Annotated in this window: 100 protein-coding genes (1 of these 100 running past the window's edge); 56 read left to right on the top strand and 44 right to left on the bottom strand. The window is 41.6% G+C overall.

Translation table 11 applies throughout. The annotated features are described in order from the left end of the window. Together IEY40_RS11280 and IEY40_RS11275 are read left to right on the top strand one after the other, a co-directional pair. Positions 1-111: the final stretch of a SpoIIAA family protein gene (locus IEY40_RS11280; protein WP_188956204.1), read on the top strand. Its footprint begins 255 nt before the window's first position; only the last 111 of its 366 coding nucleotides appear in the window; its start codon lies beyond the left edge, outside the window; it ends in the stop codon at positions 109-111. Between the two features lie 68 nt (positions 112-179). Continuing rightward, positions 180-356 (top strand): DUF3012 domain-containing protein, encoded by a 177-nt coding sequence (locus tag IEY40_RS11275; RefSeq protein ID WP_160056019.1) that lies wholly within the window; start codon positions 180-182, stop codon positions 354-356. 89 nt (positions 357-445) lie between these two features. Here IEY40_RS11275 and IEY40_RS11270 read toward each other — a convergent pair whose 3' ends face one another. Continuing rightward, positions 446-1,654, bottom strand: coding sequence for a potassium/proton antiporter (locus IEY40_RS11270; RefSeq protein WP_188956202.1), 1,209 nt, complete (start codon positions 1,652-1,654; stop codon positions 446-448). Between the two features lie 394 nt (positions 1,655-2,048). On the opposite strand from IEY40_RS11270, the gene IEY40_RS11265 reads away from it, so the two are divergent. The 4 genes from IEY40_RS11265 to IEY40_RS11250 all read left to right on the top strand — a co-directional run bounded on the left by IEY40_RS11265 (position 2,049) and on the right by IEY40_RS11250 (position 9,383). After that, on the top strand, positions 2,049-2,369 hold the full coding sequence (locus IEY40_RS11265) for a hypothetical protein (RefSeq protein ID WP_188956200.1): 321 nt from the start codon (positions 2,049-2,051) through the stop codon (positions 2,367-2,369). A gap of 229 nt (positions 2,370-2,598) precedes the next feature. After that, positions 2,599-5,415: a beta-helix domain-containing protein gene (locus IEY40_RS11260; RefSeq protein ID WP_188956198.1), complete on the top strand. Its 2,817-nt coding sequence runs from the start codon at positions 2,599-2,601 to the stop codon at positions 5,413-5,415. An 84-nt stretch (positions 5,416-5,499) separates the two neighbouring features. Continuing rightward, complete coding sequence (locus tag IEY40_RS11255; RefSeq protein WP_188956196.1) at positions 5,500-8,190, top strand: TonB-dependent receptor domain-containing protein; 2,691 nt, start codon at positions 5,500-5,502, stop codon at positions 8,188-8,190. 233 nt (positions 8,191-8,423) lie between these two features. Further along, positions 8,424-9,383, top strand: a complete 960-nt coding sequence (locus tag IEY40_RS11250; protein WP_188956194.1) for a hypothetical protein — start codon at positions 8,424-8,426, stop codon at positions 9,381-9,383. Between the two features lie 376 nt (positions 9,384-9,759). Here the strand turns inward: IEY40_RS11250 and IEY40_RS11245 are convergent, their stop codons facing one another. Continuing rightward, a complete protein-coding gene (locus tag IEY40_RS11245; RefSeq protein WP_188956192.1) occupies positions 9,760-10,434 on the bottom strand; it encodes a hypothetical protein in 675 nt (224 codons plus the stop codon). Between the two features lie 99 nt (positions 10,435-10,533). Further along, the gene (locus tag IEY40_RS11240) at positions 10,534-11,112 is read right to left on the bottom strand and encodes a protein tyrosine phosphatase family protein (RefSeq protein WP_188956190.1); all 579 of its coding nucleotides are present in this window, start codon (positions 11,110-11,112) and stop codon (positions 10,534-10,536) included. A gap of 419 nt (positions 11,113-11,531) precedes the next feature. On the opposite strand from IEY40_RS11240, the gene IEY40_RS11235 reads away from it, so the two are divergent. The 3 genes from IEY40_RS11235 (at position 11,532) to IEY40_RS11225 (ending at position 13,036) form a co-directional block, all read left to right on the top strand. Next, positions 11,532-12,014: a hypothetical protein gene (locus tag IEY40_RS11235; RefSeq protein ID WP_188956188.1), complete on the top strand. Its 483-nt coding sequence runs from the start codon at positions 11,532-11,534 to the stop codon at positions 12,012-12,014. 301 nt (positions 12,015-12,315) lie between these two features. Continuing rightward, positions 12,316-12,543, top strand: a complete 228-nt coding sequence (locus IEY40_RS11230; protein WP_188956186.1) for a hypothetical protein — start codon at positions 12,316-12,318, stop codon at positions 12,541-12,543. Between the two features lie 178 nt (positions 12,544-12,721). Next, the gene (locus IEY40_RS11225; RefSeq protein ID WP_188956185.1) at positions 12,722-13,036 is read left to right on the top strand and encodes a hypothetical protein; all 315 of its coding nucleotides are present in this window, start codon (positions 12,722-12,724) and stop codon (positions 13,034-13,036) included. Between the two features lie 52 nt (positions 13,037-13,088). On the opposite strand, the gene IEY40_RS11220 is transcribed toward IEY40_RS11225, so the two are convergent. From IEY40_RS11220 to IEY40_RS11205, 4 genes are all read right to left on the bottom strand, one after another. After that, on the bottom strand, positions 13,089-13,349 hold the full coding sequence (locus IEY40_RS11220) for a Txe/YoeB family addiction module toxin (protein ID WP_160056045.1): 261 nt from the start codon (positions 13,347-13,349) through the stop codon (positions 13,089-13,091). Then, entirely contained in the window at positions 13,346-13,597 is a 252-nt protein-coding gene (locus IEY40_RS11215; RefSeq protein WP_188956183.1) for a type II toxin-antitoxin system Phd/YefM family antitoxin, read from the bottom strand. Before IEY40_RS11215 ends, IEY40_RS11220 begins: the two co-directional genes overlap by 4 nt. A 304-nt stretch (positions 13,598-13,901) precedes the next feature. Next, positions 13,902-14,336 (bottom strand): dCMP deaminase family protein, encoded by a 435-nt coding sequence (locus tag IEY40_RS11210; RefSeq protein ID WP_188736137.1) that lies wholly within the window; start codon positions 14,334-14,336, stop codon positions 13,902-13,904. Between the two features lie 106 nt (positions 14,337-14,442). Then, positions 14,443-15,408 (bottom strand): LysR family transcriptional regulator, encoded by a 966-nt coding sequence (locus IEY40_RS11205; protein ID WP_188956181.1) that lies wholly within the window; start codon positions 15,406-15,408, stop codon positions 14,443-14,445. 262 nt (positions 15,409-15,670) lie between these two features. Between IEY40_RS11205 and IEY40_RS11200 the strand changes: the two genes are divergently transcribed. Beyond that, positions 15,671-16,474 carry a DUF4437 domain-containing protein gene (locus IEY40_RS11200; protein ID WP_229777079.1) on the top strand — a complete coding sequence of 268 codons (804 nt, stop codon included), beginning with the start codon at positions 15,671-15,673 and terminating at the stop codon, positions 16,472-16,474. Positions 16,475-17,498: 1,024 nt separating this feature from the next. On the opposite strand, the gene IEY40_RS11195 is transcribed toward IEY40_RS11200, so the two are convergent. The 3 genes from IEY40_RS11195 to IEY40_RS11185 all read right to left on the bottom strand — a co-directional run bounded on the left by IEY40_RS11195 (position 17,499) and on the right by IEY40_RS11185 (position 21,175). Continuing rightward, a complete protein-coding gene (locus IEY40_RS11195; RefSeq protein ID WP_188956179.1) occupies positions 17,499-19,433 on the bottom strand; it encodes a B12-binding domain-containing radical SAM protein in 1,935 nt (644 codons plus the stop codon). Positions 19,434-19,660: 227 nt separating this feature from the next. After that, complete coding sequence (mtgA, locus tag IEY40_RS11190) at positions 19,661-20,338, bottom strand: monofunctional biosynthetic peptidoglycan transglycosylase (protein WP_188956177.1); 678 nt, start codon at positions 20,336-20,338, stop codon at positions 19,661-19,663. Between the two features lie 177 nt (positions 20,339-20,515). Further along, complete coding sequence (locus IEY40_RS11185; protein ID WP_188956175.1) at positions 20,516-21,175, bottom strand: DsbA family protein; 660 nt, start codon at positions 21,173-21,175, stop codon at positions 20,516-20,518. A gap of 152 nt (positions 21,176-21,327) precedes the next feature. On the opposite strand from IEY40_RS11185, the gene IEY40_RS11180 reads away from it, so the two are divergent. From IEY40_RS11180 to IEY40_RS11165, 4 genes are all read left to right on the top strand, one after another. After that, complete coding sequence (locus IEY40_RS11180) at positions 21,328-22,605, top strand: glycerophosphodiester phosphodiesterase family protein (protein ID WP_188956173.1); 1,278 nt, start codon at positions 21,328-21,330, stop codon at positions 22,603-22,605. Positions 22,606-22,948: 343 nt separating this feature from the next. Beyond that, positions 22,949-23,902: a TAXI family TRAP transporter solute-binding subunit gene (locus tag IEY40_RS11175; protein ID WP_188956171.1), complete on the top strand. Its 954-nt coding sequence runs from the start codon at positions 22,949-22,951 to the stop codon at positions 23,900-23,902. Between the two features lie 109 nt (positions 23,903-24,011). Further along, positions 24,012-26,069: a TRAP transporter permease gene (locus IEY40_RS11170; RefSeq protein ID WP_188956169.1), complete on the top strand. Its 2,058-nt coding sequence runs from the start codon at positions 24,012-24,014 to the stop codon at positions 26,067-26,069. Further along, a complete protein-coding gene (locus IEY40_RS11165; RefSeq protein ID WP_188956167.1) occupies positions 26,069-26,473 on the top strand; it encodes a DUF1850 domain-containing protein in 405 nt (134 codons plus the stop codon). The genes IEY40_RS11170 and IEY40_RS11165 overlap by 1 nt, the downstream gene beginning before the upstream one ends. A gap of 111 nt (positions 26,474-26,584) precedes the next feature. Here IEY40_RS11165 and IEY40_RS11160 read toward each other — a convergent pair whose 3' ends face one another. Together IEY40_RS11160 and IEY40_RS11155 are read right to left on the bottom strand one after the other, a co-directional pair. After that, entirely contained in the window at positions 26,585-27,508 is a 924-nt protein-coding gene (locus IEY40_RS11160) for a manganese-dependent inorganic pyrophosphatase (RefSeq protein ID WP_188956165.1), read from the bottom strand. Positions 27,509-27,887: 379 nt separating this feature from the next. Further along, positions 27,888-28,349 carry a NanQ anomerase/TabA/YiaL family protein gene (locus IEY40_RS11155; protein WP_188956163.1) on the bottom strand — a complete coding sequence of 154 codons (462 nt, stop codon included), beginning with the start codon at positions 28,347-28,349 and terminating at the stop codon, positions 27,888-27,890. A gap of 98 nt (positions 28,350-28,447) precedes the next feature. On the opposite strand from IEY40_RS11155, the gene IEY40_RS11150 reads away from it, so the two are divergent. From IEY40_RS11150 to IEY40_RS11140, 3 genes are all read left to right on the top strand, one after another. Continuing rightward, positions 28,448-29,506 (top strand): alpha/beta hydrolase, encoded by a 1,059-nt coding sequence (locus tag IEY40_RS11150; RefSeq protein ID WP_188956161.1) that lies wholly within the window; start codon positions 28,448-28,450, stop codon positions 29,504-29,506. 223 nt (positions 29,507-29,729) lie between these two features. Further along, positions 29,730-30,308: an LON peptidase substrate-binding domain-containing protein gene (locus IEY40_RS11145; RefSeq protein WP_188956159.1), complete on the top strand. Its 579-nt coding sequence runs from the start codon at positions 29,730-29,732 to the stop codon at positions 30,306-30,308. 76 nt (positions 30,309-30,384) lie between these two features. After that, positions 30,385-31,374 carry a pseudouridine synthase gene (locus IEY40_RS11140; protein WP_188956157.1) on the top strand — a complete coding sequence of 330 codons (990 nt, stop codon included), beginning with the start codon at positions 30,385-30,387 and terminating at the stop codon, positions 31,372-31,374. A gap of 72 nt (positions 31,375-31,446) precedes the next feature. On the opposite strand, the gene IEY40_RS11135 is transcribed toward IEY40_RS11140, so the two are convergent. The 5 genes from IEY40_RS11135 to metJ form a co-directional block, all read right to left on the bottom strand. Further along, entirely contained in the window at positions 31,447-32,835 is a 1,389-nt protein-coding gene (locus IEY40_RS11135) for a tetrathionate reductase family octaheme c-type cytochrome (RefSeq protein ID WP_188956155.1), read from the bottom strand. Between the two features lie 55 nt (positions 32,836-32,890). Further along, positions 32,891-34,603: a DUF3373 domain-containing protein gene (locus IEY40_RS11130; RefSeq protein ID WP_188956153.1), complete on the bottom strand. Its 1,713-nt coding sequence runs from the start codon at positions 34,601-34,603 to the stop codon at positions 32,891-32,893. A gap of 149 nt (positions 34,604-34,752) precedes the next feature. Then, positions 34,753-35,082: a c-type cytochrome gene (locus IEY40_RS11125; protein WP_188956151.1), complete on the bottom strand. Its 330-nt coding sequence runs from the start codon at positions 35,080-35,082 to the stop codon at positions 34,753-34,755. A 262-nt stretch (positions 35,083-35,344) separates the two neighbouring features. Then, the gene (locus tag IEY40_RS11120) at positions 35,345-36,085 is read right to left on the bottom strand and encodes a sulfite exporter TauE/SafE family protein (RefSeq protein WP_188956149.1); all 741 of its coding nucleotides are present in this window, start codon (positions 36,083-36,085) and stop codon (positions 35,345-35,347) included. A gap of 69 nt (positions 36,086-36,154) precedes the next feature. After that, positions 36,155-36,469: a met regulon transcriptional regulator MetJ gene (gene metJ, locus IEY40_RS11115; RefSeq protein ID WP_160056923.1), complete on the bottom strand. Its 315-nt coding sequence runs from the start codon at positions 36,467-36,469 to the stop codon at positions 36,155-36,157. A 211-nt stretch (positions 36,470-36,680) separates the two neighbouring features. Here metJ and metB point away from each other — a divergent pair, with 211 nt between their 5' ends. The 9 genes from metB (at position 36,681) to IEY40_RS11070 (ending at position 46,101) form a co-directional block, all read left to right on the top strand. Next, a complete protein-coding gene (gene metB, locus IEY40_RS11110; protein ID WP_188956147.1) occupies positions 36,681-37,844 on the top strand; it encodes a cystathionine gamma-synthase in 1,164 nt (387 codons plus the stop codon). Between the two features lie 94 nt (positions 37,845-37,938). Further along, entirely contained in the window at positions 37,939-40,332 is a 2,394-nt protein-coding gene (locus IEY40_RS11105; protein WP_188956145.1) for a bifunctional aspartate kinase/homoserine dehydrogenase II, read from the top strand. 80 nt (positions 40,333-40,412) lie between these two features. Beyond that, complete coding sequence (locus tag IEY40_RS11100) at positions 40,413-41,000, top strand: 3'-5' exonuclease (RefSeq protein ID WP_188956143.1); 588 nt, start codon at positions 40,413-40,415, stop codon at positions 40,998-41,000. Positions 41,001-41,221: 221 nt separating this feature from the next. Further along, the gene (locus tag IEY40_RS11095; RefSeq protein ID WP_188956551.1) at positions 41,222-41,707 is read left to right on the top strand and encodes a VOC family protein; all 486 of its coding nucleotides are present in this window, start codon (positions 41,222-41,224) and stop codon (positions 41,705-41,707) included. Positions 41,708-42,023: 316 nt separating this feature from the next. Continuing rightward, a complete protein-coding gene (metF, locus tag IEY40_RS11090) occupies positions 42,024-42,908 on the top strand; it encodes a methylenetetrahydrofolate reductase (RefSeq protein ID WP_188956141.1) in 885 nt (294 codons plus the stop codon). 159 nt (positions 42,909-43,067) lie between these two features. After that, positions 43,068-43,319: a cysteine-rich CWC family protein gene (locus tag IEY40_RS11085; protein WP_188956139.1), complete on the top strand. Its 252-nt coding sequence runs from the start codon at positions 43,068-43,070 to the stop codon at positions 43,317-43,319. A gap of 108 nt (positions 43,320-43,427) precedes the next feature. Further along, a complete protein-coding gene (locus IEY40_RS11080) occupies positions 43,428-43,961 on the top strand; it encodes an SRPBCC family protein (RefSeq protein ID WP_188956137.1) in 534 nt (177 codons plus the stop codon). Positions 43,962-44,161: 200 nt separating this feature from the next. After that, positions 44,162-45,526: an alanine/glycine:cation symporter family protein gene (locus IEY40_RS11075; RefSeq protein ID WP_188956135.1), complete on the top strand. Its 1,365-nt coding sequence runs from the start codon at positions 44,162-44,164 to the stop codon at positions 45,524-45,526. A gap of 176 nt (positions 45,527-45,702) precedes the next feature. After that, complete coding sequence (locus IEY40_RS11070; RefSeq protein WP_188956133.1) at positions 45,703-46,101, top strand: hypothetical protein; 399 nt, start codon at positions 45,703-45,705, stop codon at positions 46,099-46,101. A 40-nt stretch (positions 46,102-46,141) separates the two neighbouring features. Here IEY40_RS11070 and IEY40_RS11065 read toward each other — a convergent pair whose 3' ends face one another. From IEY40_RS11065 to IEY40_RS11050, 4 genes are all read right to left on the bottom strand, one after another. Beyond that, entirely contained in the window at positions 46,142-47,260 is a 1,119-nt protein-coding gene (locus IEY40_RS11065) for an ABC transporter permease (RefSeq protein WP_188956131.1), read from the bottom strand. 4 nt (positions 47,261-47,264) lie between these two features. After that, positions 47,265-48,242: an ABC transporter ATP-binding protein gene (locus tag IEY40_RS11060; protein ID WP_188956129.1), complete on the bottom strand. Its 978-nt coding sequence runs from the start codon at positions 48,240-48,242 to the stop codon at positions 47,265-47,267. Continuing rightward, positions 48,239-49,198: an HlyD family secretion protein gene (locus IEY40_RS11055; protein ID WP_188956127.1), complete on the bottom strand. Its 960-nt coding sequence runs from the start codon at positions 49,196-49,198 to the stop codon at positions 48,239-48,241. Before IEY40_RS11055 ends, IEY40_RS11060 begins: the two co-directional genes overlap by 4 nt. A gap of 146 nt (positions 49,199-49,344) precedes the next feature. Continuing rightward, the gene (locus IEY40_RS11050; RefSeq protein WP_188956125.1) at positions 49,345-50,697 is read right to left on the bottom strand and encodes a flavohemoglobin expression-modulating QEGLA motif protein; all 1,353 of its coding nucleotides are present in this window, start codon (positions 50,695-50,697) and stop codon (positions 49,345-49,347) included. 259 nt (positions 50,698-50,956) lie between these two features. Between IEY40_RS11050 and IEY40_RS11045 the strand changes: the two genes are divergently transcribed. Then, positions 50,957-51,934 carry a PDC sensor domain-containing protein gene (locus IEY40_RS11045; RefSeq protein WP_188956123.1) on the top strand — a complete coding sequence of 326 codons (978 nt, stop codon included), beginning with the start codon at positions 50,957-50,959 and terminating at the stop codon, positions 51,932-51,934. A gap of 51 nt (positions 51,935-51,985) precedes the next feature. Here the strand turns inward: IEY40_RS11045 and IEY40_RS11040 are convergent, their stop codons facing one another. From IEY40_RS11040 to IEY40_RS11020, 5 genes are all read right to left on the bottom strand, one after another. Then, positions 51,986-52,162 carry a PA3496 family putative envelope integrity protein gene (locus tag IEY40_RS11040; protein WP_170293502.1) on the bottom strand — a complete coding sequence of 59 codons (177 nt, stop codon included), beginning with the start codon at positions 52,160-52,162 and terminating at the stop codon, positions 51,986-51,988. 270 nt (positions 52,163-52,432) lie between these two features. After that, a complete protein-coding gene (locus tag IEY40_RS11035) occupies positions 52,433-53,119 on the bottom strand; it encodes a TorF family putative porin (RefSeq protein WP_188956121.1) in 687 nt (228 codons plus the stop codon). 400 nt (positions 53,120-53,519) lie between these two features. Beyond that, positions 53,520-53,792, bottom strand: a complete 273-nt coding sequence (locus IEY40_RS11030; RefSeq protein WP_011638950.1) for a non-specific DNA-binding protein Hbs — start codon at positions 53,790-53,792, stop codon at positions 53,520-53,522. Positions 53,793-53,948: 156 nt separating this feature from the next. After that, positions 53,949-54,746 (bottom strand): response regulator, encoded by a 798-nt coding sequence (locus IEY40_RS11025; protein ID WP_188956120.1) that lies wholly within the window; start codon positions 54,744-54,746, stop codon positions 53,949-53,951. A 117-nt stretch (positions 54,747-54,863) separates the two neighbouring features. Further along, positions 54,864-55,277 carry a hypothetical protein gene (locus IEY40_RS11020; protein ID WP_229777078.1) on the bottom strand — a complete coding sequence of 138 codons (414 nt, stop codon included), beginning with the start codon at positions 55,275-55,277 and terminating at the stop codon, positions 54,864-54,866. A gap of 66 nt (positions 55,278-55,343) precedes the next feature. Here IEY40_RS11020 and IEY40_RS11015 point away from each other — a divergent pair, with 66 nt between their 5' ends. Together IEY40_RS11015 and IEY40_RS11010 are read left to right on the top strand one after the other, a co-directional pair. Beyond that, positions 55,344-55,853: a DUF4240 domain-containing protein gene (locus IEY40_RS11015; protein WP_188956118.1), complete on the top strand. Its 510-nt coding sequence runs from the start codon at positions 55,344-55,346 to the stop codon at positions 55,851-55,853. Positions 55,854-55,953: 100 nt separating this feature from the next. Beyond that, positions 55,954-56,478 (top strand): DUF3016 domain-containing protein, encoded by a 525-nt coding sequence (locus tag IEY40_RS11010; protein WP_188956116.1) that lies wholly within the window; start codon positions 55,954-55,956, stop codon positions 56,476-56,478. 101 nt (positions 56,479-56,579) lie between these two features. Here the strand turns inward: IEY40_RS11010 and IEY40_RS11005 are convergent, their stop codons facing one another. Next, positions 56,580-56,888 (bottom strand): prephenate dehydrogenase, encoded by a 309-nt coding sequence (locus tag IEY40_RS11005; protein WP_188956114.1) that lies wholly within the window; start codon positions 56,886-56,888, stop codon positions 56,580-56,582. Positions 56,889-56,940: 52 nt separating this feature from the next. Between IEY40_RS11005 and IEY40_RS11000 the strand changes: the two genes are divergently transcribed. Beyond that, positions 56,941-57,849, top strand: coding sequence for a TraB/GumN family protein (locus tag IEY40_RS11000; RefSeq protein WP_188956112.1), 909 nt, complete (start codon positions 56,941-56,943; stop codon positions 57,847-57,849). 28 nt (positions 57,850-57,877) lie between these two features. Here IEY40_RS11000 and IEY40_RS10995 read toward each other — a convergent pair whose 3' ends face one another. Beyond that, positions 57,878-58,651, bottom strand: coding sequence for a methyltransferase domain-containing protein (locus IEY40_RS10995; protein WP_188956111.1), 774 nt, complete (start codon positions 58,649-58,651; stop codon positions 57,878-57,880). Between the two features lie 287 nt (positions 58,652-58,938). Between IEY40_RS10995 and IEY40_RS10990 the strand changes: the two genes are divergently transcribed. Continuing rightward, positions 58,939-59,772: a MaoC family dehydratase gene (locus IEY40_RS10990; RefSeq protein WP_188956547.1), complete on the top strand. Its 834-nt coding sequence runs from the start codon at positions 58,939-58,941 to the stop codon at positions 59,770-59,772. Between the two features lie 65 nt (positions 59,773-59,837). On the opposite strand, the gene IEY40_RS10985 is transcribed toward IEY40_RS10990, so the two are convergent. Continuing rightward, the gene (locus IEY40_RS10985) at positions 59,838-61,484 is read right to left on the bottom strand and encodes a mechanosensitive ion channel family protein (RefSeq protein ID WP_188956109.1); all 1,647 of its coding nucleotides are present in this window, start codon (positions 61,482-61,484) and stop codon (positions 59,838-59,840) included. Positions 61,485-61,613: 129 nt separating this feature from the next. On the opposite strand from IEY40_RS10985, the gene IEY40_RS10980 reads away from it, so the two are divergent. Continuing rightward, positions 61,614-61,937, top strand: a complete 324-nt coding sequence (locus IEY40_RS10980) for a hypothetical protein (protein ID WP_188956107.1) — start codon at positions 61,614-61,616, stop codon at positions 61,935-61,937. 16 nt (positions 61,938-61,953) lie between these two features. On the opposite strand, the gene IEY40_RS20250 is transcribed toward IEY40_RS10980, so the two are convergent. Beyond that, positions 61,954-62,079, bottom strand: coding sequence for a hypothetical protein (locus IEY40_RS20250; protein ID WP_268244200.1), 126 nt, complete (start codon positions 62,077-62,079; stop codon positions 61,954-61,956). A gap of 215 nt (positions 62,080-62,294) precedes the next feature. On the opposite strand from IEY40_RS20250, the gene IEY40_RS10975 reads away from it, so the two are divergent. From IEY40_RS10975 to rraB, 6 genes are all read left to right on the top strand, one after another. Continuing rightward, the gene (locus IEY40_RS10975) at positions 62,295-62,585 is read left to right on the top strand and encodes an ABC-type zinc uptake system zinc chaperone (protein WP_188956105.1); all 291 of its coding nucleotides are present in this window, start codon (positions 62,295-62,297) and stop codon (positions 62,583-62,585) included. A gap of 268 nt (positions 62,586-62,853) precedes the next feature. Beyond that, positions 62,854-64,062, top strand: a complete 1,209-nt coding sequence (locus IEY40_RS10970) for a hypothetical protein (protein WP_188956103.1) — start codon at positions 62,854-62,856, stop codon at positions 64,060-64,062. After that, positions 64,046-64,951 carry a metal ABC transporter solute-binding protein, Zn/Mn family gene (locus IEY40_RS10965; RefSeq protein WP_188956101.1) on the top strand — a complete coding sequence of 302 codons (906 nt, stop codon included), beginning with the start codon at positions 64,046-64,048 and terminating at the stop codon, positions 64,949-64,951. Before IEY40_RS10970 ends, IEY40_RS10965 begins: the two co-directional genes overlap by 17 nt. Positions 64,952-64,955: 4 nt before the next feature. Beyond that, positions 64,956-65,723, top strand: a complete 768-nt coding sequence (locus IEY40_RS10960; RefSeq protein WP_188956546.1) for a metal ABC transporter permease — start codon at positions 64,956-64,958, stop codon at positions 65,721-65,723. A gap of 197 nt (positions 65,724-65,920) precedes the next feature. Beyond that, positions 65,921-66,655, top strand: a complete 735-nt coding sequence (locus tag IEY40_RS10955; RefSeq protein ID WP_188956098.1) for a 1-acylglycerol-3-phosphate O-acyltransferase — start codon at positions 65,921-65,923, stop codon at positions 66,653-66,655. Between the two features lie 81 nt (positions 66,656-66,736). Then, entirely contained in the window at positions 66,737-67,168 is a 432-nt protein-coding gene (gene rraB / locus IEY40_RS10950; protein ID WP_188956096.1) for a ribonuclease E inhibitor RraB, read from the top strand. A gap of 110 nt (positions 67,169-67,278) precedes the next feature. Here the strand turns inward: rraB and IEY40_RS10945 are convergent, their stop codons facing one another. Further along, positions 67,279-68,235 (bottom strand): sensor domain-containing diguanylate cyclase, encoded by a 957-nt coding sequence (locus IEY40_RS10945; RefSeq protein ID WP_188956094.1) that lies wholly within the window; start codon positions 68,233-68,235, stop codon positions 67,279-67,281. A 17-nt stretch (positions 68,236-68,252) separates the two neighbouring features. Further along, positions 68,253-69,248 (bottom strand): response regulator, encoded by a 996-nt coding sequence (locus IEY40_RS10940; protein ID WP_188956092.1) that lies wholly within the window; start codon positions 69,246-69,248, stop codon positions 68,253-68,255. Between the two features lie 393 nt (positions 69,249-69,641). On the opposite strand from IEY40_RS10940, the gene IEY40_RS10935 reads away from it, so the two are divergent. After that, positions 69,642-70,448 carry a crotonase/enoyl-CoA hydratase family protein gene (locus IEY40_RS10935; protein WP_188956090.1) on the top strand — a complete coding sequence of 269 codons (807 nt, stop codon included), beginning with the start codon at positions 69,642-69,644 and terminating at the stop codon, positions 70,446-70,448. A gap of 36 nt (positions 70,449-70,484) precedes the next feature. Here IEY40_RS10935 and IEY40_RS10930 read toward each other — a convergent pair whose 3' ends face one another. Both IEY40_RS10930 and rapA read right to left on the bottom strand, forming a co-directional pair. Next, entirely contained in the window at positions 70,485-71,357 is an 873-nt protein-coding gene (locus IEY40_RS10930; protein WP_229777077.1) for a DUF3530 family protein, read from the bottom strand. Between the two features lie 103 nt (positions 71,358-71,460). Further along, positions 71,461-74,367 (bottom strand): RNA polymerase-associated protein RapA, encoded by a 2,907-nt coding sequence (rapA, locus tag IEY40_RS10925; RefSeq protein ID WP_188956088.1) that lies wholly within the window; start codon positions 74,365-74,367, stop codon positions 71,461-71,463. Positions 74,368-74,710: 343 nt separating this feature from the next. Between rapA and IEY40_RS10920 the strand changes: the two genes are divergently transcribed. The 3 genes from IEY40_RS10920 (at position 74,711) to IEY40_RS10910 (ending at position 82,518) form a co-directional block, all read left to right on the top strand. Next, on the top strand, positions 74,711-76,105 hold the full coding sequence (locus IEY40_RS10920; RefSeq protein ID WP_188956086.1) for a PhoH family protein: 1,395 nt from the start codon (positions 74,711-74,713) through the stop codon (positions 76,103-76,105). A 242-nt stretch (positions 76,106-76,347) separates the two neighbouring features. Further along, a complete protein-coding gene (locus IEY40_RS10915; RefSeq protein ID WP_188956084.1) occupies positions 76,348-80,052 on the top strand; it encodes a response regulator in 3,705 nt (1,234 codons plus the stop codon). Positions 80,053-80,121: 69 nt separating this feature from the next. Then, positions 80,122-82,518, top strand: a complete 2,397-nt coding sequence (locus tag IEY40_RS10910; protein ID WP_188956082.1) for a zinc-dependent metalloprotease — start codon at positions 80,122-80,124, stop codon at positions 82,516-82,518. Positions 82,519-82,575: 57 nt separating this feature from the next. Here the strand turns inward: IEY40_RS10910 and IEY40_RS10905 are convergent, their stop codons facing one another. Continuing rightward, positions 82,576-84,393: a protein kinase domain-containing protein gene (locus IEY40_RS10905; protein WP_188956080.1), complete on the bottom strand. Its 1,818-nt coding sequence runs from the start codon at positions 84,391-84,393 to the stop codon at positions 82,576-82,578. A gap of 172 nt (positions 84,394-84,565) precedes the next feature. Here IEY40_RS10905 and IEY40_RS10900 point away from each other — a divergent pair, with 172 nt between their 5' ends. Next, positions 84,566-84,913: a hypothetical protein gene (locus IEY40_RS10900; RefSeq protein WP_188956078.1), complete on the top strand. Its 348-nt coding sequence runs from the start codon at positions 84,566-84,568 to the stop codon at positions 84,911-84,913. A gap of 80 nt (positions 84,914-84,993) precedes the next feature. Next, a complete protein-coding gene (locus IEY40_RS10895; protein ID WP_188956076.1) occupies positions 84,994-85,653 on the top strand; it encodes a thiopurine S-methyltransferase in 660 nt (219 codons plus the stop codon). A 67-nt stretch (positions 85,654-85,720) separates the two neighbouring features. Here the strand turns inward: IEY40_RS10895 and IEY40_RS10890 are convergent, their stop codons facing one another. After that, entirely contained in the window at positions 85,721-85,978 is a 258-nt protein-coding gene (locus tag IEY40_RS10890; protein WP_188956074.1) for a hypothetical protein, read from the bottom strand. 1,021 nt (positions 85,979-86,999) lie between these two features. On the opposite strand from IEY40_RS10890, the gene IEY40_RS10885 reads away from it, so the two are divergent. After that, positions 87,000-88,175 (top strand): type III PLP-dependent enzyme, encoded by a 1,176-nt coding sequence (locus tag IEY40_RS10885; protein WP_188956072.1) that lies wholly within the window; start codon positions 87,000-87,002, stop codon positions 88,173-88,175. A 323-nt stretch (positions 88,176-88,498) separates the two neighbouring features. Continuing rightward, entirely contained in the window at positions 88,499-89,257 is a 759-nt protein-coding gene (udp, locus tag IEY40_RS10880) for a uridine phosphorylase (protein ID WP_188956070.1), read from the top strand. 107 nt (positions 89,258-89,364) lie between these two features. On the opposite strand, the gene IEY40_RS10875 is transcribed toward udp, so the two are convergent. After that, positions 89,365-90,117, bottom strand: a complete 753-nt coding sequence (locus IEY40_RS10875; protein ID WP_188956068.1) for an outer membrane protein OmpK — start codon at positions 90,115-90,117, stop codon at positions 89,365-89,367. A gap of 374 nt (positions 90,118-90,491) precedes the next feature. Between IEY40_RS10875 and IEY40_RS10870 the strand changes: the two genes are divergently transcribed. The 3 genes from IEY40_RS10870 (at position 90,492) to IEY40_RS10860 (ending at position 92,908) form a co-directional block, all read left to right on the top strand. Further along, entirely contained in the window at positions 90,492-90,953 is a 462-nt protein-coding gene (locus IEY40_RS10870; protein ID WP_188956066.1) for an NfeD family protein, read from the top strand. Between the two features lie 87 nt (positions 90,954-91,040). Continuing rightward, positions 91,041-91,970 carry an SPFH domain-containing protein gene (locus IEY40_RS10865; protein ID WP_188956064.1) on the top strand — a complete coding sequence of 310 codons (930 nt, stop codon included), beginning with the start codon at positions 91,041-91,043 and terminating at the stop codon, positions 91,968-91,970. Then, a complete protein-coding gene (locus IEY40_RS10860) occupies positions 91,970-92,908 on the top strand; it encodes an SPFH domain-containing protein (protein ID WP_188956062.1) in 939 nt (312 codons plus the stop codon). The genes IEY40_RS10865 and IEY40_RS10860 overlap by 1 nt, the downstream gene beginning before the upstream one ends. 178 nt (positions 92,909-93,086) lie before the next feature. Here IEY40_RS10860 and IEY40_RS10855 read toward each other — a convergent pair whose 3' ends face one another. Next, the gene (locus IEY40_RS10855; RefSeq protein ID WP_188956060.1) at positions 93,087-93,959 is read right to left on the bottom strand and encodes a LysR family transcriptional regulator; all 873 of its coding nucleotides are present in this window, start codon (positions 93,957-93,959) and stop codon (positions 93,087-93,089) included. Between the two features lie 467 nt (positions 93,960-94,426). Here IEY40_RS10855 and uvrD point away from each other — a divergent pair, with 467 nt between their 5' ends. The 4 genes from uvrD (at position 94,427) to IEY40_RS10835 (ending at position 99,679) form a co-directional block, all read left to right on the top strand. Beyond that, positions 94,427-96,616 carry a DNA helicase II gene (gene uvrD, locus IEY40_RS10850; protein WP_188956058.1) on the top strand — a complete coding sequence of 730 codons (2,190 nt, stop codon included), beginning with the start codon at positions 94,427-94,429 and terminating at the stop codon, positions 96,614-96,616. A 36-nt stretch (positions 96,617-96,652) separates the two neighbouring features. Then, the gene (gene ubiA / locus IEY40_RS10845; RefSeq protein ID WP_188956056.1) at positions 96,653-97,513 is read left to right on the top strand and encodes a 4-hydroxybenzoate octaprenyltransferase; all 861 of its coding nucleotides are present in this window, start codon (positions 96,653-96,655) and stop codon (positions 97,511-97,513) included. A gap of 40 nt (positions 97,514-97,553) precedes the next feature. After that, positions 97,554-98,474 carry an alpha/beta hydrolase gene (locus IEY40_RS10840; protein ID WP_188956054.1) on the top strand — a complete coding sequence of 307 codons (921 nt, stop codon included), beginning with the start codon at positions 97,554-97,556 and terminating at the stop codon, positions 98,472-98,474. A gap of 185 nt (positions 98,475-98,659) precedes the next feature. Next, complete coding sequence (locus IEY40_RS10835) at positions 98,660-99,679, top strand: hypothetical protein (protein ID WP_188956052.1); 1,020 nt, start codon at positions 98,660-98,662, stop codon at positions 99,677-99,679. An 89-nt stretch (positions 99,680-99,768) separates the two neighbouring features. On the opposite strand, the gene IEY40_RS10830 is transcribed toward IEY40_RS10835, so the two are convergent. The 3 genes from IEY40_RS10830 to ubiD form a co-directional block, all read right to left on the bottom strand. Beyond that, positions 99,769-100,347 (bottom strand): nucleoside triphosphate pyrophosphohydrolase family protein, encoded by a 579-nt coding sequence (locus tag IEY40_RS10830; protein WP_188956050.1) that lies wholly within the window; start codon positions 100,345-100,347, stop codon positions 99,769-99,771. A 139-nt stretch (positions 100,348-100,486) separates the two neighbouring features. Further along, positions 100,487-101,185, bottom strand: coding sequence for an NAD(P)H-flavin reductase (gene fre, locus IEY40_RS10825; RefSeq protein WP_188956048.1), 699 nt, complete (start codon positions 101,183-101,185; stop codon positions 100,487-100,489). A 78-nt stretch (positions 101,186-101,263) separates the two neighbouring features. Further along, complete coding sequence (gene ubiD / locus IEY40_RS10820; RefSeq protein ID WP_188956046.1) at positions 101,264-102,745, bottom strand: 4-hydroxy-3-polyprenylbenzoate decarboxylase; 1,482 nt, start codon at positions 102,743-102,745, stop codon at positions 101,264-101,266. A gap of 141 nt (positions 102,746-102,886) precedes the next feature. On the opposite strand from ubiD, the gene IEY40_RS10815 reads away from it, so the two are divergent. Next, positions 102,887-103,504 carry a hypothetical protein gene (locus tag IEY40_RS10815; RefSeq protein ID WP_188956044.1) on the top strand — a complete coding sequence of 206 codons (618 nt, stop codon included), beginning with the start codon at positions 102,887-102,889 and terminating at the stop codon, positions 103,502-103,504. Here IEY40_RS10815 and IEY40_RS10810 read toward each other — a convergent pair. The 3 genes from IEY40_RS10810 to IEY40_RS10800 all read right to left on the bottom strand — a co-directional run bounded on the left by IEY40_RS10810 (position 103,474) and on the right by IEY40_RS10800 (position 109,143). Then, complete coding sequence (locus tag IEY40_RS10810; protein WP_188956041.1) at positions 103,474-104,802, bottom strand: GGDEF domain-containing protein; 1,329 nt, start codon at positions 104,800-104,802, stop codon at positions 103,474-103,476. The genes IEY40_RS10815 and IEY40_RS10810 overlap by 31 nt on opposite strands. A 3-nt stretch (positions 104,803-104,805) precedes the next feature. Then, a complete protein-coding gene (locus IEY40_RS10805; RefSeq protein WP_188956039.1) occupies positions 104,806-105,681 on the bottom strand; it encodes an ABC transporter substrate-binding protein in 876 nt (291 codons plus the stop codon). A 345-nt stretch (positions 105,682-106,026) separates the two neighbouring features. Continuing rightward, positions 106,027-109,143 carry a CHASE domain-containing protein gene (locus IEY40_RS10800; RefSeq protein ID WP_188956037.1) on the bottom strand — a complete coding sequence of 1,039 codons (3,117 nt, stop codon included), beginning with the start codon at positions 109,141-109,143 and terminating at the stop codon, positions 106,027-106,029. A gap of 174 nt (positions 109,144-109,317) precedes the next feature. On the opposite strand from IEY40_RS10800, the gene IEY40_RS10795 reads away from it, so the two are divergent. Beyond that, positions 109,318-111,777 carry an EAL domain-containing protein gene (locus IEY40_RS10795; RefSeq protein WP_188956035.1) on the top strand — a complete coding sequence of 820 codons (2,460 nt, stop codon included), beginning with the start codon at positions 109,318-109,320 and terminating at the stop codon, positions 111,775-111,777. A 9-nt stretch (positions 111,778-111,786) separates the two neighbouring features. Further along, a complete protein-coding gene (locus IEY40_RS10790; protein ID WP_188956033.1) occupies positions 111,787-114,906 on the top strand; it encodes an ATP-binding protein in 3,120 nt (1,039 codons plus the stop codon). Positions 114,907-115,343: the final 437 nt, after the last annotated feature.

Below are 115,343 nucleotides of genomic sequence, written 5' to 3'. Positions count from 1 at the left end.
GGTAATGCTGTACGTTTAATGGGACCATTTATGCAAGGTGAGGTAGCATGGTTTCCGTTATCGCAAAAACAAGATGCTATTGCGTGGATTGCTAAACGTTCAAAGTGTTAGTTTATGGTTTGCTGATGCCTAAACAGTCAACAAACTCCGAATATTTATTAGAAAAGGATGGCTTATTTATGTCTTTATCAAAATTAGTTGCAGCTTCAAGCGCATTATTATTAACTCTTAGCTTAACGGCTTGTGCTCCTGAAGTGGGCAGCGATGCTTGGTGTAAGCAAATGAAAGAAAAAGAAAGTGGTGATTGGACCGCAAATGAAGCCGCTGATTACGCTAAACATTGCGTATTTAAATAAACGTTAGTGGGTGTGTCTAACCTTAAAATAGGTAGACAACTTTTATTAAGCCAGTTGGTACTCCCAACTGGTTTTTTTGTAGCTAATGATTATTGAGGAGGCTTTTTGGGTTTTAAATTCAATTTCAATTTATTTGCCAAGGGTTCAATTGCTGCGCCTTGAATAATGACCGAAATTAGCACAATGAAAAACACCATGTGGATCATTTCTCGCGAGCCTTCAACGCCAGCAGCTGCTGGGATCAGTGCAAATACAATCGGTGTCGCTCCTTTTAATCCAATCATGGAAACAAATAAACGCTTACGCCAGCTGGCTTGCCTAAAGGGTAAATAACATAACTGTACTGCTAATGGCCTAGCAACCAAGATAAGCAGTATGGCAGGCAATAATGAGACAGTGAATACAGGCATTAATTGTTGAGGAAATATCTGTAAGCCTAAAATAATAAACATTAATGACTGCGCTAACCACGATATGCCATTAAAGAAATGCTTACTAACTTCTGCTCCTTTCTTTAAATAGTTACCAATGATGACACCTGCAATGTACACCGCAATTAACTCGTTGCCGCCTAAAATTTCAGTGCTGGAAACGGTAATGGTAAATGCTGCCAGAATAAATACTGGGATAAGTCCAAATTCTGGCAGTTTGATATTGTTTAGTGCCCAAACTGACAGTTTTCCCATAATTAAGCCGATTACCGCACCAACACCAATTTGCTGGCCTAAGCTTGTGACAATAGACAAAGCCGTTGGCGTACCACTAGCACTGTTAATAATAAAGTCAGTTAGCATTATTACCATGAGCAGGGCTATGGGGTCATTGGTGGCCGATTCGAACTCTAAAATAGTACCCGTTCCATGCTTTAATTTAAGCTTTTTAGATTCTAGAATTGAAAAGACCGCAGCCGCGTCTGTAGATGAGACTACTGCAGCAAACAGCATACACGTAATGAGATTGAAATCGAGTAACGCATTCAATATAAAGCCAAAAATAATAGTGGTAAAGATAACGCCTGCGCTAGACAGCATGCCGCCTTCTTTCCAGGCAAAGCGTATGTGCTTCATGGGGGTGTTTAGCCCTCCCACGAACACTATGGTGTTTAAGGCAATAGTGCCGATAACCGATGTAAGCTGTAAATCATCGTAAACAAAACCAAACTCACCATTACCAAAAGCCAGGCCAACGCCCATAAAAATCAATAACGATGGTAAGCCCAATGTTTTAGATGGGTGGTGGAGTAAAATGCCTATAGCAATAAGAATTGATATTCCTAATATAATAATGTCTGGTGGCATCTTGGCACTCCATAGGCAAGTAAGACTGTATCTTATGGCTATTTTAGCATTAAATTAGACTAAACTGGTTTTATGAGTATTTATTAATATTTATTTATTTATTGTCAATGAGTTGTAGATTAACTTAATTAAGATTTTTACGTGTGTGACAGGTGGCGTTTCCTGTATGTTTTGAGCGTGTTCCGCTGATAATATTGACTCAAAAGTCACTTATTCTACAATCTAATATAGTCAGCTGGTCAATTTAATCGTGTAGTAAAAATCGCCCACAAAGATTAACATTTTTATTACATTTGTTCGGTGTTAATATGGTGTAAGGACATTATATTACAGACTCAACATGGCCATATTAATTAGTATTTGGGGCGTTAGCATCTGTTTTTTTGGGCTGTTCATGCTGTATAAACCGGTCGCATTTGCTGATGCTATTATCGTCTTTAGCCGTAAACGCTACTTCCATTACTTCGAAATCATTTCGCGCTTAGCTATTGGCGCCGCTTTATTATTAGACGCCCATAATACTGCTTACCCACTTATATTTGAGTTTATTGGTAACTTATTGTTTCTCGTTGCTATTGCATTAGTCTTCATGACAGAAAAACACCATAAAAAATTTGCCGTATCCGCCGCAAAGCATTGCGTCAGTTGGTTTAAGCCTGCAGGACTTGCTGCGTTAACATTTGGTATATGGACACTCTACACAAGCATCATATGAACCGCTTTGTGTTGTCGATATTCAATTAAAGTTATTTTTTTGTCTTTTTTGTTAAGATTTTATTCTGCGATAAATCCCTCCTAAGCCGCATGTCCATTGAATTTGCATAATTCTGCAATGTTATTGAAATGTTATTGTCACTTTTGCGCAGTCTTTTTGTCATTTTTGCAGGTTAGCTTGTCATCCAGCCAACTAACTCACATGCTTACGTCCGTCTTCGGAGATGACAATGGAACTGAAAAACCTTTTTAAACTAACTGCTCTTTCAACAGCGCTTGCTGCCACGTTAGGTCTTGCTGGATGTGGTGGTGATATCAATATCAGCACGGGTACTGAAACCACAACACCGACTACCCCTACTACGCCAACAACACCAACGCAAAGCGCTCAAGAATTATCTTACAGCGGCTTTGCGACAAAAAGTTCGACAACGGTTGGTGGTAAAGAAGTTTGGGTATTAGAGGGGACACTTGCGCCTTCTACAGCGGCATCAACTATTACCACCGGCGGCCAAGATGGCGACCTAATCATGTTAGGCGATGACGTTGTATGGCAATTAGACGGCCCAGTTATAGCCGGCGGTGATAACGAAAACTCGATTGAGTTATCAATTCTACCAGGCACGACCATTCTAGGTGGTAGCGATTCATACCTAGTGATTAATCGTGGTTCAAAAATCATGGCTGAAGGTACTGCAGCTGAACCTATCGTATTTACTTCTGTTGAAGCTGGTTTAGGTGAAGAAGGCGAGGCCGGTCAATGGGGTGGCTTAGTGTTACTGGGTAATGCACCGGTAAACAGCTGTCCAGACCTCACCAATTGTGACGCATCATTTGAAGTCGGTAACTATAGTTACGGCGGTGATGACACAGAAGATAGCTCTGGTTCAATTAAATATGTTCGTGTTGAGTTTGGTGGTTTTAAAATCAACGACACCCAAGAGATGAACGGTATTAGCTTTGCTGGTGTAGGTGCTGGTACTGAAGTTGATCATATTCAAATTCATTTAAATAACGATGACGGCGTTGAATTTTGGGGCGGTAATGTTTCAATTTCAAATGTAGTACTGACTGAAAACTTTGATGACTCTTTAGATTGGACTAACGGTTGGCAAGGTAGCGCGCAGCACGTTTATATTCGTCAAGCCGACAATGGTTCTAACCGTGGTATAGAAGCAGACAGCAGCAGCGATGCATCGGCATCACCTATGTCGCAACCTGCTTTAGCTAACATTACAATTCAAGTTGCTAACGGAACTAACAGCGGCGGCGACGATGCTGAAGGGATTTTATTCCGTAAAGGCACTGGTGCTCATGCTTATAACGTTTTAGTTAAAGGTGATGTGGACTCAGGTGAATGTTTAGAAATTAACGATGACACCACAGTGAGCAATGCCAATACGGCAGAGTTAACTATGCAAAACAGCTTAATTGACTGTGTTGAGCCATTTAAAGATGCAAAAGTAGATGCAACTGCAGGCACAACATTGGCACTAGATGTAGAAGCATGGTTTAACGGCCAGGATGGCAACTTAGTTGGTGCATCTGATCTTACAGATTATATGCCTAACTCATCATCTGTTGCATTAACTGGCGGTAAAGCAGACTTAAGCAATGTTGATGCTCGTTTAGAAAATGCTAACTATATCGGTGCTTTTGATGGCACAAATGATTGGACTGTCGGTTGGACTACCGCTATTCATGATGATGTAGATACCGCACCAGCAGAATTACCTGTCATGACATCTTGTCCGGTAGGAACGACTGCATCTGATGCTGTAGCAGGCTTATATAAAGACTCATCAGTCACATTAATCTGTACGCTTGAAGGCAACGTGCTAAGCAATACCACATTGCTTGCAGGCCAAAATGTGATGTACAAAATTGATGGTGGCGCGGTACTTGTAGGTGCAGATAAATCTACATCGGCAACATTAGCGATTCAAGCAGGTGTTAAGTTGTTTGCTACCTCTAACAGCTACATTGCGGTTAGCCGTGGTTCTAAAATTATGGCCCAAGGTACTGCTGATTATCCAATTATCATGACTTCTGAAGAAGATGTGATTGCTGGTGCTGAAGGTGAACGTGGTCAATGGGGTGGTTTGGTTATTCTGGGTAATGGATTAACTAACACATGCCCAGACAAAAATGCCTGTGATGCATCGTTTGAAGTAGGCGACTTCCCTTATGGTGGTAACGACAATACTGATAACAGCGGTCAAATCAGCTATGTAGTTGTTAAATACGCTGGCTTTAAAGTTAATGACACTCAAGAAATGAACGGTATCTCGTTTGCAGCAGTGGGTAGCGGTACACAAGTGGACCATATCCAAGTGCATGCTAACGGCGACGATGGCGTAGAGTTTTGGGGTGGCGCTGTCAACTTGAAATACGTTTACTTAACAGAAAACTTTGATGACTCATTAGATTGGACCAATGGCTGGACAGGTAAAGCCCAGTTCGTTTACATCACTCATGAAGATGGTAACGCAAACCGTGGTATTGAAGCTGATAGTAGCAGTTCAGGAGCATCAGCTACGCCAGTGTCTGCGCCTAAATTATCTAACTTCACTATTCTACCTGGAACAGATACCGCTAACGCGAGTGGCGATAGTGGTGAAGGCATCTTATTACGTGTTGGTACTGCAGGTGAGCTTTATAACGTGCTGGTACAAGGCCGTAAAGGTAGCACTGCTGAAACTGAATCGGGTGAATGTTTAGAACTAGACGGTTCAGTATCTAGCTTAGTTGATAACGTTAATGCGGGTACATTAGTAATGACTCACTCAATCATTGACTGTAATGAGCCATTCAAAACTTCTGGTACGACAGAAATAAGAACTGAAACTTGGTTCTTAGGCCAAGAAGGTAATTCTGCTTCGGTTGTCAGCATTACCGATGGTATGCCAGCAGCAACAGATACAACGCTTCTTGGTACTGGTAAAGACTTAAGCACGGATGACAGCTTCTTCGAATCAACCAATTACATTGGTGCATTCGATGGCCAGACTGACTGGCGTCAAGGTTGGGCTTTTGACCCACAATAATCACCTTGATTAAGTAATCAGTGACCTATTAATAGCCGCTCGCAAGGGCGGCTATCTCTGAACCGCATACAGGATAGTATAAGTATGAAAACCAAGCCGAGTTTTACCGTTAATAAGTTAAGCCTTGCCATTATCTCTGTGATTTCTGCGGCGACATTATTAGCAGCTACCCCCGTATACTCGCAAGAACCTGAACTCACGCCAGTACGCGATCCTGGTGAAGTGATTCCGATTGAACCGATTGAGGTTATTTCAGTGACCGGGCGTTTACGTAGCTCAGCCTCAGAAGCCACTGAAGAACGTCGTGAACAAATTGCTGTAGCCGATATTATGGGCTCAGAACAAATTTCAAGAACGGGTGACGGTGACGCTGCCGCAGCGCTGCGTCGTGTGACTGGGTTAACTCTTAAAGATGGTAAATTTATTTATGTACGTGGTTTAGGTGAGCGTTATTCAAGCACCTCATTAAACGGTGCCACAGTGCCATCGCCAGATCCAACACGTAATGTTGTGCCATTAGATATGTTTCCAGCATCGATTATCGAATCACTGTCAGTGCAAAAGTCAGCGTCTGCTAATTCTCCTGCCGCATTTGGTGGCGGACATGTCGATATTCGTACTAAATCCATTCCTGCTGATTTCTTTTTTAAAGCCTCAGTGGGCGGCCGTTACAATACCAACGACTCAGACGACAGTTACACTTACAATGGTGGTGGCAATGACTGGACAGGCCAAGATGACGGCACACGTAGCATGCCGAGTAACATTAATGACACCATTGGACAATATGGTGGCATCAGCCCAATTGATATCGTAAGTGGCTCAAACGGTACTGTTAATTATCAGGCTGCACAAACCATTAACCGCGACCTAGCCTTGGGCTTATATCGCGATATGACAATACAAAATCAAAGTACCGATCCAGCAGTACGTGGTGATATTGCCATTGGTGACCGTTGGGACATTACCGACGACATTATTTTTGGTGCTTTGTCGGCAGTGTCTTATAAAAAACAAGCCGAAAACTACACCAAGCGAGAAGTTGAGTTAGACGGCGACAGCAGCCAGGTGCAAATTGAAAACCAAAAAGACACAGTGGGCACCGACTCGATTGTGCAAGTGTCGGGCATGCTTAACCTAGGGTTAGAAATTGGCTACAACCACAAAATCGAAACTTTCACTACCTATCTACAAGACACCTCTGATGATGTGTCGCTCGGTATTGAAGAAACCATCGATACTCTTGGCGAGCCAAATGCGCTGCAAGTTTATAATATCGATTATGAAGAACGCACATTAATCAGTAACCAGATTAAAGGCCATCATTTTATTGAAGACTTAAATGATGCCGAGTTTAACTGGAAGTACTCTGACGCACGTTCTGAACGTTACGCCCCTAATGAAGTGTCGTACACTTACAACGTGGTGCTAGACGACAATAATGAGTTGTTATCTCGTAACCTTAACACGCAAGACGCGCCTAAATATGTGTACAGCCGCCTCAACGACGACAGCATCAACTACGGCTGGGATCTGAGTTATCCAATCAATCTCGATGATGCAATTGTTAAGCTCACCACAGGTTATGAATATTTTGAACGCACTCGTGAAAGCTATGCGACTCGTTTAGGTTTAGACGTTAATTTAAGTCCAACAGATGCTAATGGCAGTATTTTAGCCGGTGATTTTGATGATATTTTCTCAGACAGCAATATCACTAACGACACATTGGATTTAGAGCTAAAAGACGCCTCAACCGACACCGAAGATTACATAGCAGCAGAAAAAAATGATGCTGTTTTTGTGAGTATGGACATCGACTTTGACGACGTATGGCGTGTTTATGCGGGTGTGCGTTACGAAGATTTTCGCCGTGTAACATTGCCTATTGACCCTGACGGTGAAATTTCAGACGAAGGCGGCCGCTACGACTTAGCCGATTATGTCATCGCAGAAGACGGTTGGTTCCCATCGTTATCATTAACCTGGAAACAAACCGACACCACGCAATGGCGTTTAGGCGCGAGTAAAACGATTGTTCGTCCTGACTTGCGTGAAGTATCACCTGTGCGTTTCCAAGACCCTGTAACAGGCTTTGATTTCTTTGGTAACCCAGAGTTAGAAAGCTCAGATATTCTGAACCTTGATTTACGTTGGGAATACTACTCTGATAACGGTAATAACTTCAGTGTTGGTGCGTTTTATAAAGATGTCGATGCACCCATTGAGCCGATTCAACGTATTTCTGAAGCGGGTCGTCAGCTTAAGTTTTATAACGCTGAATCTGGTTACATTTACGGTGTTGAAACCGAGTTTTTACAAGAACTTGAGTTTTTGGGCAGTGAAGGCAGTATTTGGGAAGACTTCTTTGTGGCCGGTAATTTAACCGTAGGCGACTCAGAAATTGAAATTGAACCTAACGGTGAGATTGACCCCACAAATAACACTCGTCGTATGACGGGTCATTCGCAATGGGTAGCAAACTTGCAGCTCAGTTACGATTCGTCTGACAGTTACCACAGTGCCACACTAGTGTATAACGTGTTTGGTGAACGTATTGCTTATGGTGGACGTGGCGGCCTAGACGATGTGTATGAAAAGCCATTTCACAGCCTAGATTTTACTTATACTTTCTTCCCAACAACCAGTACCACGGTTAAGTTAAAAGCGAAGAATATCTTAGGTGAAACTACAGAGTACGAGCAGCAAAGCTACCAAGTGTATGCCAAAGACCCAGGCACAGAATACACGTTACAGTTTAGCTATGAGTACTAAATACGTGAATAAACAAGATTAAAAGAGTACTGGTTTTTAGTGGTTTTTACTCATCATTTCAATCACTAAAAACGTGCACGGCCACTTTCTTCGGAACAAAGAAAGTGGCCTTTTTTGTTTTACTTATTGTGATTGTATCGTTTATTGAACGAAATGTTTTACCAATCTTTTTCAATATATTGTTGCTAGAATACAGCTCTCTTTTGTCGCTGCAGCCCGAGTTAATTATCATTATGTTCAACCGTCTTACTGTGTTTTTATATGTCATCTTAGCGATATCAACCAGTGCCTGCGCGATGCCAACGGGTATGAGCCAAGCGGGTAGCATTACTGCGCCATCTATTGATGAAGCGAGTGGTTTAGCGATATCGCGGATTAATGATCAAATATTGTGGGTACATAACGACAGCGGCGACACGGCAAGGATTTTCGCCATTGATACTCAAGGCAATCAATTAGCGACGCTCAATATTACAGGTGTAAAAAATAACGATTGGGAAGACATTGCCTCGTTTGTTTACCAGGGGGAATCATACCTATTGATAGCCGATGTGGGTGATAACCAGGCAAAGCGATCACAGTATCAGTTACATTTGATCAAAGAACCCGATTTAAGCCTACTCAATGGTCAAAAAAATCTGTCTGCCAAACCTGTTTGGAGCATGACATTTACATACCCAGATGGCGCCCACGACTGTGAATCCATTGCTGTAGATGTTGCGAAACAAAAAATACTGTTACTGACCAAACGTGACGCGCTGCCGATATTATATGCGTTGCCATTAATCGCACCCACGCAGCAAAGTGGATCAAATAATTCATCTGCTGAAAAAATTAAGCAGCAAGCCCAAAGGCTAGGCGAGATAACACCATTGCCTACAGCCATGCTTGATTATGTCAGTATTTATACCTGGGCAGGATTTGCCGGAAAACCCACCGCGATGGATGTCTCGGCAGATGGTTTATCAGCGGTGATATTAACCTATACCCACGCGTTTTATTTTACTCAAGCCACGCCTGGTGATTGGTTAAGCTTGTTTTCAACCACGCCACAGGAAATCGCTATACCCGCACTAAAACAAGCCGAAGCAGTAGGGTTTAGTCAGGACGGTAATAGTATTTATATTACTTCTGAAATGCTCCCAGCGCCTTTGTATAAAGTAGATTTGAATGGGGCTAGTACGCTGCAGTAGATAACATTATTTGTACTGGCACTGACACAGACACAACAAACATTGGTCAGATATAATTACATACAAGGGTTATACTTTAAGCCGTCATCCCGAATGCTTAAAAGCGGGTTCTTTAGCGTTGCGGTGAGTTTTTATGCTACGCATTTATGGCCAGAGGCCACTATCTCAATGGCGCTTCGCTATTATGTTTGGCAGAGGTGAATGGTGTCAGCTATTAGCTCATTGTTCGTGTGACGCCGTAAATATATCCCTATAGGCTCGAACGCAGCATCCCTGCTGCACACGCACACGAATCATTTAGCCCAATAACTTCTCTTTAAGTTCAGTGATGTCTTCTGATAACATTTTTTAGAACGATTGAACTTAATCTAAACTACTAGTAGCTCAGGCTGAGAGTAGATGGGTCATCTGTTTCAATGTAAACAGCTTTAAATTGCTTAACGCCATTTTCACCTTCAGTGATATTGGTAAAGGAATAGTTGTCAGTAAATTTAGACAATTCTGCAGTGTTTTCATCATTACCATCAAAGTTAAAAGACACTAAACAGATTTTTCCTGCGCAAGAATAACGTTCAGAATAAACTTGAATATCTTCTAACTGATATAAATTTTGAGCTAAAGTGGCTTCACGTATTGCAGCATTTTCTGATTTTTCTATGGCATCAACTTTCGTAATGAACTCATCAAAATCACTCACTTTAAATGAATCCTCTAGAGCAGCTTTAGACACCTCACCATCTTCATTTATGAAACCTGATGTTAACTGTTCAGCGCTCTGAAAATGACTCTTAGTCAAATGGTTAAATTGGTTAAAGAAATCTTCATTATCCTCGGCGACTACACTTGTGTTTAATTCAATATCATTGGGTGCTTCTGCGATTATCTCATTACTTATATTCGGTATATTACTTGATGAAGTTTGTGTCTCAGAGCTTATTGAAGACGCGACATTTGGCAGAATAATAGATTTATTATCTTGTTGATTAAAATATGAGTAGCAAAAGTAAGTTAAAAATAAAACACAAATAAAGACGACAATCGATTTCAACATAGTTGTTTTTTCCTTAAAACAAACGTTAGGTACATGATGTTCCTGAAATTTTAACAAGATTATCGTACCATCAATATTATCGATTTATGCACTAATATGTTATTGAGCTTGTACGTCTTCTATCAATTTTTGCCACTGTGGGTATTCTGCAAAGCTTTGTTGTAAGTCGCCCCAGGGTGTCAGTGCCTCGGCCATAGACGGCGCGGTATTTTGACTGGTCTGATACAAATAATAAAAGGCAGAGGCTCGGTAATTAGCTGCGCAATGGACCAACACTGGTGCATCGCCATTTTGCTGCATTAGGCTAAAAAATTGCGCTAGATTCTCTTGGGTAGGGTTTTGCCAGTCCACACTAATATTGTGATAGTTCATACCGAGCTGAGTGACGATTTGCTGCTCATTGGCTAATGCATTTGGGTTGTCGTTAGGAATGAGGTTTATCACAGTTTTTATACCCGCCTGAGCGAGTTGTGCAAATTGCGGCTCTGTGGGTAAACCCGAGGTCATCACTTGTGGGTTATTAAATTTAACCGCTTTTATATCACCCAGTTTGCTGGTGTCGATAATTGCCGTACTCACTACACCTAACACCTCCGCACTGAACACTCCCACGCTGAAAAATAAACTGCACATTAATATGCTGGTGGACAGTAGGTTAAAACCTTGTGGTGTATTCATGTGGTTTCCTTTGGGTTGATGCGTCATCGTTTGTGATGAACTTTGTAGTATTCAAGTTAACGGCGCTATTAATTATAGTCAAATGTGATGAACACTTTAGATTGGCTGCTAACTCAATAACATTTATTCTGACGAAACTCATCTCGAACGAAAAAACCAAAGCGCTTATTGTTGCGAACCACTGGAAGTACGCCGTTTGTTTGCTAGATACATAAAAATGGCTAAATTTGCGTGGGTAAAATCGCTTCTCTATATTCTGCTCCCGCCATTACATTAACCTTTAAGCTAGTTATATTATTTTTGTGTACAGTTGAAATGAGTTTTGATTGAATAACATTATGAGCTCAGATAGTGTTGATGCATTAATCAAAATAAATGTTAACACGAGTCATTCTGCAGGCTCTTTGGACTAGTGAAAGTTGAGTGTTTATTTTGAACCACCAATAAACCCGGGTATTGACCATTTCTTAGGTCTAATCCCTTTTTTTGTAGTATTGTTTTTTGTACTTCAATTTCCTGTTATATCTCAAGTAGCCTCAGATGTAACAAAGATAAAAAGAGAAACGTTGGTTAAAGCTTTTTTTTGCGTATGTCTGTTTGTAACGTTAAGTGAAATCTTTAACTATTTAGATAAAGTCGAAGTAATTAATATCGTTGAAAAAAAAGAGTTTAAGCAAGTTAAAGGTTGTATAAGTCACTATGAACAACAAACCCCAAAGCCTGGTACGCTAATTGAGTCATTCGTTATTAAAGACGTTGAGTTTAGTTACAGTAATTATGATGTCGGCCCCTATTTTCATGGAAAGTTGCATAACGATAATTTCATTAAAAATGGCCAGTGCGTTTCAATTGATTATGTGTTTGATGGACATAAAAATAAGATCCTTAAAATAGTGCAGTAACAAGATTTTTAAGCCGGATTCGTTATTGTTGGCTCGGTTCCGCTTTGCTCCATATTTTAGCCAAGCACCTGGATTCCGGCTCAACCGCATTGCCGGAACGACGTTAGGTTCAGCCTCAAGTGAACCAGCAAATCATTTTTAAGAGTCGCAGAGTGAATATTAGCCTTTGCTAATTATCATGATACATTGTTCAGTCTTTGTTGTATCGCATTAAACATGACACCTATTGTTGACATAATGGATTACAAACATGATAGCCAACGATATTTAATCGTTAGTTTTAAAGAGGCAAGGAAGCGTTATGATACTTCAAGAAAGATTTTATAATTGGTTTTGGTTAGGCGTTTTTTCAACCGCAGCACTGGTAGGTCTTTTTCAGTCTGGTCATTTATTGGGGCTTGTTGCCTATTCAAATGATTTTAGATTCAACTCTGTTAGTCCTTTTCAAATCGGGCTAATCTGTTCAGGTATTTGCGGTGTATCTGGGTTAGTTAGAACCATCAATAAAATGAAATTATCCCGCCAATAATCATTTACCGAGCAGCTATTGTTAAAATAATTATGTAAATTCGGTTTGTTCTAACCCTGCGATTTTATTGCTTTACAACAATAAGATAGCAGATGTAGGATGACACTAATGAATAAGTTAACGGACTGGCTTTGCTGAGTATACTTATCTGTAAGTCATAAAATTACAAAGGACTTGTATGAAATTCTACCCATTTTCAAACATTCAAACTAATAACTTAGGCTTGTTACTTTTTGCCGCTAGGCTGATTGCTATTTGTGGTTGTTTAGCCATCGTCGTTTCCTTGTTTTCTGCTGGTTATGGTTTCTTTTTTGGAAAAACAACAGAACCAATACCACTAGAAAATGGACTAATGATCTTAGGGGCTGATCATTCACCCGGTTTCTATGCCTTTGCTGGAATGATATTTAGCTTTGGCATTGTTGCATTTATTGTTAGTGGTATTCTTGCCGCGTTAATTTCAATGGAAAACAAGTTTACTGGCAATGGTTAACCATTAATGGCACCCATTGAGCATTCGAACCACTAATCCAGCGCTAAAGCATCTATGTACCGTAATGGTAACGTAGTTGTGCAATCAGGATGGTATCATTTTGGGGTTTGTATACGATTCTGTGTTCATCATTAATTCGTCTAGACCAGTAACCTGACAAACCGTGTTTAAGTGGTTCTGGTTTTCCAATACCTTCTGTTGGAGTCCGTTGAATATCTTTAATTAACAGATTAATACGTTTAAGTACCTTTTTATCTGTCGTTTGCCAATATAGATATTGCTCCCAGGCGTTGGTTGAAAAAGTTAACTTCATTCTATTAGCTTTCTTTCAGTTCCATTACCTGCTTCAAGTTCGGCAATAGATTCTAAAAGTTCGCGCGCATTAGTTGGTGAACGAAGTAAATAGGTCGTTTCTTGCATTGCGTTATAGTCTTCTAAAGAGATCATAACGACAGGTGCCTCACTTTTACGAGTAATAATAATCGGGGCGTGATCATTACAAACATTCGCCATTGTATTTGCTAAATTTGCTCTAGCTGATGTATAGCTTATCGCATCCATGTTAACTCCAAACTGTTCATGTACGTTTATTTGTACATGTTAGCGCGAGGTCACATGACAATCAATTAAATTACAAACTTTTGTGGTTGAAATTTGCCCTATTTTATTGAAAGTCTGTAGCTCTAACGGGAACGACGTTAGGGTTAGCCTCAAGTGAACCTGCAAGTCATTGCTAATAATAACGTTATATTGTTCAGTCTTTGTTGTTTCGAAGCGTTAGGAATTGGCAATGGTCAATAATGCAAAAAGCAAACACCTGGATTCCGGCTTAACGGCATTGCCGGAACGACGTTGAAAAATAGGGTTAATCGACTTGCATCCAATCGACTTGCACGCCTGCCTGCTCAAACATATCTTCGCTAACTTTAATTTTATCGCCCCAGCGTGACAAAAAATCGTCGTTGGGTTTTGGGCTATGTACTGCACGTAATCCAGTTTGGATAATCTTGGCAGCGCAGTTTGGGCAAGGAAAGTGTGTCACCCAAATCTCACAACTACTGAGATCTCGTTTGGCATGCAATATGGCGTTTTCTTCTGCATGGAGCGTTTTGAGCAGTTTCATTTCACGGTTATCGGTTTCGGCGCTGTCTGATATTCCGTGAGGGTAACCGTTAAAGCCTAGCGAGACGATGCGATTATTTTCGGTGATTACCGCGCCAACTCGGGTGGAGGGATCTTTACTCCAAGATGCTACTAACTCGGCCATTTGTAAAAAACGTATCGCCCATTTTGTCATCATCTTATTGCTGTTCCTATGCGTTATTTATCGCTTTGACTATCACATTAACAATTGCTTTAACTATTACTTTAACTAGGCGTTATTTTCTACGCACAACAGTGATAAATCAACCTACAATTGAATCATCAGTTGGCCACTCGTGTTCGGCTAGAATATGGTTTTCAACGAGTTCTGCTCTCAACCCATTAATTTTTTGTTTTAGCTCATCGCGGATCAAACGGATAGCGGGTGTGATCATCTGCCTGCTCGGTAATACTAACCATAATTCTGTCACTGGGATTTGGTAATCTGGCATTACTCTTTGTAGTCGTCCAGCGAGCATGTCTTGGGCGACATCAATAGCTGATTTTTTTGCAATGCCAACACCGTCAACACACCAGCGGCGCACCAGATCGCCATCGTTACACGCCCGATTACTGATCATCTTAATTTTATGCTCTTGGTCGCCATGAAGTAACAACCAGCTGTCATGGGTCACCTTATACAACTTATAAAGTAATGCATTGTGTTCCATGAGTTCGCTTGGATTAGTTGGTGTGCCGTGTTTGGCGAGGTATTGAGGCGAAGCACATAAAAAATGTGGGATGTTACAGATTTTAAAACCATAAAAATTCGACTCGTCTGCCGCGCCTGCAATCATTGCTCGTAGCGCTACATCAACGCAATCACGATAAAAATCAACTTGGGTATCACTAACATGCAGACGTAAAGTCACATCTGGATGGTGCGCTAATACATCATTTAACAAGTCGCGCATGAGGTTGCGGCCCATTTCAGACGACATCGCCATACGAACCTCACCATTGATGGATTGGCGTTCGTCGTTAATTGCCTGTTGGCCTTGCTGTAATAAATCCAGCGCCTGCTGGCATAACGGAAGATAGCGCTCCCCCTCAGAAGACAAACGTAATTGCCTCGTGGTGCGAACAAATAACGCGGCGCCAACTTCGTTTTCAATGCGTTTTAACGCAATACTAGCTGCAGATGAGCTGATATCGAGTTGATTCGCAGCGGCCGTGATAGATTGAAGCTCTGCGATTTTTATCACTACCCGTAAATCTGCCATCTTCATATTGTTTCCTCTTAGCTCAAGTGATTTTTTACAGTTTAAGCTATCACTTGATTTTATTATCCACGTTTTTGCGAAAGTATATTAAAGATTACCCCGTTTATCGAATAAATGTAAAAGACTAAGATGACACTATTACACCGATGTTAATACCGTTGTTTGGCCTAGTGCTGCCATTAAGGTGCCATAAATGCGGGGGATTCACTCTGTCGAAAAAATCAGGCCACGGTATTGTGCTCATTTTAACTAAGATGGAATGTCACTCATGAATAGATTAACGATGACTGCGATTGCAGCTCTTATAGGTGCGATGGCTTTACCCGTGATGGCCAATGATTATAAGGTTATTTCGACCGATAATATAGAGTGGGGCATGCTTAACCCAGCACGCGGAGGCGCCAGCCCCAAAGCGGCAGACCTTTGGGGCGACCGCACTAAAGATGTGGCGACCGGAATGCTGGTGAAGTTTCAAAAAGGTTTTTCATCACCGCCTCATATTCATAACATCACTTACCGCGGTATCGTTATTGATGGCTTAATGCATAACGATGATCCAAGCGCTGAAAAAATGTGGCTACCAAGTGGTTCGTTTTGGACTCAACCGGCAGGCGAGAGCCATATCACAGCGGCCAATGGCGACGATAACCTGATATACCTCGAAATCGACAGCGGCCCTTATTTAGTTAAACCAGTAGAGCAAGCATTTGATAATGGTGAGCGTTCGATTAACATGACTGAAAGCAACTTGTTTTGGTTAAATGTCAAAGATGCAACCTGGCTGAAAGCGGGCAATGCGCAAATCAGTTATTTATGGGGCAAACCAGACGCCGCCAATGGTAGTTTTGTTAAACTTCCCGCAGGTTTTAAAGGAGCGATTGAAAGCGGCAATGCACTTAAAGCTGTGGTGGTAAAAGGCAGTGCAACCTATCAATGGGATAATCAACAAACACTAACAGCATTAACCCCAAGCAGCTTTTTTAGCTCAGACGCGCAGGGCAAGCATGTAATTAATGCTAAAACCGAAGTGGTACTGTATGTCAATTCGACAGGGCCGTTTAGCGTAAAATAGCTTTTTGTTAGTAATGGCCTAATCAGTACGAATATTGTAGTGATTAGGCTTTTTATTGCTTCGCGGCAATGGTTTCTAGCTGTAGGCCGCTCTATTTGTGTTTTGTACTTATGACATTTGAATTTAACCGTGCTGAATTTAACCGTGCCACCCATTGTTAATTTTTGACCGAGTTTTGTAGTTTCTGCAGATTAAGGTAATGCCGATAAGGTGAATCATGATGATTTGCGAGACGACTGTCCGCCCCATGGACGGGGCGGCCGAGCTACAAGGATGTACTTGTGCGTGTCGGTGAGTGAATGTAATGGTTCGCCAATTTAATGAATTTGACTGTTCCTGCTTTTTGACTAAGCGAAGCGCCACGACGTTAGTGGCCGCAGGCCATAAAGTATAAAAAGTACATAAGCACAAAGCTAACACCTGGATCCCCGATAAAAGCACTCGAGGATGACGGCGTAGAGCTGGATTCCTTCCGAAGAATCTAACCGTACCACCCATTTTTAATTTTGACTGAGTTTTTTATTTCTGCAGATTAAGATAATACCGAGAAGCTGAATCATGATGATTTGCGAGGCGACCGTCCGCCCCATGGCCGCTCTTTGGCATCTGACTCATATGGATATGGGAAATGTCATGTGATGTAGGTAACATCATTTACCATGCCATCGCGGCATTTGTGAATCCCTTCACATCAGACAGGCGGCCGAGCTACAAGAACTTTTTATTTCAAAAGAAGTGCTGCGTGTCGTTGAGTGAATGTCATGGTTCGCCAATAAAACTAAATATGACTGTTCCTGCTTTTGTACTAAGCGAAGCGCCACGACGTTAGTGGCCGCAGGCCATAAAGTACAAAAAGTACAAAAAGTACATAAGCAAACACCTGGATCCCCGATAACAGCACTCGAGGATGACGGCGTAGAGCTGGATTCCGGCTCAAAAGCATTGCCGGAAAGACAGAGTCTGAGCATTGCTGGAATATGACGAAATCAAGGAATGACTGTTGGGTTAACCCAAGCCTTTCTATTTACTCTTCTTGGCTCAAAATAAAATTGCTAATTGCTTTTGAGATCATGTCTTTCTTCATTGTGGTGCGTGATACTCGCTGATCAAACCAAAAGCTCATGGGTTGATCGAAACCGATACCGTGCATGTAGTTGTAGAGCGCTTTGCGTAATCCTTCGCCGAGCATGTCGTGATCGGTGCCGGTTGGGTCGGTAAAGTCGACATCGTTTTCAGCAAAAAATACCTCTGGGCGTGGATCTAGGGTGATGCCAAACTCTTCCGGGTTCATGCCGATTGGGCTGTGTGCGGTGGCGACAAAACGATGCCAGTAGGCCGACTGGAAACAGCCTTGTTGCATCAACTGACGCACCATCTCTAATGCATCAATCGTTTCTTGCTCGGTTTGCGTCGGGAAGCCATACATTAAATAAGCGTGTACCAAAATGCCCGCGTCGCTAAATGCTTTGGTAACCTGGGCGACGCGTTCAACACTGACGCCTTTTTTCATCAACTTTAATAATCTGTCTGACGCGACTTCAAGGCCGCCGCTGACGGCGATACAACCAGAGTCTGCCAATAGCTGGCAACGTGCTGGGCTAAAGGTGCGCTCAAAACGAATATTGCCCCACCAACTGATCACTACGTTACGTTCAATCAATCGTTTGGCGAATGCGAATAAGGTTTTTGGTGGTAAAGCTTCATCGACAAAATGGAAACCAGTTTGTCCGGTTTCGGCGATGAGCGCTTCGATGCGGTCGACCAAAACATCTGCACCCGCGGTATCGTAGCGGTCGATATAATCTAGGCTGACATCGCAAAAGCTGCATTTACGCCAGTAACAACCGTGGGCGATGGTTAATTTGTTCCAGCGGCCATCACTCCAAATGCGGTGCATTGGGTTGAGCATTTCGCATAACGACAAGTACTCGGTTAATGGCAAACCATCGTAAATTGGTGCGCCGACCTCAGATTGTGGAATGTCGTGTAGCTCAGTATTTTGATTAAGATGAACGTAAGGCTCGCCGTTTTCATCTTCTGCTAAAAAGTAAGTTCGTACTAGCTCATCGACTTCGCGCTTGCCCTCAAAGTATTCTAGTAAGGTAATTAATGGGCGTTCGCCGTCGTCTAAACAAATAAAGTCGACAAATTCGAATACTCTTGGGTCTTTTAATGCTCGCAGCTCAGTATTCACAAAGCCGCCACCCATAACAATAGGCAGCTCAGGATTGATGGCTTTGCAAGTTTGTGCAATGCGTAATGCGCCAAGCATATTGCCAGGGAACGGCACGGTTAATGCGATTACGCTAGGTTGAGTTTCTTCTAAATATTGCTCGACGAGCTGCTCTAAAATGTCCGAACTAAAACTCGGTTCACCCATTAAAGTGTCATATAAATTATCAAATGTTGGGTTGGCCGCGGCGAGGCGCTCGCCATAACGGCTGACTTCAAAATACGGATCAACCCCTTGGGTGATGACGTTCGACAGGTCGTTAATGAATAACGTGGCCAGATATTTGGCTTTATCTTGCACGCCAAGATTACCAAAAGCAGCTTGCAGCACGTCGCCCGACACAGCTTCCATTTGTGCTATGGCGTCAAATGCTGGGCCTTCGGGTAAAAAACGACGGGTGTTGATGCGCATGGCAAGGCTTGGATCTTTGCCTTGTAAAAAGCGAATTGCGGGTTCTACCGTGAGGTGGTAACGGTCAAATTCGGCTAAAAAATTAAAAATAACATCAGGTAATTCATCGTCTTCAAATTGCTCGAAGTTTTCTTCTACATGTTGACGGATCACCTCTAGCGCAGGTGCGGTCATCATTTCAAGAAACAACTCAATGGCAGGATCTCGCTGAACCGCTTCATAGCCTCGTGAACGTAAAAACCCCGTTAAATACGCCGTTGCTGGATACGGCGTATTAAGTTGGGTCATTGGAGGGGTCATCAGAAGAACGGTCATAGCCTGCCTTTATCGTAAAGCCAATAGAAATAAGGCTGCATTCTAGCAGTAAAAATGGCTCAAATCCCTTTAATTAAGGCTTTCATCTTGAATGGTCTGCAGCGTTAGCGACTCGGAAGAACCGTGCCTTTTGTGCAAAATATTGCGCAGTTTACGGCTAAGACCACAATGATGAGTAATATGCTGCTCTCTTTCCATTTTTTAAGAGGAAGCTCTCTAAGCTCAGGCTATTTAAGAATAGGGGTTAAATAACCCGTGCCCAGTTGGCGCATTTGCCGTTCAACCCATACCACACGTTGGCTAAGATATGGAGTTAAGTGGTTTGGGTTACGATTACGCGGGCTAGGTAACAATACCGCCAGTTTTGCCGCTTCTTTGCTGCTAAGATATTTTGCGGGTTTATTAAAATAGTGTTGGCTGGCTGCTTCTACGCCATAAATGCCTTTACCAAATTCGGCCACGTTTACGTACACTTCTAAAATGCGTTTTTTGCCCCAAATAGCTTCAAGGCCTAACGCTAACACGGCTTCTAATCCTTTACGAACAAAGCTTTGCCCTGGCCATAATAAGAGGTTTTTGGCTGTTTGTTGAGTAATCGTGCTGGCACCACGCAAGCCTTGACCGTCGTCGTATTGCTCAATCGCTTTGCTGATAGCATTAAAATCGACGCCATAATGTTGAGGGAAAAGTTGATCTTCTGAGGCGACCATGGCAAGTGGTATATGCGCAGGCAGTTCATCAATGCTGACCCAATCTTGGCTAACCGGATAATCGCTTTGTAGTATAAATGAGGTTGTTGGAGGTGGTGCAAATCTTAGCAACAACAAAAAAAGCGTCAGTAAAGCTAAAAAGCGCCATGTAAAATACCAGGTCCATCCGAAAAAACCGCGCTTACGATTTGCCATGCATTGCCTCATGTTAGATATCACGTCGTATTCAACGCGCAGGAGTATAGAATATCACTAATTAAAGCGATACAACCACGCAAGCTTAAACCAAGATGCCAGCCCTAGCTTCTAGCTCTCTATACTTGCTTTCTATCTTAGTTCTCTATTCTAATATTGAGTATCAATCCTGAGCACCTAAATTTTAGAAAGCAGGGCTTGAATGTCAGTCAAACTGGTTTGCCATTGTTGATAATCAAGCGTTATAGGGTAAGCCTGATTATTGGCTACGAGTACTAACGACGGAAATCCTTGGATTGGCAGTTTACGGGCAAAGTGAATCTCTTTTTGTAGAAGCTGTTCAGTTTGTTCACTTAACAATTGTTGTTTAAATTGATCAACATTAATGCCTAAGGTTTCGGCCAATGCACACAACACGTCAATATCTGACGGATTGTTGGCATGTAAATAATAAGCATGCTGAATCGCATTTACCATGGCTTGTTCCTGGCCATGTTGGCGGGCAACTAGTGTTGCTCGGCAAGCTGGGTAGGTAGAACGCCGTGGCTTACATGTACGCCAAAAATCGTGATTAAACTGAGTGCCTAACTGCTGGTTAATTCTTTGCCATGTTTGCTCAAGCATCTGTTGCATCGCTTCTGGCATCGGCTCCGCTGAGTCAGGTGCTAGGCCGCCAACAAGGTAGGTGACATCAAGTTTCTGCCCAAATTCTTGTCTTAACTTTTGTTGCAGTATGTCCCATGTAGGGCGGTAGCCCCAGCACCAGCTACACATAGGATCGTGAACATAATACAGTGTTGGTTTGGCAGTACTAATCTCAGGCGTTTTAATTGTCATATAACTTCATTATTTCATTAACATTTAACTAATAGACTATGCCATCTACACAATCTATGCCATTCAAATTAATGGTGAGAGCCTGTTGATTTAAATGGTGCAACACAACGTCAGTAACGTTAGATTAATGATTACAGTTAAGGAGTGATGGAATGACAAGGAACAACAAGATAACATTGGGTGCGTTGGCAATATTGAGTAGTTTATTTTGTTTATCAGCGTGTAACAGTAACGATAGCGACAATACATCATCAACGGATGTTGATAAAAGTATCAGTGCGCAAGTGGGGCCAAGGCCGCTTTTTTTAGTTGATCAAATGCAAGATAGCGAATTGAAAACCCAGTTAGCTCAATGCGAGTCTGGGCCATTTTATCGTAGCGACTTTTCTATTGGTCACCGCGGTGCCTCAATGCAATTTCCTGAACACACTAAAGAAGCCTACCAAGCCGCTATTGATTCTGGTGCAGGTATTGTTGAGTGTGACGTGACCTTTACCAACGACAAAGCCTTAGTGTGCCGTCATTCACAATGCGACTTAGCCACCACGACTAATATTTTATCTATTCCTGCATTAGCCAATAAGTGCTCTGTACCCTTTACGCCAGCAGATGCGGCTAACGGTGTTAGTGCAACCGCGACCTGTTGTACCAGCGACATTAGTCTTGCTGAGTTTAAAACCTTAAAAGGCAAAATGGATGGCTATAACCCTAATGCGACCACAGTTGCTGAGTTTATGGATGGCACTCCGAACTGGCGCACCGACTTATATGCGGCCACTGGCACGTTAATGACTCACGCAGAAAGTATTGCGTTATTTAAGTCTGCTGGGGTAAAAATGACACCTGAGCTTAAATCTGCCAGTGTGACTATGCCATTTGATGGTTTTAGCCAACAAGATTATGCGCAAAAAATGCTTGATGAATATACCGCTGCAGGTGTTGATGCGTCGCAGGTTTTCCCACAATCGTTTAATTTAGATGATGTGAAGTACTGGATAGCGAATGCCCCAGAGTTTGCTGAGCAAGCAGTATACCTTGATGGTCGTGATAGTGAGGCTGGATTTGATCCACAAAATAGTGCGACTTGGTCACCAAGCATGGATACTTTAGCCGCAGATGGTGTAAAAATTATTGCGCCGCCACTGTGGATGTTGGTCACCTTAGATGACAATAACACTATTGTGCCTTCTGAATACGCGAATGCTGCGAATGCAGCAGGATTGAAAATCATTGCTTGGTCGCTAGAGCGTTCTGGCCTGCTCAGTCAGGGCGGTGGCGGTTGGTATTATCAAAGTATTGCTGATGTAATTGATAATGAAGGTGACACCTATGAGTTGGTTGATGTGCTGGCTAAAGATGTGGGTGTGATAGGCATCTTTTCCGATTGGCCTGCTACTGTCACTTACTATGCTAATTGCATGGGAATGTAACGAACATAGATTTGGGATCATCAACCGCAACGGTTTGTGTTCAACGTCTTTTAACACAAATACCATGACGAAAGGTGCCAACATTGTTGGCACCTTTTTTATTAAGCGAACTATACTCGAGATTACGGCATTATTGTTCCCTTAAATGGACGATAAAACACGCTATTAGCCTGCTTAATTTGATTGAGGTTTTTTCATCGATGCCCGAAGTCACTGAATTCGAAAACAAATAATATTTAGGTTTACGGCATTAGCCTTTAGTCTATATAGATCACACTGAATGTCGGTGTTAGGGTATCAGCACAATAAGACAGATAACCATATAAGAAATAAGGATATTGTAATGAAATTAACTAAACGCTTTTGTATGATAGGCGCAGCGGCTGCGTTATCAATCAGTACCGCAGTCATGGCCGCTCCTACTTTTATTAATATTCTCACCGGCGGTACCAGTGGTGTTTACTACCCAATTGGTGTTGCGCTTTCCCAGCTTTACAGTAATGGTATTGAAGGCTCTAAAACTTCAGTACAAGCCACTAAAGCCTCAGTTGAAAACCTTAACTTATTACAAGCTGGCCGTGGTGAATTAGCGCTTGCACTGGGTGATTCTGTGTCTGCAGCATGGGAAGGCGATACTGAAGCTGGCTTTAAAGCACCATTGAAAAAGTTACGTGTGATTGCTGCAACATATCCAAACTTTATTCAAATCGTTGCCAATAAAGATGCTGGTATCAAGACGTTGGCTGACTTAAAAGGCAAGCGTATTTCTGTTGGTGCACCTAAATCTGGTACTGAGCTTAATGCCCGCGCTATTTTTGCTGCTGCCGGCTTAAGTTATGACGACATGGGAAAAGTGGAGTTTTTACCTTATGCCGAGTCTGTCGAGCTGATTAAAAACCGTCAACTTGATGCCACGTTACAATCATCTGGTTTAGGTATGGCGGCGATTCGCGACTTAGCCGCAACAATGGACATTAACTTTGTTGCCATTCCTGAGGATGTTGTCGCTAAAATTAATAACCCTGCTTATCAGGTGGGGGTGATTACGGCTAATACTTATGAAGGCCAAACTGAGGATGTTAGTACGGTTGCGATCCAAAACTTACTGGTAAGTCACAGCAAAGTGTCTGATGAAGTGGCGTATCAAATGACTAAGCTGATGTTCGACAATCTAGAACGCTTAGGTACTGCGCACTCTGCCGCTAAAGATATTAGTCTAGATAAAGCGACTAAAAACCTACCTATACCATTGCACCCAGGTGCTGAGCGCTACTACAAAGAAGTGAATGCGCTGTAATTCACTTTTTCTACCTTGAAGCGCTTGTTTGGATAACACATACCAAGCAAGCGCTTATTTGTTTTTAATGCATACCGATTTTTAGCCGTAGTCAGCGTAGAGGCATACCATGAGCGATCCATCCATTAACCAGAACACTTTGTCAGAGCAAGGCTTAAGTGCTGACACTCGTGATTGGCCAAAAGCTTTATTTGTAGTGGCATTGGTTTTTTCTATTTTCCAAATAACCACTGCCGCGTTTCATCCGGTTTCAACCCAGGTTTTACGTGCTGTGCACGTGGGCTTTTTATTGTTAGTGGTATTTATCAGTTATCCGGGGGTCGGTAAAAGTAAACCTTGGCAGCCTCTAGCTTGGGTACTTGGCTTAGCTGGTATGGCGACAGCAGCCTATCAATGGGTGTTTGAAGCTGACTTAATTCAACGCTCAGGTGACCTAACTCAAGGCGATATGATTATCGGTACCATACTGGTGGTGCTTGTGTTTGAGGCCGCCAGACGAGTGATGGGGATTGCCTTGCCGATCATTTGTGGTTTGTTTTTAGCCTATGGTTTGTTTGGTGAATTTTTGCCTGGTGAGTTAATGCACCGTGGTTATGGCGTTGACCAGATCATTAACCAATTAGCCTTTGGTACTGAAGGGTTATACGGCACACCAACGTATGTGTCGGCCACTTATATCTTCTTATTCATTTTGTTTGGTGCATTTTTAGAGCAAGCCGGGATGATCCGCTTATTTACCGACTTTGCTATGGGATTATTTGGCCATAAGGTTGGTGGTCCGGCAAAAGTGTCGGTGGTTTCATCTGCACTGATGGGCACGATTACCGGTTCTGGGGTGGCCAACGTAGTGACTACTGGGCAATTTACCATTCCATTAATGAAGCGTTTTGGCTATAAGTCTGCATTTGCTGGTGGTGTAGAAGCCACGTCCAGTATGGGCAGTCAAATTATGCCGCCGATCATGGGCGCAGTGGCTTTTATTATGGCCGAAACGATTAACGTACCGTTTATTGAAATTGCAAAAGCGGCAATGATCCCTGCAGTGTTGTATTTCTGCTCAGTGTTTTGGATGGTGCACTTAGAAGCTAAGCGCGCCAACTTATCTGGCTTACCTAAAGACCAGTGCCCTGATCCTTGGGCGGCTATTAAGCTTCGCTGGTACTTACTTATTCCACTATTTATATTAATTGGTTTGTTGTTTTCTGGCCGCACGCCGTTGTTTTCTGGCATGGTCGGTTTAGCGCTAACTGCGATTGTGATTTTAGGCTCAGCGATTATTTTAAATGTGTCGTCAAAGATCATGCGTTTTGCTTTTTGGGTAGCGTTAGGCGTGCTATGTGCAGGCTTTTTTCAGTTAGGGATTGGCGTAGTATTTGGTGTTATTGCTTTGCTGGTGGTGATTAGCTGGTTTGTAAAAGGCGGCAAAGAAACACTTACATTATGTGTACATGCACTTGTTGAAGGTGCGCGTCATGCGGTGCCTGTGGGTATAGCTTGTGCGTTGGTTGGGGTGATTATTGGTATTGTATCGTTAACCGGTATTGCTTCCACTTTTGCGGGTTACATTTTGGCTGTGGGCCAAGACAACCTATTCTTGTCGTTAGTGTTAACTATGGTGACGTGTTTAGTATTAGGTATGGGTATTCCAACTATTCCTAACTACATTATTACCAGCTCTATTGCTGCTCCGGCTTTATTAGACTTAGGTGTGCCGTTAATTGTGTCGCATATGTTCGTGTTTTATTTTGGCATTATGGCCGATTTAACACCGCCAGTAGCACTGGCCTGTTTTGCCGCGGCGCCAATTGCGAAAGAGAAAGGTTTAAAAATCAGTTTATGGGCCATTCGAATCGCCATAGCTGGGTTTATTATTCCGTTTATGGCTGTGTACGACCCTGCGTTAATGCTGCAAGGTGGCGGCGTGCTTGCCACCGTGTTTGTGGTGCTAAAAGCCACGGTCGCCATTGGCATTTGGGGGGTTATTTTTACCGGCTACTTATTGCAAAAACTGTACCTATGGGAGCGTATTTTAGGCTTTATTGCGGGTGGCAGCCTAATTTTAGCCACGCCATTAAGTGATGAAATTGGTTTTGGTTTAGCACTAGCATTTATTTTACAACATGCATGGCGCGCTCGTAAGCTTAAACGCTTGGCGCAGGAAGGCTAATGTTAGGGTTGTGTTTAGGGTTAGCTGGCAGCATTTGGGCGCAAGTGCCTGCTGAGCAATTGACATTATCTTGGACTCATACCATTGAGAAGGTGCGTTGGGCAGAAGATTATCGCATTTTGCCTGACGGCTTTATCCTTGAACAAGCCAGAGTGAAAGGCAGCGGCGCTGGAATGGAAATTCCCGCTGATGCGGTACTCATTGACGGCAACTGGCATTATCAGCCTAAGTTGCCGGTTTTGCCTATGCTAAAGTTGGGGCGTACACCTGAGGCGGGTGATTACCAATTATGTGTGTCATCAGCTAACCAAGAGCAACAGTGTCAACCAATGAGTTTTTGGGTGGGAGAGCCAACAACCGCGCAACCCTCGATAGAGCTGTGGGCTTGTGACATACAAAATTAGGGCTGCGAGCCCAAATAATGAGCTAGATTTTTATAATCATAAAGCCCGTTTTGAACATAAAAAAAGCTGAATCAATGGATTCAGCTTTTTTTGTCTAGATATGTGCAGAACTTACTTTGCAAAAGCGTCTTGCAGTGACGGAACCACTTGCTTCTTACGACTTAATACACCGTCTAACCACACACGGCCATTAACGGTTGGCTTGCCATAGGCGCGCTCTGTTAAATCCGCTGAGTCAGAAACCACTAACATCTCTGATCCTTCTTTCATGATGTCGGTAAGCAGTAGTAATACGCTGTGACGATTGCCTTCTACTTTTAGTTTAGCAATATCGGCTTCTAAGTCAGCTTTAATGTCGTCAAATACAGATAAGTCTATAACTTCTAATTGGCCGATACCGATTAGGTTACCGTTCATGTTGAAGTCTTTAAAATCACGCATAACAAGATCACGAGCTGGCGTGCCTTCAACAGCTGATTTGACTTTAAACATGTCCATACCGACTTCTTTAAAGTCTTCAATGCCCGCGATTTCAGCTAAAGCTTCGACGCAGCGAATATCAGCCGTGGTACAGGTTGGTGATTTAAAAATAACGGTATCGCTTAAAATAGCGCACATCATGATGCCAGCGATATTGGCTGGGATTTTGACTTGATAAAAGTCGTACATCATTTTTATGACAGTGTTGCTGCAACCAACTGGACGGATCCAACATTCTAGCGGAGTAGAAGTGGTTAAATCGCCGAGTTTATGGTGATCAACAATCCCAACGATAGTGGCTTGGGCAATATCGTCCGGAGCTTGAGTGATTTCAGAATGGTCGACAATATACACATCTTCGCCAGCATAACTGGTTTTGTATTCAGGCGCTTCAAAACCAAATTTTTCTAAGATAAAGGCGGTTTCTGGTGATAATTCACCTAAACGTGCAGCAATAGCTGGCTCGCCGATTTGGTTTTTTAAATATGCTAATGCGATAGCACCACAAATTGAATCTGAATCAGGGATCTTGTGACCCACTACATACATTGCCATTGAAAGACTCTCCTATAAAGTTGTGCTGATTTTAACAAGGATTAATCGTCATCGCATTAAAAAATGCAGACTGGGTTTTTTAAGCATAAAAAAAGCCCCAAGCGGAGAGTCTCGGGGCCTTTTTTATGCTACTCAGGGTATGCGTACTTGTGGCATGTTGTTGTGCTTCTAGTATTGCTCATCTGTATGTCATGTCAGCTTTTTATTGACCAAATGAGATACGCTTAATGTGCAAAACTTTTGACCTTTTTATGTCACTAAAAGCTCATGCCAGTAAAAAATTATGTCACTAAAAACAGTTTAGCAGAACTTGCACTAATAAGGAGTCAGACCAGCTGCTGATTTTTTGGACAACGATTATGAGCAGTAAACGTTGACGTTACACACGCACTTTTATTACGACTTTACGCACTTGTTGCGGTAAGGCGCTAGTGCCTGGCATATGGATATCTCCAGGGAAAAACAATGCAAACATACCTGCTTTTAATGGAATAAACGCTGCCTCTTGCTTGTTTGATTCATAGTCGTAATTAGCGTAATCATGATCAGCAAAATAGGCTTTTGATGGGGTTTGGTCTGCTAACGGTAAATAACCAAACTCTTCTTCGCCACTAACCACGTATTGCACATCAATGTATTTTTCGTGGGCCTCAAAAGGCTGTGTTTCTTTTGGTTTAGTTTGGTAGTCATTTACAATCACAAAAATATCTTTGCCATCTAATGGGTAATTACCCGTTTCAAGTTGGCTAAAATCTGTGTCAGCTAAGTGCGCTAATGCCGTGGCTAAACGCGGGCTAAGTTGAGTATAAAGGTGACGATTTGCTAGGGTATCGACAATCATAAAAATTCCGTAAGATATAAACCGTAAAAACATGATAGCTTGTAAGAGTATAAAGTTTTACAGAAATATCAGCATTAGAAAAATAGAAGGATTGTACATTGCCTGCATTACGTTTACTTGCTGGACCAACCGCTTATGAACAAATAGAAGCGAATGGCTTAGAACAATCATTATTTACTCAGCTGTTTGCTGCTTCTGGTGGCCCCAAATGGCTTGCTATTGCTGGGTTAGATAAATACTTATTTAGCGAATTTTTTCAAGGGCGAGAAGATCCGCTTTATACCATGGGAGCATCTTCTGGCGCGTGGCGATTAGCCTGTATGGCGCAGCAAAACCCATTGGCTGCTTATGAACGATTTGAGCATTTTTATATCAATCAACGCTACGATGTAGCTAAACCGACACGCGAGCAAGTGAGTGCGCAAGTGCTTAAGATTGTTGACGGTATTTTAGGTGAGCAGCAGGGTGCTGATATTTTAGCAAACCCATTAATTCGACATCATATGGTGGCGTGTCGTGCACGCCATTTAAATCGCATCCACGCTAAGTTTGGCCTAATGGTTGGGCTGTCTATGGCCGCGGTGAGTAATATTGTTAATCGAAAAAGTTTAGGCTGGCATTTTGAGCGGGTGATTTTAAGCCACAAAGATGCGGCGTCACCGTTTAGACGCTTAAAAGACCTACCGACCAAACATGTTGAACTGACTCAAGACAATATTCGTCATGGCTTATTAGCGACAGGGTCGATCCCTTTGCTACTTGATCCAGTGAAAGATCTACAAGGTTCACCAAAAGGTCATTATTACGATGGTGGCATTACCGATTACCATTTTGATATGCCACTGCCTGCGGCGACTGGCTTGAGTTTATATCCCCATTTTTATCCTTACATGAGCCCTGGCTGGTTTGATAAGTCGTTACTGTGGCGTAAAGCGAAAGCGAATTATCATAACGGACTCATTTTAGCTCCGAGTAAGCAATTTATTGCCAGCTTACCTTTTGGAAAAATTCCAGATAGAGAAGATTTTAAACACCTCGACAGCGATAGTCGTATTGCTTACTGGCAACAAAGTGTGCAACAAAGCCAAGTGCTTGCTGATGAGTTTGCTGAAATAGTGGCAAAGGGCAACATTATGGATAGGATTGAACGCCTGTAAGCTGGAGTGAAAATTAACTTTTTGTGTAAATTTGTTGTTTGACTGAAATATAGCCAGACTAAACTAGGTCTAATTAGTTAGTTGAGTGTGCCAAATTATGTGTCAATGTCGTTAGTTAGCATTATTTATTGTGCTTATGTTGTTGAAATATTGACCACTGCTACACTTATTCTATTGATTTGATTTTGGTTCAGTAACTTCACCTTTGGTGTGGGAGGCTGCTATGCAAACACAAGAAATGGCGTTATTAATTCAAGATGGCGTGTTATTACCCGGTGGGCGACTCGAGATCCGTATTGTGTCACCGTGTGATCTCAGCATGATAGCCCAAGTGTTAAAGGGTCATTATAAGCTTGCCTTTGCAGCGCTAAAATCCAATAGCGAACTCCCTTGTTACATATCTGCCACTCGTTGCAATATCATCGATTTTAATCAATTAGCAGACAACAGCTTAAGCATTGTGATTGAAGGATCGCAACGAGTTAAAATCTTATCGGCAGCTCAGCAGCGCGATGGTAGTTGGATTGCACGTGCATTACCTTGTCAAAATTGGAGCCAAGAGCCGATAGCTGGTGAGTTTGAAATTATCAGTGCGGCGCTGGAGCAGTTTTATCAAGTCAACCCAGATTTACTTGAGTTGTATTCGCAAGTGCATTTAGAGGATGCCACCTGGGTCAGCCAACGTTGGCTAGAGGTGTTACCTATGTATAACCGCGATAAGTTGGTATTAGTTGAGCAACCGAACTGCCATAAAACTATGGATTTTGTATTACAGCTGCTTAAGTCTCATGTCGATGTTTAAGCGGTGCATGGTGGGCGATACACTGATAACATAGTGTGAATTATCTTTCTCAATGTTTGTATGTATAGTCCATTTTATGCCAAATTTAGCCTCAAACGATTCACTTTCAAACGATTTAGCCCCACATTCAACCTCAGCCATAGCGGCGCAACCTTCGTATATTGTGCTGCCTCGAGAAAGTGAATTGGCGGATAAGTTATACCTCACCGTACTTGAGTTTTTGGTTGATCATTTTAAGCAAATTGAGGCCAGCGTATGGCAGCAGCGTATTAATGATGGCAAGGTGCATTGGCAAAATGGTGAGTTAATAGATGCGACGAGCGTGTATCAAGCGACTGCGCGAGTGTACTACTATCGCGAGGTTCAGGCTGAAACTAAAGTGCCGTTTTATGAGCAAATACTCTATCAAGACAGCGACACTATTATTGTTTATAAACCGCATTTTTTACCAGTGACGCCTGGCGGTAATTTTGTCAACGAATGCCTGGTGCACCGATTACGGATTGCCACACAAATAGATACTGTTGCTCCTGCCCATCGACTCGATAAAGACACCGCGGGGGTGATGTTGATGACGCTCAATCCACAAACCCGTCATGCATATCACCAGTTATTTTTAGACGACAAAATAACGAAGAACTACCAGGCTATTGCCAAGGTTACTCCAGAGTTATTAGCGCAAATAGCTGATAAAACCTGTGAATTGCCGCTGCATTGGACAGTAAAAAATCGTATTGTTGCCGCTAATCCTAGCTTTACCATGCAAGTAGTAGAAGGTGAAGCTAACAGTCATTCAGAAATAAGCCTCGTAGCAGTAAAAGACGGTTTAGGTTTGTTTGAGCTCAGCCCTATTACTGGTAAAACTCATCAATTAAGAGTGCATATGTTGAGCTTGGGGATGCCAATACTCAATGATCGATTTTATCCGGTGTTACAGCCTAAAGGGCCAGATAATTATGATAAGCCATTGCAGTTATTGGCCAAGCGTTTACGTTTTAGCGATCCACTCAGTGGAATTGAGCAAGACTATGAGTGTCAGGGATTAGATTTGTTAGCAATGATTTAAATTGTGTCTATGAAATAAAACCGCCATCGATAAGTCGATGGCGGTTTGGTTTCTAGCATTTAGGTATGCTCTTTACTTAGCGTGTTTAACCCCTTTGCGGTTTTTCATAGGGTCACCATCATAACCAAGAGCTTTCCAATCTAAACGTTGGCCTTTATTATGGCAGTCGTTACATTGCAGAGCTTTGTCTTTTGGAGTAACCATATGGTTGATACGCCACCACATTTCGGTTTCAACAAAACCATGTTTACCACTGTATTTTAAGCCTTTCTCTACCATGATTGGGTTAGCTTCCATGCCCAATTTAGCCGCTAGATCCCAGTCAAATTTATCCCAGTATCCGCCTTCACCGTAGGTTTTTGGTGTCAGTAAGATATTAAGCTCTGAGTCGTAGATTTGCTTGCCTGTATGCACTTTAAAAGGATAAATCTTGGCTTTAGGGTCGTTAATGTTACCTAATGGATAAGCGAGTTTTACCGTTTTAGTTGGGTCAATTTTATCGCCAGCCATGTATGCATCGGCGCTACCATTAAACCAGGCATATTGTGGTGGGACATCTTTTTGCCAAATAAAGCTGCCTTTCTTTTTGTTAAAGGTGTGCTTGCCATTTTCATCTGTAGTGTCTTTAAGATCTTGGCCAGCAACAGACCAGTCCCAACGCATTTTTGTTGGTTCTACTTTAGCAAAAGTAGGAATATGACAGGTTTGGCAAGCTACGGTTGCAGTATGAGTGTTGAGCTTTTTGTTTTGGTGCGGTGCTTCATCATGACAATTTACACAACCAATTTTGGTTTCTCCTCCAGGTGAAACTCCCATCGCATTACCACTGATTTGATGCTTCTCAGTGACGTGGCATTCTTGACATTGAAAGTCATTACCGTCGGTGTCCATGTGTACATCGGTTGCGCGATCAGGGTAAGACATTGATGAGTCTAAATCACCATGTTTAACCGCATCACCACCGCCGCCGTAAAAATGGCAGCTGCCGCAGTTATCGCGTACGGGGGCACCGACATTTTGTGCCACTCTGGCTAAGTCTACTTTACCAAATACCTCGCCTGCACCAGCTGGGTCTTTCATGTAAGTCCCCGTGGTGTCGTGACACACTAAACAGTCCACTTTGGTCATGTCTTTAAAGTCGAAGTTTGAATCTTTCCAACCATAACCGGCATGACAACTTGTGCAGCGGGGCTCGTTGCCTGAAATCGACACACAAAAGTTGTTAATACTGTTCTTTTTACCGCGTTTAACTGTACGTCCTGGTAACTCTTGCTCCAGTTCCCATGTCCAGTGGGAAGATTTCATAAAGTCTTCGGCATGTTCTTTGTGGCAGGTTAAACATTGGGTAGTCACTTCCGGGCCATTAGCAAAGGGCCCTTGCAGTGCATCTTTATGGTTAAAGGCTGCCTGTGCGCTGCTGCTAAGCAACAGTATGACTGCCAGTGCGGTGAATTTTTTCATGATATGTGTCCTTACCCCTGAGTTTGCACTCAGGGGGACCAATGTGAAGTTCAGGTTAGAAGTTAATGGTCAGTGATGCGTTGATGTCGTAGGCGGTGTCAACCACTGGTAGCATTGAGTAAGCTGTACCGGCAATTACATCGTCTACTTTTTGTGGTGCACCAACAGGAGACCCACTTCCGGTGTATTCATAGTCATAATACAAACCGGCTAACTTGATAAACATTTTAGGATTAATATCAAAGATATAATAAGCTTCTGCAACATGACCTCGAGTGGCTAATTTGCTGCCGATTGGGTCATCTTGCGCTTGGGTGAATGGGCTCCAGTATTTAGAACCATAGTTATATTCTAGGCCAAACTTGCCGTATGGTGCAGGAATTTGCATACCCACATATACGCCGTAACCATCTTTTGTATCGCTATCGACAGTTTCTGTTGGCACCATAATAATTTCAGTACCTGTGCTATTTAATGTCGCTTCAAATACGGCATCACTTAGCATTCCACCGAACATGCCTGCATTGCCGCTAGGTTCAGCACGGGTCCAACCGAGTGAAGCAAACAGCTTCATGTCTTCGTCAGATTCATAGGCATAACCTAAACCGCCTAGGTACATGTCGCCAATGACATCGCTAGGTTGTACTCGAGTGACAAAGTTAAAGTTTTCAAACTTTTGCATGTCTTGATACATGGTTGGTGCAAAAATACTGGCGAGCTGTGTAGGGAATGCCATGGTGCCAGTAAAACCATCGTTTACATCTTTGGCGCCGAACAAGGTGAACTGTAAGAAATGGTTCCCATCATTAATGACGTCGATATTAAATCCACCTAGATGGGTATCTTTGGTAATGATATCGCCAAATAATTCACCGTTGCCGTATTGTGATTCAAAGCCTTGGCCGTAGCAGAAGCGGACCGTCTGGCCTTCAATGCCGGTAATATCGGTTAAGTCATACCCTAATGTTGCACCGTCGAAGTTAAAGTTAACTAAGTGGCCAGATGGGGTACCTCCTCGAAGCTCATTTTCACGGTAGTGGCTTGGTGGGCCGTAGGTTGAAGGACGGCGTCCAATAGAAAGATATGCACCGCTACCATTAATGTCTTTCCAGTTAAAATAGGCTCGCTCGACTTTTAATTCATCACCACTAGTGCTGCCGCTGCTGGTACCGTCCATGGTAAATGAGTTCCATGAATCAAATACTTTAACGCCTGTTGAGTCGCCCCAACTTTTGAACATGGTAAGACGCCCTGCAAAGCTCACGTTGTCCCACACTTTTGCGTTAAGATTTAGGCGAAGGCGGGTAGTGTAAAAGATATCATTATCAATATCTTGTTGGGTTTTTTGTCCCAACGCCATTGGCATCACTCCCTGAAGCATACCGCTTTGAAACGCGGCGGCTAAATCAGGGTTAGCCATCAACATTTGGCCTAAAGGCGAGCTGGCACTGCTTGGATCGCCAAATTCACCTGCCATTGCTTTAGCGGCGAAGTCAGAAAAGTTGACGTTCATTGCAGGATTCCAGGTGACATTTTGATAGTGCAATGAATGCGCTTTAGTCCTGAAGTCACCGGTAATTTCGATTCTGTCTAATGCGCTATGACGTTCGGTTTTGTCAACGCGTGAGTTTAAGTAATCTAAATCTTCAGATATTTCGGCCAACTGCTTTTCTAGCTCGGCAATTTTTTGTACATCGGTGTCAGTTGCTATGGCTGCACTACTCATAAAGAGCGCGTTAGCAACAAGTATTGAGATAAGTGTTCTCATTATGTTTCTCCCCATATTTGCCTAAAATTAAATCTATTAAGCAAATTTTGGTTGTAAGATTCCCTGGGGCTAAGCCCCATTGTTTTTTTTCGATTCGGTTACTGGCTGATGTTGGTGTTTACGATTAAACGTAAATCAGCAGGATTGACTTAGCCGCAGGTTGCAGGCTGGTCTGAGTCGGCAGCATGGTCATACAAAAACTGTTGGATATCTTTTAGTTCTTGTTCAGACAATGCTTCAAAAACGGCAGGTTTTGCTTTGTGTTTGTCGCGTGAGAAGAAACGATCCCATTGGCTCATGGTTTTGGTCATTGGGGTGAGTTCAGGGCCTTCACTATCGGCACTGTGACAGGCTTTACATTCTTTTTTGTATAGGTGTTTACCTTTTTTAGGGTTGCCACCATCGGCTGCCATGACCTGGCTACCGAGAGATAATGCAATAGCGACTGCGATACCAACTTTCATATAATTGTTCATCATGTTTATCCTCTATGGGCTTTTTATAGGTAGTGCTGTAGCAATATGGCTGTATTTCTTTGCTGTAAATAATGTTACCTAAAAAGGAGTATTGTTAATTTGAAGTAGATCATATTCATGAGAGAAATCTAATTGAAAAAAAGTTAATTGAAAAAAATCTAATGGAGTGGGTGTGATCCAGATCTATTGCTTATTTGGGGAGAGCTTGTTAGGGCACACCGTGATGTTGATTATCTAGAAATAGTTGATGGTGCGAGCTAAATATTTAGTGATTGAGCGCACTAATCGATTTAACTACTAATACTGTTGCGCTGACACTGCATAACACTAGAGTCGCTATGCGGGTTTTGTTTTTATCGACATGGTTGATTAATAAACCAGAGACAAGATAGCCGCCAATCACAGATGGTAATAACATCAGTGACAACCACAAATGTTTTATCTCCACTAAACCAACAGCTGCTAAAATAGCTAAAGCAATCAGTGAACTAAATACAAAAAAAGCTGACAATGCGGCTCTAAATTGGCTGGCATCTTGTCCGGCTAATAAAATCGCCATCGGTGGGCCACCAATGGCGGCGATGTTGCCAAAAATACCGGAGAATACTCCAGCAATAAATAAGCTCACACGGTTGATTGGGGCGGTAAATTTGTACACGCTAAGAATAACGGCAATGTACACGATAGCGGCAATAATTAAGCCGAGTATGGCTTGTGGAGCAAATAGCAATAACCCTGCGCCAACAAATCCACCGGGGATCCGTCCAAGTAAGGCATATTGCAACCCGTTAAATTGCAGGTGACCACGTTCCCTATATAAGGTCATTGCCGAAATGGCAAATCCCATGACAATAATCGGTACGGGCACAAGTTGGGGGTTAACGATATATAAAAGAGGGCTTGCAACAACGGCTAACCCAAAGCCAATTAAGCTTTGAGTTAGCGCGCCAAAAAAAACGATAGCTGATGCCAGTATCAATGTAGATGGATCGATAAATGACATCATAATTTCTCTATAAAAATATCACGACTTCTTATTAGGGTCGCTTCAAAGTCTGTTGATTAAGTCTGTGGGTTATTCCATTTCTTCCCACTCAATACCCATCTCATCCATTAACTTTTTCGCTTCACTTGGAATACTATCCGGTTCGTCTTTAGATAAGTCACCGTCATGAGGTAATGGTTGACCTGTGTATGCATGCAAAAATGCTTCACATAACAGTTCACTGTTAGTCGCATGACGCAGATTGTTTATCTGGCGACGGGTGCGCTCATCTGTTAGTACTTTTAATACTTTTAAAGGGATAGAAACCGTAATCTTTTTTACTTGTTCATTCTTTTTGCCATGTTCGGCATATGGGCTGATATATTCGCCATTCCACTCAGTCATTAACTTACCCTTAACGATAAATACGGGGCAGATTTTAACCCCTTACAATCTCTAGTCAAATTATTGCTACTATTTAGTGATGATTGCAAATAGATTTCTTTATGTTTAGACGTCTAAACGTCTAATTTAGGTTGACGTAGGCTAACCTCTTAGGTAAATTTAGACGTCTAGACATCTACTTGTGTGTTTGTGAATTTTTTTAGGAGTCTTTATGACTAAGCATCAAAGCGCCACATTGGCCGTTCGTCAAGGTATTGAATCAGACACACAACACGGAGCCGTAGTCCCACCGATTTATTTATCGACTAATTATTCGTTTGACGGCCACAAAAATCCGCGCGAATTTGACTATAGCCGTTCAGGCAATCCTACTCGCTGCATATTAGGTGATGCGCTGGCAAAACTTGAACAAGGTGCCACTGGTGTTGTGACATGCACTGGCATGGCAGCCATTACGCTAGTGACCAGTTTACTTGGCCCAGATGATTTATTAGTGGTTCCGCACGATTGTTACGGTGGCAGTTATCGCTTATTTACCAATTTGGCGAAAAAGGGCCAATTTAAATTAGTGGTTGTCGATCAAACCGATGCTCAAGCATTGGCTCAAGCCATAGCGCAAAAGCCTAAATTGATGTGGTTAGAAACTCCATCAAATCCATTACTGCGGGTTGTTGATATTGAAGCGATTAGTCGCGCTTGCCGCGATGTCGGTGCATTAGTTGCAGTAGATAACACCTTTTTATCACCCATTTTACAGCAACCGTTATTGCTTGGGGCTGACATCGTTATTCATTCAACCACTAAATACATTAATGGCCACAGCGATGTGGTTGGTGGTGCGGTTGTTGCCAAAGATCCTGAATTAGGTGAGCTATTACATTGGTGGTCAAATACGCTTGGATTAACGGGTTCTGCGTTTGACAGTTATTTAACCTTGCGCGGTTTACGCACTCTTGCGGTACGTATTCGAGAGCATCAACGTAATGCGCAAAAGATCGTTGAATTACTTAATGCCAGCGACGTGGTTGCTAAAGTGTACTATCCCGGTTTAAAAGACCATCCAGGTCACGAAATTGCGGCAAAACAACAACAAGGCTTTGGCGCTATGTTAAGTTTTGAATTAGACGGTGGCGAGGCCGAAGTGGTCGCATTTTTAAACGCCTTGTCTTTGTTCAGTGTTGCTGAAAGTTTAGGCGGAGTGGAAAGTTTAGTCGCCGTTCCGGCCACCATGACTCATAGAGCAATGGATGCTGAAGCACGCAAAGAGGCTGGTATTAAAGACACTTTATTGAGACTATCTGTCGGAATTGAAGATGCTGAAGATTTAGTTGCTGATATTAAAGCCGGTTTAGCTGCAGTTGCAGCAATTAAATAAGCTTAATTTACGTTTATGTTAGCTGTAGTTTTTGTTAAATAAAGTAAAATAGCAGCCGCAATAAAAAAAGTCGTAGTTGTTTAAGGAGTGCGTAATGGCGCGAGGTCATTTACATAAGTTTGGTGGTTCTAGTTTAGCTGATGCTGATTGTTATCGCCGTGTTGCCCATATTTTACTGACTCACGGTAACAGTGATGATCTTGTAGTGGTGTCTGCTGCCGGTAAAACGACTAACTTCTTATATAAATTACTCAGTTTGCGTGACAGCGGCCAACTTTGGCAGGAAGAACTGCAAGTACTCATTAGTTACCAACAAACGTTAATTGAGCAACTCTTGTCAAACGAGCAGGCGCGCGATTTGCGTGAGCGCTTGTCGACTGACAGAGCTCAATTAGTTAGCTTGTTGTCTTTAGAACAACACAACGATTATCAGTTGAATCAAGTTGTGAGCTTTGGTGAGCGGTGGTCTGCACGCTTAATGGCTGCATTACTGCGTGAAACCGGTGTGGCAGCAACTCATGTTGATGCATGTTCTATTTTGGTTGCCGAAGAAGGTTCTGTACCCAATATTTTAGTGCAAGAGTCGCGCGACAAAGTACAAGCTTTGTTGGCTTTGCATCCGCAAGAGCGTTTAGTGATTACCGGTTTTATTTGTGCTAATCGCCATGGCGACACCTTATTACTGGGCCGTAACGGTTCAGACTTTAGCGCCACGCTAATTGCCAGTTTGGCAGACATTGAACGCGTTACCATTTGGACTGATGTTGAAGGGGTGTTTAATGCTGACCCTAACAAGATTAATGATGCCAAATTATTAAAAAGTATGTCCTTAGCAGAGGCCGATCGCCTAGCGCGTTTAGGTTCGCCTGTTTTGCACTCACGTACTTTGCAGCCGCTGTTTAACACCGATGTCAGCTTAGCCGTTCGTTCAAGCTACGCATCTCACACCGATTTTACGTTAATTGCTCCCCTGAGCTCATCGGCTAGTGCACCAGTGGTGACTAACCTTAATCAAGTGGTGTTATTTAGCTTTAAACTGAATACTGACATTGCACCATTGCTGACTATTTTAGATGAAGCAGGCCTGACGCCATTAGCATATTGGGAGCTAGCCCAACATAAATTTGAACTGGCATTTACCCTTGAATGCCAAAAGCAGGTTCAAGTGCTTTTAGCTAAACATGGCGAAACATGGGCGATTGATGAATTAACCATACAAACAGATCTAGGCTTAGTGGCTTTGGTCAGTGCAGATGCCCACCATTTTAGACGTAGCTTTGCCCGTTTATTAAGTCGTGATGCCAAACCTGTTTATCAAGACTCGTTAAGCTTAGTGACCTTAGTACCTCAAGCGCAGGTGAGTTTGTTAACCCAAAAGGTACATCGACGTTGCGCAGGCCCAAGAATGCGCATCGGCGTGTTGCTGCTAGGTGTCGGCAATATTGGCGAAGCCTGGGTAGATTTATTCAAGCGTGCCAGTCTCACATTGGATCGCGAACTTGAAGCGTCGGTAGAGCTGATAGGTGTGGTTGGATCGCAAAAGGCACTCATTTCAAATGACGGTATACGTCTTGATCATTGGCAGCAAGATTATCAAGCACATGCTACTGATTGGGACTACGATTCATTGTTTGAGCAATTAGCGCAATTGTCTTGTGATGAAATTGTCGCGTTAGACATCAGTGCAAGTGCAACATTAACGTTGCAGTATCCTGAGTTATTTGCACGTGGCATTCATGTGGTGAGTGCAAACAAGCTGGCGGGTTCTGGACCATTACCTTTTTACCGCGAATTAAAGCAACAGCTTAGCAATCGTCGCTTATTTTGGCGTTATAACGCCAGTTGTGGCGCGGGTTTACCTATACAACATGCATTAAACGATTTACGTAATAGTGGCGATACCATTGAAGCGGTTGGTGGGATTTTTTCTGGTACATTATGTTGGCTATTTGAAAACTACGATGGCAGTAAACCGTTTTCTGAATTAGTGCTTGAGGCCCGTGGTTTAGGGATTACTGAGCCTGATCCTCGCGACGATTTATCTGGCCGAGATATGCAGCGTAAACTGCTTATTTTAGCTCGGGAGATTGGGTTAGCGGTTGAGCTCGATGACATTACTTTGAATTCGTTAGTGCCTAAGGCATTAGCTGAGTTGTCGTTAGACGCTTTTTTACCGCGTATTAGCGAGTTAGATGAGGCTCTGTTGCAGCAATACGCTGCAGCTGCTGAGCAAAATAAAGTGCTCCGTTACGTGGCCTCGTTAGATAAAGTAGAGGGTAAACTGCAAGCCGAAGTTGGTTTACAATGGGTTGACAATAATCATCCTTACGCCAACTTAACTCCTGGCGATAATGTGTTTGTTATTCGCAGTGCATTTTATCAAGGTAACCCGTTGATTATCCGCGGCCCAGGCGCTGGGCGTGAGGTAACCGCTGCAGCAGTACAGTCTGATTTAGTTCATATTTGTAAAGACTTACTGCAAGAGTAAGCTGACTGAAAAGACCATGTTACATGGTCTTTTTTTTTGTCTTTTATTATTAGTGCAGTTTTGTATTTAAAGGATATCCAATGCAACGGCCAACAAAGGAGCAAATTCGAGATTTACCGCTTTATGACGGTATTGCGCTTGAGAATATCATCGTTATTACAAACAAAGCTGACGCGATTAGTGCCATAGCAGAGTTAAAAACACATTCTTGTTTAGGATTCGATACCGAGAGCAAACCTTGTTTTATAAAAGGTGAGGTCAGTGATGGACCTCATTTAATTCAAATCGCCACTCAATCCAAAGTGTTTTTATTTCCTACTCAGTTTTATGAACACTTCACTGACATTGCTCAAATACTATCGGATCCTATGATAAAAAAGGTGGGCTTTGGTTTAAAAGATGACAGAAAAATACTCTTGAGAAAATTTGGTATTACGTTAGTTAATACAGAGGAGCTTGCTTTAAAAGTGATGCGTTTTGCCCATGTGAAGCAACGTGTTGGTGCTAGAGTTGCAGTTGCGATGCTGTTTAAACAACGTCTTTCTAAGAGTGCACAGCAATCAAATTGGTCAATATTCCCTCTACATGATCACCAGAAAAAGTATGCGGCAAATGACGCTCATTCTGCATTATTAATTGAGCTTGAAATTGAACGGCAGAGTCATTAATAGCCTTATTAATATGGCACCATCCACCACTCAAAAACTTGTGTTCGCTTTATCATCATTCACATTTGCTAAGCTTGGCGGCAGAATAAAGCTAAATAATCATAATCTATAGTTATTAATATAATAAGATTTGATAATTTTTATTAATGTTTTATTCGCCGTAAGATTATTCCATCGAAACAAATGACGAATTAATCACTAATGTTTTTTAGGAGCGAATGATGAAAATGAATCATGTAGGTTTGATGGTTGGCGATATGGATAAAGCGGTAGAGTTTTATACCAAAGCGCTAGGGTTGCGAGTGGTCATGGGTAATACCAAAGTACAGGAAGAGCGTCAAACGGCAATCGGTAAAATGTGTGTTGCAGTATTTGGTGAGGGTTTTAAAGGCTTTAACATTGCGCATTTAGTGACAACAGACGGTATTGGTGTTGAATTATTTGAAATGATCGATCGTCAAGAACGACACAACGTTGACTTTACGCGTCTTGGTATTTTCCACTTTTGTTTGCAAACTGATGATTTTGAAGGGGCTATTGCGCGTACTGAACAGTATGGAGGCAAAGTACGTATGGATATTATGCGTTATCACCCTGAAGATGAGAGCAAACCAGCTAAAATGGTTTATCTAGAAGATCCGTTTGGCAATTTATTTGAGTTTTACTCGCATACTTATGAAGAAACTTACGCTTCTGATTATGAGTAATTGATACATTTTAGCTAAACCCAAAGCGACCTCATAGGTCGCTTTTTTGCTTTTAGTAGACTTATATTATTGATTCTGTTTTCTATCACGTCTTGAAAATTGATTCATTTACATCGATTTTACTCGCGGGTTAAGTGTGTTTGTCGCTAAATCTTGTGATTGATGTTTTTTTAGCTTGACTTAGCATGCAGTTAAACTAGTATATGGACATATAGACGTCCAAACGGCTAAATGGGTTGGTTAAAATAACCTAAGTTAATCAAGTTAGTCGTTTGGTATAGACTCCGAAGTGTTACAGAAGTTGAAGGAATACATTATGGCTTTTCATCATGCACAACATGCCCAGTCGTTAAATCAGAGCTTGTCTGAGCTGAATGATATTAATGTGTCATTTGAGTTTTTCCCGCCTTCAACACCTGAGATGGAAGAGATTTTGTGGAACTCTGTTCGTCGTTTAGAACCATTAAACCCTAAGTTTGTGTCGGTAACTTATGGTGCTAACTCTGGGGTACGCGATCGTACTCACAGTGTGATTGAGCGTATTCAAAAAGAAACTAACCTGCTAGCCGCGCCGCATTTAACTCTAGTTGATGCCAGTGATGAAGAGTTAATTGAGTTAGCAAAACATTATTGGAATACAGGCATTAGAGACATTGTTGCTTTGCGTGGTGATTTACCTGACGGCAGCCCAAAACCAACCCGTTTTGCTAATGACTTAGTACGTCTGCTTCGCTCTGTTGCTGATTTTGACATTTCGGTTGCTGCATATCCTGAGGTGCATCCTGATGCACGTAATGCTCAAGCTGATCTTATTAACTTAAAGAAAAAAATTGATGCAGGTGCTAACCGCGCCATTACGCAGTTTTTCTATGATGTTGAATCTTATTTACGTTTCCGGGATCGCTGTGTGACCGCTGGTATTGATGTTGAGATTATTCCTGGGATCTTACCTGTGACTAATTTTAAGCAGACTAAACGTTTTGCCGATATGACCAATGTCGCCATACCACATTGGTTACACCGCCAGTTTGAAGGCTTAGATGACGATCCGGCTACACGTCAATTGGTTGGTGCAAACGTGGCAATTGATATGGTTAAAGTGTTAGCTCGTGAAGGCGTTAAAGATTTCCATTTTTATACCCTTAACCGTGCAGAGTTAACGTATGCGATTTGCCACACATTAGGTGTGCGTCCGAAGTAAGATTTTTGGGCTACATTGACGTGAAAAAGCCTTCTGTAACATGATTACAGAAGGCTTTTTTATTTATATTGTGTTTATATCGCTGTTTATTGAGTACCGCCTCATGCTTTAACGTTATAACATGCCGGCTAGTTTGATTATGTTAGCGAGGAATATAATGTGTCGGAATTAGCGGGTCTATGCCCGATTTGTCATCAACAAAATGCCTGCTCAATGGCGCTTGGACAAGATATTTCAAGTTGTTGGTGTGTCGATTCTTCTTATCATGCGGTTGAGTTGATTCAGCAGTATGTAACGGCATATCCAGATAAGAGCATCCGTTCAGATCAATGTGTCTGTGTTTCTTGCTTAGCGAAAATAGCACTAATTACAGCTACAGAGCCGTCTGCTGTACAATTATTCATCCCGTGATCCGCCGTTCTTGTCATTGTTGTCTGCACTCATTTGAATTGTTAATTATTTGTTGTTTACAAGCGCTTGGTAGGTATACTAAAACCTCAATATTTGAGGATAATAATAATGTTTAAAAAAATTCTCTTAGGGTTAGCAATCATTATCGCTATCCCTTTTATCGCCGCGTTGTTTATTAAAACGGATTACTCCGTTACCCGCACTGTTACCATAGACAAGCCTGTTACTGAGGTTTTTGATTATATTAAACATCTAAAAAACCAAGATAATTTTAGTAAATGGGCTCAAATAGACCCAGAAATGGTCAAAATGTATCGTGGCACCGACGCCACTGTCGGTTTTGTGTCTGCATGGGCCAGTGAAAATCCTGAAGTTGGTGTCGGCGAGCAAGAGATTGTCGCCATAGATGAAGGTAAACGTATCGATTTTGAATTACGATTTATCTCACCGTTTGAAGCAACTTCACCTGCTTTTATGACAACCGAAGTTGTGAATAGTAATCAAACTAAAGTGGATTGGGACTTTAACGGCCAGATGGCTTATCCAATGAACTTGATGTTTCTATTTGTTGATTTTGAAACCATGATTGGTGCTGATTTACAGCAAGGTTTAGACACTTTAAAAGTGATACTCGAAAAGTAATTCAGATAGCGTTTGTACTCTAGTCATCGTGAAGATGATTCATTAGAGCATTCAGTGGGTTGCCATGTTTAACTTAATCGGGGTAATCTAAAAAATCCAATCATGGCAATGGAGTTGGGCTGTTGTCACGATAATAAAAATAACCAAACATCTAATAATAATAACTTCGACATTAGTCATTACTCATTATGAGGTTTTACATGGAAGCAATCACAAGTTTTGTCAGTACGGTCAACGGTATTGTATGGGGGATCCCCATGCTGGTTATGATTTTAGGCGTAGGGTTATTCCTGTCTATTGGGCTAAAACTCATGCCTATTTTAAAACTTGGCCGCGGGTTTAAATTATTATGGTCTGGTCGTCAAGTGACTGACGAAAGCGAAAAAGGCGATGTGAGTCCGTTTAATGCGTTAATGACTTCGCTATCTGCAACGATAGGCACGGGTAATATTGCGGGCGTTGCCACTGCAATCTTTATTGGCGGCCCTGGCGCGTTATTTTGGATGTGGTGTACTGCGCTCGTAGGTATGGCTACCAAGTTTTCTGAAGCCGTACTGGCGGTAAAATATCGTGAGACAGATGCTAACGGCAACCATGTTGGTGGCCCAATGTATTACATTAAAAATGGCTTAGGCAGCAAGTGGGCTTGGTTAGGTACAGCCTTTGCTATTTTTGGTTCTATTGCCGGTTTTGGTATTGGTAATACAGTACAAGCTAACTCAGTTGCCGATGCCATGAGCAGTAACTTTGGCGTACCAAATTGGGTGACAGGCCTGGTACTAATGGTATTGGTTGGTGCGGTACTAATGGGCGGTATTAAGCGTATTGCTGAAGTTGCCGGTAAGTTAGTGCCATTAATGACGGTGTTTTATATTACCGCGGGTATTGCTGTATTAGTTGTTTACGCCGACCAAGTCCCCGCGGCTTTTATGTTAATTATTGAAAGTGCATTTAACCCAGTTGCTGCCCAAGGTGGTTTTGCAGGCGCAGCGGTATGGGCGGCGATTCGTTTTGGTGTCGCTCGTGGTGTGTTTTCAAATGAAGCAGGCTTAGGTAGTGCACCTATCGCTCACGCTGCAGCACAAACTAATAATCCGGTAAAGCAAGGCTTAGTGGCTATGTTAGGTACATTTATCGATACCTTAATTGTTTGCTCAATTACCGGTTTAGCTATTGTGGTTTCAGGTGCTTGGACATCGGGCGAAAATGGCGCGGCATTAACCTCGTTTGCTTTTTCTCATGCATTGCCAATGGGTAATTATATTGTGGCTATCGCATTGGCTATTTTTGCCTTTACCACCATTTTAGGTTGGAGCTTTTATAGCGAAAAGTGTGTTCAATATCTGTTAGGTGACAAAGCCATTAAGCCATTTCGTTTAATTTGGACTTTAGTTGTGCCATTAGGTGCGGTGAGTTCTTTAGAGTTTATTTGGTTATTAGCCGATACACTAAATGCCATGATGGCAATTCCAAACTTAATCGCGTTAGTGTTACTTAGTCCAGTTGTATTTAGTTTAACCCGAGAGTACTTTATCAAGCAGCGTGCACTCAAAGCGCAGAGCTAATGTAATTTGCTAACTACAAAGAGCTTATTAGGCAGGATTAATGAGGACAGTTGAACTTCTGCTTTAAATTAATCTTATAATCAATAAGCTCTGTTAGAGACGCTAATCAATTGGGTACTCAGTTTAGGCATGTTCATTATTTTTAGTGAGCATGCTTTTTTTAAAAGGATTTTTACATGAAAAAAGCATTTTTTGCCACGCTAGGCGCAACCGCATTCGCGGCGTTACTTATATCTGGTTGCTCTAATATTGGATTGAGAACCAATGCGGGCGATATCGCGATAGGTAATGTAAAGGCTGGTAATGTGGACACATATACCTCTGCAGAGATGTCGAGGTTTAAAGCGAGGTTTTTAGGTGAAGTCACGACATATTATTGCGAAAACTCATTAAACCCTGCGAAATTGGATAATTTACCCAGTTTGTCGTCTATGGCGAAGTCACTTAAGGTGCAAGTGTCGCAGCGCGGGGGAAATGCGATTGTGATGAAGCAATGCGGTCGCCTTGTTGATCCATCTTGTAGTGCTTATTTAGAATGTAATGGCGAAGCTTATAGTATTGATAGAGGCTTTTAATTCATCACAGGTTTAGCCTATTGCTGCTCAGTAATAGGTACTAATCTAAGCGCTTATTAAAGCGCTTAGCTGCTACCCACAATCCAATTAACGTAAATCCCACTAACCATAAAATATCCTTGATTAGCTCACCTATGGTCGCTCCTTTTAACACTATTGCCCGAATGACCCGCATAAAGTGGGTGCCAGGTAGTGCTTCTGCAATCCATTGGGCTGTGGTTGGCATGGCTTCTAGTGGGGTGATAAATCCCGACAACAATATGGTAGGGAGCAAGATAAAAATGGTCATTTGCATGGCTTGAAGTTGAGTGTGTGCAATAGTTGAAATGATTAAACCTAGGGTTAAGCTTGCCGTAATAAACAGTAATGTACCCAAAAGTAAATGGCTAATAGCCCCATTAATTGGCACGGCAAAAATAAGATTACCTAAACCTAGAATAATGGTCATTTGTATAAGGCCAATAACAATGTACGGTAAAATTTTACCTATCATTAATTCAAGCGGTTTAATTGGGGTGGTGATCAATAACTCCAAATTGCCGCGCTCTCGTTCTCGCACAATGGCGGACGACGTAAATAACACCATGGTCATGGTAAGGATCACGGCGATGAGTCCCGGCACAATATTGACCGCCGATCGTTGCTCTGGATTATAAAAAAGGCTCACTTCAAACCGGGATTGGCTGCTGGTTTGTTCTGGTACAATATCATTTAGCGACAAGTTTTTGAGCTGTTTTATCGCACCAGCTATCATGGTATCTGAACCATCGACAATCCATTGCCCTATAGGTTCGTTATGCGCTAATTTTTCAGTTAACGTTGGCGGTAAAATTAACGCGGCTTTAATGTCGCCTCGCCTAATGGCGGCCTGTGCTTGCTCTGCAGTAGTTAAATATTGTTTTACCTCCACCACTTGAGTCACTTTAACCGCTTCAACTATCCAGCGCCCTGCAGCAGAATCAATTTGGTCAACAATAGCCACGGGAATTGCACGCACATCAGTATTGATGGCATAGCCAAATAACAGCAATTGAATGAGCGGGATCATAATGACCATTGCAAAGGTAATGCGATCGCGGCTCAGTTGTTTTATTTCTTTGGCAGTAATGGCATAAATGCGCAAGTAGCTATGACGAAAGCTGTTTAACAAACTAGCCATGATATTAGCCCTCGTGTTGCATATGTTGGGCTGATACTGGCTGCCCCGTGTGGCTCACAAACACGTCTTCTAGATTAGCGCTTACTAGGCGTACGTCTTGCGGGTTCAGTTGGCGATTGTGCTGCTGGCATTGATGCAATATCCAGGGGATGGGATCGCTGATATTCTTACTCACTAATACTCGTAGGCGATGGCCTAATTGCGCTGCTGAGGTGATGTGCTCAATGGCAATTAGCATTTGTTTTAATTGCCTTAAATCAGTTGTGGTGATTTCAACAACGTGGGCATTGATGTTGTCCATTAATGATTTTGGTGTGTCATCGGCTCTAATGTGACCTTTTTCCATAATGGCGATTTTATGGCAGCGCTCGGCTTCATCCATATAGTGAGTGGTCACTAAAATACTGGTACCTTGCTCTGATAAGTCAAATAACTGCTCCCAAAAGTCGCGTCGATTTTGTGGGTCGACCGCTGAAGTTGGCTCATCTAGAAATAGTAGTGAAGGTTGATTTAAACAGGCGCATGCCAGTGCAAGTCGTTGCCGTTGCCCGCCGCTGAGTGTACCGGCTAATTGGTGTTGATATTGATTGAGCTTATAAGTGCTTTGTAGTTGATCAATCCGCTTTTTACATTGATCTGCATTGATGCCATAAATTCGTCCAATAAATTGCAGGTTCTCTTTGACGGTGAGATCGTCATATAACGAAAATTTCTGCGTCATGTAACCTATCTGATGACGTAACGCTTCTGCTTGTCTAGGGATAGCTAATCCCATGACATTAATCTCTCCTTCGCTAGGTGTTAATAAGCCGGTTAGCATTCTAATCGTCGTGGATTTACCACAGCCGTTGGGACCTAAGAAGCCATATATATGGCCTTTAGGCACAGATAAATTTAAGTGTTCAACTGCAGCAAAGTCGCCAAACCGTTTAGTGAGATTATGTGCTTGAATTACCCAGTGAGGGTCTGTCGATGGCTTCATTTTTTAGCCGGTAAAATAACTTGAACAGGAATACCTGTAGGGAGTTTACTGGCGGTGTTATCTAAATTGACTTCAGCTAAAAAGGCCAGTCGCGAACGATCCGTTTGGTTGAGTGCGTAATAGGGCGTGAATGCCGGTTCGGTGCTTATCCAACGAAGCGTGCCGTTAAAGCTGTTATCGATACCGTCTACCTTTACCGACATGCTTTGGCCTATCGTCAGTTTAGCGGCGTAAGGCTCAGGGATATACACTCTGGCATAAGGCGCGGCATCGGCCTGGATTACCGCCACAACAGCACTCAGGGGAACACGTTCGCCGATATTGTATGGCAAGTTGTCTAATTTTCCGCTGCGTGTAGCGCGGATACTCAAATCGCTATAAACCTGTTGCTCGTAGCTTAAATTTGCAGTGGCGGCATCAAGTGCCGCTTGAGCTTGAAAGATATCTTCTTGGCGAACACCTTTGATTAAAACCGTTAAGCGATCGTTTGCAGCATCGTATTCGGCAGTCGTTTGATCTCTAAGGGCTAAAGCCCGATCGCGTTCGGCTTCGCTGACTAAACGTTTAACCAATAAACTGGCTGTACGTTGATAGGATTTTTGCGCTTCAATCTTGGCGGCATTGGCACTTTTTAATGCCGAGTTTGCACTGGCTATGTCTTCTGGTCGCTCGCCATTGGTAAGCTTTAATAAATAGGCTTTTGCTTTAACCACTTCGGCTTGCATAACGGCTAAGCGTGCAGCTTGCTTGTGTGTATCAAATTGAACTAATAAATCTCCTTGATTAATTAACATGCCTTTTTTGATGGGTTGGGCGGTAATGATTTCAGCGGCTGTCGCGCGCAGGAGTACGCGATCGCGCTCTAAGGTCCCTAAGGCTTGGTCGGGCGTGGACTGTGTGCAACCACTGAGGATTATTACACTGGATAAGAACGCTGAAAATAGCAGATGCTTCATAGCAAGTCTCATATAAGGATATGATTACACTATAGCATTGCATTTGATGAGCCAGCTAAGTGTGATTTACGCCACACTTAGCCAATGAGTCTTAGAAAATGAGACTCGCCAATAGCAATTAATCGGTAATAATTAACCGGTAATAATTACTCAAAGTTATTGTCAAATTCTGAGTCTTCAAACAAGTCGACAGCCAGTGATGGTGCCACGTGTTTAAATTGGCGAGCAAAGTGTCGTTGTACCCCTTTAAGATCAATATTACCGATCCCTGAAGCAAAACCAAACCAAGCATAAAGGCCACTGATGTCTTCAAACATCGGCGGTAAATATTTCGGCTTGGCAATGATGCCATCTTGGTAAGCTTGATAAAGAACCGGAATATCTTCGATCGCGAGCTTGCCTAAAAATAACATCGGGATCAGTTCTGGCAAGCCAGTGCTAATGGCACTGCGAATAAAGTTAATATTTTCCACATAACCGCGTACATAGGAGATATCTTTAGTAAAAAAGCTACCGCCAGCGACCATGCCGCCACGAAACACCCGTTGAGTGACTCGGTAACTGTCTTTTGAACTTAAATTAAGGTTTCTAAAGTAGCGATACACTTCGATAAAGTCGGCGCCTTGTTCTGCCATATCGACCGCAGAAACTCGGTCGCTAATACGACGAGCACGTCCGGGGTTTGAGCTTAAAGTGAGCATTTCCATTAGTACGGCTAGGCCTTCTTGCGAAGCTGTAACCCGTGGCGACCCGACACTGAGCCAAGTTGCATGTGGTTGAGCACGACCATTGAGCGTAGTGCCCACATGAACCCAGCCCTCATGAACTTCATACACATTAAGATCAGATTCACTAAACATTGCGCTAGTATTCAGTTTAACTGTATCACCACCGACTGCAGCGTCAGAGGCAATACCATCACTTAATTTGACGTGAATTTCATCGTTATGGAAATACTTGACTAAGCGATCACTCAGTACGTTAACGGCTTCTGGGGCGGTAATGATTTTAGGATGACGATTACTCATATGGCGCGCTGCTGGCAACGAGAAAATATGACTTAAGCGGTCGCCTAATTGGCGAAGTGTATGACGGTCGCCATGCAATTTATGGCTTGCACTGCCGTATAGCTCTTGGCTGAGTTTTCCAAAGGTAGGGTTACCGCGATTATGCAGCATGTCGATCACGATTCGATATTGATCAATGTTAGCCAGGAGAATTTTGCCTAATTTATCGCGTTTACCCAGGCCTCGTTCAATGGCACTTTTTAAACCTTGTAGATCGGTTTGGGTTTGAGCGGCATTAAATGACAACGGAATCGATTGATAAAAATCATTACTGACATTGGGCAATACTTTAGTTTGCTTGGCTAAAAAGTCATCTTCAATTTGTTTAGGCCACTTAATTGAATCTAAAATTTTAATGGGTGCTTGGATACGAATTAATTCATCAGAAAAACGACGAATATCTTGCTGATAACGCAATAAAGAGTCAGACATTGTCTTTTCCTAATCTAGAAAACCTGTGCCATGATGTTTTGTGGCATATCCCTGATGCTAATAAACTTATATTAGCAGAAGTCGATCACAAAATAGCAATGAAAAAATATAGCGTTATAAGCCCTGTTTTGGTGCAGGTTGCGTGTTGAAGGAGTAAAAGCGATATTAATTTATATTGTATAGTATTGAAAATAAAGGTTTTACTTGTTGGCATCAAAACTGCTTTGCTTAATTGTCGTGTCGATTAAGAGGACAGCATATGGCTGCAATGAGTTATTTAAGCGTGATTGAGCGTTATCACGAATACGAAAATCTAGTACACGAACTGCTTGAGTCCATTTTAGTGGGTGTAGGTGATGTCAATTTATTCGATAAGCCTGTTTCAGCAAAAGTGTTTGAAGATATGGCGGTGAGTTATCCATTTGTGGAACTCATTTACTTGCTCGATGAACAAGGAATACAGGTTAGCCCTAATATCAGTGTTGTTAATCAACAGGTTAAGCTACTCAATAATGGTAAAAAGGCCGATAGAAGTCAGCGGCCTTATTTTACTCAACTCTCTCAAGCCAATACTGCACATATTACCCGGCCTTATTTATCTAATGCTGGTGGTGGTTTGTGTTTATCGGCGTCGCAAATCTTAACTTCATCAACGGGTGAGACGGGGATTGTGGTGATAGATGTTAATTTAACTCGGCTCATTGAGTTTATGATGGGGGACAGTGCAAGGCGTAAAATGTCGCCATTCTTTAAGAGTATTTATGCTGCCATTGTGTTGTGTCTTTTTGTGTTGGTGACCGTACTAATGTGGACAGTCACATTAGATATTTACGAGCTCTTTAGCCAAGCGTCTGCACGACGTGATCCGCTACAGCCCTTTGGAATTATTATCTTTTTAACTTTGGCACTGGCCATTTTCGACTTGGGTAAGACCATATTGGAAGAGGAAGTGCTTATGCATAAAGATATTTTTAGGCACAGCTCGACTCGTAGAACCATTACCCGATTTATTTCGACTATTTTAATCGCGATATCGATTGAAGCCTTACTGACAATGTTTAAAGCATCATTAGGTGAGAAACAATATATTGAACCTGCTATTTTAATGATGCTTGCCGTCGTGGGGTTGTTGGTCGGCCTAGGCATTTATGTTTACCTTGGCGCAAAAGCTGAATTGTTGTTAACGCAAACTCAGGCAAACAGGCATGGCGGTAGAGTAGAAAAAAACATTCCATAACGGCGTGGAGATATACGAAGAAGGGATAAACACAATGTTTATCCCTTTTTATTAGAAAAAGTCGTCATCACCAATTGCTTTGCGTAATTGCGCCTGCTCGAGAAAATCCTCTAACCTACGTTTGATTTGACGCTTATGCTGTAATGACTCGGTTGACTTACTGCCTCTAGGCGTTGTCATCGCGTCAATTTCTGTGTCATCTGGCACTCGATCTGTAAGATTAGCCATAACGAAACCCTCAAGTTGAATGGTAAAAACGAAACGAATTCAATGAGCACTTTCTAACTAAAAAAACACCAATAGAAAAGTAAAATTTTTTGTCTGATATGGACAGCTATTTTCACCTTTCATTTTGAGCTTAGCATTAAAATTTTTTGTTGCTATATAGCCCGCTAAAATTTGTGACATATATCGCCAAGACAAAAAATGCCATTGCGTATGGCAATGGCATTTTTTTAAATAAAAAGAGCAGGATAGCTCAATTTTATTGCGGATATCTTATAGCGTAAAGCCATATGAGTAGCCTAAAACAATTTTAGCATCGCTGTCTGGTAGGTCAGTATCAGACGCCATGAACGACACTGTACCAATGTCTGTTTCTGCGCTTAATGTCACGTTGTAGTCTGTGTAAGTATCGCCAAATAAATCTTCTACTACATCACCCTGTGAGTAACCGTAGTGAAACGCTACGCTTAACTTTTCAGTTAATGGGAAGCTAGCGTTAGCTTGGATATAACTCCAATCTTTTTCGTCTGATGCGCCTGATACATCAGAGTCTGCATTAACAACTTGAGAGTATCCAACGTCTAACCATTTCCAGCCGAGTACGAAAGAGATTTCACCAAAATCAATGCTTGCTTCAGCATCAGGGTAAGCGTAGTAAAGGTAGCTTACATCGTAAGTTAGGTCTTCTGTGAAGTTACCGCCGTAACCACCATAGAAATCTAACTCGTAGCTTGTTTCATCTCCAAAATCGACGTTTGAAGCCCAAGTACCGGCATAAAAACCTGAATCGTGTGCGTAATCTAGCCCACCTTGAATTGCCGCTTCATTACTGGTTTGCGTCGTACCGCGCCATAAGTAGTTAGACGTCGCGCCAATATTGCCAGTGACTTCTGCAAGGGCACTGCCGCTCAATAGTAAGCCTGTTGATAACGCAATTGCTTGATATAGTGATTTTTTCATCTTCATCCCTTAACGTTTTATTGTCACTGAGTCATTTATTTATACTTAAACATACTCAATGTTGGTTTTGTCTGATGAGTAATTAGCGAATCGCATGCCACTTTTTTTAATTGTTTTAAATCAGTATGTTGAGTTTTAATGCTACATTTTGAAGCATTAAGCTTGCGGCTTTATGATGCAGTGCTGCACTTATTTTGTGCAAAGAGTGAGCATGTTTTAGGGGTAGGGCGCTCTCAATTTGTTTAAGGCGCTAATACAAATCCTATCGGAATATGTAGTCTGTCGCTAAAGGGGTAAGGTGCTGTGGGTAAGGCTGGTTCAGTGGTGTAAGTAAGGAGCGGAATATGAGATATAAAAAAACCTCCCAAGGGAGGTTTTCGTCAAAAGGCATTAGCGAAAATTAATTCACACTGTCTTTTAATGTTTTACCGGCTTTAAACTTAGGCACTGTCGCTGCTGCGATTTGAATTTCTTTGCCTGTTTGTGGGTTACGGCCAGTACGAGCTGCACGTTGAGTGGTTTCAAATGAACCAAAACCAACGATTGAAATCTTGTCACCATTTTTCATGGCTTCAGTTACCGCTTCTTCGAAAGATTTTAGTGCGCGGCCAGCTTCAGCTTTAGTTAGTTCTGCATTTTCTGCGATTTTTGCTATTAATTCACTTTTGTTCATATTGATATTCTCTGCTTTCCATAGAAGTGTTTTTTAAAACATCATTAACATGCCACAAGCCATGCAGGTTTAAAAGCACTTTATCCTATAAATTCAGTATCTGTAATGGTTTTGGAGCAAAATAAGCCTAAATCATTCAACCCAATGGTGATCAATTTACTCTTCTAGCAATTGGTAAAGAATTTTCTTTACCAATTGCGGCTCGAAAGGCTTATCACATAAGGCGTTAACTCCAGCACTGAATACATTACTTAGGTGGGTATCGTTTGCTTCAGATGACACCATTAAAATCGGAATATGCGACTGCTGGCTTTCGTTACGAATGTACTGAGTGAGCGCTAAACCATCTACAGACGGCATGTTGTAGTCTGTGATGACTAAGTCATACATGTTTTCTTTCATCAAGCTTATTGCTTGCTCCCCATCTTCTGCTTCTGTGATGAGTTGCATACCTAAATTGCCGATAGTTCGTTTAATAACGTTACGTGCCATTCGACTGTCATCGACCACCAATACGCGAATATTGTGTACATCAAAGTGACTCAAATCGAGTTCATCATTACTGAGTAAATCAACGGTGGAGTTGAGTGCCGTGGCTAGGTTTTCAGCGTTAAATGGTTTAGGTAAAATAGCGACTACACCAGACTGTCTAAATATTTCTAATTGTTCACGGCGACACTCACTGGAAACCAACATAAATTGAATGTCGCTTAACCCAGGGGTGTTTTTTATATATTGCAATAATTCAGTTGATTCACCATCGACCAAATGCAGTGCACTGGCAATTAAGTCGGGTTTATGACGTTGAATAATCTCTTTTGCTTGGGTAATTGTGGCGGCAGTTTGTATGCTGCTAACGCCTTCTTGTTGCAAGCGGCTAATAATTATTTTGCGCTGCGTGTCAGACGGTTCGACTAACAGAATGGACAGCTCGCTGGGAGATAAACTTTTCATAATTAACGTTCCACATTGATGTGTTTATTATTTTAATTTTTAGAGTGTTGCTGGGTTATAAGGTGTTAAATAACTGATAACTCAAACTGACTAGGTGATTATAGACGACAGGATATGTTATGTCGTTTTGCTCTGCTTTTGTGCTAAATAAGTGCCGGTAACAGTTGATAGTCCAACCCACCACTGAAACCCAATAAGCGCTGAGAGTAATAACCATAAGGGAATAAGTGGAATGTCGTATCCTTGGAACGCTAAATTAACGTCATTTGGAGTAATTTGATACGCAATGATAGCGGTTGTGCTGATAGCAGCTAAGCCAAGAGTTTGTAGACCGACATAAAAAAACAGTACCACTTTCGTCCACTGCGCTCGGCTCAAAATACCAAATAATAGCGGTAAGACACCTAGGGTGAGCAAATCAAAAGCATAAAAAGTGGTCATACGCCAAAGCGCGATTAGCGTAAGTAGTGCATACAGTGCCACCAGAATTTTTACTCTTAACGGCATGGCGGATTGTGCTATCTGATTCATATTGGTCATCTGGCTATAAAATTTGAGGTAGAATATCGCACAAACACGCTAAGTGGGTATATTTTGATGACTGAAAACGATTTTTGGGTACTGGTTACACGTGAGCAACCGAGCCAATCTTCTGATGAAACCGCGCAACAACTGCGTGATAAATTAACCGCTTTAGACGATGACTCGCTAAAGGCGTTTGATAAAATGTTCGGCCAACAATTACGTCGCAGTTATTTATGGTCAGTCTGGGGCGCTGCTTACATTATTACTGGGTGTGATAGCGATTATGCCTTTGCCGAATTTAGGTGCTTTTTATTATCGTTAGGCCAGCAATGGTATGACAAGGTGGTAGAAAACCCTGATTGCTTAGGCGAGTTAAACGACTGGCCGTTAGTGGATAATTACGCTTATCCATTTGTTGAAGATTATGACCTTATCGCCGGGCAAATTTATGAAGACCGTACTGAGCATGAATTACCTTTTGTACCGTCTGGACAAAATACGCCAGTGGGTAAAAAATTTAGCACTAAGCCCAAAATTATGCGTCAAACTTATCCATTATTAAGTGCACGGTTTCCATTTTAAGCGTGTAACGACCTGACTCTTGTTAAGCGCTGGTTCAGCTTGATAGCGCTAAAGTGATTACATTGAGATGCGAGTTCAATTGTCATTTTGGAGGTTTATTATGAACGTTAAATATTTACTATTGGCTTCGGTATTTACGGGGCAAGTCGCAATGGCTGAAGATGCGCCAGAACCTAATCCACTAACTGAAGTCGGTGTAGTAAAAATTGAATGGCAAAACCCAAAAGATTTTCGCGATATTAAGACGTCTACAGAGCTGCAATCTCGTTTTGAAAAGCGCTTATTTGAAACCTTAACCAAGAATATTAATAAACAAGCTGAAAAGTCGCTTAAACCTGGTCAAACCTTAAGCATGCAAGTGACTAACCTGGATTTAGCAGGTGATATGCGCCCAACCTTTGGTGCAACGCCGGGTGATTTACGTATCGTAAAAGATTTGTATCCGCCAAGAGCGACATTTAGTTTTACGGTAAATGAGGGTGATAAAGTCATTGTTAGCGGTGATGAGAAAATTACTGATATGAGCTTTATGTATAGTTCTCATCGTTTCAATGACAGGCCGTTTCAGTATGAAACCACGCTTTTTACTGACTGGTTACAAAAGAGCGTTGAACCTAAGTTATAGTATTTATTGGTTTATCTCTAAAAAAATAAAAGCTCCACAGTTGGAGCTTTTATTTTTAATTAGCCAGTAAAGTAACCAAAGTTAAAGAAACTTGATTTTATTTACTTAGCAAGCTTAAACACTTGCAGTGTTTGTAGCAGAGTCGCGAGCTTTTTTACAAAAGCTTCTAAGGTTTCTTGCGCCACATGCGTACTGTTTTGCATCTTATCAAATTCAATGACAAGCTCTTGTACGTAAGGCAAAAAGCGATTACTGCTTTCGGTAAAACCTTGATCTTCAGTAAAGATCGCCACAAATTTACCATGACCGGCTTTACGCAACTCGTCTAGGCGGGCATCTGAATCAATGGCTTGTCTATAGGCGATTTGCAGGTTTTCTTTTATCTGTAGAAAAACATTGGTGTACGGCATAATTGCCTCATAGTGCATGGGTAAAGAATATAACTAATTATAAGGAGCTGCTATGCAAGCAACAAGGAAAAGTCGGCTTAATTTGAATATCAATTTGATTTGTCGTCATTTACAACTAAATCTCAACAGATTTGTGGCATTGTTATTGTGCTTAGTGGCACTCCCTGCAGCGGCATTAGATTCACCTGTTTTTTATAAAGTTGAATATCAACAACAGCAAGCCTACTTACTAGGTTCGATTCATATTGGTCAGGCAGATTTTTATCCCTTAGCGCAACACATCGAATCGGCGTTTAAACAGTCGGATGCATTGGTAGTTGAAGCTGATATTACTCAAGGGAATGCGGCGGCGTTATTGCAACAATACGGGGTGTTGTCGCCAGAAATCGCTGCCGATGTCGATGCTACGCGTAAGACATATTGCCAAGGTCATCAAGCGATGTGCCAAGCGTTAGCGCCATATGCGCCTTGGTTACAATCAACGCAGATTAGCGTAAACCGTTTTGCTGAGTTGGGCTATAGCGCTGAGCAAGGCGTGGACGCTTATTTTACGGCTAATAAAGAAGGAAAAGCCTTGATTGAGCTTGAAAGCATTCAGTTTCAATTTGAACTCATTTCATCATTCTCGACAGAAACCCAATTGCAAATGCTCGACGATGCTATTAACGCCAGCGACGCTGAAATGCTTGATTTGATCCACGCTTGGCGTCAAGGTGATGCTCAGGCGTTAGCACGGATTATGGAAGCGCAAGCGGGAGAGTCTGATGAATTTTTAGAAAAGTTATTGTGGCAGCGCAATCATTCTATGACACAAAAGATAATCCAATTGTTACAAGGTAAAGCACAAAACCAACTATTTATAGTGGTGGGAGCAGGGCATATTGTCGGTCAGCAAGCTATTCCTGATTTGCTTAGACAACAAGGTGCAATAGTCACTCGATGCACCTTGCTGCAGTGTTGATATTGTTCATAAGTAATAATAACTAGCGTTATTTTGCAGCTGATTGCGCTAAAAAGTGAACATAACGACCTAATGATAAATAGGGCTCTCGTTGCGAGTAGGCCAATTCCATTTCGATTAACTGTTTAGTGTCAAAATCAGGCGGTAAATGTTTTTTTAGGTAATCGTTAATAACCCTTACCCCTGACTGAGTCACCATTGTGAGTTGCCATTGGGCAAACCACTGGCGCACATCTTCGATATATAGTGGGTGTGTAGGGGTTAAGCCGACCTTCTTTTTTACTACCAAATTGCGTTTAACGTAATCAAAATTACCTGACACTAGGCTGTGAAATCGTAATGCTTCTTTGTTATAAAACATCAACGAAAATAAACCATTAGGTTTAAGTAAACTTAATAGTCCGTTGAGAGTTGTGTTGGCATCGATAAGCCACTCAGCCACAGCATGGCACAAGATGACATCAAAATGTCCATATTGTGTTGCCGTCAATGCTTGAATAGGGCTATGGACTAATTCTATCGATAATGGTGTATCAGCTGCTGCAATTTGTTGTTGTGCCAGTGCGAGCATTTGTTCTGAAATATCGCAAAGCACCACATCGTGGCCTAAAGCCGCCAGCTTTTGACTCAAAAAACCAAACCCACCACCGGCATCTAAAATCCGTAGTCGTTGCTTGCCAAGCTTATCTAGCTCAGGGGCAAGGTCTCGCCATAACACGGCTGCGCGGATCTCACCTTTAGTGGTACCGTAGATGTTTTTGGCAAATTTTTGACTGAGTTTATCGAAATTTTTATCTTGCACAGTACCATCACGTTATTTAATCAATTTAAGTGCTGTAATTGTCTCATTGTGAATTTAAAAAGGTAAAGAAAAATCATCAATTGTGTACAGACAGTAATGAAAAGTTTACTGATAAATCAATATGGATTATCGCAACAACGGATATTAAACGCATTTAACAATTAGCTATTTAGTAACCTCAATACTGTAAGGTATAATGATCTATTAACCATTTTGCAGCTTAGTATTTTGGCTGCCTATGTAAGGTACATATTGTGAGTCACGATTACGCTATCGAATTAAAGGCGATGCCTTCGCTTTTGTCTTTGTATCGCAAAATCCTTTTTGGGCGCAAGCCTGGGTGGGATCAGCAACCGCTGCCGACGATTTATGTGCAAGCATCAAATGTGATGTTGTCACAAGAGAAAATTCGCCAATATGCTGAAGTGTGTGGCTTTGAGTTTGACGGTGTTACGTTACCACCAACGTACTTATATGTGTGGGCATTTCGATTACATGCGACTATTTTTACTCATAAAGCGGTGACGTTCCCGTTGTTGGGGATGATCCACCTTAAAAATAGTATCAGTGTTTTTCGTCCTGTGCGATCAGATGAAACCTTAACGGTACAATGTGAACTTTCTGACAGTCGTAATACCGATTCAGGGCTTGAGTTCGATTTAGTCTCTAAGGTATCTGTAGCGGATGAATTAGTATGGCAAGCGTTGTCGACGTATCTTTACCGTATCGACACCCCAGGTCGTCGTGCTCGCCCTCCGAAAGCGTCGGAAATGGCTTGGCAAGATGTGAAACAATGGCGTTTAACTGAAGATTTAGGCCGTCGTTACGCTAAAGCCTCTGGTGATTATAACCTTATACACTTGCACCCTTTGTTGTCGAAACGTTTTGGCTTTGAGCGAGTGCTGGCCCATGGTATGTGGTCTAAAGCACGTGCATTATCACAATTAATGACTTTTATTGGGGATAAACCCTTCCAGGTTGATGTTGAGTTTAAGCTGCCTGTGTTTATGCCATCAGAAGTCACTTTTGGCTTTGAAAGTATTGAAAACGGTAAACGTTTTGAAATGCGGGACGTTAAAGGGCGCAGACCGCACTTGCAGGGCAATGTGACCTACTTATAAGCGTGGATACTCATAGCAAAAAGCTCAAGTCAGTGACTTGAGCTTTTTTAGTTTATAACGATTTATTATTTTTGATAAATATGCACATCGCGTTGTGGGAACGGAATGCTAATACCTTCAGCGTCAAAGCGCATTTTAACTGCGCGAGTAATGTCCCAATACACTTCCCAGTAATCATCAGGGTTGACCCAGGGTCTGACGATAAAGTCGACAGATGATTCGCCTAAGGTATGCAGTTTTACAATCGGTTCTGGTTGGGCATGAACTTTAGGGTGCTGTTCAACGATACTTTTTAAAATCGTTTCCGCATGTTCAATATTGTCGCTGTAACTAATGCCGAAGGTCATGTCGACTCGGCGTTGATGCTCGGCGGTAATATTATTTATGGTATCTCCCCAAATTTTATTGTTAGGAACAATCAGTCTTTGATTGTCTAACGTTTTGATAGTGGTAGACACTAAGCTCATGTGGCTTACACGGCCAGTTACTCCGGCGGCATTAATTAAGTTGCCGACATCAAATGGACGATAAATTAAGATCATCATACCCGAGGCAAAGTTTGACAGTGTGTCTTGCAATGCAAAACCGATAATCACACCAGCGATACCAAAGCCTGCCAGTAATGGGCCTAGTTCAAACCCCAGTTGTGATAGGGCGATTAATAAGCCTACTGCATAAACCACCTTACTTGACAGTGAGATAAAAAACTCTTGTAACAGTTGGCTAAATTGTAGTTTAGAGGCGCGGACGGTTTTGGCGATAATTTGAGTAACGATTTTAGCCACTAAACTGGTGACAAATAGAATGAATAAAAAAACCAAAATTTTAAATGTTAGGTTAGGGCCGTTATTGATGGTTTGATCTTTAATTACTTTTGCCCAGCCTTGGAGTAAATTCGACGCCACGCTAAAGTTCAACACATCCTGAGTAATGTCGCCAGATACACTAAACAAGGTTTGTTTTATTTGCGATACATTTTGTCCTAGGCTTTCTAAAATCGATGCAGAAATCGCTAAGCTAGAGCTGTTTTGACCTAAGCGCTCTTTTAACGCGAGCACTTTTGCTTTTTGTTCGGTGCTGATATCTGCACCTGCTGCGGCAGCTTCAGCAACGGCTTTTTGTAATTCGTCTTGGGTGTAATTCACTAAACTGTCAAATTGATCGGCTCGCTGTAGCATAAAGTCGGTAAACGTTTGCTTTTGCGTAGTGACATCAATGGCTAATGTTTCTGCCCATTGCAGCGTTTCTAATGTTGCTTTTAAGTAGTGGTCACGTTCAAACTCACGATTAGACATGGCGACAATGACTTTACTGTCATCGTCACTACCTAATTTACTATTTAGTAACAATAAATCGGCGTCTAAATAGGTAATTACTTGGCGTAAAAATACCAATTGATTTTGTACTAAAGGGATAAGGTATTGATGATCTGCTGTGCCGGAGGTAATTAACTGGTCGATTTCATCACGCAGTTGTGAAGACTTATTTTTAATTCTATATTCGGTAATGGTGCGCATTTCGCCTTTGGCCGACGATAATAACTGTGTGTCATGATCAATGGTTTGTTGCAGCAACGTCATTTTATTAAGCGTGTTAGTGTCGATAACGGCACTGGTTGTTTCTGAAGCGACTGCTGAATCTTGTGCCGATATAGATGGCACCATTAACAGTGTGGTCATTAATAAAAGTATTGTGGGTATAATCCGTAACATCTAAGCGCGTCCTATGAGGCTAAGTTGCGATTATGATAGTAGAAAACCACTAGTGGAGCTACGTTCAGCGATGTTATTAGCCGGGTTATTTGTTAAACTTGCGGCCATTATTGATTAAAGGTACACAACATGGCACTGCAATGCGCCCATTGTTACAAACACTTTTCTATTGCAAAAGTCACAGAAAGCCGCGGCAAAGGGTTATCGGTTGAGGTGCAATGCCCGCACTGTGCTGCATGGCTTGGGCACAATAAAGCGTTAGCCTTGATTAAAATAATCGGTTTTTATAGTGGTGTGATAGCGGCGTTAGTCGCTTATTTTTTGGAAGACATTACCCATATCACCACACCATTGATTATTTTAGCGGTGATTGTAGTAGGGTTGTCACACATTATGGATCATTTAAAAATGGTTGAAGCGCCAGAAGATGACGCTAGCATAAACAAGCAATAAGCGTGGTCGGAATCGTTTAGTCTACCACGATAACTTGGCTTTCTAATGATGACTCTACATAGTAAATTCCGCCGAGCACGACAATGCCTACGATGACCATAACTAATATGATGCCGATATTGTCGCGAATAAATTGTGCCATGATGCAGGTCCTATTGAATTGGTATTGTCTATTTTGTTAATGGTATGAGCCACAGCTTAAGCTTATCTTAAAAACGCCCAAGGTGATGAAAAAGTCGACAATGATGTTTTTATTTGTCACTCATGGTCATGATTTGTCACAATCTATGTGTTGCTTTTCAGCACGGCTATTTTACACTAGTACTCACATTTATTAACCTGATGGAATAGAATCTTTTGAGTTCACGCATCCACATTAGACAAACGATCGCAATCTGGCTCAGTGCCATTTTGATTGTGCTGTCTATTGCTGCATCTGCGCACTCGGTTCGCCATCTTGATGATGGGGTGCAAAATCACTGTACCTTATGTTTTCACCAACATCAGTTAAATAAAACCATTCACAGCAGCGAACTTGTGTTTACCGCAAGTAAGCAAACCTTCGAACGTCAACAATTTACGCTGCCATTTCTGCTTAGCGTATTTCATGCTTATTACCAAAGCCGCGCCCCGCCAGTATCTCGTTAATCCAACACAGTATTTAACCTAAATTCGGGATAGTAAACGACACTAAAACAGTCTTTTACTTTGCTAGTAGTGTTTATTGATCTGCAATAGATAAGCTATTGCGGTGTTAATTCACAGTAATTAGCAAAGCTAAATAGCAAGTTTAACAGCGTTTAATCAATAAGATTATCAATCTTTTACCCCAGATTTAGGTAAACCAATTTTTCTGTTATTCAGCCGGTGTATTCATACTTAGAAAGTCGGCTATTTGTTGTATTTTGGAGATATCATGTCTGCGTTAAACACTCGCGTTTCTTTATTGGCACTGGCTTGTGCTGTTAGTTCTTATTCGGCAATGGCTGAAGACTCAAGCTTAACGAATCCTAATATTAGTGCTGTATTAGACGGTTATTATCAAACGGGCGATCGCCCACTGGCTGAGCGTGCCGAAGGCTTTGGTTTAGGTGAAACGGAATTGGCGTTAAGTGCCAATATTGATGAAATGTTCTACGGGAAAGTGACCGCAGTGGTGGAGTCTCACGACGGTGAAACTGAATTAAATCTAGAAGAAGCGTTTATTCAAACGTTAGCGCTACCAAGTGGTTTGTCTGTGCGAGCGGGTCGTTTCTTGTCTGATGTTGGTTACTTAAATAATCAACATCTACATACGGATGCATTCTCTGAGCGCCCTGCAGCATATCGTGCTTTTTTAGGCGGTCATTATTTTGATGATGGTTTGCGCTTAAGTTATGTTGCCCCAACTGATCTGTACTGGACCATGGGCCTTGAAGCATTTGGCGGGGACAGTTTGCGCGCTGCTGACGAACATGGCGAGCGTGATTTTGACGATGTCGGTGTGTTTACTGCGTTAACCAAAATTGGTGGCGATATTGGGGTTGAGAGTTCATGGCAGCTAGGGTTGAGTTATTTACGCAATGAAAATGGCTTAGGCTATGCCGAAGAACATGACGATGAAGAAGAGGAAGTCGCTGATGAGCATGAGCACAGCCACAGTGCTTCATATACAGGTGAAAATACTTACATCGCTGATTTTGTTTACAAGTGGGCACCTAATGGTAACTACAAGTACCAAAATCTTACTGTAAGCGGTGAATACTTCAGAGTGACAGACATTTTTGGTGAAGAACCAGGACATGTTGATGATGTCGGTGATGTAGATGACCATGACCATGAATTAAGCGGTGATGATTATCATGAAGGTTGGTATTTAAGCAGCGTTTATCAGTTCTCTCCAAGCTGGTCTGCCGGTGTGCGTTATGGTGAAGTGGATACGTTTGAAATTCATGAAGATCATTTAGATCCGCAAAAGCTGAAAGAAACTGAAGTTAGCCTAGCATGGCACAGCAGCCATTTCTCTACTGTGCGCTTGCAGTATACCCATCAGCAAGGTACTAACTTTGATGGTTTCGAAGACGATAATATCGTTACTTTACAATATGTCATGTCATTAGGAGCTCACGGTGCGCATCAATTCTAAAATGCTTTTAGCAGTGGCAGTAATGCCACTGTTGTTTACCGCGACAGCAAAAGCGGAACTTAACGTGTTTGCTTGTGAAGCTGAATACGGTGCCTTAGCTAAAACCTTAGCGCCGTCGGCAGACGTATATTCAGCAACGACAGCCATGCAAGACCCTCATCAAGTGCAGGCGCGTCCAAGCTTAATTGCTAAAATGCGCCAGGCTGATTTAGTGGTGTGTGCCGGTGCCGATTTAGAAATTGGCTGGTTGCCGATGCTGCAGATGAAGGCATCTAACCCTAAGGTTAAATCAACCGATAAAGGCTTGTTTTTTGCCGCAGAGCAAATCGATACGTTAGATAAACTCACCAGCGTTGACCGCTCAATGGGCGATGTTCATGCAAAGGGAAATCCTCATTTGCATTTAGACCCACAACGTTTGTTGAGTGTTGCTAAAGCCCTTAGCGCAAAATTGATTGAAATTGATCCACAAAATAGTAGTGAGTATCAACAATCTTTAGCTGATTTTAGCCAACGTTGGGAGGCTAAAATCCCCCAGTGGCAGGCTCAAGCTAAAGATTTAGCCGGTAAAAAGGTTATCGCTTATCACTCTAGTTTCCGTTATTTATTTAACTGGGTTGGAATAGAGCAAGTGGCTGATCTTGAGCCTAAACCAGGGTTAGCACCAACAAGTAGCCACTTAGCAAGCTTATTGACTCGCGCAGAAAAAGGCGATGTTATGGCGGTTATTGTTGCGTCATACCAAGATGAGCGTGGTGCCAAATGGCTAGGTGAACGAGCCAATTTACCTGTTGTGATGTTGCCTATGTCTGTTGGTGGTAATGATCAAAGCAAAGACTTATTCAGCCTATATGACAGTTTATTTACTCTACTTAACGGGGTTAAATAACGCCATGTTAGATGTTGAGCTTCTATCGATATTATTACCAGCGTTAGCGGCAGGTTTGTTGGTGTTATCAACTCATGTGTTGTTAGGCCAACAAGTGCTGAAGCGCGGTATTATTTTTATCGACCTGGCTATTGCACAAGTGGCAGCGTTAGGTGCGATAGTGTCTCACATTGATCATGATGTAGAAGGTTTACCTTTTGTTCATATGTGGATGCCGGCACTGTTTGCGCTTGCAGGTGCTGGCGTTATCGCATGGATGGCCAAGCGACTGACAGGTGAACTTGAAGCAATGATTGGCTGCTTTTATGTGTTAAGCGCAGTGGCGGCTATGTTATTGCTGGCAAACGACCCTCATGGTGCTGAATTATTAAAACAGCTTATGTCTGGGCAAATTTTGTGGGTGAGTTGGTCACAGCTAATGATACCTGCTGTGGTGTCTGTTGTTATTTTGGCATTCATTGCGCTAAAGCCCAATATACTCGACGGGGCAGGTTTTTACTTTTTATTTGCGTTAGTGATTACTTTATCGGTAGAACTAGTAGGGGTGTATTTAGTGTTTAGCACCCTTATTTTACCGGCATTGGCATTAAACAAATACTTAGGTAAATATAAACTTGGATGGGCTTATACGGTAGGTATCATTGGATATGTTGCAGGCTTATTATTATCTGCTAACTATGACCTACCTAGCGGTGCAGCTATTGTCGCGACATTAGCGATCAGCGCGCTAGTGTTTAGGCAATTACTCAAACTTCGTCCTACAACGGCTTAGTTAGTAGCGTTGCTATTACATCATTAGACATCGCGACATTCCTGTAGCCTAGGAATGTCGCATGGTTGTCACATAAAACGTGTTATTCTGCCCTGTATAGCAGGGCAGAGTATTTCAGCGTACATATGTAAACAAAATAATTGAGTCCCTAGACCTGCATCGTTATACTGTCGCCAATTATTTTGCAGGAGTATGCTGTGCTGCTAATCGCTCGTTTAATTATTCTCGCCGTGCTATTATTTTTAGCCTTTGTTTTTGTGATGTTTTTTTGCCTTTTAAGGCCAATGCATCGCAATAACGTTCATGTCGTGGCTAAGATTTTTTCCTCTGTTGCGCCAGTGCTGGGTATAAAAGTGATTACTCGGGTTCATCCTGTCAGTGATATGCCACAGCCGTGCATTTATTTAGCAAACCATCAAAACAACTTCGATTTGTTCACTCACACCTCTGCTGTACCAAAAGGTACCGTAAGCCTAGGTAAAAAGAGTTTGGCGTGGATGCCATTGTTTGGGCAGATTTATTGGTTGTCTGGCAATATTCTGATTGACCGTAAAAACCGTCATAGCGCGTTTGATACGATGGCTAAAACGGTCGAGAAAATGAAAACTAAGCTGTTATCTGTGTGGATTTTTCCTGAGGGGACGCGTTCACGCGGTCGCGGTTTATTACCATTCAAAGTGGGCGCATTTCACACGGCTATCGCTGCACAAGTGCCTGTAGTACCGGTATTAGCTTCATGTCAGAACCATATTAAGTTAAATCGTTGGAATAATGGTGTCGTGATTGTTGAAATGATGGCGCCGATGCCGACGGAAGGATTAACTAAAAATGACGTTAAAGCCTTTAGTGCTGAAGTTCATGAAACCATGTCAGCAAGACTGGTAGAATTAAATAAAGAAGCTTTAGCATTAAATCAAGCCGTTAAAAACTAAGCTGCGTTGATAAGTTCGCAACTTACTTTAGTTTGGGTATAATTAGCTAAAATTTATATGTGTTTATTAACGGAGTAATCCATGTCTGTCGAGCGTCAGTTAAAAGAGCAATTTGCTGAAAACCGCGAAATTGTTGATGCCTTACTTGCTGATGGTTCAGAGCCTGATGCGGAATATACAATTGAACATCATTTTTCGGCGACCAACTTTGATCGTTTAGAAAAGGCCGCTGTTGATGCATTTAAGCTTGGCTTTGAAGTTAATGATGCCGAAGAAATGGAATTAGACGATGGTTCAGTCATTTTTTGCTTTGACGCTATTGCGCATCATAAGTTAGAAACGCCATTGCTTGATAAGGCATGTGAACAGTTGATTCAGCTTGCCGTTAAGCAAAAAGTTGATTACGACGGTTGGGGAACTTACTTTGTCGGTGATGAAGCAGATGCTGAAGACGACGATGACGAATTTGAAGATGATGATTTTGACGAAGATGATGCTGATTCGTTTCACTAATCCTCTTCTGTAAACAATAAAAAAACGCTCATCAATGATGAGCGTTTTTTTATTGATCGGTTCTACATTTATCACTTGTGCTAATGATTATGCCTGTCATTTAGCGCTGGCTACTTGAATACCACACTCTTATTACGGCCTTCTTGTTTAGCAATATATAGTGCTTTGTCTGCGCCAGATAACCAGTTAGAACTGTTATCAATTTGCGAACTAAGATCGTTAATGCCTAAACTGACTGTGACTTTAATGAGGCGGTTATCGAATGCAACTTCAGACTCTTCAATACGTTGTCTTAGGCGCTCAGTAAAGTGTAATGCTTCGTCAGCCGTGGTTTTTGACAGCACAACCGCAAACTCTTCTCCGCCGTATCTGCCTGCGCAATCAGTTTCGCGTAGCGACTGTTTTAATAGATATGCAATATGCTGAATGACTTTATCGCCAGCAGGGTGGCCATATTTGTCGTTAACTTGTTTAAAGTTGTCGATATCGATCATGACTAATGTTGAGGTATCGCCATAGCGTGAATGACGCTCAAACTCTTTTTCCATGCAAAGCTGCCAATGACGACGATTGTGCAGTTGGGTTAAACCATCGGTTTGACTCAACTCTTCTAATTGCTCATTGGCGGCTTTTAATTGTAATTTGTTGACCGCGATGTCGGTAACATCATAAACAATAATGCTGATATGAGTAATTTGCCCAGTAAGCGATGCTAGTGGTAACAGGGTGATGTTTTGGAACATAAAATCAGCGCGGCCAGTAACCGGACGATAATTTTTAAATTTGAATACATATGGGCGCTGTTCCCAGCTAATAAAAGTCCGGTTTTTTAATACAAATACCGACTCCATCTTTTGCTTAAGCCAATCAGCAGGCAACTCGGGAAACTTTTCAAATAAGTTATCGCCTTTAATTGAATTAGGCGACACGCCGCTGTGGTTTTCCATAAACCCGTTCCACAGCTGAATATTATAGTCGCGATCGAGTACCACTAGACCTACTTCAATGGTTTGTACCATATCGATTAGCCAGTGTAGTTCGTTCATCGCACTTTGGTCATTTGACATAATAGAATTATCCAGCGTTAGTCGAGTAGGTAGCCGAGCTTGTAGTTAAGCGTAGGGATTGAATCTTCTGTAAACAGTAGTAATAAGTCGCATTGGATATTGTAATCTTCAATGCGGTAATTAATCTCCATTGCGAGAGTACGCTGCCACTTTTCCGAATTATCGTGTATGAGTTCGTTAACGCTGCAATGTCTACCAAGCACCACTGGATGTGCCTGACTGAACTTCATATCGAGCTGTTCTGAAATACCATTTAAAAAAGCGCCAATGAGCACATTACCAGTGTCCATCATCACTTCTATTTCGGTAGTCGCGTCATTTGGGTTGTCTAACCCCATGAGCTTCGCCATGTCCTCAAAACTAGAGTCATGGAACAACAACAGTGCTTCACCAGCAATGCCTGCACCAATAAATCCTTGGCAAAGCCCAGACACAGTAGAGCTGCGTTCAGTCGCCTTCAATGCCATGGTGAGCTCGCTCACTTCAAGTACGTTAACATTTGGAATAGGCAGTAATACGAAGACATCGAGTAATTTAGCTAATAAATCGGCGGCGCGCCCCATCGCAACGTTAGCGATTTCTTGGCATGCATCGCGCATATCCACCTTCATCATTGGTGTTTCGTCGACTTTATTGCCTTGGGTTAGAGTCAGGATGCCATACTCTTGCAAGATGTTACTGATGGCATCGGCGCTAACAGGCTTTTGAATAAAGTCGAGCGCACCTAATGCTTTAACCCGTTCATGGGCTTTAATTTGAATATCGCCTGACACCACGATAATCAGTGCTGGCAAATCTTGTTGTTGTACTGCTTGGAGTACTTCGTAACCGTCCATTACGGGCATGTTAAGGTCGAGAAATACTATTTCACCTTTACCCGCACGGATAACATCGAGACCTTCTGCACCATTTGTGGCGTAGCTAATCTCAACGTCCCAATCTTTCGGTAGGGTGCGTGCCATTTGTTTTCTGGCTAATGCAGAATCATCACATATCAATATTGGTATGGTCATTGTGACAGGTGTTCCTTAATTCGCCTTTAGGGAAAAGCACTCTTAAATGCAGTCGCGAGTGGTGCGAGGCGTTATAGTTATTATTAAGACTGTTTTACAGTACTTCGTCTTTGAAAATTCATTATACGTAATTGTTAATAAAATGGGCAGTATGGCAGCATTAAAAAACATTTTTTTAACATAAAATGTGTCGTAACTCCCATTACTAGCGTTATCAATCTCGATGTTACCCATGAGGTTTAATCGAAAGAATACATTTCTCATTCATTCTACAATAAAAGTCGTGGCAATATTTTGACCAATGACGCTTATTTGTCATGTTATTACTATTCGACAGATAGTCCAGATATGTTAACCTGAAAACTGGACTGACCAGATAGGCGGAACCCATTTATGGAAAAGGATTTAATTAAGCTTAGTATCGAACACGGGATTGCGCATGTTTGTTTAAATCGCCCGAGTAAAATTAACGCGCTCAGTTACGATATGTTTATCGCAATTGATAAAGTGATTAAACAGCTCGCGAGCGATAAACGTGTCAATGCCGTGATATTGTCTGGTGCTGAGGGGAATTTCTGTTCTGGTTTAGATGTTAAAAGTGTGGCGAGTTCGCCGAGTAAAGCCATTAAATTGTTGTTTAAATGGTTGCCAGGTAATGCCAATCTTGCGCAAAGAGTGTCTATTGGATGGCAACGTTTACCTATACCGGTGATTGCTGTGTTAGAAGGCTGTTGTTATGGCGGAGGAACTCAAATTGCACTAGGTGCGGATATTCGTATTGCTAGTGCAGAATGTAAATTATCCATTATGGAAGCTAAATGGGGGCTCGTTCCCGATATGGCAGGGTTAGTGGCGTTACGTCAAATTATACCTAAAGATAAAGCGTTATTGTTGACTTATAGCGCGGATATCTTAACGGCTCAGCAAGCGCTTGAGCTTGGCATGATTACTCAAATTAGTGATAAACCTCATGAAGCTGCGGTGGCATTAGCCCATAAAATTATGTGTACTTCTCCAGATGCAAATGCCGCCATTAAGCTAAGTATCAATCGAAGTTGGACAGGGTCTATCCGCAGTTTGTTAGCGCGTGAATCACTGAGTCAAATTCGTTTGCTTATGGGTAAAAATCGAGTGATTGCAGCGATTAGACAAACTAAGACTCCTGACAAGAGCTACGTGTCGCGACAATCGTGGTGGTAATGATAAACGCTAATCATCCGAGGTGATAAGAGCTCATTATCTGCCAATGACAGTACGTGAAAAACCTTCTATTTGATTGAGAGCTTCTTCCCAGCCGCTTTGATTGCTAAAATCCAAACTCATTTGATATTGGCGATAATAGCGAGCGGGCTTGACCTGGTTGTAGTTAAGTCTGGTGGGCGCTTCGGTGATCGAAATGGGGTGGGCATCGCTTGATTGAATATCGAGGATCGGCAGTGACATGGTGACTAATTGCTCGGCGATCGATTTACGTTGGCTTTGCGGATCGATCAAATATTCAAACTCGCGGTAAGGGTTTACCACCACAAAAACATCTGGAGCGGGAATTTTTTTGTCATAAAGTAAGTTGGTTACCATACCCGCACTGTCATCAATGGCAACTAAGATACTGGCTCCGGGGAATAAGCTTACGGTTGAGCCGAGCTGATTTATCGCTTCGCTGAGTGCTGCTTGCTGAAAATTACGTAATTCGAGTAATTGTTCAGAGGTGTACTTGGGGATACTTTTATTGGTACTGAGAGTGATTTGCTCGCTGCCGGCTTTGGCTATATCTTCTGGTTTGGTGGCATAGTTTGGGCGATAAAGCCCTTTTGCCGGGGTTAAGCTGATGCTGGCCCAGCCACGAGTATTAATTTGAGTCCGTAAATAACTCGCCAGCCCGTTAGCGTCGGCATCGGTGTCTGATGGGCCCACAATCATCAGCGAACCAAATTGCTTTTTACTTTGCCATGAGCGCACTAATACTTCTGATTGTTTACCATCGACAGTAATAAACTTAATTTCATTACTGTTTAAGTGAGCATACTTTTGCTGCGCACTTGCGTTAGGGATCAGTGCCCACAGCCCAACTGCGATAATTAATATGTGGCAAACATGTCTTACTTGCACAAAAACCTCACCAGCAAACAATCTAAAGAGAATCTAAAAACAATAATGCCCTGAAAACAGGGCATTATCAAAGTACTATATGTTTTCCCTGTGGCAACCGGGATTAAACGTGACTCACTAACACCATGCGGATTGCATCAAGCTGTAACTGGCTGTTGTCCATGTAACCAGTTAACTCGACCATTTGATTGCGAATATACTCTAGCTCATCTTCGCGAATGTTCGGATTAACGGCTTTTAAGGCTTCAAGGCGTTCAAGCTCACCGGTTAATTGTTGGGTCATTTTAGTGCGTGCATCGGTGACTAAATCGCCAAGCGCCTGTTTTGCATGCTCTTCACCTTTAGCAAATAAAGGATGCAATATTGGCTGCGATGCATTGACTAGCTTACTGGCTATATGTCGATTTACTGCGCTTAGCTGTTTATCAAAGCTGGCGTAATCCACTTTATCGGCCATGTTTAAGCCGTTTTTATCGAGTAACACACGGATTGGTGTTGGCGGTAAATAACGGTATAACTGAGTTGATTTAGGAGCAGATGCGTCAGCCATGTAGATCAATTCTAAAAATAATGTGCCTGCAGGCAGTGCTTTATTTTTAAGGATTGCCACACTTGTGGTGCCTGTTTCTGAGCCTGTGATTAAATCTAAGCCTGTTTGTACTAGTGGATGTTCTTGCGAAATAAACGCAATATCATCACGTGATAAGGCAGTGTTTCGATCAAAGGTTACCGTTACGCCATCTTCATGTAAGCCTGGGTAAGTTGGAAACATCATGTGCTCACTAGGGCGTAAAATAATCGAGTTTTCACCACGATCTTCTTGATCAACACCTATGATGTCCCAAAGGCGGATAACCGAACCAATCAGTTGTGTGTCGTTGTCGCTGTCGGACAAACGTTGCACTAATTTATTGGCGCGCTCACCACCATGAGAGTTAATCTCTAGCAGCTTATCGCGGCCTTGCTCCATAGCATGTTTGAGTTCTTTATAGCGATGTTGTGTATGGTTAAGTAGCTGCACCATGGCATCTTCATCGTCATTACTCAGTACGCCTATCAACTCATCGGCAAACTCACCAAATAACACATGCCCACTAGGGCAGGTTAATTCAAACGAGTTCAGACCTTCATGATACCAACGCATTAAACGTTCTTGCGCAGTGTCGCGTAAGTAAGGTAAATGTATTTGAATATCGTTTTGTTGGCCTATCCGGTCCAAACGACCAATACGCTGCTCAAGTAAATCAGGGTTAAGCGGCAAGTCGAACAACACTAAGTGGCTTGCAAATTGGAAGTTACGTCCTTCAGAACCGATTTCAGAGCAAATTAGTGCCTGTGCACCGCCTTCTTCTTGCGCAAAGTAAGCTCCCGCTTTATCTCGTTCGATGATCGACATGCCTTCGTGGAATACTGTTGCTTGAATTCCTTCTCGAGTTCGCAAAGCTTCTTCAAGGCTAAGGGCTGTTTCTGCTTGGCTGGCAATAATCAGTACTTTTTTACTGCGATGAGATTTTAAGAATGCGATTAACCAATCTACGCGCGGATCAAATTTCCACCAACTGGCGCTGTCGTTTTCAAAAGCTTGATATAGCTTTTCTGGGCTTAACGCTTGTATCGCTTTTGCTTGCGCAGTTTTCGCGCTGCCCATCATGGCATTCACACGTTCTGCTGTGATGTATTGGTCTGGCATTTCTTGCGGGTAGGCATTAAAGAAACGCTTAGGGAAGCCTTTTACCGAGGCGCGGCTGTTACGGTAAAGCACGCGGCCAGTACCGTGACGGTCGAGTAATTCTTGCAATAAGTCTTGGCGAGCAGCTTGTTGTAGCTCGATATCAACATCTTTTGATTGGATTAAGCGAATACTTGGTTCGATGTCTTTTTCGCTAAGTAACTCGGTTAAACTATTAATCGCACTGTCGGGTAATTTGGCATCTTTACTTAATGCTTCAGCAGCATCAGCAACATCTTTATAGCTTGACTCTTCAGCTAAAAATGCGTCGTAATCGTAAAAACGATCAGGATCGAGTAAGCGTAAACGTGCGAAGTGACTTTGATGACCTAATTGATCTGGGGTTGCGGTGAGTAACAATACACCTGGCACTACTTCACTTAATGCTTCTACGATTTGATAGGCACGGCTTGGCGCGTCTTCAGACCATTCTAAGTGATGTGCTTCGTCAACAACCATTAAGTCCCAGTCAGCGTCTAAAGCTTGCTCTAGGCGCTTTTTCTTACGCAACAAATCAAGTGAGCAAATGATTAACTGTTCAGTATAAAACGGATTGTCATTGTCGGCATAAGCTTCAACGCAGCGGTCTTCGTCAAATACCGAGAAGCGCAGGTTAAAACGACGCAACATTTCAACTAACCATTGATGACGTAGTGTGTCTGGCACAATGACTAAAATACGTTCCGCGCGACCGGTTAATAACTGCTGATGAATAATCAGGCCAGCTTCAATGGTTTTACCCAAACCCACTTCATCAGCAAGTAATACACGAGGCGCATAACGACGGCCGACTTCATGAGCAATCCATTGCTGGTGGGCAATCAGTCCAACGCGCGGACCTTGTTGCCCCAGTAAATCTGATGTGGCTAATTTATGGCGCAATAACTGGCACTGGTATCGCACACCAAAACGTTCTAAACGATCGATTTGTCCGGCAAATAAACGATCTTGTGGCTTATTAAAGCGAATGTTATGGCTCAGCATTGTTTCACGAAGGCTGACGTTTTCTTGGGTTTCGCTATGAATCCCGTGATAAATCACCAATTGGCTTTTTTCTTCAACCTCATTGATGGTGATACTCCAGCCTTCACCGCTTTCTACGGTGTCACCGGGGTTAAAAATAACCCGAGTTAAGGGAGCTTCACTGCGAGAAAACATCCGGTTTTCTCCAGTGGCAGGGAACAGCAGCGTAACCATGCGGCCTTCAATTTGAACGACGGTTCCTAATCCGAGCTCCGACTCGGTATCACTAATCCAGCGTTGACCTAAAGCAAAAGGCATCTTTAATTCTCTATTTGAAGCGGGGGAAACAAAAAGGGGGCGTATGTTAAACCAAACCCATGCAGATTGAAATTCTAGCATCGATTTATCTATCAGTTGGGTGTTTTTACAACAATTTGACATTTCTGTGTCACATTGACGTCATAGTGTGGAGATAGGGATATTTTATTGAGTTATGACGGCGACGGTGCCATAGTTATTTTAGGCATGTATGAGTCATGTTAAGTTTACCAATGGCTAAATATAAAGCCTGTTTTCAATAATGAAATAAATTATCCCTTAGAAGTTAATCGTTTAAGTAGGTAAGTTGATATCAATTAATTGAGAGCACACTGGAGGCGCCATGGAACAACACGACAAGAAGTTGTTTGTACTGGATACCAATGTATTACTTCATGAGCCTTTAGCGATATATTCGTTTAAAGAACATGATGTAATCATCCCAATGACTGTGTTAGAAGAGCTCGACAGTATTAAAGATAGAAAGCGCGATGTAAGTCGCGATGCACGAGTCGCCATACGTGCATTAGAAGATATTCTTGGCGGCCCCACGACTCCTGAACAGATTTTGAAAGGTGTAGCATTACCCACCCACGAAGAACACTCTGAAGTATCTGGCCATCTATCCATATTTCCTGATCATCAAGTAGAATTTATCATTGGCTCTCTGCCAGGCGATAATAACGATAATCGCATTATCAATACCGCACTCCATCTACAAAAAATTCACTTTCCTCGTACTGTTGTCCTCGTCACTAAAGACATTAATATGCGCTTAAAAGCCAAAGGTGCGGGTATCGAGCGAGTTGAAGACTACCGTACTGATCAGCTTATTGACGATATTCGCTTTTTAGCGAAAGGCTTTTATCAGTTCCCAGGTGATTTTTGGCAAAATGTCGATAATGTTTCTACTGATCGCAAAGGACGACATACTGTGCATCAGGTGCCATTGGAACATTTAGGCAATGAACACTATTATCTTAATCAATATCTTATCGATGAAAACTCAGATTTTTGTGGGCGAGTCGCCAGTAAAACCGAAAACCATCTTGAGATTATTGATCGCGGTCGTGATCGTTTGCTGCATCATGAAGCATGGGGGGTTAAACCGAAAAATATCTATCAAGGTATGGCGCTCGATGCCTTGCTCGATCCCGATATAGAATTGATTATTTTGACCGGTCCTGCGGGCTGTGGCAAAACCTTATTGGCGATGGCTGCTGCGCTTGAGCTAGTGGTTGAACGTAAGCTTTATGACAAGGTTATTGTGACTCGTAATACACCGGACATTGCTGAATCAATTGGTTTTCTCCCGGGTACTGAAGAGGAGAAAATGGCGCCATGGTTAGCGGCAATTACCGACACGCTTGAGGTATTACATAAAAATGATGTTAACCCCACTGGCAGTGTGAATTACATTATGGAAAAAGCTAACATTCAGTTTAAGTCGATTAATTTTATGCGCGGGCGATCGATTCAAAACTCTGTGGTCATTTTAGATGAATGCCAAAATTTAACGGCATCACAAATTAAAACCATGATTACACGTATGGGTGAGGGCACAAAGCTGATTTGTAGCGGCAATTTAGCGCAAATCGATTCTACTTATCTGACCGCTGTTACTTCTGGCCTTACTTATATAGTGGAACGTTTTAAAGATTTTGAGGGCAGCGCTAATATTTACTTAAACGGCGTAGTACGTTCACGCTTAGCAGAGTTTGCTGAGGAACATTTGTAACCGCTGTACAATAATATGTTGTTAAATAAATAAGGTTACCTTGGTAACCTTATTTATTTTTATCTATATTTTATTCTTCGATTACAACGCCATTTTTGAGGTTGGACAAGTCGTTAATAGGTTATTATTACATGTGCTTGAGCTTATCTTCCTGATATCATGACCATTCGTTTTTTTATTGCCTATTTTTTGGTGTTATTCGTTCGACAGCGCGTTATTTTCCGCTGTATCAAGGGTTGTTAATGAAACCGACAGAGCCAGATTTACAACTAAAATCTCCGATTCAGCGCAATTATAACCAAGCGGTGTTTTACACCTACATTGGGGTAATTGTGATGGCCTTATTGTCAGCCGGAATGATGTTTGAACGCCAAAAAGAGCAGCAAATTCAACAGCGAGAAGAGCAAGTTGCACGGCATGTATTGCAAATTGACTTATTGCTTGAATCAAGTATTAGAGCAGTTAAAAGTCTGCGAGATGTGGCGGTTGATCACTTGCGCTTGGGTGAGTTCGTGCGCAAAGACCGCCTACCTAAATATGAAAAGTTTAATGAAGACGGTCAGTATTTTACTTTAGAACCAATGTATGGCCAAAGTGATGTGCCTTTTACCAATATGGGTAGGATCACCGGAGCGGGATCACTTAGCGATCGCGCTGAGAGTTTTTATCAAGAACTGGAAATGCTGTTTGAGTTGTCGTTATCGTTTCCGGTAGCCAAAGAAGCCGCACCAAAAGCCTCGTCAATTTATTATATTTCTAAACGCCGGATGATGTCGTTTTACCCTTGGGAAAATAACGATTTACGTTTTAGAGATGAGCTACTGAATAAAAAACAGTTTCAATTATCGACACCATCGATGAATCCTCAACGCAGTGTATTTTGGAGCGAAGCCTACATTGACTCTGCTCATCAAGGCTTAATTACCACCCTTGGTCTGCCAGTATATTTACAAGATGATTTTATTGGTTCGATAAATCTCGACATGACTTTATCGTCATTAGACAAGCAAATACGTACTTATTTTAAAATGCCCGGCACGGTGATTTTGCTGGATCAGCAAAATAATATTTTATCGCACAGTGATTTTGATTCTAATGAAATGAACAAGGTGTACCACATCAGTCAGCGTATTCCAGCTGCGCTGCATTCATTGTCTGAATCTGAATTGTTTGATGCCCACGAAGGGATCATCCGTAATGGTTATTACATTCATTCTGTGGCATTGCATAATGCTCCCTGGCGTTTGTTGTATTTACAAGATGAAGACGACTTATTTAAAGACTCGTGGGAAAAGCTACAGCTAAGCTTTTTATTAGTTGTTTTGGCTTTGTCGCTGTTGGTGACTATCGTGCATTGGCAAACGCGACGGGCATTCGTTAGCCCTGCATCACGGTTATTAACTCATCTTGAGGCGTGTTCACAAGAACCGATCAGGCCGCCAGAAAAGATCACCCACGGTTGGGAGCCTTGGTTCGCGTTAGTGAGTCGTATTTTTGAAGAAAACCGCCAATATACTCACCATTTAGCTGAGCAAAATAAACGCCTAGATAATTTAGTTGCTAGGCGTACTCAACGATTGCGTGAAACGACTGAGCGACGAGAGCGTGAATACGCATTATTACGATCGTTAATTGACTCGATCCCTGAAGCGATTGTGTTTAAAGACAAAGAAGGTAAATACTTAGGCTGTAACAAGTCGGCTGAACGTATGCTTGGCTACAGCGAAAATGAAATTATTGGCCTAACCTCGTCAGAAGTCGTCAGCCCTGAACAGGGTGAGCGTATCCGCGAAGAAGATAAAAAAGTACTTAGCCAACAGCATTCATTACGCTATCAAGAGCGAGTAAATATTGAAGGCAAAGCCGTTTTGCTCGACACTTTTAAGCTGCCATTTTATAACCGTCGAGGTGATTTACTAGGCTTAATTTCAGTGTGGCGCGACATCACTAAAGAATATGATGCAGCTGAACAATTACGTATGTCGGAGCAACGTTATCACTTAGCGATGGATGCGGTAGAAGATGGTCTATGGGATTGGTATATCGATTCCGAGCAGATTATTTGTAACCCTGCATTTTATTCGATGTTGGGATATCAAGCACATGAGTTTCCGCCGCTATTAGCGTCGATTGATGCGTTATTCCACCCAGATGATCGCGAACGTGTGCAGCAGTATCGCAATGAATATGTTGATAATCCGAATGGAACTTACGAAATAGAATTTAGAATGCTTGGCAAAAATGACAAGTATTACTGGGTATTGTCTCGTGGCCGTGCGGTTGAGTTTAGTGAAAGCGGTCGTAGCAAACGTATGCTGGGTACCCATAAAGATATTACTCGCCAAAAGAGTAACGAAGTTGCCTTGCTAGAAGCTAAGCAAGATGCCGAGTTAGCCAACATGTATAAGAGTGAATTCTTAGCTAACATGAGCCATGAAATCCGTACACCAATGAATGCCATCATTGGTATGGTGCAATTGGCACAACGAACTAACTTAACGGCGCAGCAGCAAGATTATCTCAATAAAGCTGGTTTCTCGGCGCAGTCGCTGTTACGTATTATTAATGACATTCTAGACTTCTCGAAAATAGAAGCGGGCAAATTAGAATTAGAACGTGTCGCGTTTCCGTTAGATAAAGTGCTTGACCATGTCATTGATATTAATGCGATTAAAGCCCAAGAAAAGGGTGTGGAATTGCTACTTTATGCGCCAGTGACAGCAGGGTTAATTTTGAATGGCGATCCGCTACGTTTAGGCCAGGTACTGGTTAACTTACTGTCTAATGCGGTTAAGTTTACCCAAACCGGTGAAGTTGAACTTGGTTGTGAAGATGTCGGTGAACGTGACGACCGGATCACTATGAAATTCTGGGTACGTGACACCGGTATTGGCATTGGTAAAGACCAACAAGCCATGCTGTTTGATGCGTTTTCTCAAGCCGATGGCTCTACGACCCGTAAATATGGTGGTACCGGTTTAGGGTTATCTATCAGTAAGCACTTAGTGTCGATGATGGGCGGCACCATGCAGGTAGAATCTGAAATGGGCGTGGGCAGCACCTTTAGCTTTACCATTAGTTTTGAAATTGCAGAAGAGCAAGTCATTGAGCCGTTAGTGGTGCCAGAACAACTCAATAACCTAAGCACCTTGGTTGTTGACGATAATCCAAGTGCATTACAAATGTATTCGACCTTAATGCAAGACTTCAGTTTTGGTGTCGACACGGCTGACAGTGGCCAAAAGGCCTTAGATATTTTGCGTAAAAAGCCTATTGATTTGCTGTTGCTTGATTGGATGATGCCAGAAATGAATGGTTGTGATGCGATTAAGGTCTTGGATGAAATGGTCCGTGATGGTGTGATAGCGAAACGACCGATTATTATTCTAATGACCGCCTATTCGGCCGAACCTTTAGATACAGAACTGGCTAAAAATAGTGTCTATGCCATCTTACAAAAACCCTTCAAAGCATCTGATTTATTCGATGAGATTATTAATGCATTTGCAAAAGAGCCAAAGTTAAATGCAATGCCAATCATTGAAGCGGATGAACCGAGTAAAGATGCTGGGTTAGTTTTGTTAGTTGAAGATAACTTCATTAACCAACAAGTGGCTTCAGAACTGCTTAAAAGCGCAGGTTATGAAGTGGTGATTGCAGATAATGGTCAAATTGCGTTAGACATCATTGATTCTAAGCCGTTTGATGCAGTTTTAATGGATATTCAAATGCCAGTAATGGATGGCTTAACCGCATCTACCGAACTGCGTAAGCGTTACACAAAAGAGCAAATGCCGATTATTGCCATGACCGCACATGCAATGTCTGGCGATCGCGAAAAAAGTTTAGCTGCGGGAATGAACGCGCACATTACCAAACCCATTGTATTAACGGAGCTATTTGAAACGTTGTCGCATTGGATTACTTATAAGAATAGTCATAAATAATGCGATTAAATACGAAGCCTTACTCGCATTATTTTAGTTGATAGGATGTTCACGACAGGGAGATAATTTATGATCCGCCGCAGTATTTCATTGGCACTTTTACTGGCAATAGCGCCAGCAACGTTTCTTTCAGGCGTTGCGGTTGCAGCGAGCGATCCAGCACAAAAAATCATAAAACAATCGCAAGCTTCCCAAGGGTTTATTAACCTGTTTTATGATGCTAAAGCAGGCCAATTATATCTTGAGGTCGATAAGCTCAACCAACCCTTCTTAATGTTAACCAGTTTGCCTCACGGCGTAGGCTCTAACGATATTGGCTTAGACCGTGGTCAACTAGGTCAAACCCGTATGGTGCAATTTGAGCAACATGGGCCCTATCTCGTGTTAAAGCAGCTCAATACCGATTTTCGCGCATCAAGCGACAATATTTCCGAAAAACAGGCCGTTACCCAAGCATTTGCTGAGTCTATTTTATGGCGTGGAAAAATCGTTGCGGGTAAACAGGCTATTGTCTCTTTAAATGATTTAGTGATTAATGACTTACATGGTGTTGTTGATGTTCTTGCTGCGACCAAACAAGGCCAATACAGTTTAGATGACAACCGTTCGGTTATATTGCCACAAGGGATTAAATCGTTTGAACATAATGCAGATGTTGACGTTAATTTAACTTTCACGACCAGCAAAGCAGGCGAGCAAGTTGCGAGCGTGACACCCGATGCTAAGTTTTTATCTGTACGTGTGCGTTACTCCTTTGTACAACTGCCCGATGAAGGGTTTGAGCCGCGTAGTTATCATCCAATGAGCGGTTATTTATCTGATCAATATATCGATTATTCAACCGCAGTTGATCAACCTTTAGTGCAACGTCATTTATTAAAACATCGCCTGCAAAAAGTGATTCCTGGTGATGCCCCAAGCAAAGTGGTTAATCCGATTGTGTATTATCTAGATCCTGGCGTGCCAGAGCCTATTCGAGGCGCATTATTAGCTGGAGCGCGATGGTGGGAAGATGCGTTTACTGCAGCCGGTTTTATTGATGGCTTTAAAGTGGCGTTACTACCTGAGGGCGCGGATCCTCAAGATGTAAGATATAACATGATCCAATGGGTGCATCGTGCAACCCGTGGTTGGTCTTATGGGGCTGCGGTAACCGATCCTCGTACGGGCGAAATTATAAAAGGTAACGTCACTTTGGGCAGTCTTAGAGTGCGCCAAGATCATTTGATAGCAAGAGGCTTAACCGCAGGTTGGCCAGATCGTAGCGCAGCAAATGAAGCGGCAATGGCATTATCGCTAGCACGTATTCGCCAACTTGCAGCCCATGAAATTGGCCACACATTAGGATTAGATCATAATTTTGCCGCATCGACTAACGATAATTCGTCTGTGATGGATTACCCACATCCCTATGCCAGCATTGAAGGTAAGCAAATTGATATTAGCCAGCCATATCGTGAAGGTATTGGTGAATGGGATAAGTACACCATCGCTTATGGATATGGTTCTTCATCGCAAGCAGAAGCGTTATTAACGTCAAGTTTAGAAAAAGGTTTTCGATATATTGGTGAAGCAGATTCTCGACGTACGAGTGCCAGTAATGCTTATGCAAGTTTATGGGACCGTGGTAACGACGCTGTGGCAGAATTATTGCGTTTAGAAACTGTCCGCTTAAAAGCCATTAATGAATTTAATTCAGATGCGTTATTAGCTGGTGAGCCAAACGGTGAGCTTGCCGATGTCTTTGTGCCAATGTATTTACTCACTCGCTACCAGATTGAGGCTGCAGCCAAATGGATAGGAGGTACTGATTATAGTTATCAGCAAGTTGGCGGCGGAGTGAGGTGGAGCTATGTACCGCCTAAAATGCAATTAGCGGCATTAGAGGGTTTATTGGGAAGTTTACAAAGCAGTAGTTTGGCGATCCCTACCAATGTACTTCAGATATTGGTTCCTAAAGCAGGTAATTATCGTAAAACCCGTGAAAGCTTCACTTCTAATCTTGGTGTTGTGAGCGATCCGGTCGCCATGGCTGAAATGTTGAGTCGTCATATTGCGAGCCTAATATTGACTCCAGAACGTTTAAATAGAGTAAACCAAGCCTATATGGAAGACAGTTCGCAGCTGTCGGTAGTCACTTTAATCGATAAACTTGCTGGCAGAAGCCTTTATCAAGATTTGCCAAATGGCCGTGAATTAGCGATACAAATGCGTGTTAATGCTGTGGTGGTTGATGCGATGTTGACAGCCTATCGAGATCCAAAAACAGCGCCAGAGGTTCAAGCTCAGTTAGCTGCGCGTTTTGACTATATTGTGAAACAACTAAAGCGTCGCAGCAATCGTGGCAGCGACTACCAATCGGCTCATTACGATTGGTTGTATAAAGGTATTGTTAACGGTTTAGAACATCCAGATTTTAGACTCATCAACAAGCCTGCTGCAATGCCGCCAGGCTCGCCTATTTAGCTGAACATAAGAAATGCGACCGAGAAAGGTCGCATTTTTTATGTTTGAAATTGAATCTTAATGTTCTTGTTGGTCGAATGCTTTAGGGTTTTTAGGATAAAAGCGATCGGCCTTACGATCCAGATGGCTAAACTGGCGTGTATTTCGGTAAGGCAGCTTCATAAACCCAGAAATACCATGCCCCTGAATTTTATTGGCGTGGGAAATAATACGGTCAAGACAGGCCCTAAATGCAGCTTGTTTACGTGGATTCAGTAAGCGCAAATAGCTGTGGATTTTTAAATGATTGGGTAACGCTTCAAAAATAATACAGCCGGTATGATGTATTTGGTTTAACCAACCTAATTCGGTCATGATCTCGGCAGGTAATTCGAGGTTTTCTTCAGGATCTTTTCCGTCTTCAAAGTATGAATGTAGCCTAGATTTGTCTTCTAACGTGGGTACATCTCCGACTTCAAATGGCAGTTGTAACTCACCTGTGATGGTGTATTCATGTTCGGTACTTTTGCGTTCTAAATGCAAGGTGTCTTTGGCATTAAAGAAACAAGCTTTAAATACTCCAATACGTTTAATACCACGTGCCATCGTGACCATATTATTCACCGCTAAAGTCAGCGGTGCTTTATTGTCGGGGTCGTAAATTGCTAAGTTTGAGTCAATAAATACTCCAGACTCTTGCCAGCGGATCACCAAACCTCCCACGATAGGATATTGAGCTAAACGTCCCACAGCCGCAATAAACCCTTTTTCAGTATCTGCCATACCAGCCATAAAGTTTCGGTAGTATTTTTCTAGCTGGACATCATCCATCTTGGCAATAGGGTCTTGAGTGTTGTGCTCTTTTAAAAACGATTTACGCGAGCTGTAACTTACGGTCTCAACTGTTTTTGAACGTGGCTGCGCCCATACGGGAATATCAGGCACTAACGGCGGTTCTGGCAAAATGGGTAAATGCATTCGATGGCTATGACGTAGGCTTGTTAAAAAATAGTCGCCAGCAAGGTTACGCCGTTCAACATCATCGCTTAACATGGCGTCTAGTGTTTTAGCTAATTCAATGGGTAAGCCGATGCTGGTGGCAGGGATTACTTTAGTACCAAACCGACTTATTTGTCCCGATGCCAAAGCATATAAGGTTGCAGCAGCACCTTGTTCGTCAAACCTTGGGGTTGATAAAGCGCCACTTAGCTGTTCTTCACCAATAAAATACACATCGCCCATACGGGCATTGGTGTGTTGTTGATCACTAGATAATAACGACATAACGTTGTCATCTACTGCGCGATTATGCTCATCGCGTTGGGCAAACACCGCAGATCCCCAATCGATTAACGACAGTTTGTCTGTTTCAATGTCATATACCAAATTAGAGGGTTTTATGTCGCCATGTACCAGTGGTTTACCCTTGCGCAGGTAATACAAAATATTGGCGAGTTGCCTAGCGATACTCACTACCATTACCGGCGGGAGCGCACCTAAGCGCTGACAAATTTTATCTAGGTCTTCACCTATTGCCCGCTCCATGACTAAAATGCCTTGCTTACCAACACGCTCAAACTTTATCGCGCTGGGTACATTTGGGTGTTTAACCTGGCTAAGCATATATGCTTCTTCTTCAAGCCTATCTTGCACGCTTTGGGGCAGATTAACGCGTGAAAACTTAAACACATGCGATTGGCCAAATTCGTTTATTCCCGCAAACACAAATCCATAAGCACCTTTACCAATAAATTCAATTTGCTGGTATCCCAACTTGCTGAGCTGTTGTTTACATAAACGTACCCATGCTTTGTGCTTGCGCGCATCATTGGCACTGAGTAAGTATATTGACTGCTCTTCATTGATATAAAAGTGCTGTAGCTGTGGTGTTTGCAAAGTTATCCCTCGATATTTATCTCTCCATTAAACCTTGATTCACCCTTGTGCGGCAAGCGCTTCCTAGCTAAAAAATTACGATATGTAAACCTTGACCTACATCAAATCAAAATCAATCAACAATAGGTAGTATTGAATGTAAGATCATTTAACGCTTTTAGCAGAGGTATCTATGCCTAATATTGATAAAGCACAACTAATTCAATTATTTAATTTTCCTAGGACCCGTATTTTACAATCGATGGAAGTGACTCATTGTCCTCATGCCGTCTTTTTCAATCACAGTGATGAGGAATGTATTACTTGTCATCAAGGTGAAGAGTGCCTATGGATTAATCATAATGATGAAATGGTTGCACTCGAAATGAAATCTGTCGACGAACTCAAGCAACAGTTGCTTATTGCGGTTGATTTTATTGACTCTAATTTGAGTCCACACCATATGTCGCGTCGTAAATGCCAGTGCGAAAATTGCCGTTGGTTAAGACAAGTTCAATTAACGCTAGACGGTAAAGCTTAAGTTCATTTGTTTAGTTGCATCTGTTTTTTTTAGTCTTTAAAGTAGCCTGCAATATTGGTAAATAGACTAAAGAGACCATCATGGAACCACGCTTTTGGCATGAAAAATGGCAATTACAACAAATTGGTTTTCACCAGCAACAAGTTAATCCGTTTTTAGTTAAATACTGGTCGCGTTTAAGTTTAGCTGAACAAGCTGAGGTGTTTGTACCATTGTGCGGTAAGTCACTCGACATGTGTTACCTCGCAGAGCAACGTCACCGTGTTATAGGTTGCGAATTAAATCCCATCGCGGTGGAGCATTTTTTTACTGACAACGACTTAGCGTACCAGGTTGAGCAGATTGGCGAGCATAGTGTGTTTAGCGCCGATGAAGTTCGTATCTATCAAGGTGATATTTTTACCTTGCCGCATAAGTTAACCACAGGTATTGGTGGATTTTACGATCGCGCGGCATTAATTGCCTGGCCAGAAGCTATGCGCCAACAATATGCCGCTGCATTAGCTAAGTTGATCCCCGTAAATGTGAGTGGTTTATTAATTACTCTCGACTACCCACAAGATACCCTTAAAGGGCCCCCATTTGCTGTCAGTCCTGACTGGGTTGATACTCATCTTGCGCCGCACTTTGATGTGGAATTATTAGAATGTGTTGATGTGCTGGCAGACAATCCTCGCTTTGTGAATAAGCAGGTGCCTTGGTTAAACGAAGCCGTTTATAAACTGACTCGCAAAGCGTAAAAACCAGCGTTAGCAAGGTATAAAAACCTACGCCAATTGGGGTAGGTTTTATTGCCTAATGGTAATATTAATGAATATCGCGCAGGGTAATCTTTGGGCGTAAATCTACTTCACCATCGGCATAAATTGCCGCAATATCATCTTGTTGACTTATTACTGCGACAGGGCCTGTGAGCATATGACGCACAAACAACAAGCGGTAACCAAAGCGGTGTAAATCATACAATGCGAGTTTTTGATCTGCAGTAGTTAAATCCCAATGCTCGTCGTGCTTTAATATGTCCTTATTACGACGCTCATTTATTTGATATGCAACTTGAGTCATAATCCCTTCGCCTAAGTCATTTAAATATTGAAAAGTAAATAGTCAATTTTGTGTTTGATATTTCAAACAAACATCAGTCTTACGGCGTGCTGTTTGTTGATGTACTGACTATTATTGAAAGCTGTTCTTTAACAATAACTACTATAGCAATAAAACTTTCGATTGATAGTTTTTTATCAACATTTAGTATGAAAAATCTCCTTCTTATCATCCGCTTGATGAATGAATTTCGTGATGAGTTCAATAAAAATGGACTTGGTCATGATCATGGTCAATTCCACTGCCCCGTATTTTGCCCTAATCAGTATGACAGTCACCCCTATTCAAAGTGACTAATGGTTATCGCTAGAGGTCAGTGTAGTTTTTGTGATAATCATTGTAAGCACTATCATCATTATCACCATATTTAATGTGAGATTACTTTGGTTGATATCAATGTATTTTTGCTATTTTCGCAGCGATAACCTTTACCACTTAATTGATCTGTCACCGGCAAAATTAAAGCGGTATATTTCAGTATTAAGTTGTCTAATATTAGTTGTATACATTGCGAAGTCGTGTTCATTATTGTGCAAAGTCGGGACCATTTATATCCCTTTTTTCTATTAAGTTTATGTAATTTAATCTTTAAATATCAATGTGTTATTTTTATTTTGATACTGGTTGTCGAATGTGTCCTAGGTCATTTTTTTTGGATTTGACTCAAGGTAAATGTAATAATTGTGTTAATCTAGTCGCAGTAAAACAAAAAAATGTTGTTGTTTTTAGCGAATATTTCGCTGTTTTTAAAATCTATTTTATTGAACTGCGACTATACTTTTAAGGTTGTTGAACTCAGCATCAAATTTGTTGACTAATTAAATAGGTTATTGAGTTTTAATGACATTTATGCAGGAATAAAAAAGTACAGTTTTTGCATAAAAATTCGTTGCGTATTGGTTAGAAATATCGTTTACTGCGCATGTTTTTACAAACCTGAAAACGCACTTTTATTGCCCAACTAACAGGAGGCACTGGCCTAATGAGCCAATTTCAATCGATTGATGTTGCAGATTATTATGACAAGGACACGTTTGACCGCATTAAGGCATTTGCTAAAGATAAGCCAACGCCGTTTGTAGTTATTGACACCCAAATCGTTGCGAAACAATACGATGACATGGTTAATAATTTTCCTTTCGCAAACGTTTATTATGCGGTTAAGGCAAATCCGGCCAAAGAAATTCTTACTTTGCTGCGTGACAAGGGCTCAAACTTTGACATTGCATCTATTTATGAGCTCGAAATGGTCACCTCTATAGGTGTTTCTGCTGACCGTATCAGTTACGGTAATACCATTAAAAAGCGCGTAGATGTACGCTCTTTTTATGAGCAAGGCGTGCGCATGTTTGCTTCAGACTCTGAAGCTGATTTACGTATGATTGCAGAAGAAGCACCAGGCGCCAAAGTGTATGTGCGTATTTTAACAGAAGGCACGCACACTGCTGATTGGCCTTTATCACGTAAGTTTGGCTGCCAAAATGAAATGGCTTACGATTTATTGGTTTTGGCCAAAGAGCTTGGATTACAACCACATGGTATTTCTTTCCATGTTGGTTCACAGCAACGTGATATCGGTGCGTGGGATTCTGCGATTGGTAAAGTTAAAAGTATTTATGACCGTTTAAAAGAAGAACACGGCATTGTGCTTAAGATGATCAATTTAGGTGGTGGTTTTCCTGCCAACTATATGGATAAAACCAATGAATTAGGTGTGTATGCACAACAGATCAAGCACTTCCTAGAAGAAGATTTTGGTGATGAATTACCAGAAATTATTTTAGAGCCAGGTCGTTCGTTGTTGTCAAATGCCGGTGTATTAATTTCTGAGGTTGTATTGATTTCTCGTAAGTCACATACAGCATTAGAGCGCTGGGTGTTTACTGATGTGGGTAAATTCTCTGGGTTAATTGAAACCATGGACGAAGCGATTAAGTTCCCTATCTATACAGACCGTAACGGTGAGTTAGATAAGTGTGTTATTGCCGGCCCTACGTGTGACAGTGCTGATATTATGTATGAGCACTATAGCTATGGGTTACCAACGGATTTAGCCATAGGCGATCGCATGTATTGGTTAACTGCAGGCGCTTACACAACAACTTATTCAGCTGTGTGTTTTAATGGTTTTCCACCGTTAAAAGATTATTATTTGTAACAAGATAATAGCCAGTCAAAAGGACGCCTAGCGTCCTTTTTTGTTTTAGACGCGCAAGCGACTAAAATGTAATTAAGTTAACTTGATGTGAATCACGTTAATGGTTTTTAAGTTAGATAAATAGTTTGTTGTTTTTCACTGTATTCAACTATGCTCAACGCCATGATTTTTGTGGATTTTGGTCATATATTGGTAATAATTTAACGAAACAATATTAACTATTATGAATTTATATGTGATCAAGTTAACCTTATCCCCCTAAAGACTAGGTTAAAGTCTGGGATATAAGAATTTAATATTCAAAAATGAAAGGGGTTTTCAAAATGTCCGATGTATTTCACTTAGGATTAACCAAAAAAATGTTAGATGGTGCAACCTTAGCAATCGTTCCTGGTGATCCAGAACGTGTTAAGCGTATTGCCGAGCTTATGGAGAACGCGACGTTCCTAGCTAGCCATCGTGAATACACCAGTTACTTAGCTTACATTGATGGTAAGCCAGTTGTGGTGTGTTCTACAGGTATTGGTGGTCCATCAACATCTATTGCAGTTGAAGAGTTAGCACAGCTGGGTGTGACAACTTTCTTACGCGTAGGTACTACAGGTGCAATTCAGCCACATGTTAACGTGGGTGATGTTATTGTCACTCAGGCTTCTGTTCGTTTAGATGGTGCCAGCTTGCATTTTGCTCCGCTAGAGTTCCCTGCAGCGGCAAACTTTGATTGCACTACAGCTATGGTTGCAGCATGTCGCGATGCCGGTTTAGAACCGCATATCGGTATTACCGCTTCTTCTGACACTTTCTATCCAGGTCAAGAGCGTTACGATACTGTTTCTGGTCGCATTACTCAGCGTTATGTTGGCTCTATGAAAGAGTGGCAGTCAATGGGCGTGTTGAACTATGAAATGGAGTCAGCCACATTATTTACTATGTGTGCAACTCAAGGCTGGCGTGCAGCATGTGTAGCAGGTGTGATTGTGAACCGTACACAGCAAGAAATTCCAGATGAAGCCACAATGAAGAAAACTGAAGTGAGTGCAGTTTCTATTGTTGTTGCTGCTGCGAAAAAACTATTAGCGTAATGCTATTTAGTCGCACGTTAACTATGGCTGATTGCTCAGCCTAGCAGTTAAAGCGTAAACAGTAAAAAAGGTGCCTAGGCACCTTTTTTGTTCCTCATTTTCACCAATTAGAAATGATATTGGGCAATAATAGAGTAAGTATTTTGGTCAACACCATTAACACCATACTTGCTTTTCCAGTAATCGTATTCAAATCCGACTAGCAATTTATTCTTTTTGTGCTCGCCAAATAAACTTTGTCCTAAATCATATTTAATCTGTGGATTAAAATGTAAGTTTTCATCGTAGCCATTGTTGTCTGCAACAAATACCCAATCAATAAAGCCATCGATAATAATATTCGCATTGCCAATTGGCATATCGATTCTAAATACTGGAGTAAACTGCCAGCCGTCGCTGATATTGGCGTTACTAATAGCATCACGGCGATAAGTATTGAGCTGCAAGTAAGTGAAAAATGGCACATCAAAGTCAAGCCCCACACCATAAAGCATGCTTTCAACTGGACCGTCACCTTGCTCGTACGTTAATGCTAATGACACATCATTGACTACACCAAAACCAACAGGTTTACCGATAATTTTACTGGCACTAAAACGCGGTGAAATTTCACCGTAGCTCGAGTCATCAACTCCGCCATTATTACCATTAAAGTTGATAAAATCTTGAAATACGAACCAATCGCCATATGTCCAACCACCTGCAGTCTCTAATGTAATGGTGGTTTGTCTTTCTGATGGTGCAAGGTCGTAGTTTTCGCCATGCAAGACAGTTGCGCTCGCATCCCACCATTGGATAACATCATTTGCAAACACGTTTGGTGAAAGCACTAGTGTTGCTAAAAGGCAGATTTTTTTCATTTTTATTCCGGTTCGTAAAGTGGCAGCAATGCCATAATGATTGTAAATTCAGCTTAATCGAGACGAAAAAGCAACCTACATTATTCCCGATCGTGCACAATGGGGCGCAATATATTCAAAAATGATAATCAGCACAATAAAAACAAAGTAACATCAGCAGATTTCAGCGTTTTGTAGACAGCAAAATCTGACTTTACACTTTTAACCATTGCGGTGTGATGTGAAGCATTGGACTAAATGTTTGATACTGTTATGTTAACGGTTATTGATTTATGGGATGAGTTGTTTGTGATTAACTTGACATATTATGTCGCAATAATAAAAAGCAACTGATATAGTAAATGCACGGCATACTCATTTATTGAGGAGGGTTTATGGAGCTTTCTAATCCGATCACAGTCTGGTTAGTGCTTGGGCTGTTATTAATGATATCGGAAATTATTGTTCCGGGTGGCATCGTCATTTTGCTTGGCGCTGCTTGTATTATTGTTGCATCGTCATTAGCGTTAGGGATTATTGACGGATTTGTACAAAGCATGACGCTATGGTTTATGGCATCAATGGTGTTATTACTTAGTTTTCGTCATGTAACTCAACGCCTTGTAGGCGGAGATGCACATGTGGCAAATACCGACGAAGAAGTCGATTTGTATAATCAGGTTGCCACAGTGAAAGAAGCAATAGGGCCAGGACAGCAAACTGGGCGAATTCATTGCTTAGGTTCCGATTGGACTGCATTAGGGGACGGCACTGAAATAAAAGTTGGTACCAAGGTAAGAATTATCTGTCGCGACAATATTGGGTTTGTGGTTGAACCCGTTATCGATTCAGTTTAGAAGTGATTGTTTAGACGTTACTATTTAGAAGTGATTGTTTAGTTATGATTGTTTAGGGATTAGTTAAATTACAAAAAGGAAGTGGATATGTTTGTGTTAACCATCGCATTTTTATTTATCATGTTTATTCTATACAAGTTGATGTTGATAGTGCCAATGCGCGAAGTGCATGTGATTGAGCGCTTAGGTAAATTTCGTACCGTATTATCGCCTGGATTTCATTTTTTAGTGCCTTTTGTGGACCGAGTGGCTTATCGACACGATACCCGTGAAGAAGTCCTCGATGTACCACCGCAAAGCTGTATTTCAAAAGATAACACTCAGTTAGAAGTTGATGGGCTGGTGTATCTTAAAGTTATGGATGGCAAATTAGCCAGCTATGGTATTGAAAACTATCGCCGTGCAGCAGTAAACCTTGCGCAAACCACGATGCGTTCAGAAATCGGTAAGCTAACCTTATCGCAAACCTTCTCTGAGCGTGACAGTTTAAACGAATCGATAGTGCGTGAGATTGATAAAGCGTCAGATCCATGGGGGATTAAGGTATTACGTTACGAGATTAAAAATATTACCCCATCACATAATGTTATTCATACCCTTGAAAAACAAATGGAAGCAGAGCGTCGTAAGCGCGCTGAGATTACCTTAGCCAACGCGGAAAAAGCGGCGATGATTAATATGTCGCAAGGCGAGCGTCAAGAAGCGATTAATCTGTCAGAAGGTCAAAAACAAAAACGGATTAATGAGGCTATTGGTACCGGACAAGAAATTTCAATCGTGGCCAATGCTAAAGCTGAAGGTATGGAAATGATATGTAAAGCATTGACCATCAATGGCGGTAACGATGCCATGAACATGTTGCTTAAAGAGCAGTTTATTGGTCAGGTAGGTAAGATTTTATCTGAGTCTCAAGTGTCTGTAGTACCTGCGGAGATGGCAAAGCTAGAAGGTTTTTTTGAAGGCATGGAGCAAGTGACTCATGCGGTAAGTAATTCACCAGCGAAAGGAGCACGCTAATGTCGATTAACGGAATTGATACTGATTTTATTGTGATGGTGATTTGGGGCGTTATTTTTGCCATTTTTGTGTTGAAACTTTTTCAATCGATTCGCTTAGTACCCACTAAATCTGCCTATATTGTTGAGCGTTTAGGCAAGTACCACAGTACTTTAGATGCCGGTTTTCATACACTTATCCCTTTTGTCGATAAAGTGGCTTACATTCATGATTTAAAAGAAGAAACTATTGATGTTCCACCGCAGGAGTGTTTTTCGAGTGACGAGGTCAATGTAGAAGTCGACGGCGTAATTTATATTTCAGTTACCGACCCGGTCAAAGCCAGTTATGGCATTACTGACTACCGTTATGCTGCTATTCAGCTTGCTCAAACCACTACCCGCTCGGTCATTGGTACGCTAGATTTAGACCGTACTTTTGAAGAACGTGATTTAATTTCGGCTAAAGTAGTAGAAGTACTGGATGAAGCTGGTTCTATGTGGGGAATGCGGGTTCATCGCTACGAGATTAAAAATATCACGCCACCAGAAACCGTTAAGAACGCAATGGAAATGCAGGTTAACGCAGAACGTGAGCGCCGTGCATTATTAGCTAAAAGTGAAGGTGATAAACAAAGTAAAATTAATCGTTCAGAAGGTGTAATGGCTGAAACGATTAACCGTTCTGAAGGTGAAATGCAGCGACGGATAAACGAAGCCGAAGGTAAGGCACAAGAGATTTTAACCTTAGCAAAAGCCACGTCAGAGTCAATTGAGCGCTTAGCGGTCGTGATTTCATCCGAAGGCGGACAAAGTGCTTTACGTATGCAACTTGGTGAGCAATACATGAAGCAACTCGATGGTCTTAGCAAGAAAGACAGTCGTATTGTATTACCCGGTAACTTGGTGAACTTTGAATACTGGATGGACAGTATTGGTTTGAAAGACGATAAAAAATAGGCGGTCAAAATTATTCATTAAGTAGGTTGTCAGCTGAGTTTAAACGTTTTGTTTTACCCATGATGACATCGTATGAATGATGTTACACGATGCTAAAAAAGGAGTCAGCATGCTGACTCCTTTTTTGTTTTTTCAGCACTCGTTTTAGATTCGTTGATCTAGTTAGGGTTAGTCGACGTTAATTAATTATGTCGCAAAGGTGTTCGATAAATACTTTGGCAACAGGTGAGAGTGTGGTGTCTTTTGGCGAGAAAATATTGATATCGGTAAATCCCGCGCTTAACTCTGGCAGTACGTTGATGAGCTGTTGATTTTCAACAGCATCCACGGCGATGACTTGGGGTAGGAGGGTAATTCCAGCACCACCTAAACAAAAGTGATACAAAGAATTGTAATCACTGCAAATGATTTTGTAGTTGGCGCTCACGTTTGTATGTTGGAAATTCCATTGATGCTCTAAAACGCCTTCTGCATCGCGATAACCAAGTAACGAGTGGTAATGTAAATCGTCAATGGTTTCTATCACCGATGAATTTTCTAAGTATAGGCAACTGGCATACATTTTTCGCTCAAAAGTCATGAGCTTTTGTTTACTAATATTTCCTTTACTCACTTCTCCAGCATTAATCATGCAGTCTAAATTTAAGCGTTTTATGTCTTGATATTGTCCTGGCACAATGAAGACTTCTAATTGTACCTGCGGGTAGGCATGTACAAAGTGGGCAATGTGTTTGTCCATTAACTTATCAACAAACGGTTGTAAGCCAATTCTTAGTTTGCCTTGCACGTCGTCGTGACGATGTTTAAATACGTCGCCAGCATGGTTTAGTTGGTTAACCAGTGGTGTTATTTGAGTTAAATAACGTTTTCCCGATGCAGTTAGGTCCATCACTCGAGTAGTGCGGGTAAATAGCGGGGCGCCAAGTTGTTTTTCTAAATCCGCAATACGCCGACTCACCAAGGCTCGACGGGTATCAAGTGATTTGGCCGCCTTAGAAAAGCTACCTAATTTAGCCACGGCAATAAACAGTTCTAAATCTTTGATGTTCAATGTGTCAGCCTAAGTAAGTCTCTTATTTTGTATAGTAATTTTCGTGATTGTTATTGTCAATTTAGTCACAATATTGCTCCAAGCTCTGCCATTCGCTGCATTCTATGTTTCTCGCTCAAATAGCTAAATTATTACACGGTTTTCTAACGCTAATTGATATGTACCCAATCAACCAAAGGATGTTCGATTTTTGCGAAAATTTATAAGCCTTTAGGCAAAGCATTGATTGCATGTAATGGTTATTCCCTTTCCAAAATCAGCTAAATTAACAAAAGTCGCAGCATAGCAGCATAAACGCGTATAAAATTTGCCCTATGGGAATTTCAGCGTATTTCCACTTCGTTGTTGCGCTAATTTATAAGATGCCTACATTACCGCGCCTAGTATTGAAAACACGGTAAAGCTCTGAAACATATATCTTCAGGTTGATTGGGTATATAATGCCTCGCAGATTTCTGGGAGGAAAAATGGACGTATCATCATTATTAGACGGCCTAAACGATAAGCAGCGTGAGGCAGTTGGCGCGCCACTTTCGAATATGTTGGTGTTAGCGGGTGCCGGCAGTGGTAAAACCCGTGTATTAACTCATCGTATTGCGTGGTTAATGCAAGTAGAACAGCAAAGTCCATATTCAATTTTAGCGGTTACCTTTACCAACAAAGCGGCTGCAGAGATGCGTGAACGCGTGGAAAAAGTGGTTGGCACTAACATGGGGCGCATGTGGATAGGCACCTTCCATGGTTTAGCTCACCGTTTATTGCGTACCCATTACCAAGACGCTAATTTACCGCAAACTTTCCAGATTATTGATTCTGACGACCAGTTACGTTTGCTTAAACGTATACTTAAGAGCCTAAATTTAGATGAGAAGCAATATCCTCCTCGTCAGGCCCAAGGTTATATCAATGGCAAAAAAGACCAAGGTTTACGCCCTAAGCATATTGATGCAGGTGGATTTCCGATTGAGCAAAATTTACTGAATATTTATAAAGTATATCAAGAGTCGTGCGATCGCGCAGGCTTGGTTGATTTTGCTGAGATTTTATTACGTGCACATGAGTTATGGCTCAACAAGCCACACTTGTTAGCGCATTATCAAGAACGTTTTCGCCATATTCTGGTTGACGAATTCCAAGATACTAACGCCATTCAATATGCTTGGATCCGTGTATTAGCAGGTAATACAGCTAACGTGATGATTGTTGGTGATGACGATCAGTCTATTTACGGATGGCGTGGTGCGCAAATTGAGAACTTGCATCGTTTCTTGAAAGACTTTTCAGGTGCACAAACTATTCGATTAGAGCAAAACTACCGCTCAACCGCGAATATTTTGAATGCCTCTAACGCAGTGATTGCCAATAACCCTGACCGTTTAGGTAAAGAGTTGTGGACCGAAGATAAAGATGGCGAACCTATTTCTGTTTATTGTGCCTTTAATGAAATGGACGAAGCCAAGTTTATTGTGGCACGTATTAGTGACTGGCAAGAAAAAGGTGGCTGCCTAAGTGAATGCGCTATTTTATATCGCTCAAATGCGCAATCACGTGTGCTCGAAGAAGCCTTTTTACATAAAGGTTTAGCGTACCGAATTTATGGTGGTTTACGCTTCTTCGAACGCCAAGAAATTAAAGATGCGATGGGCTATATGCGTCTTATCAATAACAAAGACGATGATGCAGCATTTGAACGTGTTGTGAATACGCCTGCACGTGGTATTGGCGATCGTACCTTGGATATTTTGCGCTCTACAGCCAAGCAACATCAGTTAACGCTATGGCAAGCTAGTGTACGTTTAATTGAAGAAAAAGTATTAGCTGGTCGTGCCGCCAATGCAGTACGTAGCTTTATGGAACTGATCATTTCGATGCGCACAGATACTGCCGATATGTTGCTGTATCGTATGGCTGATAGCGTGATTGAACGTTCTGGTTTACGAACCATGTACGAAGCTGAAAAAGGCGAAAAAGCCCAAGCGCGTATAGAAAACTTAAACGAGTTAGTGACGGCGGCACGTAGCTTTGAAATGCCAGAAGAGCTTGAAGATATGGGCGAGCTTAATGCCTTTTTATCACATGCGGCACTAGAAGCTGGGGAAGGTCAAGCCGATGCATTTACAGATGCTGTTCAGTTAATGACATTACACTCAGCCAAAGGGCTTGAATTCCCGATGGTCTTTATGGCGGGTGTTGAAGAAGGCTTATTTCCGAGCAAGATGGCGTTAGACGAGGGCGATCGTTTAGATGAAGAGCGTCGTTTGTGTTATGTGGGCATGACTCGTGCGATGAAAAAACTGTATATCAGTTATGCAGAATCGCGCCGTATTTACGGCCGTGAGGATTATGCCAGTCCATCACGTTTTATTAATGAAATTCCAGAAAAATTTGTTGAGCAAATACGTATCCGTGCTCAAGTTAAGCCTTCTATTAGTCAGCGTTTCCCTTCGCGAGCGGCAGATGCTGTTGCGACTAAAAAGCCTCATGGGTTTAATGATACTGGCCATAAAGTGGGCTCTAAAGTGAAACACTTTAAGTTTGGTGAAGGTGTGGTGACAAGCTTTGAAGGTTCGGGTGAAAAAGGCCGTGTGCAGGTTAATTTTGTTGATTTCGGCAGTAAATGGTTATTGGTATCACTCGCTAAGTTAGAGCGTTGTTAAGCTGTCAACATGCGAAATCATGGAGATATGACATAGATGTCATTGCAAGACAAACTTCGTGCTTATGCGCGATTAATGCGAATAGATAGACCCATAGGTACGTTGCTTTTACTTTGGCCTTGTTTAATGGCGTTAGTATTAGCAGCGCAGGGCATGCCTTATATTACTGTGCTGCTTATTTTTATTGTAGGCGTGGTCATAATGCGCGCTAACGGCTGCATTATTAATGATTATGCTGATCGCAATTTAGATGCCCATGTGGAACGCACGAATATGCGCCCATTAGTGTCGGGTGAAGTTAGTATCAAAGAGGCGCTTAGTCTATTTGTGGTGCTTGGTTTAGCTGCATTTAGTTTAGTGTTATGGCTTAATCCGCTGGTTGTACAGCTGTCAGTTGTTGGCATTATATTGACGGTTATGTACCCGTTTATGAAACGGATTACCAATATGCCACAGATGTTTTTAGGCATAGTATGGAGCTGGTCTATACCGATGGCCTATGCAGCACAGCTGGGAGAAGTCCCTGTTGAAGCTTGGTGGTTGTTTATGGCTAATTGGTGCTGGACAGTGGCTTACGACACTATGTATGCCATGGTCGATCGTGACGATGACTTAAAGGTCGGTATTAAGTCTACTGCTATTTTATTTGGTCGATTCGATAGGCAGATTATTGGTTTATTTCAACTTGCTGCTTTAGGTTGTTTCATTATGGCAGGTGTGTTGGCTGAGCGAGGACTGATTTACGCTTTAGGTATTGTGAGTTTTATTGGTTTTGCAGTTTACCAACAAGGCCTTATTTACCGCCGTGAGCGCGCGCCGTGTTTTAAAGCTTTTTTAAATAACAACTGGGCAGGAATGATACTGTTTATTTCGTTATCACTGGACTACATTTTTTAAGGTAATCTGGTGTGGGTTATGGCAAGGATGCATAAATAATATGGTATACCGCTTTTTTGGTCTTTTGCTATGTAGCTATTTCTTGATAAATAGCTTATTTGCAAGTGCTGACAGCAGCGACAATGTGCAATCCGATCCAGCGATTCAGTGGGCCGAGGCTTATGCTTCGGCCTCTGCGGTTAATATTCCTCGCACCCGCCAATTTACCCTTAAAGATGGTCGTCGTGATTATCAGGTTATGATCAAATTACCTAAAGATTATCAGCAAAATAGTACTCATCATTACCCTGTGATCTACATGACAGATGCAATGTACAGTATGCAAGTGGTATCAGGGGCAACGCGGTTTCCGATGAACAGTAATATGATGCATCAAGCCATTTTGGTCGCTATAGGCTATCAAAAGGGCAGTAAAGGTGCATCGAGTCGTATCCGAGATTACACTCCAAGCCACGATCCAAGTTGGAAGCTCAATACTGGTGAGGCAAAGCGGCATGTTCACTTTATACGCGACACTGTAATGCCCTTTGTTGAGCATCATTATCGTGTTGATACACAGCAAAATACCTTTATGGGGAATTCGTTGGGTGGGTTACTCGGTGCTTATATTTTATTAGAACAACCAACATTATTTGCCCATTATGTATTGGGCAGCCCTTCGTTGTGGTTTGACAATAAGCTATTGTTACAACAATTTATTCAAGGCTTTAATCAAATGCCAGCAATATCCGCTAAGGTATTTATTGGTATTGGCGAATTAGAAAGACCGCCCTATACTCACGATAAGCACCAAATGGTCGCCGATGCGCAAGCGTTTTATCAAATACTTCAATCCCATCCCTCCGCCAAAATGGGCATCTTACAACTGAAAATATTGGTGATCTCAGAAGCAGATCATTCAATGGCATTTCCTACGACAGCTATCCATGGCTTATCGTGGTTATTTAAACGGGCGCATTAGTTCAAGTTAAATAAAGCGAGCTCATAGGTATTGATTATTTCCTGTAACAACTTTGCACGTAACCAATGTACTTATCGATCACTTTTATTGTTATGTTAATAACTTGTTTAAATTGATATTGCCCCAATATCTTTGTTTAGAACACGGTATTAATGTAATTAAAATGGCACAAGGATGAGTATCGAATGAGAGTGACAGTGAAGTATCGGCTAGTGTTTTTAGTCTTAATGGTGTTGAGTTTTGTAATAGGTGTTCAGTGGACGCCAGAGACGCTAGCTAGCGATACCGATAAGCGAGTGTTGTACTTTATTTCTGCATTATATTTTGTGTTACTGCCTTTAAGTTATTGGTACTGCATTATTAAAAAGGGGGCACAAAAACTGTGGAAGTTGATTGTTATTTTCAGCTTAAGCAGCCTAGTTGCGCGGTTAAGTTTCCCTGCTGAAATTGCGCATTATTTTGAATTTATTGCCTGGTTACGTTATCCGATTATTGCAGTATTGCTGGTCATTGAATTGTATTTGATTGTGAGTGTGGTGCGTGGGTTGTTAAAGGTGCGTAAGCTTAAGGGCGATCCTAGAGTTGGCGCAGTTGAAACCTATCGTGAAGGTGATGATAAAAGTTTAACCATTGCGCTTATTATGGCCAGTGAGGCGACAAACTGGTTTTATTCTATTCCGTGGTTTTCACGCAATCATCCGCCTGTAATTACCAATATTAACCTTAAGAGTGCAGCGCGATGGCATGTGTTGCTTTTAATAACCGGTTGTATTGTTGCATCATGTAGCAGCTATTTATTATTGGTTTCATGGAGCGAGTGGGTAGCCATTATTGTCTCGAGTATTATTGGCTATACCTTAATGTCTATTGTGGCTAACCATCGATTGTCACGTTACTACTCGTTGTATTTAATGAGAGATAATCTTGTTATTAATAATTCTTTATGGGGATTTATGGTGGTCAATATGGCGGATATTGCCAGTGTGGAGCCTCAAGGGTCTTCTGAGTTAAATAAGGATGAACCAGGTACCATTTTAATTGGTTGCGGGCGAGGCAATGTCACCGTTACGTTAAACCGTCCGGTTGTTTATCATGGTGGTATGGGGCAGTTGCCGGAACCGATGACGGTAATTCATTTGAGTGTAGATGCACCTCAGCAGTTAATTAATGCACTTAATGATGTTAAATTATCGCAAGCGGCATAGCATTAAACAGCCATAAAAAATGCGCTGATTAAAGCGCATTCTTTTTTATTACCTTCTATAAGACGAATAAGCAGGTGTTGAACTTTTTATTAATCACGCACTAACGTAGTTAACTCTGCAGGGCGATAATATACTGATTTTAACACCTTACCTTGGCGAACAACTTTACCTGCCATTTCAACATCTTTAGCACATTTAGCAATAATAAACTCACCTTTAGTGCTGCCCACTATCTCAACACCTTGTTTGGCGTAAAAGGCGATGGTTTCATCCAATTCTTGCTGGTTACGGCACACTTTGCTCATGTTGCTGGAGTGTACTTCATCCCAGCATTGAATGAAGTCTATTTCACGGTTTTTAGCCACGTTAAGCAATAAATCGATAAGATAGCTTATCTCTAGACGATCGCTTACCTGAGACGCACCTATGTGTACTAAACGGCCCATTAAAACGTAAACTGAGTCAACAATCGCATCAGCTTGTTCAATCCGTGAGTCCGCTTCAGCCAGTTCAGTCATTTCTTCAATAATTAATGAAGTGTGCAACGTGTCGGCTTTATCATCTAAGCTAGCACTGTCGTTAACCGGTAAATCAAACGTGCTGCGAAACTCAAAAATATCGCGATATAAATGGTCATAGAGTGGCTGAGTTAATTGACTGAGTTTCATAGGATTACCTTAATGATAAATGTGACGTAATTTTAAATAAATGAGTCGTTGAATACAAAGTGTTAATCGAATAAAAAAACCGGCAAGTTTGCCGGTTCTATGACGATTTACTGACAGCTTTAGTTAACCTGATCTCAGGTTATTTAATGAATGCAAACGCATCGCCGTATAAGTGGGCTTCTTCGACACCAAGTTCACGGAATAACTCGCGTGCAGCACCAACCATGTCAAAACGGCCTGCGATATAGATGTCGTAACCGTTTAAGCTAATAAAATCATTCTTAATTTGTTCAAGCAGGTTGGCTTGTTTACCTTGCCAAGTGTCGCTAACTATTTCAACAATAGGAATAAACTCTAACCATTCATAGTCAGCATGCCATTGGCGTGCAATTTCTTGGTAGTACATGGCATCTTCGTTACGACAACCCCAATACAATTTTGTTTTGATGGTTTCACCGTTAGCAATTTGCTGTTCCACAATACTTTTTATATACGAGAAACCCGTGCCGCCGGCAATTAAAATACGCGGTCTGTGGCTGTCGCTGCGTAAATATGCATCGCCTGCAGGAGCTTCAATGTCGATGTGAGTTGATGTCTTTAAGCGTTCAACAACTTGCATTGGATAGCTTTCGCTGATTGCTGCACCAATATGTAACTCGATTAAAGCCGCGTTAGGTGCAGAGGCTATTGAAAAAGGACGTTTGTCTTTTTCACCCATAACGACACACAAGTATTGACCAGCCTTAAAGTCGAAGGCGGTTTCTGGCTTTAGCAACACTTGATAAACAGCGTCATTAAACGGGGTGACTTTTTCAATCTGACAACGAATGGTTTTCATCTAACGTCCTTTAAGGCCTTTTTATTTTGTATCAATCACTTATTTATAGCCAATAGCATCCTAATTGGATCACTCTGGTTACAGCGTAGGTCTTTCATCAATACCAAGATCATCCCAAATTTGATCTACTTTTTGTTTGACCTCAGGGTCCATCACAATCGGTGTCCCCCATTCTCGAGTAGTTTCACCGGGCCATTTATTAGTTGCATCTAAGCCCATTTTTGACCCTAAACCGGCCACTGGAGAGGCAAAGTCTAAATAATCGATAGGAGTATTATCGACTAACATGGTGTCACGCGTGGGATCCATACGGGTAGTAATGGCCCAGATGACGTCTTGCCAGTCACGACAGTTCACATCTTCATCAACAATGACAATGAACTTAGTGTACATAAATTGACGCAAAAAAGACCATGCCCCCATCATTACCCGTTTAGCATGCCCTGGATATTGTTTGCGAATAGATATGACGGCCATGCGATACGAACACCCTTCGGGCGGCAAGTAGAAATCGACAATCTCAGGGTATTGTTTGCGTAAAATTGGCACAAACACTTCGTTTAATGCTACGCCCAACATGGCGGGTTCGTCTGGTGGACGGCCTGTGTAAGTGCTGTGATAAATGGCATCTTTACGGTGGGTGATATGGGTGACGGTAAATACTGGGAACGAGTCTGTTTCGTTATAGTAACCAGTATGATCGCCATATGGACCTTCTTCAGCGGTCTCATCTGGGTCAATATAACCTTCTAAAATAATCTCGCTGGTGGCCGGTACTTCTAAATCGCAGCTGATTGCTTTGCATACTTCAGTGCGTTCTCCACGCAGTAAACCCGCAAACGCATATTCGCTCATTGAGTCTGGCACGGGCGTTACAGCGCCTAAAATAGTCACAGGATCACTGCCCAGTGCTACCACGACAGGATAACGCTCGCCTGGGTGTAGTTGTTTAAAGTCTTTAAAATCTAATGCGCCACCGCGGTGATCTAACCAGCGCATAATGAGCTTGTTTTTGCCCAATAGTTGCTGACGGTATATACCTAGATTTTGACGTTTTTGGCGCGGACCTTTAGTGATGGTTAATCCCCATGTCACGAGTGGAGCAACATCGCCTGGCCAACAATGTTGGATCGGTAAGCTGGTGAGGTCAACTTCATCACCTGTTTTGACCACTTGCTGGCAAGGCGGGTTTCGCACCGTTTTAGGCGGCATATTGAGTGCTTGCTTAAACATAGGAATTTTAGCGATTGCATCTTTAAAGCCGCTTGGTGGCTCAGGCTCTTTTAAAAAAGCCAATAATTCGCCTACTTCACGTAGTGCTAAGGGATCGTCTTTGCCTAATGCCATTGCAACGCGTTTGGGTGAACCAAATAGGTTAACCAATACAGGCATAGTGTTATTTTTAGGATTTTCAAATAGCAGCGCGGGACCACCCGATCGTAAAACACGATCAGCAATTTCAGTCATTTCTAAATAAGGGTCAACAGGATAGCTAATACGTTTTAGCTCGCCGTTTGCTTCTAAATGGTCGATGAAGCTGCGTAAGTCCTTAAAACTCATGTTTACCGCCTGAATATCAAATCCAATATTGCGCGCACTATAGCATTTTTCTAATTTAGGGTTAAGCCAAAATAGAGGATATCGACTTTATCTTGACTTAGCGTAAAATGAATATTGTCGATGACGACATTGAGGTAACCTATGCTAACAATTAAATCCCCATCATTACTGAGTGTGGTAGCGGTAAGTGCTTGTTTATTAATAAGCGTATTTGTGCCTGTTCACGCTAAGGCTCCTGTCGATTATGATCGCCTCAACCGCGAATCACATTCGGTGGGTAGCCAACATGATGTAAGACGACATTCTCAGCATCGGTCTCACCATCGAAATTCTTGGCGTTTGGGCATAGGCTTAGGATTAGGATGGAATAATGCTTGGGGATGGAGTAATGGGTTAGGCATTCACAATGGCTGGGGCCCTACTATAGGTATGAGTTGGCCCTATGGTGTTGGAATGCGTTATGGAGATCGTTATGACTATCGTCAGCAAAACGAAGGGATTTATCCTTACCGTAACGTAAATGTTGTACCAACAACACGTTACCAGGAAGTTGATGAGCCTGTGATTGTGCCTACCCGTATATCAGTACCACAGCAAACAACCACAGTGACTCAGGTTAATAAAGGTTTACGCAGCTTACCCGAGAACGCCAAAGTGATTCAGCGCGAGAGTGGTACAGTATATGAGTGGCAAGGGGTAGAGTATTATTTTGACTGGAATACTCAGACTTACGAATTGGCCAACGTTGATATGCCATGATCGCCCGCGTAATAGCAATACTCAATACTATTGTCCGCTTTAGCTTGGTACATGGCTGTGTCGGCAGCACTGATTAATTCTCTGCTACTTAATCCATGTTTAGGTAGCACACTAACACCAATGCTTGCACCCACTTCTAAGGTGTGGGGCCCAATATTAATGGGTTGTTTGATGAGATTTAATAGCTGAGTTAATTTTTGGTCGATATCGATAGGTTCGGCAATTAGATCTAGCCACACAACAAATTCATCACCTCCGAGCCGACCAACAATATCGGTGGCTCTCAGATTACTCATTAACCGCTGAGCGAGTGTGACAATAACTTCATCTCCTATACTGTGGCCTAAAGTGTCATTTATCTGTTTAAACTTATTTAAATCGATAAATAATAATGCTGCTTGATCGTCTGAACGTAAATCTCTGGCGATGGCATTATCGATTTTTTTGATAAAAGCACGCCGATTATATATGCCCGTTAGCTCGTCATGTTCGGCCAGAAAAATAAGTCGATCTTGCTGCTCTATCAATTTATGAGTTTGTCGGTCGACTTCTTGTTTTAGGCTGTCTTTTTTGACTGTGATCTGGGTTAGTGAGTGCTTCATACTATTAAAGTTACTCGCTAATGCTGACAGCTCATCGTCGTCGCTAAATACAATACGACTGGTTAAATCGCCCGATGCCAGTGCTTCCATTCCTTGATTTAAGGAATATAAGCCATGTCTAAAACGGACCAAGGTCATAAATGACCATGCGGTGATTAAAGCTGTGAGTACTAATAATACAGCTCCAACCAACCACAATAAGGTTTGTTGTTTACTTTTGGCGTGTTTAATTGATAACTGGTGCAGGTTAAACATTTCTTCGGTCATTTCTTCAATAACCATGCTGTATTTTGCTTTAAACAAGCGCTCGGCTATTAATGTACTAGCATCATCGACTTGTGTACTGTGATTACTATTTTGAGTATTAATCAGTGCTCTGACGTTGGTGTTAAGTCGATTCAGATTTTGGATAATTATTTTTTGCTGCACGTCCCAATCTATGTCTTGCGATAACTCCGCTGCCAGTTCTGCCTGACGGTTGTTAAGTTCAATAAGCCCTTGTTTATCTGTATATTCTTGATATAACCACAATTGACTGCGTAAGCTATCGATACTGAGTTGCAGCTTCATGGAGTAATTAAGTTGACGATAAATTTGTTGTTGATAATTGTGTACTTGAATAAGCGATAAACCGACAATCAACGTCAACATTGCACATAATATGGCGGTCCATTTAAGGCGTTTTGATAACATCATAACTTACCAGCCTGCCTCTTTATTATTAAAGGTTTCAAGTAGCTTGCGGTCAAATACTTGCCTGAAATCGACCCGGTTTTCTACAGGTACTAATTGATTATCAATGGCCCACTGGCTTTGAGTTTGAATATTAGAAAACAGTGCGTTACTGAGTGATAGTCTAAAAGTATAATCGGCCCATGAGTATTCGATTTGTGAAGGTGTAATATTCAAAACTTGGCTGATGATTTTTTGAGCGTGCTTTGGGTGCTTGTGGGTATATACCGTGGCATCGCTGATGGCTTTGAGTAATGCAAGTTTATGCTTTTCATCAACACTGGTATGTTTAAGCCCGATTAAATTAAATGATAGGTGATATAAACCACGGCTATTAATAATATCTGCAGCCTGCGACATATGTTCTGACAGCATGTAGCCCAGTGGTTCCCAAGCCGAAATGATATCTACTCTATCATTGAGTAATGCCGGTATAAGCTGGTCTGAGGTTAAATATACGCGATCGATAGGCAGGTGGGTCTTGTTATACATAATCAATAAAGTATCTAAAAAAAACTCGCTGGCACTGCCTTTAACAATGCCGATACGTGTGTTAGCAATATTATTCAGTTGTCGATACTTTTCTGGCGTTAAGCTGAGTAATTTAACGTCATTGTCTGATTCGACAAAGCTAGCAATTACCGAGAAGTCAGTACGTTTAAAACTATTAAACATCACTACCGTTTCAGATGATGTTGCAAAATCAACTTGTTGATTGATCAGAGCATTAAAACACTTTACACCGCCATCAAATCGCACTAATTCAACATTAAGATTGTTATCTGCAAAAAAGCCCATTTTCTCAGCTATAAAAAAAGGAGCTGATAATGGTGTGTTAGACACGGCAATGGTTATTTTTTCTTTTGATATAGCTGTTAGCGACGTTGACTTAGCTGAAAAATCACAGCTAACAATACAACATAGGATGCTAATGCCGAAGATTAAAAAAACACAGTTTTTAAACGATGCGCTCATTAATTATTTTCAATCAGTATGGGGTATGTTTAAGTGTAGTAATAGTAACAATTTTTGTTGGTAAATATTTGTGTTATTTAGCCTTTATTTAATAAAATCAAACAATAATACTAATACTTAAGTATTGTTTAGTAATCACTTTATGCGACTTATTGTTTTTATCTGCCTTAATATAACATTGGCAGCCTTATCAATTTTTTCGATTTATGCTCCTTATCTTTGCAGTAACTTAGGATAAATATTATTAAGGATCTCTTCGGCTTGTTGGAATTTAAGGTTTTTGATTGAGTGTGCTAATAATTCGTAATGAGTTGGCTCAAATGTTTTAAGAATATGGGCTATTTGAGGAAATGTATTCGTCGCATTCATATTAAATGTGCCAATTTCTTCTTGTAACGTTTGAAATAATTTCAATACGTCATCGGTAATTTCTGTCGATTGCAGGACGGCAGACTCGCTTGCAACAGGCTGTCCGCCTTGCAGTTGAGTTAACAAGCTCTGTGCGATAGGTAATGTGAGGTTTATTTGTTCAACAAGGGTGATGTAACTTTGTGCTAAATCGAAGTTCTCGGCGGTTTTTATTTCCGTTTCTTGCTGCTTCGCAAAGTGCGATAATTCAGTAAACCCCAATGTAGCTGATGAACTTTTAAGAGTATGAAACATTATTTTGAATTCATTGCTAGCATTTGTCGACAACACATCTAATCTCGCATATTGAGTTAAATCTTCCATAAACAGCTCTAGCGCTTTCAGGTAGACGATTTTGTTGTTACTCAGGCGAGATAATGCGCCTTGATAGTCGATATTCTGTTGCTCGCAATAGCCTTCAATACTGTCTTCAACAATGTTTTTATTAGGTGCATTTGTAGCGTCATCAACATTGGTTTTCATGGAATCTTCAGTAGGTCCTTCAATAGCGTCATCAGCAGAGGTTTTTACTGAATCTTCAATAGGTCCTTCAATAGCGTCATCAGTAGAGGTTGAGATGCCGGTGTTGTGACGCGGTAAACTAGGTAATGTTTGTTCAGTATTTAGACTTTTTACTGTTGTGGCGGCTAAAGGTACTTTGGTGTTTTGTACTGCGATATTTTTTACTTTTATAAAAACAAACTCAACATTATCAATACGGATTAATGTTGCCGACATCTGCACGGGTAGTGAAGGGCTATTGAGTGTATGAATTTTATATTCAAGTTCCTTGTTGCTCCCATTGAGCAAATTAAGTTTTAAGTCTTGCCATGTTTGTTCACTATCGTGCACGAGTATGCTGTCGATGTTTTGGCTTTGTATGTCTTTGCTGCTGTAGCCTAAAATCTGTTGTGCATATTTATTGCTATGAACAATATAACCGTCTTTATTCACCCACAATAAAATGTTATCCGAGCAATCCACTGCACTGCTTACTAAATACAGTTGTTTAATTAATGCATTTTTTTCGGTTAAGTCTTCGGCAACAAATACAAAACCTGTTGTGCCTAATGTGTGCTGTTTCATTGCAGAGACATGCAAATACACCTGTTTATGGTCGCCATATTTTTGCTTTATAGCGCATGATAAAGTGAGGTGGTCTTGCTGCTGTAAATGATGATGCAAAAATTTGAATATTTTTTTACTGTCTGGGGTATTAACCTCTCGCGCTCTTGTTTCACCATTTTCAATGTTGAGTAATCCGATGTCTTTTATCAGCTCAGTTAGATTACGATTGCCGACCATTTCATCGTGACTAAAACGAAGACTTTGTTCAGCACCGCTACTAAAAAAAGAAATCACACCAGATGAGTCAGTGGCAATAATGACCACTTTACTGCTGTTTAAAATGTTTTGTTGAAATAAGTTTGCTTGTTCAATTTCTAAGTTACTTTCATCAACTTGGTGTTTTAACTCACTGTTATGTTGTTGTAATTGACGTTGTAGTAATTTGAACTTAGACACGTCATTGATGGTGAAGCTAGCACCTAAAAAATGATGGTCTTTTAATAGGGGAGTGATGTCGAGCACCAGTGATCGTGCCTCTGTTTCGTTATTGGGTTGATAGGTAAACTCAATTTTGTTAACGCGCTCACCTCGAGCGACTTTTTTAAAAAAAGCTATCAAGGCATCAAGTGGAATGCTGCCACTTAAGTGATGAATGATTGGTTTTTGGTACGATGTATTACTCAAACCAAAAATAGTTTTAGCAGAATGATTCCAATTTAAGATGGCAAAACTGCTGTCTACACCGATTAAACACTCTGAGGAGTTGTCGATAAAAGAGGATAAGGATATTTTTTGCCTAATATTGTCCATTCTTCTAGTGATATAACGCAATAAACTGTGAAGTATTACAATCAATAATAATGTGGAACCCAGCGTAATGATCAATACTTGCTCTGGGTCTGCTAAGTTAAGATCTGCTATCCATTGTGTTGATGGGGTGAACGTAATTTGCCAGTCACGTCCATAAATTTGTATTAATTGTTGGTGTACATAACGACTGTCTACCGCTAATTGAGCTGACGGATCTGTGGTATTTGTCAAAGAGGAGGTGAAAAATTGGACATTATTAGTTGGGCTAATATCGGTTATCTCAAGTTTTATTCCATTGTTTTGCTCTGTCAATGTCGCTAGAATTTCATTTATTAGCAAAGGTGTATAGACCCAGCCAAGCACTTCTGGAGTCGCTAAACTCTGTGTGTTCAGAGGCTCAAAAATTGGTAGCAATAATAAAAAACCATGATTCATTTTTTTGTCTGCTTGAACCAAGGTGATAGGGGCTGTGAGTGTTGCACTGTTTGCAATAGCTGAGGATAAGGCCGCTCTACGGCGATTTTGCTCCGAGCCAATATCCAACCCTAGCGATTCCACATTAGGGCGTTCTGGCTCAATATACTGCACAATAAATAGAGGGTCTTGTGGTGAGTCTAGTTGCTTTAGCTTGAACTGTTGGTTTCGATCAAGATGTGCTTGTTGTAAGAAATCATTTAAGTCTTTTTTTTGCACGACTTTTATCACACCAAAACCACGAGTTCCTGGAAACTCTCTGGCGTAATCTCGACTTTGAAAGTAAGCTAAGTTTTGTGGGTAACGAAAGTTATCAAGGCCAACAGTGTTGATTGCACCTCGTAACCCTTGTAAGCCATACTCAAATTTATTAACTCGTTCGACCACCTCTTGACTGACTTTGTTTAGGTGTTGAGTTAAGCTGTTTTGCAGCAATACGGTATTGTGTTGCTCGGTATTGTGTTTGAGCGTAAATGCGATAAACAAGCCAATGATTAAGAGTAAAATAGAGGTTAGGTTTGCCCATTTGTAAGTATTGGACTGTGCATCCCTTTTAAACGTATTAAGCATAATGCTACCTGTTTCGAATGTGCGTCGCTGAATGAATGCTGAAAAAGCTTAATGGATTTAACCCTAACCGTTTTTTACTTGCTAATACAATGTAAATATAGACTAAGTCGTTAAAAACCTGACAATATGTATAGGGTAAATGGATGTTAAGTCATAACAAGGAGTAAGACGATCATGTTGTTGTCTGGGTTAGCTAATACCGTATATCGAATTTTGATTATTGATGACGATATTCAAAATATTTTTGTTTTAGAAGATATTTTATCTCCTTTAGGTAATATTTATTTCTCGGAGTCTGGCAGCAATGCTTTGGCTTTGGTGGATAAAATTAAGCCTGACGTCATTCTACTTGATATTGAAATGCCCGACATGGACGGGTGGCAAGTTTGTCGTGCCCTCAAATCTAACCCGCGTTACAGTGATATTCCTATTATCTTCATTACTGGGCATACCGAACCAGAATTCGAAAAGCTGGCACTTGAAAGTGGTGGTGTCGACTTTATAACTAAACCCTTTAATGCGTCTATTTGTTGTCTGCGAGTGCATACTCAACTTAAGTTTAGGCAGCAAAGCCACTTGATTGTCAAAGCGAAAGAAGAACTACAGCAACTGGTGAATCAAGTGCCGATGTTGATTACCTATTGGGATTACGAGGGGCATAACTTATTTAGTAATGATTATTCGGGTGCATGGTTTGACACCTTATCTGGTGAGGTCAATGGCAAGCATATTTCTAATGTTTTTCCAAATGAGCTCAGTCGTGCGGTGCTAATACATCAACAAGAAGTCACAGCAGAACCATTGAAATACATCGTCACTGTAACCGATAAACCGGGCATGAGCTTCTATGAAGTTTTTCAGTCAAGAATGAAATCAAGCGCTGGTGTTGATGGTTACTTAGTGACTGTTGTTGATGTCTCTGAAGTTAAACATGCAAAACAAGCCTTATACTCAGAAAAAGAACGTTTACGCGTCACGCTAAACTCTATTGGCGATGCTGTGATTGCCACTGATACCAAAGGGCTCATTACCTTTATGAACCCGATAGCTGAACGTATGACTGGTTGGCGCATTAAAGACGCGTTGCACCAAAAAATTGAAACCGTGATGCAACTGCGTGACGCCAACACTCGACATACGTTACTCAATCCACTTTACATCGCGCTGCGTGAACAACGTATTGTGGCGATGGCATTAAATAGTCAGCTAACAGCTCGAAGTGGCCAAGTGTTTGCTGTTGAGGATTCGGCTGCACCTATTCGTAACGAAAACGGTGAAGTGATCGGCGCCATTATGGTGTTTCATGATGTGAGTGAAACGATGGCGATGGCGATGAAGATGAGCCATTTGGCAAACCATGACCAACTAACCGATTTACCCAATCGCATTTTATTACAGGACCGCCTAAGTGTAGCTTGTTCAACGGCGCAGTCTTTTGGTACTAAAGCGGCTGCATTACTGGTCGATATCGACCACTTTAAATACTTAAATGATTCACTTGGGCATCAACTGGGTGATGAAATGATTTGTTTAATGGCGCAGCGTTTGCGTTCGTTAATTCCACCTTCGTATACACTTGCAAGACTCGGTGGTGATGAGTTTGTTATTTTGATGAGTGACACTCACTCTGTTGAAGCTTCATCAGTGTTAGCCTCTAAATTGGTTGAGGCAATGCATGAGCCCTTTATTTTAGCCGATCAAAAATTCAGTGTGTCGATCAGTATCGGGATTAGTGTTTACCCAAACGATGCTGCCGACGCCGAAGAGTTAATGCGCCATGCCGATGTCGCGATGTACCGAGCTAAACAAGAAGGCCGAAATCGGTTTAGCTTTTTCTCTCATGACTTAGAAAGTAGCATTCGCGAACGACACCAGTTAGAAACTTGCTTACGCAATGCGATCGCTAATGATGAACTTCTTGTGCATTACCAGCCCAAATTCGATCTGGCCACAAAGAAAATTATTGGGGCAGAAGCATTAGTGAGGCTGGTGGGCGCTGATGGGGTATATATTTCACCGACAGAATTTATTCCGTTAGCCGAAGAGACCGGATTAATTATCAAGCTGGGTAAGCAAGTGTTGTTTAAAGCCTGTGCAGAAGCCAGACGCTGGCTTGATTTGGGACTAGTTATCCCTGTGTCAGTTAACGTTGCTGTAGCACAATTTTCTGATCCTAATCTTGCCAATATGATTGAAAAAGCCTTAACAGATTATCAGTTGCCTGCTGATTTACTTGAACTTGAAATTACAGAAACGGCGTTAATGATTGATGCCGCTGAAATGCAAACTAAATTAAGTCAGTTAAAGTCATTAGGTATTAAGATTTCGATTGATGACTTTGGCACAGGATATTCAAGTTTATCTTACTTGAAAAAGTTTAATGTTGATGTGATGAAAATTGACATGTCATTTGTTAAAGACATGCTCAATAATAAACATGATTATGAAATTGTAAAAACGATTATTTCATTAGGAAAATCAATGTCACTTGCGTTAATAGCTGAAGGCGTAGAAACCGAAGAACAGCGCCAGGCATTACTCGAACTTGATTGTACTATGGGGCAGGGGTATTTATTGAGCCGCCCATTATCTGCAAAAGACTTTAATACTTTTTTGTTAGCGAGCGAAAGCTAAAGGAAGACTATGTTCAAACAATGGTTTGACAGAAGTAATAAGGCTAGATACCAAACATTGTCTTACTTAGGTTATTTTGTCATTGGGTGCTGTTGTTTGATGTTTTATTTGGTGTTTTCTAATTTTGCCAAACAAACAATTATCGATAACAATAAAAAAACGTTGGTACAGTTGAGTCATACCGCTGCACAAGAGATGACAAATGTCTTTAATGTGTATGTTAACAAGGTATTGTTTTTACATTCTACTGCTTCTGTCAGTGGTATAAGTAGAACCATGCAACATGGCGATATAGACCCTATAGACGGCACTACAACTTTACAATGGACGCGCCGTTTACAAGATATGTTTACCGCGTTTATTCAAACTAACCCCGAAGTACGTCAATTACGCTTTATTAGTCGCTTAAATAACGGTCATGAAGTTGTTCGAGTTGAGCAGCGTAATGGCAAAATTGTGGTGGTGCCTGAGGGCTTGTTACAAGATAAGGGCGATACCGATTATTATTTGGATATTGCAGCTTTAAATTCTAATGAACATTATATTTCTGATATCAGTTTAAACCGCGAGTATGGGGTAATTGAAACACCAACTTGGCCGACATTTAGAGTCGCAAGGTCGATACTTGACGATAACGGTGATTTTTTTGGTTTTGTTATCGCTAATATTGACGCCAGCTTATTGCTTGAACAGCTACAAAGAGACTTTAAACATTCGTTGTTTGATTTGGTTATTTTAAACTCTAATGGTTACTTTATCGCAGCCCCAAATCAAGCATTGCGATTTGGGTTTGACTTGCAGATCCCTGATGCCACATGGCAAGCACAAACCGGCAATACTCCACTGCCGACTTTAGGTAGCATTCAACCAGTTAAGATGGATAAACAAGATTATTGGTCTATTGGTGAAACGATTTCTTTATCGACTGTTGAAGATCGGCAATTAACGGTAATCGGTTTATTTCCAAAAACAGCGGTTGATACATTATGGCAACCTCAACGCAATTTAATGCTGCTGTTGATGCTGGTTATTTACGGCATAGTTGTAATCATTATTCTTGTATATCAAAAATACGTGAACAAAATTATTGTCTTGTATGACAATCAATCATTGTATCAAGCCATTATTGCCGGTTCTTCGGATGCCATTATTAGTATTGATCGTCAAGGGCTCATACTCAGCTGGAATGAATCAGCAACATTTTTGTTTGGTATTGCACAAGGCCAGGCAATCAAGAGCAACTTATTAGACATTATTGATGAAACTGTAAGTGAAGCAACGAATGAAAAGATATTGAACCACGGTTTAATTGCTGATGTATTTGATGCCAAAGAGCATACGATAGTCACGGTTGAGTCTGCATTTAATGGGGGACAAAGCAAAGTATTAACCGTGAGTTTATCACCAGTGATCGCCGTTAACTCAAAACAAATAAGCAGTATTTCTGCGATTATTCGTGATGTAACTGATTCGAGACGCAGTGAGAAAAAAATTCTGCAAATGAACGAATCGTTAGAGCAACAAGTCATTGCTCGGACTCAAGAGCTTGAAGCTGCAACGGCTGAAGCCATCTCTGCTAATCAATTAAAGAGTGAGTTTGTTGCCAATATTAGTCACGAAATACGCACTCCATTAAATGGTATCAGTGGTTTGGTTGAATTACTCAAGCGGGAGTATTTATCTGAGAAACAGCTTAGTTATTTAATGATGACTAAAAATAGCATTGCTACGTTAACTGTGTTGATAAATGACTTACTGGATTTATCTAAAATTGAATCGGGTAATTTACAGGTTGAACTAGACTCTTTCGATTTACTCGAAAACGTTTGCGGCGTCATGAATATGATGTCGATTAGAGCAGAAGAGAAAGGCTTAATTCTATTGCTCGACAGCGTTGAGCTAAGGCACAGAAAGTTAATTTGTGACCCTTATAGGATCAAACAAATTTTGGTTAACCTTATTGGTAATGCGATTAAATTTTCAGTACAAGGCCATGTGATTGTAAAGGTGAGTACGCGTGCTTTTGACGATCAACCCGACAATATTAATGTTGAATTTTCAGTGACTGACAATGGCATTGGGATAACCAAAGCGCAGCAGAAAAAATTATTTAAACCTTTTATTCAAGCTAACGGCTCTATCACGCGTGACTTTGGTGGCACAGGGTTAGGACTCTCTATTTCGAAGCAACTTGTCACATTACTGGGTGGCGATATTGGAGTGAGTAGTGTTTTAGATCAAGGGAGTACTTTCACGTTTAACGTGTGTGCTAAACAAAATCGCGACATAAACAATAAACCCGTTGTGTTACCTATGGCGAATCAATCTGTATTGATTTTTATTGCAGATAAACTAACGGCTAGTTTGATGCAAAAACATTGTGAGTCATGGTCTGTCAATGTGACCCTCATTCAATCTTATCAACAACTTGTCGAAGCGAATGCACAGCAACATGTCGATGTGGTGATTGTTGATAATAGCTTAGTGGTGGGCCAGACTAAGCAATGGGTTAAGCATTACCAAGCAGCCAATGGTGCTCTGTTGTTAATGATTGGCCGCGACGAAGTGGATATTGCAGTTCTTGAAAATGCTTGTTGTAAACATCTAATCAAACCTGTATTGCCTATTCAGCTGATGGATGTTTACAGTAAACTGTTAAGTGAAAATAGTGAAAGTGCTTCTTTATTACCGCAACGTGATGACAATCTAGCTCCAGAAACCAAAGATAAAAAGTACAGTGTTTTAGTCGTTGATGATAACCAAATTAATCGCATTGTTGCCGAAGGGTTATTAGAAGAATTACCTGTCATTGTCCATACTGCAAATAATGGCGCTGAAGCGATAACCTTTTTGAAGAACATCAGACATAAAAATGAGTTGCAGTTAGTCTTAATGGACGGGCAAATGCCTATATTGGACGGCTATAAAGCCACAGAGCTTATCCGTAAAGGGGATGCTGGCGATGTTATGGCTGAAGTGACTATTATTGCGATGACAGCAGATGCTATGGCTGGCGATCGCGAAAGGTGCTTAAGCATAGGAATGAATGACTTTATATCTAAGCCGATAGATAAAGGGGCCTTTTTACACAAGGTAATGTATTGGCTAGAGCAAACCGAAACGCGTTAAATAGCATTAAGATTGACAATAACATCACCTTTATTGATTGATAAAATAAAAGCCCCAGAGCATCCATTGCTGTGGGGCTTTCGTTTGCATTGCCTGTGCTTTTTTATGGTTATTGCTTAAGCTCTTTTATCCTTCTTAGAGGATATTATTTGTGGCTCTAGCTCAATTCTGCCAATGGCATGAATAAAAATGACGTTATTGGATATAGAGTCTGGGGACCCAATAACGCCTGAACTGTTGTGTTAACGCCTTGCTACTCGTCCTGAATAAACGTGCAATTAACGGTAAAAAAATAAAGCGGCAAGGATGTAAGATGTTGTGCGCTTATTGTTATTAGTCTGTTTGCTGTGCTATCGACGTGCTGGGGGCTAGTTGATAATACGGTCAAACATCCTTGCCATAACATGGGTAGAGTTGCGTTAAATCATCGACGCAGC

It is taken from the genome of Shewanella ulleungensis (assembly GCF_014648315.1).
Classification (GTDB): domain Bacteria; phylum Pseudomonadota; class Gammaproteobacteria; order Enterobacterales; family Shewanellaceae; genus Shewanella; species Shewanella ulleungensis.
The sequence above is the reverse complement of the archived record's forward strand: the minus strand, read 5'-3'. Positions and strand labels throughout refer to the sequence as shown.

Excerpts from the sequence above, each read along its gene's own strand:
- IEY40_RS10870 (WP_188956066.1), top strand. The coding sequence starts at position 90,492 with ATGGAGCTTTCTAATCCGATCACAGTCTGGTTAGTGCTTGGGCTGTTA.
- IEY40_RS10800 (WP_188956037.1), bottom strand. The coding sequence starts at position 109,143 with ATGCTTAATACGTTTAAAAGGGATGCACAGTCCAATACTTACAAATGG.
- mtgA (WP_188956177.1), bottom strand. The coding sequence starts at position 20,338 with ATGGCAAATCGTAAGCGCGGTTTTTTCGGATGGACCTGGTATTTTACA.
- IEY40_RS11185 (WP_188956175.1), bottom strand. The coding sequence starts at position 21,175 with ATGACAATTAAAACGCCTGAGATTAGTACTGCCAAACCAACACTGTAT.
- IEY40_RS11025 (WP_188956120.1), bottom strand. The coding sequence starts at position 54,746 with ATGAAAAGTTTATCTCCCAGCGAGCTGTCCATTCTGTTAGTCGAACCG.
- IEY40_RS10860 (WP_188956062.1), top strand. The coding sequence starts at position 91,970 with ATGTCGATTAACGGAATTGATACTGATTTTATTGTGATGGTGATTTGG.
- IEY40_RS11060 (WP_188956129.1), bottom strand. The coding sequence starts at position 48,242 with ATGAAGCCATCGACAGACCCTCACTGGGTAATTCAAGCACATAATCTC.
- IEY40_RS11200 (WP_229777079.1), top strand. The coding sequence starts at position 15,671 with ATGAATAGATTAACGATGACTGCGATTGCAGCTCTTATAGGTGCGATG.
- IEY40_RS11080 (WP_188956137.1), top strand. The coding sequence starts at position 43,428 with ATGTTTAAAAAAATTCTCTTAGGGTTAGCAATCATTATCGCTATCCCT.
- IEY40_RS10840 (WP_188956054.1), top strand. The coding sequence starts at position 97,554 with ATGGTATACCGCTTTTTTGGTCTTTTGCTATGTAGCTATTTCTTGATA.
- IEY40_RS11040 (WP_170293502.1), bottom strand. The coding sequence starts at position 52,162 with ATGGCTAATCTTACAGATCGAGTGCCAGATGACACAGAAATTGACGCG.
- IEY40_RS10935 (WP_188956090.1), top strand. The coding sequence starts at position 69,642 with ATGGAAAAGGATTTAATTAAGCTTAGTATCGAACACGGGATTGCGCAT.
- IEY40_RS10900 (WP_188956078.1), top strand. The coding sequence starts at position 84,566 with ATGCCTAATATTGATAAAGCACAACTAATTCAATTATTTAATTTTCCT.
- IEY40_RS11120 (WP_188956149.1), bottom strand. The coding sequence starts at position 36,085 with ATGATGTCATTTATCGATCCATCTACATTGATACTGGCATCAGCTATC.
- IEY40_RS11035 (WP_188956121.1), bottom strand. The coding sequence starts at position 53,119 with ATGAAAAAATCACTATATCAAGCAATTGCGTTATCAACAGGCTTACTA.
- IEY40_RS11145 (WP_188956159.1), top strand. The coding sequence starts at position 29,730 with ATGCAAACACAAGAAATGGCGTTATTAATTCAAGATGGCGTGTTATTA.
- IEY40_RS10810 (WP_188956041.1), bottom strand. The coding sequence starts at position 104,802 with ATGATGTTATCAAAACGCCTTAAATGGACCGCCATATTATGTGCAATG.
- IEY40_RS11170 (WP_188956169.1), top strand. The coding sequence starts at position 24,012 with ATGAGCGATCCATCCATTAACCAGAACACTTTGTCAGAGCAAGGCTTA.
- IEY40_RS11220 (WP_160056045.1), bottom strand. The coding sequence starts at position 13,349 with ATGAAGTTAACTTTTTCAACCAACGCCTGGGAGCAATATCTATATTGG.
- metB (WP_188956147.1), top strand. The coding sequence starts at position 36,681 with ATGACTAAGCATCAAAGCGCCACATTGGCCGTTCGTCAAGGTATTGAA.
- uvrD (WP_188956058.1), top strand. The coding sequence starts at position 94,427 with ATGGACGTATCATCATTATTAGACGGCCTAAACGATAAGCAGCGTGAG.
- metF (WP_188956141.1), top strand. The coding sequence starts at position 42,024 with ATGGCTTTTCATCATGCACAACATGCCCAGTCGTTAAATCAGAGCTTG.
- IEY40_RS11020 (WP_229777078.1), bottom strand. The coding sequence starts at position 55,277 with ATGAATCAGATAGCACAATCCGCCATGCCGTTAAGAGTAAAAATTCTG.
- IEY40_RS11275 (WP_160056019.1), top strand. The coding sequence starts at position 180 with ATGTCTTTATCAAAATTAGTTGCAGCTTCAAGCGCATTATTATTAACT.
- IEY40_RS11005 (WP_188956114.1), bottom strand. The coding sequence starts at position 56,888 with ATGCCGTACACCAATGTTTTTCTACAGATAAAAGAAAACCTGCAAATC.
- IEY40_RS11155 (WP_188956163.1), bottom strand. The coding sequence starts at position 28,349 with ATGATTGTCGATACCCTAGCAAATCGTCACCTTTATACTCAACTTAGC.
- IEY40_RS10815 (WP_188956044.1), top strand. The coding sequence starts at position 102,887 with ATGCTAACAATTAAATCCCCATCATTACTGAGTGTGGTAGCGGTAAGT.
- IEY40_RS10895 (WP_188956076.1), top strand. The coding sequence starts at position 84,994 with ATGGAACCACGCTTTTGGCATGAAAAATGGCAATTACAACAAATTGGT.
- IEY40_RS11105 (WP_188956145.1), top strand. The coding sequence starts at position 37,939 with ATGGCGCGAGGTCATTTACATAAGTTTGGTGGTTCTAGTTTAGCTGAT.
- IEY40_RS11225 (WP_188956185.1), top strand. The coding sequence starts at position 12,722 with ATGAAATTCTACCCATTTTCAAACATTCAAACTAATAACTTAGGCTTG.
- IEY40_RS10790 (WP_188956033.1), top strand. The coding sequence starts at position 111,787 with ATGTTCAAACAATGGTTTGACAGAAGTAATAAGGCTAGATACCAAACA.
- IEY40_RS11165 (WP_188956167.1), top strand. The coding sequence starts at position 26,069 with ATGTTAGGGTTGTGTTTAGGGTTAGCTGGCAGCATTTGGGCGCAAGTG.
- fre (WP_188956048.1), bottom strand. The coding sequence starts at position 101,185 with ATGAAAACCATTCGTTGTCAGATTGAAAAAGTCACCCCGTTTAATGAC.
- IEY40_RS10960 (WP_188956546.1), top strand. The coding sequence starts at position 64,956 with ATGTTAGATGTTGAGCTTCTATCGATATTATTACCAGCGTTAGCGGCA.
- IEY40_RS11070 (WP_188956133.1), top strand. The coding sequence starts at position 45,703 with ATGAAAAAAGCATTTTTTGCCACGCTAGGCGCAACCGCATTCGCGGCG.
- IEY40_RS11075 (WP_188956135.1), top strand. The coding sequence starts at position 44,162 with ATGGAAGCAATCACAAGTTTTGTCAGTACGGTCAACGGTATTGTATGG.
- IEY40_RS11065 (WP_188956131.1), bottom strand. The coding sequence starts at position 47,260 with ATGGCTAGTTTGTTAAACAGCTTTCGTCATAGCTACTTGCGCATTTAT.
- IEY40_RS20250 (WP_268244200.1), bottom strand. The coding sequence starts at position 62,079 with ATGGCACAATTTATTCGCGACAATATCGGCATCATATTAGTTATGGTC.
- IEY40_RS11265 (WP_188956200.1), top strand. The coding sequence starts at position 2,049 with ATGCTGTATAAACCGGTCGCATTTGCTGATGCTATTATCGTCTTTAGC.
- IEY40_RS11215 (WP_188956183.1), bottom strand. The coding sequence starts at position 13,597 with ATGGATGCGATAAGCTATACATCAGCTAGAGCAAATTTAGCAAATACA.
- IEY40_RS10875 (WP_188956068.1), bottom strand. The coding sequence starts at position 90,117 with ATGAAAAAAATCTGCCTTTTAGCAACACTAGTGCTTTCACCAAACGTG.
- IEY40_RS11230 (WP_188956186.1), top strand. The coding sequence starts at position 12,316 with ATGATACTTCAAGAAAGATTTTATAATTGGTTTTGGTTAGGCGTTTTT.
- IEY40_RS10915 (WP_188956084.1), top strand. The coding sequence starts at position 76,348 with ATGAAACCGACAGAGCCAGATTTACAACTAAAATCTCCGATTCAGCGC.
- IEY40_RS10830 (WP_188956050.1), bottom strand. The coding sequence starts at position 100,347 with ATGAAACTCAGTCAATTAACTCAGCCACTCTATGACCATTTATATCGC.
- IEY40_RS10795 (WP_188956035.1), top strand. The coding sequence starts at position 109,318 with ATGTTGTTGTCTGGGTTAGCTAATACCGTATATCGAATTTTGATTATT.
- IEY40_RS11160 (WP_188956165.1), bottom strand. The coding sequence starts at position 27,508 with ATGGCAATGTATGTAGTGGGTCACAAGATCCCTGATTCAGATTCAATT.
- IEY40_RS10910 (WP_188956082.1), top strand. The coding sequence starts at position 80,122 with ATGATCCGCCGCAGTATTTCATTGGCACTTTTACTGGCAATAGCGCCA.
- IEY40_RS11270 (WP_188956202.1), bottom strand. The coding sequence starts at position 1,654 with ATGCCACCAGACATTATTATATTAGGAATATCAATTCTTATTGCTATA.
- IEY40_RS10885 (WP_188956072.1), top strand. The coding sequence starts at position 87,000 with ATGAGCCAATTTCAATCGATTGATGTTGCAGATTATTATGACAAGGAC.
- IEY40_RS11205 (WP_188956181.1), bottom strand. The coding sequence starts at position 15,408 with ATGAAGATGGCAGATTTACGGGTAGTGATAAAAATCGCAGAGCTTCAA.
- IEY40_RS10970 (WP_188956103.1), top strand. The coding sequence starts at position 62,854 with ATGTCTGCGTTAAACACTCGCGTTTCTTTATTGGCACTGGCTTGTGCT.
- IEY40_RS11095 (WP_188956551.1), top strand. The coding sequence starts at position 41,222 with ATGAAAATGAATCATGTAGGTTTGATGGTTGGCGATATGGATAAAGCG.
- IEY40_RS11000 (WP_188956112.1), top strand. The coding sequence starts at position 56,941 with ATGCAAGCAACAAGGAAAAGTCGGCTTAATTTGAATATCAATTTGATT.
- IEY40_RS11175 (WP_188956171.1), top strand. The coding sequence starts at position 22,949 with ATGAAATTAACTAAACGCTTTTGTATGATAGGCGCAGCGGCTGCGTTA.
- IEY40_RS11180 (WP_188956173.1), top strand. The coding sequence starts at position 21,328 with ATGACAAGGAACAACAAGATAACATTGGGTGCGTTGGCAATATTGAGT.
- IEY40_RS11210 (WP_188736137.1), bottom strand. The coding sequence starts at position 14,336 with ATGATGACAAAATGGGCGATACGTTTTTTACAAATGGCCGAGTTAGTA.
- IEY40_RS11245 (WP_188956192.1), bottom strand. The coding sequence starts at position 10,434 with ATGTTGAAATCGATTGTCGTCTTTATTTGTGTTTTATTTTTAACTTAC.
- rapA (WP_188956088.1), bottom strand. The coding sequence starts at position 74,367 with ATGCCTTTTGCTTTAGGTCAACGCTGGATTAGTGATACCGAGTCGGAG.
- IEY40_RS11140 (WP_188956157.1), top strand. The coding sequence starts at position 30,385 with ATGCCAAATTTAGCCTCAAACGATTCACTTTCAAACGATTTAGCCCCA.
- IEY40_RS10985 (WP_188956109.1), bottom strand. The coding sequence starts at position 61,484 with ATGTTACGGATTATACCCACAATACTTTTATTAATGACCACACTGTTA.
- IEY40_RS10865 (WP_188956064.1), top strand. The coding sequence starts at position 91,041 with ATGTTTGTGTTAACCATCGCATTTTTATTTATCATGTTTATTCTATAC.
- IEY40_RS11055 (WP_188956127.1), bottom strand. The coding sequence starts at position 49,198 with ATGAAGCATCTGCTATTTTCAGCGTTCTTATCCAGTGTAATAATCCTC.
- IEY40_RS11195 (WP_188956179.1), bottom strand. The coding sequence starts at position 19,433 with ATGACCGTTCTTCTGATGACCCCTCCAATGACCCAACTTAATACGCCG.
- IEY40_RS11030 (WP_011638950.1), bottom strand. The coding sequence starts at position 53,792 with ATGAACAAAAGTGAATTAATAGCAAAAATCGCAGAAAATGCAGAACTA.
- ubiA (WP_188956056.1), top strand. The coding sequence starts at position 96,653 with ATGTCATTGCAAGACAAACTTCGTGCTTATGCGCGATTAATGCGAATA.
- IEY40_RS11250 (WP_188956194.1), top strand. The coding sequence starts at position 8,424 with ATGTTCAACCGTCTTACTGTGTTTTTATATGTCATCTTAGCGATATCA.
- IEY40_RS11260 (WP_188956198.1), top strand. The coding sequence starts at position 2,599 with ATGGAACTGAAAAACCTTTTTAAACTAACTGCTCTTTCAACAGCGCTT.
- IEY40_RS10990 (WP_188956547.1), top strand. The coding sequence starts at position 58,939 with ATGCCTTCGCTTTTGTCTTTGTATCGCAAAATCCTTTTTGGGCGCAAG.
- IEY40_RS11130 (WP_188956153.1), bottom strand. The coding sequence starts at position 34,603 with ATGAGAACACTTATCTCAATACTTGTTGCTAACGCGCTCTTTATGAGT.
- IEY40_RS11135 (WP_188956155.1), bottom strand. The coding sequence starts at position 32,835 with ATGAAAAAATTCACCGCACTGGCAGTCATACTGTTGCTTAGCAGCAGC.
- IEY40_RS11125 (WP_188956151.1), bottom strand. The coding sequence starts at position 35,082 with ATGATGAACAATTATATGAAAGTTGGTATCGCAGTCGCTATTGCATTA.
- udp (WP_188956070.1), top strand. The coding sequence starts at position 88,499 with ATGTCCGATGTATTTCACTTAGGATTAACCAAAAAAATGTTAGATGGT.
- IEY40_RS10890 (WP_188956074.1), bottom strand. The coding sequence starts at position 85,978 with ATGACTCAAGTTGCATATCAAATAAATGAGCGTCGTAATAAGGACATA.
- IEY40_RS10940 (WP_188956092.1), bottom strand. The coding sequence starts at position 69,248 with ATGACCATACCAATATTGATATGTGATGATTCTGCATTAGCCAGAAAA.
- IEY40_RS11045 (WP_188956123.1), top strand. The coding sequence starts at position 50,957 with ATGGCTGCAATGAGTTATTTAAGCGTGATTGAGCGTTATCACGAATAC.
- IEY40_RS11015 (WP_188956118.1), top strand. The coding sequence starts at position 55,344 with ATGACTGAAAACGATTTTTGGGTACTGGTTACACGTGAGCAACCGAGC.
- IEY40_RS11010 (WP_188956116.1), top strand. The coding sequence starts at position 55,954 with ATGAACGTTAAATATTTACTATTGGCTTCGGTATTTACGGGGCAAGTC.
- rraB (WP_188956096.1), top strand. The coding sequence starts at position 66,737 with ATGTCTGTCGAGCGTCAGTTAAAAGAGCAATTTGCTGAAAACCGCGAA.
- metJ (WP_160056923.1), bottom strand. The coding sequence starts at position 36,469 with ATGACTGAGTGGAATGGCGAATATATCAGCCCATATGCCGAACATGGC.
- IEY40_RS11050 (WP_188956125.1), bottom strand. The coding sequence starts at position 50,697 with ATGTCTGACTCTTTATTGCGTTATCAGCAAGATATTCGTCGTTTTTCT.
- IEY40_RS11100 (WP_188956143.1), top strand. The coding sequence starts at position 40,413 with ATGCAACGGCCAACAAAGGAGCAAATTCGAGATTTACCGCTTTATGAC.
- IEY40_RS10835 (WP_188956052.1), top strand. The coding sequence starts at position 98,660 with ATGAGAGTGACAGTGAAGTATCGGCTAGTGTTTTTAGTCTTAATGGTG.
- IEY40_RS10945 (WP_188956094.1), bottom strand. The coding sequence starts at position 68,235 with ATGTCAAATGACCAAAGTGCGATGAACGAACTACACTGGCTAATCGAT.
- IEY40_RS11240 (WP_188956190.1), bottom strand. The coding sequence starts at position 11,112 with ATGAATACACCACAAGGTTTTAACCTACTGTCCACCAGCATATTAATG.
- IEY40_RS10920 (WP_188956086.1), top strand. The coding sequence starts at position 74,711 with ATGGAACAACACGACAAGAAGTTGTTTGTACTGGATACCAATGTATTA.
- IEY40_RS11255 (WP_188956196.1), top strand. The coding sequence starts at position 5,500 with ATGAAAACCAAGCCGAGTTTTACCGTTAATAAGTTAAGCCTTGCCATT.
- ubiD (WP_188956046.1), bottom strand. The coding sequence starts at position 102,745 with ATGAGTTTTAAGGACTTACGCAGCTTCATCGACCATTTAGAAGCAAAC.
- IEY40_RS10980 (WP_188956107.1), top strand. The coding sequence starts at position 61,614 with ATGGCACTGCAATGCGCCCATTGTTACAAACACTTTTCTATTGCAAAA.